The sequence below is a fragment of the Sphingomonas yunnanensis genome, from assembly GCF_019898765.1.
Lineage (GTDB): Bacteria > Pseudomonadota > Alphaproteobacteria > Sphingomonadales > Sphingomonadaceae > Sphingomonas > Sphingomonas yunnanensis.
The window spans coordinates 1-114,424 of the sequence record NZ_JAIOKB010000008.1 but is presented as its reverse complement, the minus strand read 5'-3'; the positions used below and the strand labels follow the sequence as shown (position 1 = coordinate 114,424).

At 70.8% G+C, this 114,424-nt stretch carries 99 protein-coding genes (1 of these 99 cut by a window edge); 38 read left to right on the top strand and 61 right to left on the bottom strand.

Going from position 1 to position 114,424, the window contains the following annotated elements; genetic code table 11:
- Positions 1 to 341: the final stretch of an ATP-binding protein gene (locus K7957_RS17965; RefSeq protein WP_223013886.1), read on the top strand. Its footprint begins 1,612 nt before the window's first position; 341 of the gene's 1,953 nt are visible here — the last part of the coding sequence; its start codon lies off the left edge, out of view; it ends in the stop codon at positions 339 to 341.
- A 212-nt stretch (positions 342 to 553) separates the two neighbouring features.
- Complete coding sequence (locus K7957_RS17960; protein ID WP_223013884.1) at positions 554 to 733, top strand: hypothetical protein; 180 nt, start codon at positions 554 to 556, stop codon at positions 731 to 733.
- A 9-nt stretch (positions 734 to 742) separates the two neighbouring features.
- Here the strand turns inward: K7957_RS17960 and K7957_RS17955 are convergent, their stop codons facing one another.
- From K7957_RS17955 to K7957_RS17940, 4 genes are read right to left on the bottom strand one after another with little or no spacing between them, the layout of a single operon-like run.
- Positions 743 to 1,078, bottom strand: a complete 336-nt coding sequence (locus K7957_RS17955) for a protealysin inhibitor emfourin (RefSeq protein ID WP_223013882.1) — start codon at positions 1,076 to 1,078, stop codon at positions 743 to 745.
- Positions 1,078 to 2,157 (bottom strand): M4 family metallopeptidase, encoded by a 1,080-nt coding sequence (locus tag K7957_RS17950; RefSeq protein WP_246617243.1) that lies wholly within the window; start codon positions 2,155 to 2,157, stop codon positions 1,078 to 1,080. The genes K7957_RS17955 and K7957_RS17950 overlap by 1 nt, the downstream gene beginning before the upstream one ends.
- A gap of 20 nt (positions 2,158 to 2,177) precedes the next feature.
- A complete protein-coding gene (locus K7957_RS17945) occupies positions 2,178 to 2,957 on the bottom strand; it encodes a hypothetical protein (RefSeq protein WP_223013880.1) in 780 nt (259 codons plus the stop codon).
- A gap of 10 nt (positions 2,958 to 2,967) precedes the next feature.
- Positions 2,968 to 3,960, bottom strand: a complete 993-nt coding sequence (locus K7957_RS17940) for a hypothetical protein (protein WP_223013878.1) — start codon at positions 3,958 to 3,960, stop codon at positions 2,968 to 2,970.
- Between the two features lie 333 nt (positions 3,961 to 4,293).
- Between K7957_RS17940 and K7957_RS17935 the strand changes: the two genes are divergently transcribed.
- Together K7957_RS17935 and K7957_RS17930 are read left to right on the top strand one after the other, a co-directional pair.
- A complete protein-coding gene (locus K7957_RS17935; protein WP_223013876.1) occupies positions 4,294 to 5,280 on the top strand; it encodes an aldo/keto reductase in 987 nt (328 codons plus the stop codon).
- A complete protein-coding gene (locus K7957_RS17930; protein WP_223013874.1) occupies positions 5,277 to 6,137 on the top strand; it encodes an NAD(P)-dependent oxidoreductase in 861 nt (286 codons plus the stop codon). The genes K7957_RS17935 and K7957_RS17930 overlap by 4 nt, the downstream gene beginning before the upstream one ends.
- 139 nt (positions 6,138 to 6,276) lie before the next feature.
- On the opposite strand, the gene K7957_RS17925 is transcribed toward K7957_RS17930, so the two are convergent.
- On the bottom strand, positions 6,277 to 7,338 hold the full coding sequence (locus K7957_RS17925; protein WP_223013872.1) for a phosphatidylinositol-specific phospholipase C1-like protein: 1,062 nt from the start codon (positions 7,336 to 7,338) through the stop codon (positions 6,277 to 6,279).
- A 193-nt stretch (positions 7,339 to 7,531) separates the two neighbouring features.
- Between K7957_RS17925 and K7957_RS17920 the strand changes: the two genes are divergently transcribed.
- The 3 genes from K7957_RS17920 to K7957_RS17910 all read left to right on the top strand — a co-directional run bounded on the left by K7957_RS17920 (position 7,532) and on the right by K7957_RS17910 (position 16,210).
- On the top strand, positions 7,532 to 10,765 hold the full coding sequence (locus K7957_RS17920; RefSeq protein WP_223013871.1) for a glycoside hydrolase family 2 TIM barrel-domain containing protein: 3,234 nt from the start codon (positions 7,532 to 7,534) through the stop codon (positions 10,763 to 10,765).
- 362 nt (positions 10,766 to 11,127) lie between these two features.
- The gene (locus K7957_RS17915) at positions 11,128 to 13,632 is read left to right on the top strand and encodes a TonB-dependent receptor (RefSeq protein ID WP_343228457.1); all 2,505 of its coding nucleotides are present in this window, start codon (positions 11,128 to 11,130) and stop codon (positions 13,630 to 13,632) included.
- Between the two features lie 55 nt (positions 13,633 to 13,687).
- Entirely contained in the window at positions 13,688 to 16,210 is a 2,523-nt protein-coding gene (locus tag K7957_RS17910; RefSeq protein ID WP_223013869.1) for a TonB-dependent receptor domain-containing protein, read from the top strand.
- Positions 16,211 to 16,219: 9 nt separating this feature from the next.
- Here K7957_RS17910 and glf read toward each other — a convergent pair whose 3' ends face one another.
- Positions 16,220 to 18,592 carry a UDP-galactopyranose mutase gene (glf, locus tag K7957_RS17905; RefSeq protein WP_343228456.1) on the bottom strand — a complete coding sequence of 791 codons (2,373 nt, stop codon included), beginning with the start codon at positions 18,590 to 18,592 and terminating at the stop codon, positions 16,220 to 16,222.
- 179 nt (positions 18,593 to 18,771) lie between these two features.
- On the opposite strand from glf, the gene K7957_RS17900 reads away from it, so the two are divergent.
- From K7957_RS17900 to K7957_RS17890, 3 genes are read left to right on the top strand one after another with little or no spacing between them, the layout of a single operon-like run.
- Complete coding sequence (locus tag K7957_RS17900) at positions 18,772 to 20,604, top strand: family 1 glycosylhydrolase (RefSeq protein ID WP_223013867.1); 1,833 nt, start codon at positions 18,772 to 18,774, stop codon at positions 20,602 to 20,604.
- The gene (locus K7957_RS17895) at positions 20,567 to 20,842 is read left to right on the top strand and encodes a hypothetical protein (RefSeq protein WP_223013865.1); all 276 of its coding nucleotides are present in this window, start codon (positions 20,567 to 20,569) and stop codon (positions 20,840 to 20,842) included. Before K7957_RS17900 ends, K7957_RS17895 begins: the two co-directional genes overlap by 38 nt.
- Before the next feature lie 23 nt (positions 20,843 to 20,865).
- On the top strand, positions 20,866 to 21,279 hold the full coding sequence (locus K7957_RS17890) for a VOC family protein (protein WP_223013863.1): 414 nt from the start codon (positions 20,866 to 20,868) through the stop codon (positions 21,277 to 21,279).
- Between the two features lie 32 nt (positions 21,280 to 21,311).
- Here the strand turns inward: K7957_RS17890 and K7957_RS17885 are convergent, their stop codons facing one another.
- Together K7957_RS17885 and K7957_RS17880 are read right to left on the bottom strand one after the other, a co-directional pair.
- A complete protein-coding gene (locus tag K7957_RS17885; RefSeq protein ID WP_223013861.1) occupies positions 21,312 to 21,905 on the bottom strand; it encodes a cysteine hydrolase family protein in 594 nt (197 codons plus the stop codon).
- The gene (locus K7957_RS17880) at positions 21,898 to 22,329 is read right to left on the bottom strand and encodes a response regulator (protein ID WP_223013859.1); all 432 of its coding nucleotides are present in this window, start codon (positions 22,327 to 22,329) and stop codon (positions 21,898 to 21,900) included. The genes K7957_RS17885 and K7957_RS17880 overlap by 8 nt, the downstream gene beginning before the upstream one ends.
- 133 nt (positions 22,330 to 22,462) lie before the next feature.
- Between K7957_RS17880 and K7957_RS17875 the strand changes: the two genes are divergently transcribed.
- Positions 22,463 to 24,454, top strand: coding sequence for an MGH1-like glycoside hydrolase domain-containing protein (locus K7957_RS17875; RefSeq protein WP_223013857.1), 1,992 nt, complete (start codon positions 22,463 to 22,465; stop codon positions 24,452 to 24,454).
- 122 nt (positions 24,455 to 24,576) lie between these two features.
- Positions 24,577 to 26,550, top strand: coding sequence for a glycoside hydrolase family 2 protein (locus K7957_RS17870; protein WP_223013855.1), 1,974 nt, complete (start codon positions 24,577 to 24,579; stop codon positions 26,548 to 26,550).
- A 39-nt stretch (positions 26,551 to 26,589) separates the two neighbouring features.
- On the opposite strand, the gene K7957_RS17865 is transcribed toward K7957_RS17870, so the two are convergent.
- Positions 26,590 to 26,859: a hypothetical protein gene (locus K7957_RS17865; protein ID WP_223013853.1), complete on the bottom strand. Its 270-nt coding sequence runs from the start codon at positions 26,857 to 26,859 to the stop codon at positions 26,590 to 26,592.
- 436 nt (positions 26,860 to 27,295) lie between these two features.
- On the opposite strand from K7957_RS17865, the gene K7957_RS17860 reads away from it, so the two are divergent.
- Positions 27,296 to 27,898: a PilZ domain-containing protein gene (locus K7957_RS17860; protein WP_223013851.1), complete on the top strand. Its 603-nt coding sequence runs from the start codon at positions 27,296 to 27,298 to the stop codon at positions 27,896 to 27,898.
- Here the strand turns inward: K7957_RS17860 and K7957_RS17855 are convergent.
- From K7957_RS17855 to K7957_RS17845, 3 genes are read right to left on the bottom strand one after another with little or no spacing between them, the layout of a single operon-like run.
- Positions 27,888 to 28,253 carry a response regulator gene (locus tag K7957_RS17855; protein ID WP_223013849.1) on the bottom strand — a complete coding sequence of 122 codons (366 nt, stop codon included), beginning with the start codon at positions 28,251 to 28,253 and terminating at the stop codon, positions 27,888 to 27,890. The genes K7957_RS17860 and K7957_RS17855 overlap by 11 nt on opposite strands.
- Positions 28,253 to 30,337 carry an ATP-binding protein gene (locus K7957_RS17850; RefSeq protein WP_223013847.1) on the bottom strand — a complete coding sequence of 695 codons (2,085 nt, stop codon included), beginning with the start codon at positions 30,335 to 30,337 and terminating at the stop codon, positions 28,253 to 28,255. The genes K7957_RS17855 and K7957_RS17850 overlap by 1 nt, the downstream gene beginning before the upstream one ends.
- A gap of 5 nt (positions 30,338 to 30,342) precedes the next feature.
- Positions 30,343 to 30,996 carry a response regulator gene (locus tag K7957_RS17845; protein ID WP_223013845.1) on the bottom strand — a complete coding sequence of 218 codons (654 nt, stop codon included), beginning with the start codon at positions 30,994 to 30,996 and terminating at the stop codon, positions 30,343 to 30,345.
- Between the two features lie 98 nt (positions 30,997 to 31,094).
- Here K7957_RS17845 and K7957_RS17840 point away from each other — a divergent pair, with 98 nt between their 5' ends.
- Positions 31,095 to 31,697: a hypothetical protein gene (locus K7957_RS17840; protein ID WP_223013843.1), complete on the top strand. Its 603-nt coding sequence runs from the start codon at positions 31,095 to 31,097 to the stop codon at positions 31,695 to 31,697.
- A gap of 9 nt (positions 31,698 to 31,706) precedes the next feature.
- On the opposite strand, the gene K7957_RS17835 is transcribed toward K7957_RS17840, so the two are convergent.
- The 5 genes from K7957_RS17835 to ku form a co-directional block, all read right to left on the bottom strand.
- Positions 31,707 to 32,588, bottom strand: a complete 882-nt coding sequence (locus tag K7957_RS17835; RefSeq protein ID WP_223013973.1) for a transglutaminase family protein — start codon at positions 32,586 to 32,588, stop codon at positions 31,707 to 31,709.
- A 44-nt stretch (positions 32,589 to 32,632) separates the two neighbouring features.
- Positions 32,633 to 35,104, bottom strand: coding sequence for a circularly permuted type 2 ATP-grasp protein (locus tag K7957_RS17830; RefSeq protein WP_343228455.1), 2,472 nt, complete (start codon positions 35,102 to 35,104; stop codon positions 32,633 to 32,635).
- A gap of 74 nt (positions 35,105 to 35,178) precedes the next feature.
- A complete protein-coding gene (locus K7957_RS17825) occupies positions 35,179 to 35,850 on the bottom strand; it encodes a hypothetical protein (RefSeq protein ID WP_223013841.1) in 672 nt (223 codons plus the stop codon).
- A 102-nt stretch (positions 35,851 to 35,952) separates the two neighbouring features.
- Complete coding sequence (gene ligD, locus K7957_RS17820; protein ID WP_223013839.1) at positions 35,953 to 38,457, bottom strand: DNA ligase D; 2,505 nt, start codon at positions 38,455 to 38,457, stop codon at positions 35,953 to 35,955.
- A 157-nt stretch (positions 38,458 to 38,614) separates the two neighbouring features.
- Complete coding sequence (gene ku, locus K7957_RS17815) at positions 38,615 to 39,520, bottom strand: non-homologous end joining protein Ku (protein ID WP_223013837.1); 906 nt, start codon at positions 39,518 to 39,520, stop codon at positions 38,615 to 38,617.
- Positions 39,521 to 39,636: 116 nt separating this feature from the next.
- Here ku and pdxH point away from each other — a divergent pair, with 116 nt between their 5' ends.
- The 5 genes from pdxH to K7957_RS17790 all read left to right on the top strand — a co-directional run bounded on the left by pdxH (position 39,637) and on the right by K7957_RS17790 (position 43,572).
- Positions 39,637 to 40,215, top strand: coding sequence for a pyridoxamine 5'-phosphate oxidase (gene pdxH / locus K7957_RS17810; protein ID WP_223013835.1), 579 nt, complete (start codon positions 39,637 to 39,639; stop codon positions 40,213 to 40,215).
- Positions 40,212 to 41,165 carry a cation diffusion facilitator family transporter gene (locus K7957_RS17805; protein ID WP_223013832.1) on the top strand — a complete coding sequence of 318 codons (954 nt, stop codon included), beginning with the start codon at positions 40,212 to 40,214 and terminating at the stop codon, positions 41,163 to 41,165. Before pdxH ends, K7957_RS17805 begins: the two co-directional genes overlap by 4 nt.
- Positions 41,165 to 41,971, top strand: coding sequence for a PhzF family phenazine biosynthesis protein (locus tag K7957_RS17800; protein WP_223013830.1), 807 nt, complete (start codon positions 41,165 to 41,167; stop codon positions 41,969 to 41,971). The genes K7957_RS17805 and K7957_RS17800 overlap by 1 nt, the downstream gene beginning before the upstream one ends.
- Before the next feature lie 186 nt (positions 41,972 to 42,157).
- Positions 42,158 to 42,397, top strand: coding sequence for a hypothetical protein (locus K7957_RS17795; RefSeq protein WP_223013828.1), 240 nt, complete (start codon positions 42,158 to 42,160; stop codon positions 42,395 to 42,397).
- Positions 42,398 to 42,612: 215 nt separating this feature from the next.
- On the top strand, positions 42,613 to 43,572 hold the full coding sequence (locus K7957_RS17790; protein ID WP_343228454.1) for an ATP-grasp fold amidoligase family protein: 960 nt from the start codon (positions 42,613 to 42,615) through the stop codon (positions 43,570 to 43,572).
- A gap of 73 nt (positions 43,573 to 43,645) precedes the next feature.
- Here K7957_RS17790 and K7957_RS17785 read toward each other — a convergent pair whose 3' ends face one another.
- The 6 genes from K7957_RS17785 to K7957_RS17760 all read right to left on the bottom strand — a co-directional run bounded on the left by K7957_RS17785 (position 43,646) and on the right by K7957_RS17760 (position 54,964).
- Positions 43,646 to 44,719 carry a hypothetical protein gene (locus tag K7957_RS17785; protein ID WP_223013826.1) on the bottom strand — a complete coding sequence of 358 codons (1,074 nt, stop codon included), beginning with the start codon at positions 44,717 to 44,719 and terminating at the stop codon, positions 43,646 to 43,648.
- Between the two features lie 49 nt (positions 44,720 to 44,768).
- Entirely contained in the window at positions 44,769 to 45,056 is a 288-nt protein-coding gene (locus K7957_RS17780; protein ID WP_223013824.1) for a hypothetical protein, read from the bottom strand.
- Between the two features lie 138 nt (positions 45,057 to 45,194).
- The gene (locus tag K7957_RS17775) at positions 45,195 to 45,467 is read right to left on the bottom strand and encodes a DUF7709 family protein (RefSeq protein WP_223013822.1); all 273 of its coding nucleotides are present in this window, start codon (positions 45,465 to 45,467) and stop codon (positions 45,195 to 45,197) included.
- Between the two features lie 150 nt (positions 45,468 to 45,617).
- Positions 45,618 to 49,907: a DNA-directed RNA polymerase subunit beta' gene (gene rpoC / locus K7957_RS17770; RefSeq protein WP_223013820.1), complete on the bottom strand. Its 4,290-nt coding sequence runs from the start codon at positions 49,905 to 49,907 to the stop codon at positions 45,618 to 45,620.
- Between the two features lie 160 nt (positions 49,908 to 50,067).
- Positions 50,068 to 54,249, bottom strand: a complete 4,182-nt coding sequence (gene rpoB, locus K7957_RS17765; RefSeq protein ID WP_223013818.1) for a DNA-directed RNA polymerase subunit beta — start codon at positions 54,247 to 54,249, stop codon at positions 50,068 to 50,070.
- Between the two features lie 16 nt (positions 54,250 to 54,265).
- Positions 54,266 to 54,964 (bottom strand): hypothetical protein, encoded by a 699-nt coding sequence (locus K7957_RS17760; protein ID WP_223013816.1) that lies wholly within the window; start codon positions 54,962 to 54,964, stop codon positions 54,266 to 54,268.
- Between the two features lie 7 nt (positions 54,965 to 54,971).
- Here K7957_RS17760 and K7957_RS17755 point away from each other — a divergent pair, with 7 nt between their 5' ends.
- Positions 54,972 to 55,736, top strand: a complete 765-nt coding sequence (locus tag K7957_RS17755; protein WP_343228453.1) for a hypothetical protein — start codon at positions 54,972 to 54,974, stop codon at positions 55,734 to 55,736.
- A 283-nt stretch (positions 55,737 to 56,019) separates the two neighbouring features.
- Here the strand turns inward: K7957_RS17755 and rplL are convergent, their stop codons facing one another.
- On the bottom strand, positions 56,020 to 56,397 hold the full coding sequence (rplL, locus tag K7957_RS17750) for a 50S ribosomal protein L7/L12 (RefSeq protein ID WP_183923453.1): 378 nt from the start codon (positions 56,395 to 56,397) through the stop codon (positions 56,020 to 56,022).
- Positions 56,398 to 56,465: 68 nt separating this feature from the next.
- Positions 56,466 to 56,981 carry a 50S ribosomal protein L10 gene (rplJ, locus tag K7957_RS17745; protein ID WP_223013967.1) on the bottom strand — a complete coding sequence of 172 codons (516 nt, stop codon included), beginning with the start codon at positions 56,979 to 56,981 and terminating at the stop codon, positions 56,466 to 56,468.
- A 400-nt stretch (positions 56,982 to 57,381) separates the two neighbouring features.
- Here rplJ and K7957_RS17740 point away from each other — a divergent pair, with 400 nt between their 5' ends.
- Positions 57,382 to 59,904, top strand: coding sequence for a PhoX family protein (locus tag K7957_RS17740; protein WP_223013814.1), 2,523 nt, complete (start codon positions 57,382 to 57,384; stop codon positions 59,902 to 59,904).
- Positions 59,905 to 60,103: 199 nt separating this feature from the next.
- On the opposite strand, the gene K7957_RS17735 is transcribed toward K7957_RS17740, so the two are convergent.
- On the bottom strand, positions 60,104 to 60,955 hold the full coding sequence (locus tag K7957_RS17735; RefSeq protein WP_246617242.1) for a LysR family transcriptional regulator: 852 nt from the start codon (positions 60,953 to 60,955) through the stop codon (positions 60,104 to 60,106).
- 251 nt (positions 60,956 to 61,206) lie between these two features.
- Between K7957_RS17735 and K7957_RS17730 the strand changes: the two genes are divergently transcribed.
- Complete coding sequence (locus K7957_RS17730; RefSeq protein ID WP_223013809.1) at positions 61,207 to 62,214, top strand: bile acid:sodium symporter family protein; 1,008 nt, start codon at positions 61,207 to 61,209, stop codon at positions 62,212 to 62,214.
- Here K7957_RS17730 and K7957_RS17725 read toward each other — a convergent pair.
- Entirely contained in the window at positions 62,201 to 63,106 is a 906-nt protein-coding gene (locus tag K7957_RS17725) for a pirin family protein (protein WP_223013807.1), read from the bottom strand. The two genes, K7957_RS17730 and K7957_RS17725, sit on opposite strands and share 14 nt — an antisense overlap.
- Before the next feature lie 111 nt (positions 63,107 to 63,217).
- On the opposite strand from K7957_RS17725, the gene K7957_RS17720 reads away from it, so the two are divergent.
- Entirely contained in the window at positions 63,218 to 63,583 is a 366-nt protein-coding gene (locus K7957_RS17720) for a hypothetical protein (protein WP_223013805.1), read from the top strand.
- A gap of 140 nt (positions 63,584 to 63,723) precedes the next feature.
- Here the strand turns inward: K7957_RS17720 and K7957_RS17715 are convergent, their stop codons facing one another.
- Positions 63,724 to 64,377 carry a TIGR02117 family protein gene (locus K7957_RS17715; RefSeq protein WP_343228452.1) on the bottom strand — a complete coding sequence of 218 codons (654 nt, stop codon included), beginning with the start codon at positions 64,375 to 64,377 and terminating at the stop codon, positions 63,724 to 63,726.
- A 23-nt stretch (positions 64,378 to 64,400) separates the two neighbouring features.
- On the opposite strand from K7957_RS17715, the gene phhA reads away from it, so the two are divergent.
- The 3 genes from phhA (at position 64,401) to K7957_RS17700 (ending at position 66,344) form a co-directional block, all read left to right on the top strand.
- A complete protein-coding gene (gene phhA / locus K7957_RS17710) occupies positions 64,401 to 65,273 on the top strand; it encodes a phenylalanine 4-monooxygenase (protein WP_223013803.1) in 873 nt (290 codons plus the stop codon).
- A 194-nt stretch (positions 65,274 to 65,467) separates the two neighbouring features.
- A complete protein-coding gene (locus K7957_RS17705; protein ID WP_223013801.1) occupies positions 65,468 to 66,028 on the top strand; it encodes an FxDxF family PEP-CTERM protein in 561 nt (186 codons plus the stop codon).
- Positions 66,029 to 66,137: 109 nt separating this feature from the next.
- Positions 66,138 to 66,344, top strand: a complete 207-nt coding sequence (locus tag K7957_RS17700; RefSeq protein ID WP_223013799.1) for a hypothetical protein — start codon at positions 66,138 to 66,140, stop codon at positions 66,342 to 66,344.
- Between the two features lie 12 nt (positions 66,345 to 66,356).
- On the opposite strand, the gene K7957_RS17695 is transcribed toward K7957_RS17700, so the two are convergent.
- Positions 66,357 to 66,506 (bottom strand): hypothetical protein, encoded by a 150-nt coding sequence (locus K7957_RS17695; RefSeq protein WP_223013797.1) that lies wholly within the window; start codon positions 66,504 to 66,506, stop codon positions 66,357 to 66,359.
- A 72-nt stretch (positions 66,507 to 66,578) separates the two neighbouring features.
- Here K7957_RS17695 and K7957_RS17690 point away from each other — a divergent pair, with 72 nt between their 5' ends.
- The 3 genes from K7957_RS17690 to K7957_RS17680 all read left to right on the top strand — a co-directional run bounded on the left by K7957_RS17690 (position 66,579) and on the right by K7957_RS17680 (position 68,132).
- Positions 66,579 to 67,280, top strand: coding sequence for an NAD-dependent deacylase (locus tag K7957_RS17690; protein ID WP_223013795.1), 702 nt, complete (start codon positions 66,579 to 66,581; stop codon positions 67,278 to 67,280).
- Positions 67,281 to 67,503: 223 nt separating this feature from the next.
- Complete coding sequence (locus K7957_RS17685; protein WP_223013793.1) at positions 67,504 to 67,872, top strand: SAM-dependent methyltransferase; 369 nt, start codon at positions 67,504 to 67,506, stop codon at positions 67,870 to 67,872.
- On the top strand, positions 67,869 to 68,132 hold the full coding sequence (locus K7957_RS17680; protein ID WP_223013791.1) for a hypothetical protein: 264 nt from the start codon (positions 67,869 to 67,871) through the stop codon (positions 68,130 to 68,132). The genes K7957_RS17685 and K7957_RS17680 overlap by 4 nt, the downstream gene beginning before the upstream one ends.
- A 35-nt stretch (positions 68,133 to 68,167) precedes the next feature.
- On the opposite strand, the gene K7957_RS17675 is transcribed toward K7957_RS17680, so the two are convergent.
- From K7957_RS17675 to K7957_RS17655, 5 genes are all read right to left on the bottom strand, one after another.
- Positions 68,168 to 70,201 (bottom strand): ATP-binding protein, encoded by a 2,034-nt coding sequence (locus tag K7957_RS17675; RefSeq protein WP_343228451.1) that lies wholly within the window; start codon positions 70,199 to 70,201, stop codon positions 68,168 to 68,170.
- On the bottom strand, positions 70,198 to 71,685 hold the full coding sequence (locus K7957_RS17670) for an ATPase domain-containing protein (protein WP_223013789.1): 1,488 nt from the start codon (positions 71,683 to 71,685) through the stop codon (positions 70,198 to 70,200). The genes K7957_RS17675 and K7957_RS17670 overlap by 4 nt, the downstream gene beginning before the upstream one ends.
- A gap of 256 nt (positions 71,686 to 71,941) precedes the next feature.
- A complete protein-coding gene (locus K7957_RS17665; protein ID WP_223013787.1) occupies positions 71,942 to 73,216 on the bottom strand; it encodes an L-fuconate dehydratase in 1,275 nt (424 codons plus the stop codon).
- Between the two features lie 319 nt (positions 73,217 to 73,535).
- Positions 73,536 to 74,324, bottom strand: a complete 789-nt coding sequence (locus K7957_RS17660; RefSeq protein ID WP_223013785.1) for an IclR family transcriptional regulator — start codon at positions 74,322 to 74,324, stop codon at positions 73,536 to 73,538.
- A 271-nt stretch (positions 74,325 to 74,595) separates the two neighbouring features.
- Positions 74,596 to 76,923 (bottom strand): glycoside hydrolase family 31 protein, encoded by a 2,328-nt coding sequence (locus K7957_RS17655; RefSeq protein ID WP_223013783.1) that lies wholly within the window; start codon positions 76,921 to 76,923, stop codon positions 74,596 to 74,598.
- A 230-nt stretch (positions 76,924 to 77,153) separates the two neighbouring features.
- Between K7957_RS17655 and K7957_RS17650 the strand changes: the two genes are divergently transcribed.
- Entirely contained in the window at positions 77,154 to 78,038 is an 885-nt protein-coding gene (locus K7957_RS17650; protein WP_223013781.1) for a beta-keto acid cleavage family enzyme, read from the top strand.
- A 136-nt stretch (positions 78,039 to 78,174) separates the two neighbouring features.
- On the opposite strand, the gene K7957_RS17645 is transcribed toward K7957_RS17650, so the two are convergent.
- From K7957_RS17645 to K7957_RS17615, 7 genes are read right to left on the bottom strand one after another with little or no spacing between them, the layout of a single operon-like run.
- A complete protein-coding gene (locus tag K7957_RS17645) occupies positions 78,175 to 78,525 on the bottom strand; it encodes an L-rhamnose mutarotase (protein WP_223013780.1) in 351 nt (116 codons plus the stop codon).
- The gene (locus tag K7957_RS17640; RefSeq protein ID WP_223013778.1) at positions 78,522 to 79,292 is read right to left on the bottom strand and encodes an SDR family oxidoreductase; all 771 of its coding nucleotides are present in this window, start codon (positions 79,290 to 79,292) and stop codon (positions 78,522 to 78,524) included. The genes K7957_RS17645 and K7957_RS17640 overlap by 4 nt, the downstream gene beginning before the upstream one ends.
- Positions 79,247 to 80,230 (bottom strand): aldo/keto reductase, encoded by a 984-nt coding sequence (locus tag K7957_RS17635; RefSeq protein ID WP_246617241.1) that lies wholly within the window; start codon positions 80,228 to 80,230, stop codon positions 79,247 to 79,249. Before K7957_RS17635 ends, K7957_RS17640 begins: the two co-directional genes overlap by 46 nt.
- Positions 80,227 to 81,036, bottom strand: a complete 810-nt coding sequence (locus tag K7957_RS17630) for an amidohydrolase family protein (protein WP_223013776.1) — start codon at positions 81,034 to 81,036, stop codon at positions 80,227 to 80,229. Before K7957_RS17630 ends, K7957_RS17635 begins: the two co-directional genes overlap by 4 nt.
- Entirely contained in the window at positions 81,033 to 82,262 is a 1,230-nt protein-coding gene (gene fucP, locus K7957_RS17625; RefSeq protein WP_223013773.1) for an L-fucose:H+ symporter permease, read from the bottom strand. The genes K7957_RS17630 and fucP overlap by 4 nt, the downstream gene beginning before the upstream one ends.
- Entirely contained in the window at positions 82,259 to 83,890 is a 1,632-nt protein-coding gene (locus tag K7957_RS17620; RefSeq protein ID WP_223013771.1) for an alpha-L-fucosidase, read from the bottom strand. Before K7957_RS17620 ends, fucP begins: the two co-directional genes overlap by 4 nt.
- Before the next feature lie 2 nt (positions 83,891 to 83,892).
- Positions 83,893 to 84,684, bottom strand: a complete 792-nt coding sequence (locus K7957_RS17615) for an SGNH/GDSL hydrolase family protein (protein WP_223013770.1) — start codon at positions 84,682 to 84,684, stop codon at positions 83,893 to 83,895.
- A 335-nt stretch (positions 84,685 to 85,019) separates the two neighbouring features.
- Between K7957_RS17615 and K7957_RS17610 the strand changes: the two genes are divergently transcribed.
- Entirely contained in the window at positions 85,020 to 85,928 is a 909-nt protein-coding gene (locus K7957_RS17610) for a VOC family protein (RefSeq protein WP_223013769.1), read from the top strand.
- A gap of 210 nt (positions 85,929 to 86,138) precedes the next feature.
- On the opposite strand, the gene K7957_RS17605 is transcribed toward K7957_RS17610, so the two are convergent.
- The 6 genes from K7957_RS17605 to K7957_RS17580 form a co-directional block, all read right to left on the bottom strand.
- Positions 86,139 to 86,600: a DUF3429 family protein gene (locus tag K7957_RS17605; protein ID WP_343228450.1), complete on the bottom strand. Its 462-nt coding sequence runs from the start codon at positions 86,598 to 86,600 to the stop codon at positions 86,139 to 86,141.
- A gap of 5 nt (positions 86,601 to 86,605) precedes the next feature.
- Positions 86,606 to 87,229, bottom strand: coding sequence for a YbhB/YbcL family Raf kinase inhibitor-like protein (locus K7957_RS17600; protein WP_223013768.1), 624 nt, complete (start codon positions 87,227 to 87,229; stop codon positions 86,606 to 86,608).
- 201 nt (positions 87,230 to 87,430) lie between these two features.
- On the bottom strand, positions 87,431 to 88,426 hold the full coding sequence (locus K7957_RS17595) for a DUF2891 domain-containing protein (protein WP_223013767.1): 996 nt from the start codon (positions 88,424 to 88,426) through the stop codon (positions 87,431 to 87,433).
- Positions 88,423 to 89,322 (bottom strand): 5-oxoproline transporter, DUF979 family subunit, encoded by a 900-nt coding sequence (locus K7957_RS17590; RefSeq protein WP_223013766.1) that lies wholly within the window; start codon positions 89,320 to 89,322, stop codon positions 88,423 to 88,425. The genes K7957_RS17595 and K7957_RS17590 overlap by 4 nt, the downstream gene beginning before the upstream one ends.
- Positions 89,319 to 89,972 (bottom strand): DUF969 domain-containing protein, encoded by a 654-nt coding sequence (locus K7957_RS17585; RefSeq protein WP_223013764.1) that lies wholly within the window; start codon positions 89,970 to 89,972, stop codon positions 89,319 to 89,321. The genes K7957_RS17590 and K7957_RS17585 overlap by 4 nt, the downstream gene beginning before the upstream one ends.
- Positions 89,973 to 90,405: 433 nt before the next feature.
- Positions 90,406 to 93,966 (bottom strand): hydantoinase B/oxoprolinase family protein, encoded by a 3,561-nt coding sequence (locus K7957_RS17580; protein WP_343228449.1) that lies wholly within the window; start codon positions 93,964 to 93,966, stop codon positions 90,406 to 90,408.
- Between the two features lie 175 nt (positions 93,967 to 94,141).
- Here K7957_RS17580 and K7957_RS17575 point away from each other — a divergent pair, with 175 nt between their 5' ends.
- A complete protein-coding gene (locus K7957_RS17575) occupies positions 94,142 to 94,894 on the top strand; it encodes a hydroxypyruvate isomerase family protein (RefSeq protein ID WP_246617240.1) in 753 nt (250 codons plus the stop codon).
- 68 nt (positions 94,895 to 94,962) lie between these two features.
- On the opposite strand, the gene K7957_RS17570 is transcribed toward K7957_RS17575, so the two are convergent.
- From K7957_RS17570 to K7957_RS17560, 3 genes are read right to left on the bottom strand one after another with little or no spacing between them, the layout of a single operon-like run.
- Positions 94,963 to 95,142 carry a hypothetical protein gene (locus K7957_RS17570; RefSeq protein ID WP_219754705.1) on the bottom strand — a complete coding sequence of 60 codons (180 nt, stop codon included), beginning with the start codon at positions 95,140 to 95,142 and terminating at the stop codon, positions 94,963 to 94,965.
- 40 nt (positions 95,143 to 95,182) lie between these two features.
- The gene (locus tag K7957_RS17565) at positions 95,183 to 96,505 is read right to left on the bottom strand and encodes a PQQ-dependent sugar dehydrogenase (protein WP_223013760.1); all 1,323 of its coding nucleotides are present in this window, start codon (positions 96,503 to 96,505) and stop codon (positions 95,183 to 95,185) included.
- Complete coding sequence (locus K7957_RS17560) at positions 96,502 to 96,954, bottom strand: DUF2231 domain-containing protein (RefSeq protein WP_223013758.1); 453 nt, start codon at positions 96,952 to 96,954, stop codon at positions 96,502 to 96,504. Before K7957_RS17560 ends, K7957_RS17565 begins: the two co-directional genes overlap by 4 nt.
- Before the next feature lie 397 nt (positions 96,955 to 97,351).
- Between K7957_RS17560 and K7957_RS17555 the strand changes: the two genes are divergently transcribed.
- Both K7957_RS17555 and K7957_RS17550 read left to right on the top strand, forming a co-directional pair.
- On the top strand, positions 97,352 to 97,939 hold the full coding sequence (locus K7957_RS17555) for a glutathione S-transferase family protein (protein ID WP_223013756.1): 588 nt from the start codon (positions 97,352 to 97,354) through the stop codon (positions 97,937 to 97,939).
- 126 nt (positions 97,940 to 98,065) lie between these two features.
- Positions 98,066 to 98,767, top strand: coding sequence for a helix-turn-helix transcriptional regulator (locus K7957_RS17550; RefSeq protein ID WP_223013754.1), 702 nt, complete (start codon positions 98,066 to 98,068; stop codon positions 98,765 to 98,767).
- Positions 98,768 to 98,771: 4 nt separating this feature from the next.
- Here K7957_RS17550 and K7957_RS17545 read toward each other — a convergent pair whose 3' ends face one another.
- Entirely contained in the window at positions 98,772 to 99,467 is a 696-nt protein-coding gene (locus tag K7957_RS17545; RefSeq protein WP_343228448.1) for a glutamine amidotransferase, read from the bottom strand.
- A gap of 208 nt (positions 99,468 to 99,675) precedes the next feature.
- On the opposite strand from K7957_RS17545, the gene K7957_RS17540 reads away from it, so the two are divergent.
- From K7957_RS17540 to K7957_RS17525, 4 genes are read left to right on the top strand one after another with little or no spacing between them, the layout of a single operon-like run.
- Positions 99,676 to 100,182, top strand: a complete 507-nt coding sequence (locus K7957_RS17540; RefSeq protein WP_223013750.1) for a 2Fe-2S iron-sulfur cluster-binding protein — start codon at positions 99,676 to 99,678, stop codon at positions 100,180 to 100,182.
- Positions 100,179 to 101,168, top strand: coding sequence for an FAD binding domain-containing protein (locus K7957_RS17535; protein ID WP_223013748.1), 990 nt, complete (start codon positions 100,179 to 100,181; stop codon positions 101,166 to 101,168). The genes K7957_RS17540 and K7957_RS17535 overlap by 4 nt, the downstream gene beginning before the upstream one ends.
- Complete coding sequence (locus K7957_RS17530; RefSeq protein WP_223013746.1) at positions 101,165 to 103,504, top strand: xanthine dehydrogenase family protein molybdopterin-binding subunit; 2,340 nt, start codon at positions 101,165 to 101,167, stop codon at positions 103,502 to 103,504. The genes K7957_RS17535 and K7957_RS17530 overlap by 4 nt, the downstream gene beginning before the upstream one ends.
- A 56-nt stretch (positions 103,505 to 103,560) precedes the next feature.
- A complete protein-coding gene (locus tag K7957_RS17525) occupies positions 103,561 to 104,244 on the top strand; it encodes an AcvB/VirJ family lysyl-phosphatidylglycerol hydrolase (protein ID WP_343228447.1) in 684 nt (227 codons plus the stop codon).
- A gap of 240 nt (positions 104,245 to 104,484) precedes the next feature.
- Here the strand turns inward: K7957_RS17525 and K7957_RS17520 are convergent, their stop codons facing one another.
- From K7957_RS17520 to K7957_RS17475, 10 genes are all read right to left on the bottom strand, one after another.
- Complete coding sequence (locus tag K7957_RS17520; RefSeq protein WP_223013744.1) at positions 104,485 to 105,906, bottom strand: efflux transporter outer membrane subunit; 1,422 nt, start codon at positions 105,904 to 105,906, stop codon at positions 104,485 to 104,487.
- The gene (locus K7957_RS17515) at positions 105,903 to 106,796 is read right to left on the bottom strand and encodes an efflux RND transporter periplasmic adaptor subunit (protein ID WP_223013742.1); all 894 of its coding nucleotides are present in this window, start codon (positions 106,794 to 106,796) and stop codon (positions 105,903 to 105,905) included. The genes K7957_RS17520 and K7957_RS17515 overlap by 4 nt, the downstream gene beginning before the upstream one ends.
- A gap of 5 nt (positions 106,797 to 106,801) precedes the next feature.
- Positions 106,802 to 107,026, bottom strand: coding sequence for a DUF1656 domain-containing protein (locus K7957_RS17510; RefSeq protein ID WP_223013740.1), 225 nt, complete (start codon positions 107,024 to 107,026; stop codon positions 106,802 to 106,804).
- On the bottom strand, positions 107,023 to 109,029 hold the full coding sequence (locus K7957_RS17505; RefSeq protein ID WP_223013738.1) for an FUSC family protein: 2,007 nt from the start codon (positions 109,027 to 109,029) through the stop codon (positions 107,023 to 107,025). Before K7957_RS17505 ends, K7957_RS17510 begins: the two co-directional genes overlap by 4 nt.
- A gap of 1 nt (position 109,030) precedes the next feature.
- Positions 109,031 to 109,474 carry a MarR family winged helix-turn-helix transcriptional regulator gene (locus K7957_RS17500; protein ID WP_223013736.1) on the bottom strand — a complete coding sequence of 148 codons (444 nt, stop codon included), beginning with the start codon at positions 109,472 to 109,474 and terminating at the stop codon, positions 109,031 to 109,033.
- 134 nt (positions 109,475 to 109,608) lie between these two features.
- The gene (locus K7957_RS17495; protein WP_223013734.1) at positions 109,609 to 110,475 is read right to left on the bottom strand and encodes an SDR family oxidoreductase; all 867 of its coding nucleotides are present in this window, start codon (positions 110,473 to 110,475) and stop codon (positions 109,609 to 109,611) included.
- Positions 110,476 to 110,702: 227 nt separating this feature from the next.
- The gene (locus tag K7957_RS17490) at positions 110,703 to 111,374 is read right to left on the bottom strand and encodes a hypothetical protein (RefSeq protein ID WP_223013732.1); all 672 of its coding nucleotides are present in this window, start codon (positions 111,372 to 111,374) and stop codon (positions 110,703 to 110,705) included.
- Entirely contained in the window at positions 111,368 to 112,165 is a 798-nt protein-coding gene (locus K7957_RS17485) for a metallophosphoesterase family protein (RefSeq protein WP_223013730.1), read from the bottom strand. Before K7957_RS17485 ends, K7957_RS17490 begins: the two co-directional genes overlap by 7 nt.
- 27 nt (positions 112,166 to 112,192) lie before the next feature.
- Positions 112,193 to 113,113 carry a hypothetical protein gene (locus K7957_RS17480; protein WP_223013728.1) on the bottom strand — a complete coding sequence of 307 codons (921 nt, stop codon included), beginning with the start codon at positions 113,111 to 113,113 and terminating at the stop codon, positions 112,193 to 112,195.
- 272 nt (positions 113,114 to 113,385) lie between these two features.
- Positions 113,386 to 114,189: a COG4705 family protein gene (locus K7957_RS17475; protein ID WP_223013726.1), complete on the bottom strand. Its 804-nt coding sequence runs from the start codon at positions 114,187 to 114,189 to the stop codon at positions 113,386 to 113,388.
- Positions 114,190 to 114,424: the final 235 nt, after the last annotated feature.

Here is a 114,424-nt window from a genome sequence, read left to right as displayed (position 1 = left end):
TCGACGACGACCTTCGCGTGCGGCGCGCCACGGCCGAGGTGCTCGCCGAGGCCGGTCACGCGGTGGTCGAGGCAGCCGACGTGGACGAGGCACTGGCGCTGCTGTCGACGCGGGAGGCCGTCGACGTGGTCGTGACCGACTTCATCATGCCCGGTCGCTCGGGCGCCGAGCTGATCGAGCAGCTACGCGCCGGGTGGCCGCGGACCGCAGTGCTGATGGTGACCGGCCATGTCGAGGACGATGGCGTGCTGCCCGACGGCGTCGAACTGCTGCGCAAGCCCTATCGCGGCGCCACGTTGCTGGCGGCGGTGGAGCAGGCGATGCGCCAGCGCGCCAGATGACGGGCGCCCGGAGGGGGTGGCGGTTCACTGGACGGGTGGGCCGGTTAATCTTCGACCCGATGCGCCCGGATCGCGCCGCGGCGCGTTGGAACTATAAGCGGAGAAGCGCGACAGTCACGACGAGAGGTCAGCGCGTCACGCTGCCCATCATCGCGACCGACGCATCCGCCCCGGTGCGGGCTTCTCCCGCACCGGAAAGGAGGAGCCTAATCATGCGCGACAGCGAGACCTTCACCGCCAACGCCGTTCGCTGCCGCGAGGAAGCGGACGCGGCGACGCTCGACAACGTGCGTGACCGCTGCCTGCGTGCCGAGGCCGCCTGGGTCGCGATGGCGTCGCGCAGCCGCCGCTCCGAGAAGGCGCGCGATGACCGGGTCGCCGCCGTCGCCTGAGCCTCGCGATCAGGCGCCGCCACGCTCGCGCGTGATGCGGCGCACCGTCGAGACCAGCGCCGCCAGCTTGGGATCGTGGATCGGTTCGGCGAGCTGCAACTCGCGGCTACGCCCATCGATCGTCAACCCGATCGTATAGGTCCGCGCGTCCGGGCGCGGTGCGGCGAACTGTGGCGTGCAGTCGAAGAAGCTGGCCTCGTCGGCGAGCCGCGCCAGCTCGGCGCGCTCGTCACTGGGCAGCCGCTCCAACGGCACGCATAAGTCCGTGGCGCGACCGGGCAGATGCGCGAAGCCGCCCTCAACCCGCATCCGCGCCTCGCCGCCGCACCCTGCCTCTTCCGCCATCAGCTCACTCCGACATCACTCCACGCCGTGCCGACCGCTGTCGCCTCGGCACTGCCAGCGCCGTACAATCGCCCGGCCACGTCCACGGTCACCCGGGCGAATGCGGCGAAGTCGGTGTTCGCTCTGACATTGGGGTCGAGCAGCGCATTATACCAGATCGTGCCGGCGCGGTCCCAGGCATTGCCGCCGATCGCCGTCGCGGCGAGATAGAAAGCGCGGTTGGGGATGCCCGAGTTGATGTGGACGCCGCCATTGTCCTGGTTGGTGCGGACGAAATCGTCCATGTGCGCGGGCTGCGGGTCCTTGCCGAGCACGGGGTCATCGTAGGCGGTGCCCGGCGCCTTCATCGAGCGCAGCGCGCTGCCCTTCACCTTGGGCGTGAACAGCCCCTCGCCGATCAGCCAGTCGGCCGTAGCGGCGTCCTGCCCGAGCGCCTTCTGCTTGACCAGCGACCCGAACACGTCCGAGATGCTCTCGTTGAGCGCGCCCGACTGGTTGAAATAGGCCAGCCCCGCCTCCTTCTCGGTGACGCCATGGGTCAGCTCGTGGCCGATCACGTCGAGCGCGAGCGTGAAGCGGTTGAACAGCGCGCCGTCGCCGTCGCCGAACACCATCTGCGTGCCGTCCCAGAAGGCGTTGTCATAGTCCTGGTCGTAGTGAACGGTGGCGTCGAGCGGCAGGCCGGCGTCGTCGATCGAGTTGCGATGATAGGCCTCCCAAAAGAGCGCGAAGGTCGCGCCGAGCCCCTCATAGGCCTCGTCGGCCGCGGGGTCGCCGGTCGGCGCGTCGCCCTCGCGGCGTATGACGGTGGCGCCGGGCGCCTCGGGCTTGTTCCCGGCGTCGCGGATCGTGCGCAGCGGGCTGGGAGTGACGATATTGCCCGCGGCGCTGCGCAGCCGCGCGACGCTGCCCGACACCGGCCCGGCGGTGGTGGCGCGGACAATCCGGATCGAGGAGTCGACCAGCAGCGCGCGGATCGCCGTGCCGCGCAGCTCGGGCGGGCCGTGCTCGGCGATGCGCGAGAGGATATAGGGCGGCAGGATGCAATGGAGCGAGTGGCGGTGGGTGAGCATGCACATCGGCGTCTCTCCTTGGCAGATCAGCGGCGGGCGCGGCGCAGCCACAGCGGTGCGAGCGCGACCCAGATGATGGTGACGAAAGCGAGCGATTGGCGCGTCTGCTCGGCGCCGCCTGGCAGGTAGCCGAAGCCGCCGAGCGAGGCGGCGTAGAGCAGGAAGGAGGCCAGCGCGACCGCGATCGCGGAGGCGTCCGGCTCGCCGCCGCTGTCCTGCGTGCCGAACCAGCGCAGCGCGACGACGAAGACGCCGATGACCGCGATCAGGATCAGCCGTACCGATCGGTCGTCGCCCGCGATACCGGTGGCGAGCGGGTATAGCGCCACGGCCTCGACCGGGAACAGCTTGGCCAGGCTGGTGTAATAGGGCTCCACGGGTGTCGCTTCGCTTGGCGCGAGTGCCTGTCGTGTCGGCTCGTCGCGCGAGCGATCGAGCCGAAGGGCACCGCGCAGGAAGGGCGTGGAAGCGGCAGCAGCGACGTCTTCGGGCGGCCCAGCGCGCAGCGCGGCGGTCGCGCGCGATACCGCGGCGGCGTAGCGCTCGACCGCGACGTCGCTCGGCATCAGTCGCTCGCCCTCGCGCCGTGCCTCGACCGAGCGGTCGAGCACGGCGGCGAACACCGGCGCGTCACCCGGCACGGTGATCAGCGTCGCGGCGAAATGGTCGAGCGCGTCGCCCAGTGCGGTGCGCAGGCCGAACAGCCGGTCGAAGTACCGCGGCAGGAAACGTCCGTCGGCGACATAGGATTGCACCTGCTCGGCGAGCGCGTTGGCGGCGGCGAGCGCCTCGGCGTAGCGGGTCATGCCGTCCTCCTCACAGCGGGCGCGCGATGGTGGCGACCAGCGCGAGCGCGCGCGCGATCCGGTCGAGGGCGAGCTGGGCGGTGGCGCGGCGCTGCGCGGGCGTCAGTCGTCCCGACAGCGCCGCGCGGAGATCGGCCTGGGCGGTGGACGCCAGCGCGAGCGCGTCCGCCACCGCCGCGGCGCGCGCGGGATCGGTGCGCGCCGCCTCGCGCGCGGCGAACACGCGGGCGGCGAGTTGCTCGCGCTGCTCGGCGGTGAGCTCGGTGCGGTGGCGCAGATACGTGCGGGACAGCGCGTTGCCGTAGAGGTCGTCGGCGCTCCGCGCGGCGGTGCGGCCCCAGCCCTCGACCTCGCCGCGCAGGTCGGCGAGCGCGCGGTCTACCGCGTCGCCGCGCGCTTCCACCAGCGCGCGGACCTTGCCCGCGGTGCGCGCCTCGCGCGCGAGCTCGGCGGCGAAGGCGGCGAGCGCGACGAGGCTCTGCCCGCGCGGTGTCGCCGGATCGGCGTCGGTCATGCCGGCCGCGGCGGCGACGCGGCCGACCCGCTCGGCGAAGGCGGTCAGCTCGGCGGACACGTCGGTGGTAGGCGCCGCGAGGATCGTCGCCAGCGCCTCGACATAGTCGCCGACCGCGGCGAGCAGCGCGACGCGCGGCTCGAGCAGCGCGCGCGGGCTGGTGCCGACATCGATGCTGAGCGCGGTGTAGCCGGGCGCGGGCGCGCCGCTCTCGGGGCAGAGCGGCGCCGGGGCTGCGGTGACGTTGGTCGGTACCTGGATACGCAGCGGCGTGGCGGGCAGGCAGCTCGGGTCGCTGGCGACCAACGCCGCGGCGGCCTCGCGGCGGCGCTGCTCGACCGACTCGAGATAGGCGGCGGTGGCGGTGATCGCCTCGCGCCCTCGCGCGGTGACGTCGCCCGCCGCCTGGATCCGCACCGCGTTCGTAGCGCAACCGGTGAGCAGCAACGCGGCGGCGAGCGCGGCGGGGGGCGGGACGGATCGGCGCATGGCGGGCGGCTTACCTCCATCTCAGCGGCGAGATCACCGAATCGGGTTACGTCGTCGATCCCATGTTCCACGCCTGTTCCATGTAGGACAGTGCAAAGCGGCGACCTGCGATGGAAAAGGCGCGGCCGGGCGGGGGTTTGCAGCGGTAGGCGGGGGGAACGCGTCGGCGCGCATCGCGCTTGAGGATGCACGTGGCGACTTCCGCCACCACTCTGTTTTCCCGGCGAAGGCCCGGGCCCAGCTGGAGCGGGCTCGGTGACTGTCACCGCCGTCGCCCAACTGGGCCCCCGGCCTTCGCCGGGAAACATGGTGCAAGGAGTTATAGGAGCCGTCATGTCCTTCCATCCGCCCGGTCCGCTCGGTTTCGGCGGTGCGCCGCTCGGCAACATGTTCGAGACCGTCGACGAGACCACCGCCGCCGAGGCACTGCGCGCCGCCTGGGACAGCGGCGTGCGCTATTTCGACACCGCGCCGCATTACGGCAGCGGCCTCTCCGAACATCGCTTCGGCGCGGTGCTGCGCGACTATCCGCGCGACGAGTTCGTCCTCTCCACCAAGGTCGGCCGCCTGCTCCGCCCCGATTCGAGCCGGCCCGAGAACCCGCCGTTCCGCCACGGCCTACCGTTCCGCGTCGTGCCCGATTACAGCTATGACGCGACGCTGCGTTCGATCGAGGATAGCCTGCAGCGGCTCGGGCTGGCGCGGATCGACTTTGCCTTCGTCCACGACCTCGCCGCCGACCATCTCGGCGAGGCCTGGGAGGAGCAGTTCGCGCTCGCCGAGCACGGCGCCTTCCGCGCGCTCGCCGAACTGCGCGACCAGGGCGTGATCCGCGGCTGGGGACTGGGTGTCAACCTCGTCGAGCCGTGCCAGCGCGCGCTGGAGCGCGCCGATCCCAACGTCTTCCTGCTGGCGGGGCGCTACAGCCTGCTCAACCAGCCGGCGCTCGAGCGCTTCTTCCCGCTATGCGAGGAGCGCGGTGCCTCGGTGGTGATCGGCGGCCCGTACAATTCGGGGCTGCTCGCCGGCGGTACGACCTTCGAATATGCCGAGGCGCCGCGCGAGATGATCGAGCGGCGCGATCGGATCGCGGCGGTCTGCGCGCGCCACCACGTCGACCTGCGCGCCGCCGCGCTCCAGTTCTGCGCCGCGCCCGCCGTCGTGGCCGCGGTGATCCCCGGCGCCAAGCGCGCCGAGAAGGTGCGCGAGAACGCGCGGTTGATGACGGCGCCGCTGCCGGCGCCGCTGTGGGACGACTTGCGCGCGACCGGGCTGATCCCGGACGCGGCGCCGGTACCGAGTGAGGGAGTGAGCGCATGAAGGTCGGATTCATCGGTCTGGGGCAGATGGGCAGCGCGATGGCGCAGAACCTGCTGGCGGCGGGGCATGAGGTGAGCGTGTGGAATCGCTCCGCGGACAAGGCCGCCGCGCTGGTCGAGGCGGGCGCGCGGATGGCGAGCTCACCCGCCGACGCCGCGCAGGGTGAGGTGGTGATGACGATGCTCGCCGACGACCGCGCGGTCGAGGCGGTGGTGTGGGGTGAAGGTGGGATCGCGGCCGCGCCCGCGCTCCATGTATCGCACAGCACGATCGGGGTCGCGTTGGCGGAGCGGCTCGCGGCCGAGGCCGGGTCGGGCGGCGTCGTCTCGGCACCGGTGTTCGGGCGACCCCCGGCGGCAGCGGCGGGCAAGCTGTTCGTCGTGGCGGCGGGTGAGGCGGCGGCGCTCGACCGCGCGCAGCCGCTGTTCGACGCGATCGGCCAGCGCACCTTCCGCATCGGCGATCACCCGCCCGCCGCCAATATCGTCAAGCTCAGCGGCAATTTCATGATCATGGCCGCGGTTGAGGCGATGGCCGAGGCGATGACGCTGGCAGAGCGCGGCGGCGTGCAACGCGCCGCGCTGCTCGAGATCCTGACCGAGACGTTGTTCGGCGCGCCGGTCTATCGCACCTACGGCGAGATATTGGTGGAGGACAAGTTCCGCCCCGCCGGCTTCCCCGCGCCGCTCGGGCTCAAGGACATGACGCTCGCCGACGCGGCGGCGACGGCCTATCGCGTGCCCATGCCGCTGCTGGGGATCGTGCGCGACCATCTGCGCGCGACGATCGCCGCGGAAGGCGAGGACATCGACTGGTCCGCGACGGCGCTGGCGGTGCGCCGGGGCGCGGGGCTCTAGGCGGCGCAGCGCCTGTCGCTAACCTGCGTTTGTTTCAGGATCCACCGTGGCGCGAGTACCGAGACCCGTCGAGCCTGCCGCATCGTGGATCCTGAGACGAGCTCAGGAGGACGCCACGAAAGGGGTCTGACGCCTACGCTCAACGCTCGTCGACCGCGCACCCCTTCGGCCGGCGGACCGGGTTGCAGCGCGCCACGCCGCCGCCCGGCAGCGCCACGTGATAGCCGCCGGGAAAGCGCGGGTCGGGCCAGACATAGTCGGTCGACACATAATGAGCGCCGCTCGCCAGCGCGGTCTCGCGGCGGCGCGTGTCGTTGGTGCGCGCCTCACGGGTCTCGGCGTCGGCGCGGGTTCGCACGAGATAGCCGGCGGCGACGTCGCGGCGGATCCGGGCGGCGTCCGCCACCGTCTCGTTGAGCGTCAGGTAGGCCGCCGCGGGTGAGTCCTCGTCGGTGTTGATGAAGAAGACGCGCCCCTCGAGCGAGCGCCGCGCGCCGCGGTACAGCGCCACCTTCTCCGGGGTCTCGTCCATCGCGAACAGGATCTTGCCGCGCGCCCGCTCGAGCGTCGGCCAGTTGTTCGCCCGCACCGCGTCGCGCAGCGTCGGGTAGCGGCCCTGGACGTCGTCGGGGGTGATCAGCTTGGCCGGCGGCAGCACCGAGCGGATCTCGGCGTCGAGCGCGTCGTAGCCGGCGCCGTCGGGCACGACCGAGTCGATCCCGCCGCGCGCCGCGTTCTGCTCGTCCTTGACGTTGAACATCAGCATGATCGGCACGTGGCGCGGGTATGCGTCGGACCAGCGGCGGATGATCGTCAGGCACTCGGTCAGCAGCACGCAGCTCGACGAATTGTCGATGCCGGGGATGTGGAGCACCTTGTAGCCCGGCCGGCGCAGCGCCGGATCGTCCGACCCCCGGGCGTAATGGCCGCCCTGCGGGTCGTAGTTGACGTCGATCTCGAGCTGGCGCGCGCCCTTGTCGAGCTGCTCGCCGAGGTCGCGGTGCGCATAGTCGAGTGCGTCGGCGAGCTTCGGGTCGGCGGCGCGCAGCCGCGCCATGGTCGCGGCGGGCATCGCGCGCTTGTAGCTGTTGTGCGTGCCGATCACCTGCAGGTCGTTGAGCCGCAGCGGCGCGGCGTCGCGCGCGATGGCGGGGGCGGCGAGGAGAGCGGCGAGCGCGAGTGCGCGGGCGGGTCGGATCATGCTCGCGCCCTTACGGAGCGCGCGTGAAAATGGCGTGACACTCTCTGCGATCGGCCGAGCCCTTCCTGCCAGCAGCAATGGTTTGCGCTGAACTTCAGCGACTTGCGCGAGACCGCTTGTGCCGGGGCGGCGTGATATTATCGTCAGACAATAGCAGGGTGGCGGAAGGCTGCCGCAGGGGAGGAAAAAGGAAATGCGCTCGCTGTTGCTCGCCGGAGTCGCCGCCGCGTCGCTGGTCATCTCGCTCGGATCGGAGGCGGTGGCGCAGGGCTTGCCGCAGGTGCAGCCGGTACAGGTCGACCCGTCCCGTCCGGACTGGGAGAACCCCGCGGTCAACGCGCGCAACAAGATGCCCGCGCACGCCACCGGCTTCCCGTACGAGACGCGGGCGCTCGCGCTGGCGGGCGCGGAGGCGCGCTCGTCCCGCTATGTCGCGCTCGACGGCACGTGGAAGTTCGCGCTCTCGCCCAGCTCGGACGACGTGCCCGCGGGGTTCGAGCAGCCGGGCTATGACGTCGCGGGGTGGAAGGACATAAAGGTCCCCGGCGACTGGCAGGCGCAGGGCTTCGACCAGCCGCGCTACAACAACGTCACCTATCCTTTCCCCGCCAACCGCCCGCTGATCCCGCACGCGACCAACCCGGTCGGCTCCTACCGCCGCGACGTGGACGTGCCCGCGGACTGGCGGGGCAGCGACGTGATCCTCCACATCGGCGCGGCGGGCTCGGCCTATGAGATCTGGGTCAACGGCGCGAAGGTCGGCTATTCCGAGGATTCGAAGCTGCCGAGCGAGTTCGACGTCACCCGCTTCGTGAAGCCGGGGCGCAACACGGTGGCGATCCAGATCCACCGCTGGTCGGACGGCAGCTACCTTGAGGACCAGGACTTCTGGCGCGTCTCGGGGATCGAGCGCTCGGTCTATCTGCTCGCCGCGCCGAGGACGCGCGTGCGCGACGTGTTCGTCCACGCCGGGCTAGACGGCGCCTATCGCCACGGTACGCTCGCGGTCGAGGTGGCGGTCACCGGCGCCGCCGCGACGAGCGCGCGCTACGTGCTGATGGACGGCGACCGAATGCTCCAGCAGGCGCGTGCCGCGGTGGCGGGAGGCGCGGGCGAGCGCAAGGTGACGCTGAGCGGCACCGTCGCGAACGTGCGCGCGTGGACCGCGGAGACGCCCAATCTCTACACGCTGCTGGTCGAGCTGTACGACGCAAAGGGCGCGCTGATCGAGTCGAGCGCGCGCCAGATCGGCTTCCGCACCGTCGCGATCGTCGACGGCCGCGTGACGGTCAACGGCAGGCCGGTCACGATCCGCGGCGTCAACCGCCACGAGCACGACCCGGAGACCTTCCACACGATCACGCGCGCGTCGATGGAGCGCGACGTGCAGCTGATGAAGCGCAACAACATCAACGCGCTGCGCATGTCACATTATCCGAACGACCCGTATATGTACGAGCTCGCCGACCGCTACGGCCTCTATGTGATGGACGAGGCCAACGTCGAGAGCCACGCGTACATGGAGGCGGGCAACAACCATCCCGACGACCGCGCCAAATTCCAGATCGGCTTCGACCCGGCGTGGAAGGACGCGCATGTCAGCCGAGTCACCAACATGATCGAGCGCGACAAGAACCACGCCTCGGTGATCTTCTGGTCGCTCGGCAACGAGGCGGGGATCGGGCCGAACTTCGAGGCGGGCGCGGCGGCGGCCAAGCAGCGCGACCCGTCGCGGCTGCTCAGCTATCTCGGCTGGGGCACGTGGGAGGGCGTCCACGACCATCGCCCCAACTACTTCGCCGACATCTACGCGCCGATGTACGACACGGTCGAGAAGATGCGCGACTATGCCGTCAACTGGCGCTTCAAGCAGCCGATGATCCAGTGCGAGTACGCGCACATGATGGGCCAGACCGGCGGCAACCTGAAGGAATATTGGGACACGATCTACGCGCACCCGGACAAGCTGCAGGGCGGCTTCGTGTGGGACTGGGTCGACCAGTCGATGTACCGCTACACCAAGGACGGGCGGCGCTACTGGGGCGACGGCGGCGAGTACGGCCCCAACCCGGGCGGCGACATCGAGTTCGGCGACGGCCTGCTCCAGTCCGATCGCACGCCCAACCCGCAATTGTACGAGCTGCGCAAGGTCTATGCGCCGGCGCAGTTCGACGACTTCGACCCGGCGACCGGGCGCGTGACGGTGCGCAACCGCCACGACTTCCGCGACCTGTCGGGGTTCAGCTTCGACTGGGAGCTGGAGGAGGATGGCGTCCCCGTCGCCAAGGGTGCGCTGGCGCCGCTCGCCACGCCCGCGCGCGGCGCGGAGACGATCGCGCTGCCGCTGTCGTCTTATCAGCGCCGTGCCGAAGCGGAATATCTCGTCACCGTCAACGTCCGCGCCAAGGAGGGGGCCATCCCCGGCGTGGCGAGCGGTACCGTGCTCGGCTTCGAGCAGTTCCAGGTGCAGCCGGGCGCGGTCACCGCGCCGGTGGGCGCGACGGGGGCGGTGGTGCTCAAGCAGGCGAGCGGCGCGGTGACTCTGTCCGCGAACGGCGCGACGCTCACGATCGATCGCGCCACCGGGCTGGTGCGCGACTATGCGCAGGGCGGGCGGACGCTCGCGAGCGGCGGCGCGCCGCATTTCTGGCGCGCGGTGACCGACAACGACCTCGGCATCGGCACCGACCGCAGGCTGGCGATGTGGAAGGCGATGAGCGACGCGCGGCGGGTCACGGCGGTGCGCAGCGCGCGGACCGACGCCGGCGCGGAAATCACGGTCGACTATGCGCTGGGCGACGGCGCGGCGACCTTCACCACGCGCTATGCCATGGCGGCGGACGGCAGCGTCGCCGTCGACGGCCAGTTCACGCCGGTGAAGACCGACCTGCCTCCGCCGTTCCGGGTCGGGCTCGCCTTCGCGATGCCGACCGACGTGACCGAGGTCGAATGGTACGGCCGCGGGCCGCACGAGAGCTATGTCGACCGCAAGACCTCGGCGCCGATCGGGCTGTGGCGCGGCAGGGTCGCCGAGCAGAACCACGACTTCATCCGCCCGCAGGAGACTGGCAACAAGGTGGACGTGCGCTGGATGGAGCTGTCGGGCGGCGGCCGCGGCGTGCGCGTCCAGGGCGACCGGCCGCTGATGATGAACGCGCTGGCCTTCCCCTACGCCGATCTCGACCGCCACACGCCCGGCACGTGGAAGTCGACCGACGTGGTGCCGCACGGCCAGGTCACGCTGCTGATCGACTCGGCGCAATGGGGGGTCGGCGGCAACACGGAATGGAGCCAGGCGGGGTTGCCGATGCCGCAGTACCTGACCCGGCTGGAGCCGACGCGCGTGACCTTCCGCCTGACGCCGTTCGCTGGCGAGGGCACCACGCCCGACCGTGCGCGCGCGGCGAGCGCGACCGGGGAGGACTGATCGCGCCTCGTCGCATCGCTTGGTGGGTGATCCATCGGGTTTAAACCAGCGCGGTGCTCCTGCGAACGCAGGAGCCCAGGGCCACGAACGTCGCGCTTGCCGCCCTGGGCTCCGGCGTTCGCCGGAGCACGGATCGGTGAAGACGGATCGCCGCCGCCGCGAGTGGGAGGTTAATGCCGCAGTATCCCCCTCGCTTACACCAGTGGTGACGCAGAACGGTGATTTTCAATGCCGTAGGTAAAAATAAACTGCCCGCCAATCAGAAGCTTCACCTTTAGATCTGATGCGGCGCAATCTTCGCGACCGCAGCACCATCACCGTTTTGACTTATCATAGGGGCGCCAGATAAATAGGGGCGCGCCGTGCATATTAAGACTCTGCTTCTGCTCACCTGTGTGCCGATCGGGCTCGGCGCGCCACAGCTCGCCGCCGCGCAGCAGGCGGTCGCCGCACCCGAGCGAGACGAGCCTTCCACCATCGTCGAGGAGACGAGGCCGCGCCGCGACGTGGTCGTCACCGCGGTGGCGCGCGGGCGCGACCGGCTCGACACCGCGGTGTCGACAAGTCAGCTGCTCGCCAGCGACATCGACAAGATCGCGCCGCGCTCGGTCGCGGAGATTTTCCGCAACATCCCCGGGATCCGCTCGGAGAGTTCGGGCGGGGAGGGCAATGCCAATATCTCGATCCGCGGCCTGCCGATGGCGACCGGCGGGGGCAAATACCTGCAGCTACAGGAGGATGGCCTCCCGCTCGTCGAATATGGCGACCTCGTCTTCGGCAATGCCGACATCTTCCTGCGCGCTGACCTGGGCGTCGCCAGCGTCGCCTCGGTGCGCGGCGGCTCGGCCTCGACCTTCGCGTCCAACTCGCCCGGCGGGGTGATCAACCTGATCTCCAAGACCGGTGAGACCGAGGGCGGCGCGGTGCAGTTGCTCAACGGGCTCGACTATGGCGAGCACCGGCTCGACCTGGACTATGGCGGGCGGCTCGGCGGCGGCTGGCGCTTCCACGTCGGCGGGTTCGTCCGCCAGGGCAAGGGCCCGCGTCGTATCGGCTATGACGGCAACCGCGGCGGCCAGATCAAGCTCAACCTCACCAAGGAGTTCGACGGCGGCTACGTGCGCTTCTACGGCAAGGCGCTCGACGACCGCACCGTGAGCTACATGCCCAACCCGGTGCGCGTGGCCGGCAGCGACGCAGACCCGCATTACGTGAGCCTGCCGGGCTTCGACATCGGCCATGACGCGCTCTATTCGCGCTACGCGCTGCGCAACGTCACGCTGGACGGCGCCAACCGCCGCAGCGTCCACGACCTGCGCGACGGCATGCACCCGGTGGTCAACGCGATCGGGCTCGAGGCGCAGGCGACGCTGGCCGGCTGGACAGTGATCGACCGATTCCGCCTCACCAGCATCACCGGCCGCTTCATCGCCAACTTCCCCGCGGCGATCGATGGCGCGAGCGACATCGCCGCGGCGCTCGGCGGTGCCGGCGCGACCCTGCGCTACGCCAGCGGGGCGCAGCCCGGCCAGATCATCGCGCGTCCGGACCGGCTCGGCGGCAATGGCCTGCTCGTCGAGAACATCGTCTTCGACGCCAAGCTCAATAGCTTCGGCAGCCTGTTCAACGATCTGCGCGCCAGCCGCGTCGATCCGATCGGGCGCGGCGAGCTGACCAGCACGCTGGGCTTCTATCGCTCGCGCCAGGACGTCCACACCGATTGGCTATGGACGTCGGACCTGCTTGAGCTGCGCGGTCGCGGCAGCGCGGCGATGATCGACCTGTATGACGCGCGGGGAGTGCCGGTGACGCAGGACGGCGTCTACGGCTATGGCGCGAGCTTCTTCGGAGACTGCTGCCGCCGCCACCACCGCGTCGACTATCACACCAACGCGCCCTTCGGCTCGCTCAACTACAAGCTCGGCCGCGTCTCGATCGGTGGCAGCCTGCGCTACGACTATGGCGACGCCGCCGGGCTGATCTACGGCGCCGACCTGGGCGGCGATCGCTCCAAGCTCATCGCGCGGGACATGAACGGGGACGGCATGATCACGGCGGCGGAGCGACGCGTCGCGGTGCTGCCGCTCGGCAGCCCGGCGCCGGTCTTCTACGGCTGGCACTATCTGTCCTACTCGACCGGGATCAACTGGCGCGTCGCCGAGCCCTTCGCCGTCTTCGCGCGCTACAGCCGCGGCGCGCGCACCAATTCGGACCGGCTGCTGTTCGGCCCGGGGCTGGACGTCGCCACCGGCGCGCTGACCGATCGCCGCGCCGCGGTCGACCGGGTCGAGCAGGTCGAGGGCGGGCTGAAGTACCGCCGCGAGGGCGCGCGGCTCGATCTCACCGGCTTCTGGGCGCGCACCGGCGAGCAGAACGCGCAGATCACCACGCCCGGCTCGTTCATCGACCGCGTCTATCTGGCGCACGGCGTCGAGGCGGAGGGTGCGCTCACGAGCAAGGTCTTCAGCCTGACCGCCGGGGCGACCTTCACCGATAGCAGGATCGCGATCGACCAGATCGATCCCAGCACCGTCGGCCATGTGCCGCGGCGCCAGGCACGCTTCATCTTCCAGACCACGTCCGAGCTGACGCTGGGGCCGATCGAGCTCGGCGCCAATGTCGTCGGTACCACGAGCAGCTTCGCGCAGGACGTGAACAAGCTGACGCTGCCGGGCTTCGCCACCGTCAACGCCTTCGCGACCTTTCACCTGACCGAGCGGGTGCAGCTCTCGCTCAACAGCAACAACGCCTTCGACGTGCTCGGCTTCACCGAGTCCGAGAACGCGACGATCCCGGCGAACGGCATCGTGCGCGCCCGATCGGTCAACGGCCGCACCACTTCGCTGGCGCTGCGCCTGCGGCTCTGAAGACGGCGCTGCGCCCCAAGAACCTTCCTCATCCTTTGACCACGGACACGATATCATGCGTTCCAAGATCCTCCTCCTCGCGGCGGCGGCGCCGCTGTCGATCGCCGCGCCGGCGAGCGCCTTCGCTCAGGCAGCGACTGACGCGACGGCGTCGCCCGCGGAGGCGGCCGCGCCGGCGCAGGGCAGCGCGGCCGACACACCGCACCGCGACGTGGTCGTCACCGCCGTGGCGCGCGGGCGCGACCGGCTCGACACCGCGGTGTCGACCAGCCAGCTGCTCGCCGACGACATCGACAAGATCGCGCCGCGCTCGCTCGCCGAGGTGTTCCGCAACATTCCCGGCATCCGCTCGGAGAGCTCGAGCGGCGAGGGCGGCGCCAATCTCTCGATCCGCGGCCTGCCGATGGCGACCGGTGGCGGCAAATACCTCCAGCTCCAGGAGGACGGCCTGCCGGTTCTGGAATATGGCGACATCGCCTTCGCCAACGCCGACATGTTCATGCGCGCCGACCTCAACCTCGGCGCGATCGCCTCGATCCGCGGCGGCTCGGCCTCGACCTTCGCGTCCAACTCGCCCGGGGGCGTGATCAACCTGATCTCCAAGACCGGCGAGGCCGAGGGCGGCGCGGTCCAGCTGCTGGAGGGCCTGGACTATGGCGAGCACCGGCTCGACGTGGATTACGGCGGGCGGCTGGGCGACAGCTGGCGCTATCATTTCGGCGGCTTCGTCCGTGGCGGCGAGGGCCCGCGCCGGATCGGCTATCACGGCAACCGCGGCGGCCAGTTCAAGCTGAATCTCACGCGCGAGTTCGCGGGCGGTTATGTCCGGCTGTACGGGAAGGTGCTCGACGACGGCGCGGTCGGCTATGCGCCCAACCCGGTCCGCGTGACCGGCAGCGACACATCGCCGCACTACGAGAGCCTGCCCGGCTTCGACATCAAGCATGATGCGCTATTCTCGCGCTACGCGCTGCGCGTGCCCACGCTCGATGGTGACAATCGGTACAGTGTCTATGACGAGCGCCACGGTCGTCGCTCCACGGTCCAGTCGTTCGGCGTCGAGGCGCAGGCGACGCTCGCCGGCTTCACCGTGATGGACCGCTTTCGCTATAGCCATATCAGCGGGCGTATCGGCGGCGACTTCCCCGAAAGCGTGGGCGCGGCGAGTGAGATCGGCGCTACCCTGGTCACGTCCGCCAGCACGCTGCGCTATGCCACCGGCCCGAACGCGGGCGTGGCGATCACGGATCCGACCACGCTGGGCGGGGGCAACGGTCTGCTCGCCAGGATGATCGTCTTCAACACCAAGCTCAACGATCTCGGCAACGTCTTCAACGATCTGCGCGGCAGCCGCGTCGACCCGGTCGGACCGGGCGAGCTGACCAGCACGCTCGGCTTGTACAACTCGCGTCAGGATATCCACACCGACTGGCTGTGGGCGTCGCGCGTGATGGAGGTGCGCGGCGGCGGTAATGCGGCGCTGGTCGACGTGCTTGAGGCCGACGGCGTAGCGCAGACGCAGGACGGCGTGTACGGCTATGGCGCCAGCTTCTTCGGCGATTGCTGCCGGCGGCGGCATCGCGTCGACTATCACACCGACGCGCCGTTCGGCTCGCTCAATTACAAGCTCGGCCGAGTCTCCGTCGGCGCGAGCGTCCGCTACGATCTGGGCAACGCCCGTGGTGTGATCGCCGGGTCCGACCTGTACGGCAGGCCGATCCCGCTGACCGCGCGCGATATGAACGGCGACGGGGTGATCGTGCCGGCGGAGGAGCGGGTCGCCTACGTCCCGGCTGGGTTCTCCGCTCCCGTCGACTATGACTGGCACTATCTCTCCTACTCGTCGGGCATCAACTTCCGCCTCGCTGAACCTGTCGCTGTCTTCGCGCGCTACAGCCGCGGCGGGCGTACCAACGCCGACCGGCTGCTGTTCAATCCGGCGAACATGAGCCTGGTGACGGGGCGGCTTACCAAGCCGAACGCCGCCGTCGATCGGGTCGAGCAGGTCGAAGCTGGGGTCAAATTCCGGAAGGCCGGTACCCGGCTCGATCTCACCGGATTCTGGGCGCAGACGGGCGAGCAGAATGCGGAGAGCACGCATCCCGGCGTGTTCGTCGATCGTGTGTATCGAGCGCACGGCGTCGAAGCGGAGGGGGGCCTTGATATCGGCGTCTTCCGGCTCTCCGCCGGCGGCACCTACACCGACTCCAGGATCGTCGCCGACCAGATCAAGCCGATCACCGTCGGCAATGTCCCCCGTCGCCAGGCGCGCTTCATCTACCAGGCGACGCCAGAGCTGGCGCTCGGGCCAATCGAGCTGGGCGCCAATGTCGTCGGCACCACCAGCAGCTTCACCGACGACACGAACCAGCTGAAGCTGCCGGGCTTCACGACCGTCGGCGCGTTCGCGACCTGGCACCTGGGCGAGCGGGTGCAGCTCTCGGTCAACAGCAACAACCTGCTCGACCGGCTCGGCTTCACCGAAGCCGAGGACGCGACGATCCCCGCCAACGGGATCGTCCGCGCGCGCGCCATAAACGGGCGCACCACCTCGCTGGCGCTGCGCCTGTCGCTCTGAGCGTGCCGCTCAGGCCGTCGCGGGGCGGAGCAGCGGCTCCACCCGCGGCGCGTCGGGCTCGCGCCAGCGCTCCGCCAGCCGGCGGTAGGTCGCGAGCGCCTGCCCGATGACCTGGTCCATGTTGTAATAGCGATAGGTTGCCAGACGACCCACGAAGCTCACCCCCATCTCGGCGATGGCCAGCGCCTCGTAGCGCTTGAACAGCTCCTGGTTCTCCGCGCGCGGGATCGGGTAATAGGGATCACCGGTGGCGCTCGGATATTCGTAGGTGATGCTGGTGTTGGGCGCCTCCTGGCCGGTGAGATGCTTGTACTCGGTCACGCGCGTGTAGGGCACGTCGGGCGAAGGGTAGTTCACCACCGCGACCGGCTGGTGCGATTCTTGTGCTAGCGTCTCGTGCTGAAAGCGCAGCGAGCGGTAGGGCAGCTTGCCGTAGCGATAGCCGAAATATTCGTCGATTGGGCCGGTGAAGACGAGATGGTCGTGCGGGTACGCGTCGCGCGCCTCGTGATAATCGACGCCCAGCAGCACGTCGATATCGGGATGGTCGAGCATCCGCTCGAACATGCGCGTGTAGCCGTCGAGCGGCATCGCCTGGAAGCTGTCGGTGAAATAGCGGTCGTCGGTGTCGGTGCGGGTCGGGACGCGCGCCGTGACCGACTTGTCGAGCTCGGACGGATCGAGCCCCCATTGTTTGCGTGTGTAGCCCTGGAAGAAGGTCTCGTAGAGATCGCGCCCGACCGCGGCGATCACCACGTCCGCCGAGGTGCGTACGACGTCGACCGGCTCGGCGCGGCTGGCTAGGAAGGCGGCGGCCTCCGCCTCTGTCTCCAGGTTCAAGCCGTAGAGGGCGTTGAGCGTGGTGCGGTTGATCGGCATCGGCACCAGCATGCCGCGCACGTCGGCGAGCACGCGATGCTCGTACGGCCGCCAGTCGGTGAAGCGGCACAGATAATCGACGATCTCGCCCGAATTGGTGTGGAAGATATGGGGGCCATATTGGTGGATCAGCACACCGCCGGCATCGAGGTGGTCATAGGCGTTGCCCGCGACATGCGGGCGGCGATCGACCACCAGCACGCGCTTGCCCGATCCGTTGGCGAGCCGCTCCGCCATCACCGCGCCGGCGAAGCCCGCGCCCACCACCATCACGTCATAGCGCTCGCGCCTCGTCACGGGCCAGGCCAGCGGCGAGACGATCGGCTGGACGTGGTTGCCACGCGCGATCGCCGCGTCGATCAGCTCCGCCATCTCGCGCTGCACCTGGTCCCAGGATCCGCGCGCGAGCAGCGCGTCGACCGGCGGCAGCCATCGCTCGGGTGCGCGTGCCAACTCGAGCGCGGCGTCGCACGCCGCCGCGAAGTCCGCCGCCTCGGCCGCGACGAACACGCCGGGCACGTCGCCGTAGCTGCGCACCACGTCGCTCACCGGGGTCGATACCACCGGGCGGCCGGCGGCGAGATATTCGGGGGTCTTGGTCGGGCTGATGAAGCGAGTCGCCTCGTTGATGGCGAAGGGCATGAGCGCCACGTCCCAGCCGCGCAGATAGTCGGGCAGCTCGGCATAGCCGCGCCCGCCGGGATAATGGAGATTGCCACGCCGCGGCAGGTCGTCGGGCGAGATCTTCACCACCGGGCCGAGGATCACGATCTGATAGTCGGGGCGCGCGTCGGCGAGGGCGGCGAGCAGGCCCAGGTCCATCCGCTCGTCGATGACGCCGTAGAAGCCGAGCCGCGGCGCGGGCAGGTCGCTCTGGTCCGCGGGCGTCGCACCGGGCGCGCGCGCGGCGGCGAAGTGAGCGACGTCCACGCTCGACGGGAAGGCGTGGACCGCGTCGTGACGCGCGCGCTTCGCTTCATAGAGGCTGTGCCCGCCGGTGAAGACGAGATCGGCCTGGTCGAGCAGCCGCTGCTCGATCGGCAGCAGGTCGTGCGGCGCGTTCTTGAACTGCGACAGCTCGTCCATGCAGTCGTAGACGATGCAGTCGGCGGCGAGATGCTCCGAGAAGGGCAACATCATCGGCGTATAATACCAGCGCACCACCGGCCCGCGCGGCGACGCCATCACCGTATCGAGGAGATCGCGCAAGGTCGGGCAGACCGCGTCACCGGCCAGGCCAGCGGGGAGGTGCGGCGTGCACACCGTGACCCCGGTGTCGGCGCAGCGGCGCTGCTCGACCCGCGGCGCGGATCCGCCCGCGCCGACGATCGGCTCTTCCCAGAACAGCACCTGCCGCGCGCGCGCGAAGCGGCTCATCAGATGCTGCGGTCGCTGGAAGACGAAATCCCACCGCAGGTGGCTGAAGCAGATCAGCGTGCCCCCGTCGTCGCTGGCAGTCGCACGGCGCTCATGGTGCGGCAGGGGGGACGAGGGCAGGGTCACGGAGGAGTCTCCCGGTAGTTCGGACATATTGGAAACTCAGCAACATAGCCGCATGTTCCAGCGTAAGTGCTTGATAAACATGGATTTAGACTTGCGGTGATCGACATCATTTTGCATCGTCGAGGCAACGGCGCGCGGGGCCGAACGTTGGCGGCAGGATCGGGCAGAGGAGCCGGAGCGTGCGCGAACTCGAGCTATGGGGCGGCCTGGAGTGTACCGTTAATCGCGTCGGCGACCATTACGTCGATCAGTTCGCGCTGCTCGGCCATCGCGATCGCCTCGAGGACATCGATCTGATCGCCGACCTGGGCGTCCGCGCGCTGCGCTACCCGATCCACTGGGAGAGCGTCGCGCCCGCGCGGCCCGATACGCGCGACTTTAGTTGGTATGACCGGCGGCTGGAGCGGCTGCGCGCGCGCGGCGTCGGCGTGATCGCGGGGCTGGTTCATCACGGCTCGGGTCCGCCCTACACCGACCTGCTCGATGAGCATTTCCCGGCGCTGCTCGCCGATTACGCGCGAGCCACTGCGGAGCGCTACCCGTGGATCGACGATTGGACGCCGGTCAATGAGCCGCTCACCACCGCTCGCTTCGCCGCGCTCTACGGCCATTGGTACCCGCATCGCCGCGAAGAGCGCGAGTTCTGGCGCGCGTTGGTCAACCAGGTCGACGGCACCGCGCGCGCGATGGCGGCGATCCGCTCCGTCAACCCGCGCGCGCGACTGATCCAGACCGAGGATCTGGGCCGCAGCTTCGGCACCGTCGCGACGCGCGATCAGGTGGCGTTCGACAATGTCCGCCGCTGGGCGACGTGGGACCTGCTGTGCGGCCGTGTCGTGCCGGGGCATCCGCTGCACGCGCGGTTGCGCGACTACGGTGTCGCGTCGCAGCTGGAGACGCTAGCGGCGGCGCCGTGCCCGCCGGATGTGATCGGGGTGAACCATTATCTCACCAGCGACCGCTTCCTCGACCACCGGGCCGCGCGCTATCCGTCGCACACGCACGGCGGCAACGGGCGCCAGCGCTACGCCGACGTGGAGGCGGTGCGCGTGCTCCAGCCCGGTGCGCCGGGGCTCGCCGGCGTGCTGCGCGAGGCCTGGGCGCGCTACCGATTGCCGCTGGCGGTGACCGAGGTGCACAACGGCTGCACGCGCGAGGAGCAGATGCGCTGGACGGCGGAGGCGTGGGACGCCGCCGCGGCGCTGCGCGCGGAGGGCGTCGACCTGCGTGCGGTGACGTGCTGGTCGTTGCTCGGCAGCCAAGGATGGAACACGCTGCTGACCGGCGGCGGCGTGTACGAGCCCGGCGTCTACGACGTCTCCTCCGGCACACCGCGCCCGACCGCGATGGTGAAGCTGCTGGGCGCGCTGGTCTCGGGTGGCGCGCGTGACCCGCTGGTGCATGTGCCGGGCTGGTGGCGTCGGCCCGAGCGGCTCGCCTATGCCGCGGTGCCGCGCCCCGCACCGATGCCCGCGCAGCGGCCGTATCGCGATCCCGCCGGGGTCGCGGTGCCGCCGCTGCTGGTGCTCGGTCGCGACGACGCGCTCGCGCCGCATCTCGCCGCCGCCTGCGCGCAGCGCGCCATCCCATTGGTCTTTGGCGAGCAGGACGGCGACTCGCCCGAGGCCTGGGCCGTGATCGACCTGGACGACGGCCCGCGCCGCTGCGGCCCGGCCACGGCGCGCCCGCGCCTGTTGATCCGGGCGAACTGGAGCGACGAGCCACCGCGGCCCCCCCGTCGCGGATCTGCGACGCTGGTGATCGTCGCCGCCGACCTGTTCGCGCCCGAGCGGTCGCCCTCGCCCCGGGCGGTGACGCCGACCTATGCGCCCGACCTGATCCGCGCCGCGCTCGACCTGCTGATCGATCGCGCGACCGGCGAGTGGCGTCTGCGCCACGGCCGGGCGGGGCAGGAGCCGCCCGTGCGCAACGTGCTGCTCCTGCGCCCGCTCGAGGAAGCGCTGGCCGAGCAGGGTGCCGCCGCTGCCGCGCTCCTCGCCTGCGCCGCCTGAGCTGGCGCAGGGGCTCGCGCTGCTCGCGCCGGGCGGGCGGCTGATCCTGCACACCGGCGTATCGATCGTCGACGGTGGCGACGTGCTGCGCGAGCGCTCGCCCGCGGTCGGCGTGCGACTCGACTATCGCGAGCTCGACCCCGGCATCTTCAGCGAGGACACCGACCAGCCCGGCTATGATCGGGTAGAGCGGATCGCGGTGGTCGGGCTGGTCGTTGAGCGCAGCGGCGGTGCCTGAGCGCCGCGCCACGGGAGACGATGATGCCGCAGCTCAACGGGGTGCTCGAGACCGCGCTCTATGTCGATGACAAGGCGCGCTCGATCGCCTTCTTCCGCGACGTCATCGGGCTGACGATCCTGCGCGACGAGGAGCGGCTCACCGCCTTCGATGCCGGCGGTGGCAGCGTGCTGCTGATCTTCGCCCGCGGCGGGTCGACCGTGGGCGAGGACACGCCGCAGGGCCATATACCGGGTCACGACGGCGCCGGCCCGCTGCATATGGCGTTCAAGACCGCGGCGGTGGACTATGACGCCTGGCGCGACCGGTTGCGCGCGTGCGGCGTGGCCGAGCTCAGCGAGATCCTCTGGCCCGCGGGCGGCCGCAGCGTCTATTTCAACGATCCCGACGGCCATGTGCTCGAGATCGCGACCCCGGGGCTGTGGCCGAACTATTGAGCGATGATCCCTCCCCGGCCGGGGGGATCAGCTCACGCCTTCTCCCGCCGTAGCCACGCCTCCAGCGCCAGCGCCTCGCTCGCGGCGGTCTCGGCGCACATGCTCTTGCGCATCAGCTCCAGCGCCCAGTCGAGATGCTCGGCGCGCTCGCTCGCCACCGTGTCCTCGGGCACCCAGAGATCATAGTCGCGCATATGCGCGTCGGCGGCGGTGAACAGCACGCAGATGTCCGCCGCGACCCCGGTCAGGATCAGTCGGCTCACCCCGAGCTGCGGCAGCACGACCGGCAGGTTGGTGGCATAGAAGCCGGAGAACTGCGGCTTGACGACGAAGTAATCGCGCTCGCGCGGCTCGAGCGCCGCGATCATCGCGGCGCCGCGACTGCCCTCGCGGCGGCAATGGTCGACGATGCTCGATCGCTCGGCGTGCCAGCGCCCGAAATTGTCGTTGACGTAGATCACCGGCACGTCCGCCGAATCGGCGCGGTCGCGCAGCGCGCGGATGCGACCGGCCGCCGTCTCTGCGGCCGGGGCGAGCTGCTCGCCGCCCTCGAAGTCGAGGTCGTTGATCATGTCGATGATCAACAGCGCGGTGGCGCCCGGCGTCGGCTCGGCGGCGTCAGCCATGCCGCGCCCCCTCCGCGACCGCCGCGGTCGCGAGCGGCGGCTGAGTCAGCGTGACGGGCAGCGCGAGCACGGCCGCGACGATCTGGTAGGAGGCGAACGGCGCGAGCAGGCACGGGTGCGCGGCGAGACGCGGCGGCGGCGTCATCCCCGCCTCGCCGATCAGCAGCAGCGGCACGCCCAGGGCATCGAGCGAGTCGAGCAGCGGCAGCGCAGTGCCGTCGCCGAGCCGCAGGTTGACGATCGCGGCGGCGGGGCGCTCGCGGAGGTTGGCGAGCAGCGCGAGCCCTTCCGCCACCGCGCGCACCGGCCCGAGCAGTTGCGCGCCCGCGTCGTGGAGCGCGTGGCGGAGGTAATCGGCGCGGAACGGCTCGGCCTCGGCGAGCAGGAGCAGCGGCCGTGCGGGCGGGGAAACGTCCGGGAACATGGCGCGCAACCTGTCATGCGCGCCGCAACCTCGCGTTGATCTGGAGTGGTCTCGGTCGATTTAGCCCTGCCCTCCCTTGCGCGGCCCGGCGCGGCTGTCAGTAAAGGTGGTGAACAAATGGGGAGGGACAAGGATGATCCGCACCGCACGCCGGCTCGCCGCCGCGGCGCTGCTGCTCGCCGCGCCGGCGCAGGCGATCGACGTCGAGCGGGTGGCGCGCGAGCGCTTCGGCAACGACGCACCCTGGTACCGCGACCGCATCCCCTTCCTCGAGTCCGCCGACGCGCGCCTCGACGCTGTCTATTATTATCGCTGGCAGCTGTACCGCGCGCACCAGCGCGACCTCGGTGAGCGCGGCTATATCTCCACCGAATTCCTCGATGACGTGTCGTGGCAGCTCCAGCCCTGGGCCAGCCTCAACGACGCCACCGGCTTCCATATCGGCGAGGGGCGCTGGCTGCGCGACCGGCGCTACGCCGACGATTATATCACGCACATGTACAATGGCGGGAACGACCGCCACTTCACCGACTACATGGCGGACTCGGTATGGGGCCGCTACCTCGTCGACGGCGACCGGGCCGCGGCGACGCGCCACCTCGCCGCCATGCGTCGATTGTACGACGCCTGGGCCGACCATCGAGATGCCGCCAAGCGGCTCTACTGGGTCGAGCCGCTGCTCGACGCCACCGAGTACACGATCTCGTCGATCGACGCCTCGGGCGGCAAGGACGGGTTCCGCGGCGGCGACTCGTTTCGCCCCTCGATCAACAGCTATATGTTCGCCAACGCGCGCGCTTTGTCGCAGCTGTACGCGCTGTCGGGAGACCGCGGCGCGAGCGCCGATTTCGCCGCGCGCGCCACGACGATCAAGGCCCTGGTGCAGCGCGACCTGTGGAGCCCGGGGCTCGCGCACTTCATCGACCGCTACAAGGTCGACAATCAGTATGTCCGCTACTGGGCGCCGATCCGCGGGCGTGAACTGGTCGGCTACGTGCCCTGGACCTTCGACCTGCCCGACGACACCGGACGCTTCGCCGCGGCGTGGCGCCACGTGCTGGCCCGCGATGAACTGGGCGGCGCCGCCGGGCCGCGCACGGTCGAGGCAAGCTACCAATATTATCTGCGTCAGTATCGCTACGAGGGCGAGGCACCCGAATGCCAGTGGAACGGGCCGAGCTGGCCGTTCCAGACGACCCAGCTGCTGCTCGGCATGGCCAATCTGCTCGACCATTACGACCAGAAGGTGGTGACTCGCTCGGATTATCTCCGGCTGCTGCGGCAATATGCCGCGCTCCACTATCAGGGCGACCGGCTCGACCTGGAGGAGGACTATCATCCCGAGACGGGGCGCCCGATCGTGGGGCTGGGACGGAGCCACCATTACTTCCACTCGGGTTTCGTCGATCTCCTGCTCGGTGGATTGGTCGGCATTCGCCCGCAGGCGGGTGACACGGTCGCGGTCAACCCGCTGCTGCCCGCGGCGGGTGACCCGCAGGCGCTCGCCTGGTTTCGCGTGCAGGACGTGCCCTATCACGGCCACCGCCTCGGCGTGACCTGGGACACCGACGGCAGTCACTATGGCGAACGCGGGCTCACGGTCGAGCTAGATGGCCGCCGTGTGGCGCACCGCGCGACGCTCGGGCGGCTGTCGGTCGCGGTGCCGCGTGCCACGGTAGCCCCGATCGAGCGGCCGATCGATCGCGCGGTCCAGCTCGTCCGCGGCGACTATCCCATGCCATCCGCGTCGAGCGGCACCGCGGTCGAGAACCTCCACGACGCGATCGACGGGCGCTTGTGGTTCTTCCCCGAGCTGCCCAACGGCTGGTCCTCCGGAAGCGGTGGGGCGCAGTGGTTCGCGCTCGATCTCGGACGCCCGACGCGGCTTGAACGTGCCGAGCTCGCCTTCTTCGCCGACGAGGCGCGCTTCGCCGCGCCGCGCAGCTACAAGGTGCAGGCGTGGGACGGCACGCGCTGGCGCGACGTAGCGGTGCGCGGCACCGGGCCGGTGGCCAACGGCATCACGCGGGCGAGATGGCGACCGCTCACGACCAGCAGAGTGCGCGTGCTGTTCGACGTGCCCGCGGATCGCTCCATGCGGCTGGCTGAGCTCAAGCTGTTTTAAAGCTACGTCCTCTCTCCGCGAGCCCACCGCATCCTTATAATCTGACAATTCACTTTCCTTTATCGGCTCGCCTGTGCCATCCCGCTGACAAGACGGGCGGAACGCCTCGCAGGGAGAGAGACATGAGCAAGCTGGCCATCATCGTCGCGGCGCTCGCGGGCGCGGCGACGAGCCCGATCGCGGCCGCGCAGACGGCCCCCGCCACGCCTGCGGGAACGATCTACACCAGCGATCTCGTCACGCGCTGGGGCCGCGCCGTCACACCCGACAATGCCTGGCGCGGCTACCCGCGCCCGCAGATGAAGCGGACCAAGTGGCTCAACCTCAACGGGCAGTGGGACTATGCGGTGCGCCCCAAGGCGGCGCCGCAGCCGGCGCAGATGGACGGCAAGATCCTAGTTCCCTTCGCGGTGGAGTCGCGCCTGTCGGGCGTGGCGCGTTCGGTCACGCCCGACGATCGGCTGTGGTACAAGCGCCGCTTCGCGGTGCCCGCCGACTGGCAAGGGCAGCGCGTGCTGCTCCACTTCGGCGCGGTCGACTATGAGGCGAGCATCATGGTCAACGGGAGCCTGGTCGGCACGCACCGCGGCGGCTCGGACGCGTTCAGCCTCGACGTCACCGATTACCTGAAGAGCGGAGACAACGAGCTGGTGGTGCAGGTCACCGACCCGACCTCGACCGGCGCGCAGCCGCGCGGCAAGCAGGTGCTCAAGCCCAACAGCATCTGGTACACGCCCGTCACCGGCATCTGGCAGACCGTGTGGCTCGAGCCCGTCCCCGCGCTCCACGTCGAGGACATGAAGATCACGCCGGACATCGACCGCGGCACGCTCTCGGTCGACGTCGCGCTCAACCGCAGCGCCGCCGACGACGACGCGGTGCGGATCACCGCCTCGCAGAAGGGGCGCACCGTCGCGACCGCGCTGGTGCGCGGCAACCGCCCCGCCACGCTGGCGATCACGGACGCGCATCTGTGGTCCCCCGACGACCCCTTCCTCTACGATCTCAAGGTCGAGCTGGTGAAGGTGCGCAGCCCTTATACCGGGCCGGACAACAGCCCGCACCGCGAGCGCGGCGACACGATCCTCACCGCGCATGAGGCGGCGCTCTACCGCAGCGCGGCGGTGCAGGGTGGCGCGCGCGACACGGTCGACGGCTATTTCGCGATGCGCAAGAGTTCGATCGGCGCGGGCAAGGTGCCCGGCCAGCCGGTCATGATGCTCAACAACAAGCCGCTCTTCCAAAACGGCACGCTCGACCAGGGCTGGTGGCCCGATGGGCTGCTCACCCCACCGTCGGAGGAGGCGATCCGCTTCGAGATCGGTTACCTCAAGTCGTCGGGCTTCAACATGCTGCGCAAGCACATCAAGGTCGAGCCGGCACAATATTACTACGAGGCCGACCGGATGGGCATCTTGATCTGGCAGGACATGCCCTCGGGCGAGGAGGACGAGAGCCTCGACCAGTTCGTCCGCCCGTCGTCGCAGGGCGAAGCGCTGATGCCGCAGGAGACCACCAACGAGTTCGAGTATGAGCTCACGCGGATGATCAGCGACCTGCGCAACCATCCCTCGATCGTCACCTGGGTGGTTAACAACGAGGGCTGGGGGCAATATGCCTCGACGCGGCTGGCCAAGATGGTCCACGAGCTCGATCCCAGCCGGTTGGTCAACAAGGTGTCGGGCTGGCTCGATACCGGCGACGCCGGCTCCGACCTCTACGACATCCACACCTATGAGAACGTGCCCAAGGCGCCGACTCATCAGACCCACCGCGCGATCGTGATCGGCGAGTTCGGCGGCATCGGCCTGCCGGTGCCGGGGCATCTGTGGTTCCCGGCGCGCAAGAACTGGGGCTATCAGACCGCCAAGGACAAGGCCGACTATCAGGCGCGCTATCAGCGCAAATACGACGAGGTGATCCGTCAGGCACGCGACCTGGGGTTGAGCGCGGCAGTCTATACCCAGACCACCGACGTCGAGGGCGAGATCAACGGACTGCTCACCTATGATCGCGCCGAGAGCAAGCTGCCGCCGGCCACCTTCGCGCGCATCCACGCGCCGCTCCACGCCGCCGAGCCGGGATCGGGCCAGTGAGGTCTTCGTCCTCCCGGCGAACGGGAGGAGGGTGCCCCGCTACTTTCCGCGTTGCGCTTTGCGCAGCAGCGCGGTCCAGCGGCGCCAGCCGGTCGGGCGGTGGAAGGTGTCGAGGCCGCGGTCGTCGAGCGCGCGGACGAGGTCGCGCGTGAGCGAGCGCAACTGGCGATCGTTCACCACGAGGCTGACACGATCATAATCCTGCCGTCGCACAGCCTCGGCCGATCGCGCCAGCTGAAGCGTCACCACGAAGCCGTGGCGCGTGCGGTCACGCTTCCAGCCGACCAGGATCGCTGGCGCGTCGGTCATTCTCTCACCCCCCGGTGACGGCGTCGCGCGCGGCGGTCGCCGTCGCTCACCGATGCTGCGCGCGGCATCCTCGTAAAGCAAGACGATCGCTCGGCGGCGATCGCCGCAACCGCTCGGCTCGGCGAAACCTTAGACTTCGGTCTCGAGCGAAGGCGATTAACCAACCATGCTAGTTCCTGCTTAACCAACCCGGTCCTTGACCTGCTCCAGCCCGGTTCGATCAGGCAGCCGGGCACGTCGCCGGCACGTGACCTGTGGGTCAGCGCGGGCTATAAGGTCAGCCGCGCTCGCGGTCGCGATGTTGGTCGGGATCGCGACGTGCGGAAGGGGCGCCGTTCATGCCGCGACCGGCGTGCGGTAGCCAGGGGGGCGGATCATTGTTGGGGCGGGCAGGATGACGGACCATGCGGCGCGCTGGCGCATGACGGAGGACAGGATGACCCGTGAGGGCGATCAGGTGCCGCCGCGTGGGGGCGAGGAGCAGCGCGCCGCCCCGCGCGAGCGCACGCTCTTCGCGCTCGGCCGGCTGATGATCGCCGGGCGGCAACACGTCTGCACCGTGCGTAACCTCGGGCCGGGGGGCGCGGGCATCGAACTCGAACCGCAGCCGGCCGTCGGTACCGCGGTGACGATCGAGACGCGCGGGCTGATCGCGCGGGACGCCACCGTGCGCTGGGTGCGCGGGGCGATGGTAGGACTCACCTTCGACGAGCCGCTCGGCGAGGAGACGCTGCGCGCGGTCGCCGAGACGCCGCGCAGCCCCCGCTTCCGCTACGACGGTCCCGTCGAGCTCGTCACGGACTCGCGGCTCACCGAGCATCGCGCGATCGACCTCGGGCTCGGCGGCGTACGCGTCGCAGGGGCGCCGCCGGCCGATGACGGCAGTGCGATCGAGGTGGTGATCGACGCCGAGTTGGTCGTGCGCGGCAAGCTCGCCTGGACCGGGGACGACGCCTTCGCGATCGAGTTCGCCGCGCCGCTCAGTGTGCGCCAACTCGCCGGCGCGATCGCGCGGCTGGAGGCGACACTCAGTCGCTGAGCAGCGCGCGAATTTGCGCCGACAGTGACAGCGGATCGAACGGCTTGACGATCACGCCGCGCGCGCCGATCGCGCGCAGCGCCGCGACGCCCCGTTCGCGACCGTGCGCGGTCATGAAGATCACCGGCAGGCCGGGGACGCGGTCGTGCAACGCTACGAGGAGCGTCGGACCGTCCATGTCGGGCATCGACACGTCGAGCAGCGCGGCGTCAGGCCGGGCCGCCGCCAGTGCGCTCAATGCCTCGCTCGCGCTGGCGGCGACGCCCAACTCGATCGTCGGGTCGAGCCCCAGCGCCAGCTCCACGATGGTGCGGATGTCGGGATCGTCGTCGACGAACAGCAGGCGCAACGGCATCAGGCGTCCACCAGCGTCCGCCTGGCGAGCAGCCGCCGCACAGTGGCGACCAGCTCGGGCAGGCCGTGGCGCCCCTTGGTGAGCACCGCCGCGGCGCGCGCGGCGAGCGCCGGCGGCACCGCCTGGCCCGAGTAGATCACCACCGGCACCCGCGCACCGCTCGCGTCGACCAGCTCGGGCGCGAGCTCCGGCCCATGGCCGTCGACGACTTGCATGTCGAGCAGCGCGAGATCCGGTGCGCCGTCGCGTAGCAGCGCACGCGCCATGGCGAGGCTGACCGCCGGCAGCACGCGCGCGACCCCGGCGAGCGCCACCGCGACGGTGGCGCGGACGTCGGGGTCGTCGTCGAGGTGGAGCAACAGCGGCAGCGGTGCTTCCGACGCGGGTGCAGCGGGTATGTCCGCCTCGAGCAGTGGCAGCGCGAAAGCGAAGCGCGTGCCGCCGCCCGCGCGATCTTCGAACCATATCGCGCCGTCATGGCGGCGCACGATCTCGCGCGAGATCGCCAGCCCCAGCCCCGAGGCGGGGGCATGGGTCGCGGCACGGCCGCTCTCGTAGCGCTCGAACAGGCGCGGCCGCACCGCCGCGGGCACGCCGCCGCCGCGGTCCTCGACCGCGATCAGCGCGCGGCCCTCCTGAACGCGCGCCGCGACTGTCACCGCCGCGCCCGCGGGAGAGGCATGGATCGCGTTGGAGACGAGGTTCGTGACCACCTGCAGCAGTCGTCCGGCGTCACCCTCGACCGCGACGGGCAGGGCCACCGACGCGTCGACCAGCTCCACCCCGCGGCTGCGCGCCAGGCCGTCGCTGTCGAGCGCGGCCTGCGCGGCGACGTCACGCAGGTCGATCGGCACGCGCGCCATCGCCAGCTGACCCGACTCGATCCGGTCAATGTCGAGCAGGTCGTTGATCAGCCGGATCAGCCGTCGCGCATTATTGTCGGCGATGTCGACCAGCCGCGCCGCCCGCGTCGGGAGCGCCGCGCCGCCTCCGCCGCGCAGCAGCGCGAGCGACCCGACCACCGAGGTGAGCGGAGTGCGCAGCTCGTGCCCGATGGTGGAGATCAGCTCGTCCTTGGCGCGCTCGACCCGCGCGCGCTCGGAAGCGTCGCGCAGCGATAGTATGAGATGATCGCCGCTCGGCACGCGCATCACGCCGATCGCGACATCGACGTGCCGCTCGCTGCCGTCGCGGTGGCGTGCGGCTCGGTCGGTGAGAAGGTGGTGGTCGAGCCGCCCGTCGTGGAAGCCGATCCGCTGGTGAAAGGCGCCGCTGCCCTCGGCGATGCGCAGTACCGTGGCGACGTCTCGCCGCTCCAGCTCTTCTGGCGCGTAGCCGAGTAATACGCTGGCGGCAGCGTTGATCATCTCGATCGTGCCGCTGGGATTGAGGATCAGCAGCGCGTCGTTGGTACCGCGCAGGATCGCGGCGTTGCGCTCACCCTTCTCATAGGCGTCGAGCGCGGCATCATAGGCTTGGTACCGCGACCGCCACAGCGAGCGCAGCGTCGCCGCGAGCGCCAGCGTGAGCACCGTGGCGGTGGCGAGCAGCAGCAGCCGGAGTTCGCTCCGCTGCCGCGCGAAGGCGGCGCGGCGCTCAGCGGTCAGCGCCCGCTCGCTGGTGCCCGCGCGCGCTAGCGCAACGCGCAGCCGGTCCATGACGCGCCGCCCCTCGCCGTCGGTCACCGCGTCGCGCGCCGCGGCGTGCTGCCCGGCGCGGAACAGCGCGAGCGTGTGGTCCAGCTCGGCGAACTTGTTGTCGATCAGCGCGGCGACCTCTGGCGCGGCGACCCCCTCCACCGCGCGGAGTCTCGACGCGAGCCGGCGGGCGGGCGCGTAGGGTTGGAGGAAGGCAGGGTCGCCGGTGAGGAGGTAGCCGCGCTGCGCGGTCTCGGCGTCCTTCATCGCGGAGAGCAGCATCACCTGCGCGCGCTCGCGGTCGAACGAGCGCGTCGCCGCCGCCTGCAACCGCAGCGAGCGCGCATATTCCCCGTCGGTCCACGCGATCAGCGCCGCCATCAGCAGCGGGACGAGCGCGGCCGCGAGCAGGAAGCGGCGACGCGAGGGTGGCCGGGGGCGCGCCACGGAGCTCATCGCGGCGCGGCGCCGAGCAGCGGCTGTACCGCCAACATCGCCTGCGCGCGGTTGGTCACGCCCAATTTCCGGAAGATTGCGGTCATGTGCGCCTTGATCGTCGCCTCGGTAACGTCGAGGTCGCGCGCGAGCTGCTTGTTCGAGCGCCCGTCGGCGAGCGCGATCAGCACGCCGCGCTGCGCCGGCGAGAGCGTCTCGATCCGGGCGCGCAGGTCGCCGAGCTGGGTTGCGACGCCGCTGATCGGCGGGAAGGCGGTCTGGCCGGAGTCGATTCGGCGCAGCCGCTCGGCCAAGGCGTCGAGCGGCAGGCTCTTGAACAGGTAGCCGGCGGCGCCGAGCGCGCGCGCCGCCTCGACCAGTGAGGGCTCCTCGCTGGCGGTGACGAGCACGACGGGAGTGCGCGGCGCGTGCATCTGCAGGGTGAGCAGGCCGGAGAAGCCGTTCGTGTCGGGAAGGTGGAAGTCGAGCAGGATCATGCGGAACGGCCCGCGCGCGGCGGCCTCGCTCGCCTCGTTCACGGTGCCCACCGCGACGACCGAGACGCCCGGCAGCGCCGCGCGCGCCGCGAGTGACAGACCCTCGCGCGTCAGCGGGTGATCGTCGGCGACGAGGGCGCGGCCGCCTAATCTCTGTTCCTGCTCCGCTATCATACCGACTTACTTATCTTTTCTCCGATAAGAAGGTTTCGTGGCAGAGCCGCCCTGTCGAGCGGTTTCTTGACCAAATCGGTGGAACTTTGATGCGCACCATGAAGAAACATCAGTTGATGCTCGTCGGGCCACATGTGCTGACAACGAGTATCGCCGGGTGGCAGGTGTGGGACTGTGCTTCCGATCCGGTGCCCTCCGGCAGGCAAGTCGACGCCGCCTTGGTCGCGATCACGCGCGACACATCGCCGCCCGCGTGCCTTCGCGCGCTCGCCGACGCGCCTTCTCTCCCGGTGCTCGCGCTCGCGCCCGACGACTGGATCAAGCGAAAGGACTGGCGCGTGCTCGGCTACGACGGCGCGGTCGCGACCGGAGCATCGGTCGACGCGCTCGCGGACGCGCTCGCTGATTGGCATCGCGACGCCACCTTGGAGACGCTCGCTCGCCTGGAGGCGAGCTTCGGCATCGCCGAAGTGACCTCGCTGGTCGAGCGCTTCGGTGCGATGCTGGCGACGGTGCGCGACGAGCGTGATCCGGCGGCCCTGGCGGACATGGCCCATCGCGTCGCCGGCATCGCGGGAACGCTCGGCTTCGCCGCGCTGGGGCGTCTGTGGCTGCGGGTCTCCCAGGGCGAGATCAAGCTGGCGGACAGCGCGCGCCGCGCGGCGGCGCATGCGATCGGCACGATCGCGCGGCGCGGCTGAGCCCGAGGCTCAGTTCGCCAGCGGCGCGACGTCGACGCTGACTTCCATCGCCTGCGCGCCCGAGCCGAGCACCACGCCGTCGACCGGTGCGATCTCGGCATAATCGCGACCGATCGCGACGACGACATGGTCGCTCGCCATCCAGATGCCGTTCGTAGGATCGAGCCCGATCCAGCCGCGCGCGGGGCCGCACCACAGCAGCACCCAGGCGTGGGTGGCGTCGGCGCCGACCAGCCGCTCCTGTCCGGGCGGCGGCAGCGTGCGGATGTAGCCGGAGGCATAGGCCGCGGGCAGGCCGGCGGCGCGCAGTCCCGCGATCATCACCTGCGCGAAATCCTGGCATACACCGCGGCGCTGGCGAAAGGCCTCGTGCGGCGGCGTGTCGACCAAGGTGGCGGTCGCGTCGAAGACGAAGTCGCGCTGGATCCGCCGCGCCAACTCGATCCCCGCCTCCAGCGCGTTGCGCTCGGGAGCGAGATCGGCACGGCAGTAATCGGCGATCGCGGGATCGAGCGGGATCAGCGGCGACGGGAAGAGATAGGCCGCCGGTCCCGCCGCCGAGAGGTCGCTCGAAGCGCGTGCCAGCCCCGCGACCTCCGCGAGCGACGGGTCGTCGCTCTGGGGCACGGGCACGTCCCGCTCGATCGTCACGCGCGCGCGGCTCTCGATCGTCAGCGAGCGCACGGGCTCCTCGATCACCAGCCGCGCGACATGCGCCAGCCCGGCCTCGGCGCGCGCGGGCTGGACGCGCCCGGCGGGAGCGACCGTCAGCGCGTAGGACTCGACCCGCTGCCCCGGCCAGTCGATCGGACGCAGCCGCAGGTTGCAGCGCGCGAACTTGACCGCATTGCCATAGTCGAAGCGGGTCACGTGGACGATGTCGTAGCGCATGATATGTCCGGCGGCGGCGAGCGGTGGGGGAGCGAGCAGGTCGCTCATGCCAGCGTCAGCCCGCCCGCGCGCAGCGGCTCGGCGCCCTGCAGGAAGTAGCGCCGCGCGACCGCCTCGGACAGCCGCCCGAGTCGTTGCTCGACCGCGAGCAGCAGCTCGCCGGTCAGCGTCGCTGCCTGCTCGGGCGCGACCATGGCGTAGAGCTCGGTCGCCTCGATCTGCTGTGCCTCGGCCATGCCGTCGTCCTCCAGCACCGGCAGCCGCGCGAGATGGTCGCGGATCGCCTCCACCTGGAACATCAGTGCGCGCGGGTTGCCGGGGTCGAGCACCACCAGGTCGAGCACGGGCACGCGCGCGATCCCGGTGAGATAGCGCTGGCGGTAGCTGATCTGGCTGTCGCCGAGGTCGAGCAGCGTCGAGAGATCGTCGAGCGAGGCGCCCACCGCGCCGAACACCCGCGCGGCGCGCGCGATCGCCTGCGCGCGCTCGATGCGCCGGCCGAGGTCGTGGAAGCGCCACGCCGCGGTCCGCCCCATATGCTCGGCCGAGAGCCCCGCGATCGCGGCGTAGCGGCGCTGGAGCGAGCCGGCCCGGTCGAGCAGCCCGCGGTGGCTGGGGAAGGGCGCGTCGAGCAGCCGGATCATGTCGGCGGAGAGCCGGTCGCGCGAGCCGCCGGCGATCCGCTGCGCGTGCGCGTTGATCGCGGCGACCGACTGCCAGCCGTCGGCGCGCGCCTCCATCGCGGTGCGCGCGAACTGGGTGAGGTCGGCGCGGCGCAGGGATGCCGGCGCGGGCGCGGCGCCCGCACCGACCAGCTCGTTGACCAGTTTGGCGACCGTGGCAGTGCCGAGCGCGGCGCCGGCGTCGGCGTCGATCGAATTGCCGAGCATCACGCGGATCACCGCGAGCATCGCCTCGCCGCGCTCGAGATAGCGGCCGAGCCAGAAGAAATTGTCCGCCACCCGGCTCGGCAATGTGCCGGGGTTGCGGCGGACGTGGAGCGTGTCCACCGCTGGCAGCAGCGACACCGGTGCGACCGGGTCGCGGCCGTGGACGCAGACGTCGGCCGACCAGCTGCCCTCGCCCATCACCGCGGCGCGGGGGTCGGTGTGCGCGCCGATCCGCGCGAAGCCCCCGGGCATGACCTGCCAGCGCCCGTCGCGGTCGCGCGCGGCGAAGACGCGCAGCGTGAACGGGCGCGGTTCCATCCGATCGGCGATCACCACGGGCATGGTCGAGAGGCGGACGATCTCCTGCCCGACATAGTCCTGCGGCCGCGCCGCCATCGCCTCCAGCAGCGCGACGCGCTGCGCCTCCGAGAGGTCGGCGCCCGCCACGGGACCCTCGCCGGGCAAGCCGAGCGTGCGCGCGCCGAAGGCGGAGGAGAGCAGCAGGGAGGACAGCTCGGCGGCGACGTGCCGCGCCTCGCGGTCCTGACCGCACCACCAGGTAGCGATGTTGGGCAGGATCAGGTCGGCGCCGGTCAGCCGCGTGGCGAGCTGGGGCAGGAAGGCACCGAAAGCGCCGCTCTCCAGCACCCCCGCCCCGGGCGCGTTGGCGAGCACGACATTGCCCGCACCCCAGGCGTCGATCAGCCCCGGCACGCCGATGCGCGAGTGCGAGTCGAAGGCGAGAGGGTCGAGCAGCCGCGGATCGAGCCGCCGCCACAATGCGTCGACCCGCTTGAGCCCGCCGATGGTGCGGACGTAGAGCCGGTCCTCGAGCGCCGCGAGATCGTCGCCCTCGACCAGCAGCAGCCCGAGGTAGCGCGCGAGATGCGCCTGCTCGGGATAGCTGGGATTGTAGCGGCCAGGCGTGAGCAGGCCGATGCGCGGGTCGCTGCGGCGGCACGCGGCGGCGAGCCCGTCGCGGAAGGCGGCGAAGAAGGGGGCGTGTCGACGGACGTTGAGTCGCCCCTGCAGTCCGCCCAGCGTGCGGCTGACCGCGAGCCGGTTCTCCAGCGCATAGCCCGCGCCCACCGGCGCGCGCAGCTGGTCGCCGAGCACGCGCCACTCGCCCGATGGCCCGCGCCCCAGATCCACCGCGACGAAGCGCAGGTGGTGCCCGCCCGGGGGCGTCAGCCCAATCAGAGGGCGAAGGAAGAAGGGACTGCCGGTGACCAGCGTGGCCGGCACGAGGCCGCGCTCCACCAGGGTCGCCGCGCCGTACAGGTCCTGGAGGATCAGCTCGAGCAGGTCGGCGCGCTGGGCCACGCCCTGCTCGATCCGCGTCCATTCCTCCGCCTCGATCAGCAGCGGGATCGGGCTGACCGGCCAGGGGCGCTCGCTGTCCTCGCCGATGATGCGGAAGCCGGTGCCGATGTCGGCGGCGTGGCGCTGCACCCGCTCGCGCGCGTGGCCGAGATCGTCGCCAGCGACCGCGGCGAGTTCCTCCAGCATGGCCAGCGAGGCGGCGGCGTCGCCCGCGCGCATCGCGTCGTCCGCGCCGCCGGCGTAATCGTCGAGCCAGCGGCGGGCGTTGGTCCCGGCATCGAACAGGGCAGGCTGGGTCGCCACTCGGTCCTCCGTGCGCGGGCAGGAGCGAACCCTAGGCGATGCCGCGGTGCAGTGCAAAGCCGCGGCGCGATGTTTCAGCGCGCGACGGGCGGTGCGGGGTAAGCTAGCACCGCGCCGGTATAGCGCTCGACCACCGCGCTGATCGGCGCGCCGTCGGGGAGGAGCAGCAGCGCGCGATTCTCGATCACGGAGTCGGCCACGTCGATCTCGGCGCGATGCGGCCAGCGCCACGACGCCAGTGTTTCCCAGCGGCGCGGCAGCGGCGACCAGAGATGCCGGCTCGACAGCGTGTCGCGGCGAAAGTGAAGCGGCTGCGCGGCGCGACCGAACGGCGTGTCGCCGGTGTCGAGCTGGCGGTTGATATCGGGCGTCAGCCGCGCCGGGACGTACCAATTGTCCGCGTCCGACAGGACGTGCGCGCCGCAGCGCAGCCGGACGTGGCGGTAGCCGAGCCGCTCCGTCTCGGAGACCTTGAGCAGGGCGCGGATCTCGGCCGGGGCCGAGCGCTCGTCGCCGCGGACGCGTTCCGCCTTGATCGTGGGATCGGCCGCCATCTGATGCTCGGCGCACCAGCCGTCGAGCACCAGCGTGGCGCTGTCGCTGGCGGCGAGCCGGTCGCTCAGGTCGTGGAGCGCGGCGTCCGCGGCGAGCCGGCCCTGCACGGTGCCGACCCAGGAGGGCGGGAGCGTCGCGGCGGCGGCGGGAGCGGTGGCGGCGGCGAGGGGGAGTAGGAGCGACCGGTACATGTTACCTTTATGATGGGATTCGACCGTGCGGGCTCGCTGTGATCTCAGATCCTCCCCGTGCCGGGGAGGATCTGGGAGCGCGGAACAGGCTCGCCCGCCCCGTCACACCTCGGGCAGCACCTGATCCGCCACGCCCCATCCCTTGAGCGAGCGGCCGTTGGCGCGCGCGATCAGCTCGGCCGCGTCGCCGACGTGCCAGCGCGCAGCGGTGTCGAGGTCGCGCAGCTCGGTCCAGGACACCGGCGCGGCGACCGGGGCGCCGGCACGCGCCCGCGCGGCATAGGGCATGATCGCCGTCGCGCCGCGCTGATTGCGCAGATAGTCGATGAAGATCCGGCCCTTGCGCTTGGCCTTGCTCATGTTAGCGACGAATCGTTCGGGCTCGGCCTGCGCCAGCGCGCGCGCGAACCGCTCGGCGAAGTCGCGCACCGCCGGCCATTCGGCCGCGGGCGTCAGCGGCACCACGACATGGACGCCCTTGCCGCCCGACAGCAGCGCGAAGCTCGTCAGGCCGAGCTCGGCGAGCTGCTCCTTGAGGTGCTCGGCGGCGCGCTTGGTGTCGGCGAAATCGAGGTCCTCGTCGGGGTCTAGGTCGAACACCATGCGGTCGGGGCGCTCCAACGCCGCAACGGTCGAGCCCCAGCCGTGGAACTCGATCGTTCCCATCTGGACGCAGGCAACGAGCCCGTCGGCCGAGTCGACGTAGAGGTAGTCTTCGGTCGAGCCGTCCTTCTCGCGGATCGGCACCTGATGCACGGTGTCGCCGAACGAGCCCGCGTCGTGCTTCTGGAAGAAGCAGTGCTTGGCGCGACCCTGCGGGCAGCGCACCAGGCTGACCGGGCGATGGCCGACCCAGGGCAGCATGATCCCGGCGACGGCGAGATAGTGATCGGCGAGATCGCCCTTGGTCACCTCGCTCTCGGGGAAGATCACGCGGTCGCGGCTCGAAACCTTGATCGACGTCGTCGGTGTCGCGGCGGACTTGGGCGTCGGCGCGGGCCGCTCCACCACCACTTCCGCGGCCTTCTTGTCGCCGCGCAGGCCGAGGAAGCTGGAATGGCGCAGCACGCCCTCAGGCGTGGTCTCGGTGAAGGCGATCTCGGCGACGAGCTTGGGGCTGACCCAGCGCGCGCCGCGCACCGCCGTGCGCGGCGCCGCGACGGTCGGCGTCTGACGCTCGAGTTTCTCCAGTTTGGCGGTCAGCTCCTCGATCAGCGCGCCCGAGAAGCCCGTGCCGACCTTGCCGGCGTAGCGCAGCGCGCCGCCCTCGTTGACGCCGAGCAGCAGCGAGCGGAAACCGCGGCGCTTGTCCGACGGCGTCCAGCCGACGACGACGAACTCCTGCCGACGCGTGCATTTCACCTTGAGCCACGCCTGGGTGCGCCGGCCGCGATAGGGGGCATCGGCCTTCTTTGACACGACGCCCTCGAACCCCTCGCGGCACATCGTCTCGAGCAATTGTTCGCCCGCGCCGACGACGTGCTCGGCGAACTGAAGCCGCGTCTCACCCGCGCCGACTAAGGCGCGCAGCCGCTCCTTGCGCTGGACGTTGGCGAGCCCGCGCAGGTCCTCACCGTCCTGCTCGAGCAGGTCGAAGGCGAAGAGCGTCATCGCGCCCTTTCCGCTGATCGCGTCCTTGAGCGTCGAGAAATCGGGGCGGCCGTCCTTGAAGGCGACGATCTCGCCGTCGATCAGCGCGCTGCCGACCGGGAGCGCGCCCGCCGCCGCGGCGATGCCCGCGAACTTGTCGGTCCAGTCGAGCCCATTGCGCGTGTAGACCCTGGCCTGCCCGTCGGCGACCGCGACCAAAGCGCGATAGCCGTCATATTTCACCTCGTGGATCCAGTCGTTGCCGCTCGGCACCGAGTCGACCAACGTGCAGAGCTGCGGCGGCTCATAGGCGGGCAGGGCGGCCTTTCGCCCGCGTCGGGCGGGCTTGGCCTTGCCGGGCCCCGCTTTCGTCGCGGCGGCCTCCTCGTGCGGCGGCGCGGCCTCGGCGATCTCCTGCATCGTGCGGCCGGTGGCGACACTGGTCAGCGCGGTCTCGACCAGCGCGTCGGTGCCGCCGGCGTGAGCGTCGTCGATCTTGCGCAGCAGCCAATTCTCGTTCTTCTCCTTGCCGCGCGGACGCAGCCGGATGAGCAGCCACTCGCCTGTCATCCGCTCGCCGTCGAGCACGAAGTGAAGATGGCCCTTGTCGAGGTCGCGCGCGCTCTTGCCCGCGATCGGCGACCAGGTGCCGCGATCCCACAGCATCACCGTTCCGCCGCCATATTCGCCCTTGGGGATCGTTCCCTCAAAGGTGGCGTAGGAGAGCGGATGGTCCTCGGTGCGCACCGCGAGCCTCTTCTCGTCGGGATCGAGGCTGGGGCCGCGCGTCACCGCCCAGCTCTTGAGCACGCCGTCGATCTCGAGCCGGAAGTCCCAGTGCAGTCGGGTAGCGTCATGCTTCTGTACCATGAAGCTGTTGCCGTTGCCCGGCGCTAGCGTGCCCGCGGGCTCGGCGGTGCGGCTGAAGTCGCGCTTGGCATTGTACCGCGCGAGCGGGTCGGTGGGAGCGGGGAGGGCGGACTGAGCTGGGCTGCCTTCCTTCTTCTTGCTCGTCACGCGACCCTCTCCGCGTTGCCGCGCGTCGTGCTCCCCCCAACCACCGTCATCCCGGGCTCGGTCCGGGATCCACCGTGCCGCATGCTAAGAAGGCGTTGCTTTCGCGGACAAGTGGATCCCGGACCAAGTCCGGGATGACGGAGGAGTGGAGCGACACTCACGCGCTCTTCTTCGCCGCCGGCTTGCGCGCCGCCGGCTTCTTGGCGGGCGCGCGCTTCGCCGCCGGTTTGGCCGCGGCCTTGCTCGCGCCCGCATTCTCGTTGGCCGCGCCGCGCGAGCCTTCCATCGACTTCTTGAGCGCCGCCATCAGGTCGACCACGTTCGACGCCGAGCGAGCGTCGCCCGAGTCCGTGTCCTCGATGATCTTGCGGCCGTGCGCCTTGCGCTTGCGCTCGATCAGCCCGCGCAGCGCGTCGACGTAGCGGTCGTGGAACTCCTGCGGGTCGAACGCGCCGCTCTTCTTCTCGATCAGCGCCTCGGCGAGGTCGAGCAACTCGGCGTCCGGCTTCTGGTCGGGGATGTCGCGGAAATAGCCCTGCGCCTTGTTGACTTCGTCGGCGTAGCGCAGCGTCTCCAGCACCAGACCGCGCCCGCACGGCTTCAGGCTGACGACATATTCGCGCCCGCGCATCGCCAGTTGGCCAAGCCCGACCTTCTTCGTCCGCCGTAGCGCCTCGCGCAGCACGATGAAGGCCTCCTCGGCGAGGTCGTCGGCGGGGACGACGAAATAGGGCTTCTCGTAATAGAGCACGTCGATCTCGCTGGCGTCGACGAACTGCGTGAGCTCCAGCGTCTTCTTCGACTCAAGCTTGACCGCGTCGATCTCGTCCTGCTCTAGGAGGACATACTCGCCCTTCTCGACCTCGTAGCCCTTCACGATCTCGTCGGTGTCGACCGGGCCCATGCCCGGCACCACCTTCTCATATTTGATTCGCTTGCCCGAGGGTTCGTGGATCTGGTGGAAACTGACCTGAGCACCCGACTTGGTCGCCGAGTAGATCTCCACCGGGATCGACACCAGCGCGAGCCGGATCTGTCCCTGCCAATATGCCCGCGCCGCCATGTCGCTTCCCTTGTTCCGGAGGCGATTCAATCATTTGCGGACAGACGGGTTCCCTGGTGCCGCGCTGCACCCGATCGGGCGTGGAAATCGCGGCCTTTTTCGCCTAGATGCGCGGCATGGCCGACGATCCGATCGCGCTCTTCGACCGCTGGCTCACCGAGGCGGAACAGAGCGAACTCAATGATCCCAACGCGATGGCGCTGGCCACCGCGGATGCCGATGGGCGTCCGTCGGTGCGCATGGTGCTGCTGAAGGGGCACGGCCTCGACGGCTTCGTGTTCTACACCAACCGCGGCAGCCGCAAGGCCGAGGAGCTCGGCGCCAACGCCCAGGCCTCCTTGCTCTTCCACTGGAAGTCGCTGCGTCGCCAGGTGCGCGTCACCGGCACGGTGACCCGCGTCAGCGACGCCGAGAGCGACGCCTATTTCGCCTCGCGCGGGCGCGATTCGCGGATCGGCGCCTGGGCCTCGGACCAGTCGCGCCCGCTCGACTCGCGCGCGACGTTCGAGACCCGCGTCGAGGAGATGCGCGCGCGCTTCCACGGCCAGGACGTGCCACGCCCGCCGTTCTGGGGCGGCTATCGCGTCGCCGCCGAAGAGATGGAGTTCTGGCAGGATCGCGCGCACCGGCTGCACGAGCGCCGGCTGTTCACGCGTGCGGGCGAGACGTGGAACGAAGGATTGCTCTTCCCATGACCAACGAGGAACGCCGCCGCGCCATTCCCCTGGCGATGCGCGCCGCGCTCGCCAGCGTGGCGATGGCCGCGTCGCTGCTGCTGGTGAAGGGCTATGCCGCCTGGCACACTGGCTCGGTCGCGATGCTGGGCAGCTTGGCCGATACCGGGCTCGACCTGCTCGCCAGCCTCGTCACGCTGTACGGCGTCAAGCTCGCGGCCGAGCCGGCCGACCACGACCATCGGTTCGGCCACGGCAAGGCCGAGGCGCTCGCCGCCTTGTTCCAGGTCGTGCTGATCACCGCCTCGGCGATCGGCATCGCGGTGCGCGCGATCCAGCGCTTCTCCGCGCCCGCTTCCAACGAGGACGCCGGGCTGGGCATCGGCGTCTCGGTGCTCGCCATCCTCGCCACCTTCGCGCTGCTCGCCTATCAGCGCAGCGTGATCCGGCAGACCGGATCGGTCGCCATCCTGGCCGACAACGTCCATTACCAGTCGGACGTGCTGCTCAACGTGGCGGTGATCGCGGCCTTGGTGCTGGACCAATATGTCGGCCTCTCGGGTGCAGACCCGGTGTTCGGCATCGCCATCGCGCTGTGGCTCGCCTGGGGCGCGTTCCAGGCGTCGAGCCAGGCGATCGACATGCTGATGGACAAGGAATGGTCCGAGGAGCAGCGCGCCGCCTTCATGGAGGTGGCCGCGCGTCAGCCCGGCATCCGCGGCATCCACGATTTCCGCACGCGCCGCGCCGGCAGCCACGACTTCGCGCAATTTCACATGGAGGTCGATCCCAGCCTCACGGTGCGCGACGCGCATGACATCGTCGAGCGCGTGGAAGTGGCGCTTCGTCAGACCTTCCCGCGGGTGGAGACGCTGATCCACCTCGATCCCGAAGGCCACGTCGACACCGACAACCCGCTGGTCGAGGCCGATGTCACGCCGCACTGGTTCGGCAAGCGAGTAGGCTATTGATGCGCATCCCCTTCGCCCAGATCGACGCGTTCGCCGACGCCGCCTTCGCGGGTAATCCGGCGGCGGTGATGCCGCTGACGAGCTGGCCAGATGACGGGCTGCTCCAGCAGATCGCCGAGGAGAACAACCTCAGCGAGACCGCCTTTCTCGTGCCCGACGCGAGCGGCGACAGCGACTTCGAGCTGCGCTGGTTCACCCCGGCGGCGGAGGTGGCGCTGTGCGGCCATGCCACGCTGGCGAGCGGCCATTTCGTGCTCTCCTCCGACAGTGATCGCCACTCGGTGCGCTTCCGCACGCGGCAGGCAGGCGTGCTCGAGGTCGCGCGCGCGGAGGGCGGGGTGAGTGCCAGCTACGCGATGGCGTTGCCGGCGTGGAAGCCGGAACCGCGCGCGCTGCCCGAGATCGTCGCGGCGCTCGGCGTCGAGGCTCTCGAGACTCTGTGGCACGAGAAGGGCTATGCACTGGTGATCGTCGCGGACGAGGCGGCGGTGCGTGCCGCCGCGCCGGACGGGCGCGCGATCAAGGCGCTCGGCCCGTTCGTTCACATCGTCGCGGCGCACGGCGAGACCGCCGAGGTGGTCAGTCGTGTCTTCACCGACTATTTCGACATTCCCGAGGATCCGGTGACGGGCTCAGCGCACGCTGTGATGGTGCCCTATTGGGCGGAGCGCTTCGGCCGGGATACGTTCACCGCGTTCCAGGCGAGCGCGCGCGGCGGGCGCGTCGGCTGCCGGCTCGACGGTGAGCGCGTGATCCTGCGCGGTGATTGCGTCACCGTGATCGAGGGTACGTTCCTCCTTCCCTGAGTTCAATCGTCCTACAAGGAGGGGGCAAGCCGCTCGCGGTCGGCGAGGACGGGTGCGCACGTGCGCGATCGTGCCATTCACCAAGGTGGGTCACCTTGCGCTTCCACACACTTGTTTTCCGATCGGAGAAGTGTAGATTGGTGGAGACGGCGCGAGGCGCCGCCTATCTGAAGGGGATCGGAGTTGATGAAGAAGATCGTCGCCGGTGTGACCGGGATTAGCCTGGCGCTGGCGCTCGCCGCCTGCGGTTCGAAGACCAGCAATGACATTGCCGCCAACGACACGCTGGCGAATGAGACGGTGCTCAACGAGGAGCTGCCCGCGGACGGCAACTTCGCGTCGGTCGGCAACGGCGCCGATCTGGGCGCGCTGCCTGCCAACGCGACCGGCGACAATGTGAGCGCCACCGCCGGCAACACGCTCTGATCCTTGTTTCGGCGCCTCTCGCAGTGGCGCCACACCAGACCGTCTAGTGCTCCCTAGACCAACCTCCGCCCGGCGCGCTTCCGCGCCGGGCGCTTGTTGTCGATGTCCGGCCCGGGGTCGCGCGGCGTGATGTTCCGTCGCGGCGACCGTGGTGCTTGCTCCTGGTGCTGGGTCTGGCTAACCGGCCAACGAGCCTCCGCAGTCCGGGACCGATCGTGCTATATGTCGAGCAGTGTCGCCCGCGCCGCGCGCCCAACGTGTTGCCGCGGCTGATCTATCTCTGGCGTTTCGGGCGGCTGCCCGATCTGACCGCGCCGCGACGTTTCAGCGAGTTGGTGTACGCGCGCAAATTGTTCGAGCGGGACCCGCGCTGGCCGGCCCTCGCTGACAAGGTGGCGGTGAAGGCGCATGTCGCCGCGACGCTGGGTGCCGAGTGGGTGATCCCGACCTTATGGCACGGCACCGCGCTGCCATCGGCGCCGCCCTGGCCACGCCCGTTCGTGCTCAAATCCTCGCACGCGAGCCAGCAGAACGTGTTCGTGCGCGTTGGCGAGTCGGTCGACTGGGCAGCGGTGCGACGACGCGCCGCGCGCTGGCTGCGCCGCCCCTATGCGCCGCTGTTGCACGAATGGCTCTACTCCGAGATCGCGCCGCAGCTGCTGGTCGAGCCGCTGATCGGCTGCGGGCGGGTGTTGCCCGTCGACTATAAGTTCTTCGTCTTCGGAGGTCGCGTCGAGTTCATCCAGGTCGACCTCGACCGCGAGCATCACCATCGCCGAGTCATGTTCGACCGGGCGTGGCGTCGGCTCGATCTCGCGTTCGAATTTCCGGCGGATTTGCGTCCGGTGGCACCCCCAGCGTCGCTCGACCGGATGATCGCGGCGGCCGAGGCGCTCGGCGCGCCGCACGATTTCGCGCGCGTCGACCTCTACGACGTCGGTGGACGACCGTATTTCGGCGAGTTCACGCTCTATCCCGGCTCAGGGCTGGACCGCTTCCGGCCTGGCAGCTGGGACCTGCACTTCGGCTCCTACTGGATCGAACGGCGCCCCGCGCCACCTTACGCTGCGAGTCGGTATGGCTCGTCCGCCACCGGTGCGGTGACGATCGGCGCGGCGACCGCTCTCGCGGCGGCGAGGGTGCGCTCGGCACGGCGGTGGCTGAGGATGAGGTAAACGAGCGAGAACATGCGAGATCCTTGGTCTGATGCCGCGGTGCAGCATTAGGGCTCATGTGGTCAACGACTCGTCAGCGCGCAATTGCAAGCTGGCGTCGCGCCCTTGCAGCCGGCGCAACCGCGCGGACGATCGCGGGCAGGGCGAGCGGCAGGCCCGCGAGCCACACGGGTGCGAGCATCAACCCCCAATAGCTGTTCTCGGGCCGACCGATGAGGAGCGCCGGCGCGAGCAGGGCCAGCGAGGTAAGAATGACTCGGCGCGCATAGCCGCCCGGCGTACTCGCCCAGCCGTAGAGCGCGAGGGGGACCACGATCGCCGCGGTCGCGTCGGAGAATAGCGCGAGCGGCGTCGTGGCACGCGCCATCGCCAGGTCGAAGCTCCAGCCGCCCGCGCGGACCCACCCCTGTGAGGCGGCATCATCGGGTTGCAGCACCGCGGCGACCGCGACCGCATGGGCCACCAACGCGGTCATGGCGGCGATCGTCGCGGTAACCCAGCCGAGCGTCTCACCGCGCCGCCGCTCGAGCGCCGCGGCGACCGCCATCGCGACGAGATAAGGGAGCGCGAGCTCCCGAAGGAGCGCGGCGATCAGCCCGAGCAGCACGGCGGCGCGCCAGTGACGCTCGTCGCGCAGCGCCAGCGACAGCGCGACCAGCAGCCCGGCCCAGCACTCGGGCCAGAGCGCGACCACGGGGTTGGCCAGTGGCAGCGTGGAGACGGCGGCGAGGCAGCCCGCGACGCCCCATAGCGCGCGCGAGGTGACCGCCGTGTGCAGCCGATAGATGGTGGCGACCGCTGCCAGCAGCGCGAGCGCGCGCAGGCCCCACAGCGCGCCCGCAGCGCCGGCAAGCCGATAGAGCCAAGCGCGAGCCGGTAGCCTCACCGCGACGAAGGGCCGGAGCGGGAACTCCCGTGCGCGATGCTCCGCCGCGGCGGCGACATAATAGGTCTCACCCACCGCCACGCGGCGGTCGATCGCGCGATAGAGCGCGGCGTCACCGCGCTCGGCGGAGGTCGCGGCGCGGGCGGCCGGCGGCGGAGGGGAGAGCAGGCCGATCGCGATCAGCACGATCGTGGCCGCCACGAGCAGCCGCGCGACGATATGGTTCGGCGGCTTGGCAGGGAACGATCGAGCGGCGGGCACGGGGGTAGAGTGACACATAGCGGTTAACGCGCGGTCACCTGTCGGGCACTCAACAGCCGAGGTGACGCAGTTGGAAGCGATAGACCCACAGCAGCAGCGTCGCGACGCCGAGGAACAGGCAGAGCCGCGAGCGCGGACGACACCAGGCGCTGAGCAGCAGCGCTACCACCGGCAAGAGCGTCAGCGCGGCGGCCAGCGGACGGGCAGGATCGCGCGCGCCGATCAGCACGCAATGCGACTGCGAAGGCAATTCGTCACCCGCGACGATCCATTCGAGCGGGCCGGTCGAGAGCGTGACGATCGCGAGTGCCGCGGCGAGTGTCGACAGGGCGAGCACGATCCTCTTGGCGCGAGCGATCTGCCTCGGTCGTCGCCACCGCGGCGATGCCGCGCGGTAGGGTGCGGACGTTTCGTCGTCTGGCTCCGGCACAGGCGGCGCCCGTCGCGCCGCTCCGCCGCGCCGCCCCGGCATGGCTCAGCAGGCGTCGATCAGCGCGCGCAGCGCCGGGTCGCGAACGTCGAGCACGTCGAACAGGCCGAGCGCGCGCAGCACGGGTACGGCGTGGGCGATCGCCTCGGTCAGCAGCGCGCGCTCGTCGGCGGGAAGCTCGGCCTCATTCCAGCGCCGCGCGTTGCGGAGAAACGCGGCGACGGTCCCCTTGCGCGCGCTTGTCCCGTCGATCTCGGCGTGACCGTCGCCGTCGGCGAGCACGTCCTCCGGTTGGCAGGGGCGGGGCAGGTCGATCACGCGCGGGCTCCGTCAGGGATAACCCTCTCATCTTAGGACGCTGGCGCGCTTCACCGCCGCCGCGGGGCACAAAAAGAAGCCGCCGCCCGGGGCCCCGGACGGCGGCTCGATCAGATCGTCGGGGCGGCTTATCGCGCCGCCCGCCTCGCCTCACTGCTCGTTGAGATACTCGCCCGCGTCGGCGTCGGTGCCGGTGCCCGAGGGCACCACCGCCGCCAGCGGATCGCTGCCGGTACCGGCGTCGTCGCGCCGGCTGCGCGCTTCCTCGGCGGCGCGGGTCTGCGACGCGGTGCCGGCCGAGCCCGCCGCGACCATCGCGTCCTGCAGCTTGCGCTGCTGGACGCGGAGCGCGGCGTCACGCGACGAGGCCGCCACGCGCAGGCGGTTCATGCCCGCGCCGGTGCCCGCCGGGATCAGCCGGCCGACGATCACGTTCTCCTTGAGGCCCATCAGCGTGTCCTGCTTCCCCTGGACCGCCGCCTCGGTGAGGACGCGGGTGGTCTCCTGGAACGACGCCGCCGAGATGAAGCTGCGGGTCTGCAGCGACGCCTTGGTGATGCCCAGCAGGATCGGCTTGCCCGCCGCGCGTGCCTGGCCGTCCTCGAGCTTCTCGTTGATCGCGTCCATCTCCTCGCGGTCGACCTGCTCACCGACCAGCAGCGTGGTGTCGCCGCTCTCGATGATCTCGACCTTCTGGAGCATCTGGCGGACGATCGTCTCGATGTGCTTGTCGTTGATCTTCACGCCCTGGAGACGATAGACCTCCTGGATCTCCGACACGAGATATTCCGCCAGTGGCTCAATGCCGAGCACCTCGAGGATGTCGTGCGGGTCGGGGCTGCCGCCGATCAGGTTGTCGCCACGCTTGACGTAGTCGCCTTCCTGAACGTCGATCACCTTCGACTTGGGCACGAGATACTCGACGACCTCGCCGCCGTCCTCGGGCTGGATGCCGATCTTGCGCTTCGCCTTATAGTCCTTGCCGAAGATCACCCGGCCCGAGACCTTGGCGATGATCGCGTTCTCCTTGGGCTTGCGCGCCTCGAACAGCTCGGCGACGCGCGGCAGACCGCCGGTGATGTCGCGCGTCTTGGCGGACTCGCGCGCGACACGGGCGAGCACGTCGCCCGCCTGCACCGTCGCATTGTCCTCCACCGAGAGCACCGCGCCCGATGCCAGCAAATAGCGCGCCGCCTCGCCCGAGCCCTCGTCGAGCAGGGTCATGCGCGGGCGCAGATCCTCCTTCGACTTGGTGGTCGCGCGATATTCGGTCACCACGCGCTGTGCGATACCGGTCGCCTCGTCGACCTGCTCGGTGAGCGTCTTGCCCTCGATCAGGTCCTGGAACTTCACGGTACCGCCGGTCTCCGTGATCACCGGCATGGTGAACGGATCCCACTCGGCCATGCGGTCGCCCTTGGAGACGATGTGGCCGTCGTCGAACATCACGTACGCGCCGTACGGGATCTTATGGACCGCCAGCTCGCGGCCGTCCATGTCGACGATCGCGATCTCGGCCGAGCGGCTCAGCACGACGCGACGGCCGCGCTGGTCCTCGATCACGCGCACGTCGCGGAACTCGACGGTACCGTCGACCGGCGCCTCGAGGTTCGACTGCTCGTTGAGCTGCGCCGCGCCGCCGATGTGGAAGGTCCGCATCGTCAGCTGCGTGCCGGGCTCGCCGATCGACTGCGCCGCGATCACGCCGACCGCCTCGCCGATGTTGACCGGGGTGCCGCGCGCGAGGTCACGCCCGTAGCACTTGCCGCAGACGCCGACCTTGCTCTCGCAGACCAGCGGCGAGCGGATCTTCATCGACGGGATGCCCATCGCCTCGATCTGCGCGATCATCGGCTCGTCGAGCAGCGTCCCGATCGGGATCACCACCTTGCCCGTCTTGGCGTCGACCACGTCCTCCGCCGTGGTGCGGCCGAGGATGCGCTCGCCGAGCGACGCGATGGTCGAGCCGCCCTGGACGATCGCCTTCATCTCGAGCGCGCGCTCGGTGCCGCAATCCTCCTCGATAATGACGCAATCCTGCGACACGTCGACGAGACGGCGGGTGAGATAGCCCGAGTTGGCGGTCTTCAACGCGGTGTCCGCGAGACCCTTACGGGCGCCGTGGGTCGAGTTGAAATACTCCAGGACGGTAAGGCCTTCCTTGAAGTTCGAGATGATCGGCGTCTCGATGATCTCGCCCGACGGCTTGGCCATCAGGCCGCGCATACCCGCAAGCTGCTTGATCTGCGCCTGCGAGCCACGCGCACCGGAGTGCGCCATCATGTAGATCGAGTTGATCGGCTTCTCGCGGCCGGTCTCCTCGTCGATCTTCACTGCCTTGATCTCGTTCATCATCGAGGCAGCCACCTGATCGCCGCAGCGGCTCCAGGCGTCGATCACCTTGTTGTACTTCTCCTGCTGCGTGATCAGGCCGTCCTGATACTGCTGCTCATAGTCCTTCACCTGGTCGCGCGTCTCGTCGACCAGCTGCTCCTTGTCGCCCGGGATGATCATGTCATCCTTGCCGAAGGAGATGCCGGCGCGGAACGCGTGGCGGAAGCCGAGCGACATGATCGCATCGGCGAACAGCACGGTCTCCTTCTGGCCGGTGTGGCGGTACACCTCGTCGATGACGTCGCCGACGTCCTTCTTGGTCAGCAGCCGGTTGACGACGTCGAAGGGCACCTTGTGGCTCTTCGGCAGCGTCTCGCCCAGCAGCATGCGGCCCGGCGTGGTCTCGAAGCGCTTGAGGTACTGGTTACCCTGCTCATCGGTCTGCGGCACGCGACTGACGATCTTGGTGTGGAGCGTCACGGCGCCGGCGAACAGCGCCTGGTGCACCTCCGCCATGTCGCCGAGCAGCATGCCCTCGCCGGGCTCGCCCTGCTTCTCCATCGACAGATAATAGAGGCCCAGCACCATGTCCTGCGAGGGCACGATGATCGGCTTGCCGTTCGCCGGGCTGAGGATGTTGTTGGTCGACATCATCAGCACGCGCGCTTCCAGCTGCGCTTCCAGCGACAGCGGGACGTGCACGGCCATCTGGTCGCCGTCGAAGTCGGCGTTGAACGCGGAGCAGACCAGCGGGTGGAGCTGGATCGCCTTGCCCTCGATCAGCACCGGCTCGAACGCCTGGATGCCGAGCCGGTGGAGCGTCGGCGCGCGGTTGAGCAGCACCGGATGCTCGCGGATCACCTCGTCCAGGATGTCCCAGACTTCCTTGCGCTCCTTCTCGACCCACTTCTTCGCCTGCTTGAGCGTCATGCTCAGGCCCTTGGCGTCGAGGCGCGCGTAGATGAACGGCTTGAACAGCTCGAGCGCCATCTTCTTGGGCAGGCCGCACTGGTGCAGCTTGAGCTCGGGACCGGTCACGATCACCGAACGGCCCGAATAGTCGACGCGCTTGCCGAGCAGGTTCTGGCGGAAGCGGCCCTGCTTGCCCTTGAGCATGTCGGACAGCGACTTCAGCGGACGCTTGTTGGCGCCCGTGATCGTCCGGCCGCGACGGCCATTGTCGAACAGAGCGTCGACCGCCTCCTGCAGCATGCGCTTCTCGTTGCGGACGATGATGTCCGGCGCGCGCAGCTCCATGAGGCGCTTGAGGCGGTTGTTGCGGTTGATGACGCGGCGGTACAGGTCGTTGAGATCCGACGTCGCGAAGCGGCCGCCGTCGAGCGGCACCAGCGGGCGCAGCTCGGGCGGGATCACCGGCACGACCTCGAGGATCATCCACTCGGGCCGATTGCCGGACTCAAGGAAGGACTCGACGACCTTGAGCCGCTTGATGATCTTCTTCGGCTTCAGCTCGGACTTGGTCGTCGCCAGCTCCTCGAGCAGCGCGACCTTCTCACCCTCGAGGTCGAGGCTCTCGAGCATGATCCGCACCGCCTCGGCGCCGATGCCGGCGGAGAAGGCGTCCTCGCCATACTCATCCTGCGCCTCGAGCAGCTCGTCCTCGGTGAGCAGCTGGAACTTCTCGAGCGGGGTCAGACCCGGCTCGATCACGATATAGGCCTCGAAGTACAGCACGCGCTCGAGCTGCTTCAGCTGCATGTCGAGCAACAGGCCGATGCGGCTGGGCAGCGACTTGAGGAACCAGATGTGCGCGACCGGGGCGGCCAGCTCGATATGGCCCATGCGCTCGCGGCGGACCTTCGAGACGGTCACCTCCACGCCGCACTTCTCGCAGACGATGCCCTTGTACTTCATGCGCTTGTACTTGCCGCACAGGCACTCGTAATCCTTGATCGGACCGAAGATGCGCGCGCAGAACAGGCCGTCACGCTCGGGCTTGAACGTGCGATAGTTGATCGTCTCAGGCTTCTTGATCTCGCCGAACGACCAGCTGCGGATCTTGTCCGGCGACGCGATCCCGATCTGGATCTGGTCGAACGTCTCCGGCTTGGCGAGCGGATTGGCGAAATTGGTCAGTTCGTTCATCTTGCTTTCCTCACAGGGAGGGAAAAACCACATCCGTTCGCCCTGAGGAGGGACTGAGCGGAGGCGAAGGCCCGTCTCGAAGGGCACGCCCGGCCTCAGTCCTTCGAGACGCCGCTTCGACTTCGCTCAGCGGCTCCTCAGGACGAACGGTGTTATCTGCTCACTCGGCCGCGATGGCGACGCCGTCCTCGTCCACGCCCAGGTCCATCGTCTTGAGATCGACGTTGAGACCCAGCGAGCGCATCTCCTTGACGAGCACGTTGAAGCTCTCGGGGATGCCGGCCTCGAACGTGTCGTCGCCCTTGACGATCGCCTCGTAGACCTTGGTGCGGCCGACGACGTCGTCCGACTTCACCGTCAGCATCTCCTGCAGCGTGTAGGCGGCGCCGTAGGCCTGGAGCGCCCACACCTCCATCTCGCCGAAGCGCTGGCCGCCGAACTGCGCCTTGCCGCCCAGCGGCTGCTGGGTGACGAGCGAGTAGGGCCCGATCGAGCGCGCGTGGATCTTGTCGTCCACGAGGTGGTGCAGCTTGAGCATGTAGATGATGCCCACGGTCACCTTGCGGTCGAACTGGTCGCCGGTGCGTCCGTCGAACAGATCCGACTGGCCCGAGCGATCGAGCCCGGCGAGCTCCAGCATCTCGGCGACATCGGCTTCCACCGCGCCGTCGAACACCGGGGTCGCCATCGGCACGCCCGCCTTCAGGTTCTGCGCCAGCTCGACGATCTCGTTGCCGTCGCGGGCGCGGATGTCGTCGAGATAATGCTCGCCATAGACGGTCTCGAGCCGCTCCTTCACCGCCGCGGGCATCTCGCCCGCCTTGGCGTCGGGGTTGGCCTCGCGCCAGTCCTCGAGCGCGTGCGAGATCTGCTGTCCCAGGCCGCGCGCGGCCCAGCCCAGATGGGTCTCGAAGATCTGCCCGACGTTCATGCGCGACGGCACGCCCAGCGGGTTGAGCACGAGGTCCACCGGCGTCCCGTCGGCGAGGAACGGCATGTCCTCGACCGGCAGGATGCGGCTGATCACGCCCTTGTTGCCGTGGCGGCCGGCCATCTTGTCGCCCGGCTGCAGCTTGCGCTTCACCGCGACGAACACCTTGACCATCTTGAGCACGCCCGGCGGCAGCTCGTCGCCGCGCTCCAGCTTCTCGCGGCGATCCTCGAACTTGTCGCGGATCTTCTTGGCGGCCTCGTCATACTGCGCCTTGACCGCTTCCAGGTTGGCCTGGACCGCATCGTCCTGCACCGCGAACTTCCACCACTCGTGGCGGTCGACGCTGTCGAGCAGGTCCATGTCGATCGTGGCGCCCTTCTTCAGGCCCTTCGGTACCGCGGTGGCGACCTGGTCGAGCAGCATCTCGCGCAAACGCGACCAGGTGGCGCGGTTGAGGATCGTGCGCTCGTCGTCCGAGTCCTTCTTCAGGCGCTCGATCTCCTCTCGCTCGATCGCCATCGCGCGCTCGTCCTTGTCGATGCCGTGGCGATTGAAGACGCGCACGTCGACGATCGTCCCGGCGACGCCCGGCGGCAGGCGCAGCGAGGTGTCGCGCACGTCACTGGCCTTCTCGCCGAAGATGGCGCGGAGCAATTTCTCCTCCGGCGTCATCGGGCTCTCACCCTTGGGCGTGATCTTGCCGACCAGGATGTCGCCCGGCTCCACCTCGGCGCCGATGTAGACGATGCCCGCCTCGTCGAGGTTGCGCAGCGCCTCCTCGCCGACGTTCGGGATGTCGCGGGTGATGTCCTCGGGCCCGAGCTTGGTGTCGCGCGCCATCACCTCGAACTCGTCGATGTGGATCGACGTGAACACGTCGTCCTTCACGATCCGCTCGGAGATGAGGATCGAGTCCTCGTAGTTATACCCGTTCCACGGCATGAACGCGACGAGCGCGTTGCGGCCCAGCGCCAGCTCGCCGAACTCGGTCGACGGGCCGTCCGCGATGACGTCGCCGACGTTGACCACGTCGCCCACCTTCACCAGCGGACGCTGGTTGATGCACGTCGACTGGTTCGAGCGCTGGAACTTCATCAGCGTGTAGATATCGACGCCCGACTCGGTCGCGCTGACGTCACCCGTGGCGCGGATGACGATGCGGCTGGCGTCGACCTGGTCGATCACGCCGGCGCGCTTGGCCGCGATCGCCGCGCCCGAGTCGCGCGCGACGGTCTCCTCCATGCCGGTGCCGACGAACGGCGCCTCGGCCTTGACCAGCGGCACCGCCTGGCGCTGCATGTTCGAGCCCATCAGCGCGCGGTTGGCGTCGTCGTTCTCGAGGAACGGGATCAGCGACGCCGCGACCGACACCAGCTGCTTGGGCGACACATCCATCAGCGTGATCGTCTCGGGCAGCGCCATCAGGAACTCGCCCGCCTGCCGCGCGGAGACCAGCTCCTCGGTCAGCCGGCCGTCATCGTCGAGGTCCGCAGAGGCCTGCGCGATCGTGTGCTTGGCCTCTTCCATCGCCGAGAGATAGACCACCTCGCCAGTGACCTTGTTGTCGACGACCTTGCGGTACGGCGTCTCGATGAAGCCATACTTGTTCACGCGGCTGAAGCTCGCGAGCGAGTTGATCAGACCGATGTTCGGGCCTTCCGGCGTCTCGATCGGGCAGATCCGGCCATAGTGCGTCGGGTGGACGTCGCGGACCTCGAAGCCCGCGCGCTCGCGGGTGAGGCCGCCCGGCCCGAGCGCCGAGACGCGACGCTTGTGCGTCACCTCGGAGAGCGGGTTGGTCTGGTCCATGAACTGCGACAGCTGCGACGAGCCGAAGAACTCGCGCACCGCCGCGACCGCGGGCTTGGCGTTGATCAGGTCGTTCGGCATCACCGTCGACACGTCGACCGACGACATGCGCTCCTTCACCGCGCGCTCCATGCGCAGCAGGCCGACGCGATACTGGTTCTCGAGCAGCTCGCCCACCGAGCGGACGCGGCGGTTGCCGAGATTGTCGATGTCGTCGATCTCGCCCTTGCCGTCCTTGAGGTCGACCAGCGTCTTGACGACCGCGAGGATGTCCTCGGTGCGCAGCGTCGTCACCGTGTCCTCGGCGTCGAGGTCGAGGCGCATGTTGAGCTTGACGCGGCCCACCGCCGACAGATCGTAGCGATCCGGATCGAAGAACAGGCCGGCGAACAGCGACTCCGCGGTCTCGAGCGTCGGCGGCTCGCCGGGGCGCATGACGCGATAGATGTCAGACAGCGCCTGCTCGCGCTCCTCGGCCTTGTCGGCCTTGAGCGTGTTGCGGATCCACGGGCCCGTCGTGACATGGTCGATGTCGAGCAGTTCGATCCGGTCTATGCCGGCCTTGTCGAGCTTCTCGAGGCTCTCCGGCCCCATCTCGTCGCCCGCCTCGACGTAGATCTCGCCCGTCTTCTCGTTGATCAGGTCATAGGCGGAATAGCGGCCGTAGATCTCCTCGGTGGGGATCAGCAGCGTCTGCAGCCCGTCCTTACCCGCCTTGTTGGCGGCGCGCGGGGTCACCTTCGTGCCCGCGGCGAACACCACCTCGCCCGAGGCGGCGTCGATCAGGTCGAACGTCGGCTTCACGCCGCGCCAGTTCTCGGGCGCGAACGGGATCTGCCAGCCACCCTCGCCGCGCACATAGGTGACGCGGTTGTAGAAGTGATTGAGGATCTCTTCCGAGTTGAGCCCGAGCGCATACAACAGCGCCGTCACCGGCAACTTGCGCTTCCGATCGATACGAACGTTGACGATGTCCTTGGCATCGAACTCGAAATCGAGCCACGATCCGCGATAGGGGATGACGCGCGCGGCGAAGAGATACTTGCCGCTCGCGTGTGTCTTGCCGCGATCGTGGTCGAACAGCACGCCCGGCGAACGGTGCATCTGCGAGACGATCACGCGCTCGGTGCCGTTGATGAAGAAGGTGCCGTTCTCGGTCATGAGCGGCATGTCGCCCATGTAGACGTCCTGCTCCTTGATATCGAGCACCGAGCGGGTCTCCGTATCGGGATCCACCTCGAACACGATCAGGCGCAGCGTGACGCGCATCGGCGCGGCATAGGTGATGCCGCGCTGCCGGCACTCCTCGACGTCGAACTTCGGCGGCTCGAGCTCGTAGGTCACGAAGTCGAGCTCGGCAGTGCCGGCGAAGTCGCGGATCGGGAACACGCTGCGCAGCGTCTTCTCGAGACCCGAGACATAGCCGATCGAGGGATCCGAGCGCAGGAACTGCTCGTAGCTCTCGCGCTGGACCTCGATCAGGTTCGGCATCTGCACGACTTCGTGGATGTTGCCGAAGACCTTGCGGATGCGCCGCTTGCGCGTGCCGCTGAGCCGGTCGGAACGCGCGGAGCCCGCGTCGATCGCCTTGGTTGCCATAGGAGCGTGTGCCTCGTCAGCCAGAAATACGGGCGCATGGGACCGAACGGCGAAAGGCCGCGCGTCTTATCCCGGCGAGCGGGAGACGGCGACCTTCAGCGTCCTGAACCCCTCGACCCATACGTATGACTCGCTGCGCGACGGCGTGCCATGTCCCGAGATCGAAGGAAGTGACCGGGATATAGGCTCGTCGTGTTGGAGCGTCAACCGGGCGGGGGCGACGCCGCGGCAAGGGGGCAGGGCGGTTGACCTCGTCCGTGAGCGCGGTAGCGCATGCGCCGATGTTCATGCGTAACCTCCTTGCCTTGCTGGCGGCCGTGCCGTTCGCTCCACCCGCGTCGGCGCAACAAGCGACGCCGGCGCCGGTCACCACTGTCCCGCCGGGCGACTCGGCGGTGCCGCCGCCGATCGGTTGGTCGCTGCCGCCGGGCCCCGGCGCGCCGAACGCGCCCGCCGTGGTCGCGCCGATCCGAGCCGCGCCCACGCCGCGTCCCATCCCCACGGCCCGGGTGACGCCCGCGCCGGCGCCGCGAGCGAGTGCGACGCCGCACATCGCCGTTAGGGCGGCGCCACGTGCCACGTCGACGCCGACGCCGACGCCGGCCGCCGTCGCGACGCCGGTCGCCGCGCCGAGTCCGTCGGCGACACCGGCCATCGCGGCTTCGGTCGGGACACCGTCGCCGGCGGGGTCGCCGACCGCCGCGGCGACCGGCATCGTACCAGTGCCTCCGCCCGCCTCCGCTCCGCCGGCGGCGCCGTGGCGGGCGGACTGGCTGATCGCGGGCGGGCTCGTCGTGCTTGCCGGGGTCGTGCTGCTGCTCTGGCAGCGACGGCGCAAGGGACGGCGCGGCGTGGACGCCGTTGAGGTCGCGGTCTCCCCGCCCACAGCGGAGCCGCGCACGCACCGGCCGCCCGCCTCGGAGTCGGCATCACCCGTCGCCCCCGTGCCGAGCAACTCCGCCCCGGCAGCGCCCGCCGCCGCGACACCGCGCGCCCGATTGACCGTGGCGCTGCGCCCGCGGCGCGGCGGGATCAACCTGCTCACCGCGACGCTCGATGCCGAGCTGGAGATCGTCAACACCGGCGACGTGCCGGCGGGGGCGATACACGTCGCCGCGCGGCTACTGAGTGCGCACCGCGACCAACAGGCCGAGCTCGACGCGCTCTTCGCCGAGCCGCGTATCCGGGCCGCGATACCGCCGTTCGCGCTCGCACCGGGCGACGGTCGCATGATCCCGCTGCTCCTGACGCTGCCGCGCGCGGCGATCCGGCCGATCGACATGGGCGGGCGCGCGATGTTCGTGCCCGTCGCCGCGGTGGACGTGCGTTATGTCAGCGGCGCGGGGGAGGCGCAGAGCGCGGCGGCGTTCGCGGTGGGCGTGGAGCGCGCCGGCGCGGCGAAGCTGGCACCCTTCTGGCTCGACGGCCCGCTGCGGATGCACGAGACGCTCGGCGCGCGGCCGCACGGCGAGCCGGTCCTGCGCTGAGAGGGCAGTCAGGAACAGTCGCCGCGATCGTCGCTGTCCCGCCGGCGCCTGTTTGAGGGCGCGGCATTGCCAAACCACCGCCGTCATCCCGGAGCAAGTCCGGGATGACGGAGGTGCGGTGAGCGTGGCGCGGACTTGCCATCGCTGAAACGGCGCCACGAAGCGCCTAGCGGACATCCCGCACGTCCGCCAACGCGAACGGGGCGACCTTCCGCCAGGAAGGCCGCCCCGCTGCTGCTGAGCCCGTGGCCCGCGGGCGAACCCGCGGGATCCGGTGATCGGCTTACTTGAGCTCGACGGTCGCGCCGGCTTCCTCGAGCTGCTTCTTGACCTTCTCGGCCTCGTCCTTGCTCACGCCTTCCTTGACCGGCTTCGGCGCGCCCTCGACGAGAGCCTTCGCCTCGGTCAGGCCAAGCCCGGTGAGCGCGCGGACCTCCTTGATGACGTTGATCTTCTTGCCACCGTCGCCGGTCAGGATCACGTCGAACTCGGTCTTCTCCTCGACGGCCGGAGCCGCCGCGCCGGCGCCGCCGGCGGCCGGAGCCGCGACCGCGGCGGCGGCCGAGACGCCCCACTTCTCTTCGAGCAGCTTCGAGAGCTCGGCGGCCTCGAGGACGGTCAGCTCGCTCAGCTGGTCAACCAGCGCGTTCAGGTCTGCCATGATCTTACTTCCTATCAAGCGGGGACAGGTGCCCCATGTTCACAAACAATTGCCGGTCAGCTGCCCGATCAGGCGGCTTCCTTCTCCGCGTAAGCAGAGAGGACGCGCGCGATCTGCGCGGCCGGTGCCTGGGTGATCGTCGCGATCTTCGTGGCCGGGGCCACGATGAGGCCGACGAGCTTGGCGCGCAGCTCGTCCAGCGACGGGAGCGTCGCCAGTGCCTGCACGCCGGCCAGGTCGAGCGCGGTTGCGCCCATCGCGCCGCCGACGATCTCGAACTTGTCGGTCGTCTTGGCGAAATCGACCGCCACCTTGGCCGCCGCGACCGGGTCGGTCGAGGACGCCAGGCCGACCGGACCGGTCAGCATATCGCCGAGCGAGCCATAATCGGTGCCGTCGAGCGCGATCCTGGCAAGCTTGTTCTTCGAGACCTTGTAGCTCGCGCCGGCGTCCCGCATCCGGTTGCGCAAGTCGGTCGACTGCGCCACCGTCATCCCGAGGTTGCGGGTGACGACCACCACGCCCACCTTCGAGAAGGTATCGTTCAGCTCGGCGACGGCCGCGGTCTTCTGACTACGATCCATGCCATTCTCCACGTTGGGACAGAGGGCCGAGGCCGCCTGTCCGAGTATGAACCGCCGCGCGCAGGCGCCCGGCGATACAGTCCAGCGATGGGGAATGGGAGCCCGTGCGGGCAGCGACTGCACGCGCCTCTCAGGGCACGCCGCGGCCGCGTTGGTCCTGTCCCCGTCTCGGCGGGGAATTAAGGCCCAAGGGCCACCCGCTGTCTCGGACGGTGCGTCATCGCCCGAAGACGGGACGCGCGGGGCGGCTCATAGCGGATCGCGCCGGCTAGTCAAGCGGGCAGCCTCTGTCACGCGGACGTAACACCGGCGTCATCCGGCTCTCATCAAATTGTCGCGCCCGTGCCTCGGAGCAGGGCCAATAGACCTGGGTACAAGCACATAGCGCCCAGGGAGCGTCATGACCGACCAGCAGTTCAGCCCCGCCACCGCGTCCTACGACGACGGTGACGTCGACACCAACCCGACCCGCAACCCGCACCTCGCCGACCTCGTCGCGCGCCGCTACTCGCGCCGCCAGATGATGGGCGGCATGAGCGCGATGACCACCGCGGTGTTCGGCGGCGCGCTGCTGTCCGGCTGCGACGATGACGGGAACGACGTCATCACCGTCTCCGACGGCGTCGACGTTCAGACCCAGGGCGGTCGGGTCGTGACGCTCACCGCCACCGCGACCGACAATGCCAGCACGACCAAGTCCACCCAGGTCAGCGGCCCGACCGTGCCGGTGATCGCGAGCGGCAACTCGATCACCTTCACCGCGCCCAACGTCGCCCAGTCGACTGCTTTGGTGTTCGAGTTCACCGCCAGCGGCGGCAGCGGCTCGAGCAGTGCGCGCTCCACCGTCACCGTCCTGCCCGCGACGCTCGCCTTCACCGCGGTGGCGAAGAACCTCAACGATGTCGTGACCGTGCCGTCCGACTATCAGGTGACGGTGCTCTACCGTCTCGGCGATCCGATCGCTTCCAGCATCGCCGCCTATGCCAATGACGGCAGCGACACCGATTTCGCGCAGCGCGCCGGCGATCATCACGACGGCATGTCGTTCTTCGGCCTCGCCGCGAGCGGCACCGCGCCCGACACCAGCAACAACACCCGCGGCGTGCTCGTGCTCAACCACGAGAACATCACCCAGGCCTATCTCCACGCCAATGGCCCATCGCCGTCGCCGCGCCCCGAGGCCGAGGCGATCAAGGAGATCGAGGCCCACGGCGTCTCGGTGATCGAGGTCACCCGCACCAGCAACACCGGCGCGTGGAGCTACGTCCAGGGCAGCGCGCTCAACCGCCGCATCACGCCCAACACGCCGGTGCAGTTCAACGGCCCGGTGCGCGGCAATGCGGCGCTGCGCACGCTCTACTCGGCCGACGGCACCACCGGGCGCGGTACGATCAACAACTGTGCCAACGGCTATATGCCCTGGGGCACCTACCTCACCAACGAGGAGAATTGGGCGGGCTATTTCCGCCGCAACGCGGGTGACGCCGCGGTCCGCACCGCCGCCGGCAGCGCCAAGCAGAACGTGTCGCTGACCCGCTACGGCATCGGCGAGGGCCGCGCCGGCAATTACGGCTGGACCACGGCGACGCCGGCCGACGCGGCAAGCACCGTGTTCGCGCGCTGGAATGCCACCGCCACCGCCAGTGCCGCGGCGGACGGCACCGCCGACTTCCGCAACGAGCCGTTTCAGTTCGGTTGGGTAGTCGAGCTCGACCCTTACTTGCAGACCTCGACGCCGCGGAAGCGCACGGCGCTCGGCCGCATGAACCACGAGGGCTGCATGGCCGGCCGCGTGGTCGCGGGCGTGCGCCCCGCCTTCTACATGGGCGACGACGCGCAGAACGAATATATCTACAAGTTCGTCTCCGCGACGCCCTGGGTCGCCGCCGACGCGACGCCGAGCGATCGTCTCGCCACCGGCGACAAGTACCTCGACACCGGTACGCTCTACGTCGCGCGCTTCAACGCCGACGGCAGCGGTACCTGGCTGCCGCTGACCTTCGGGCAGAATGGCCTGACCGCGTCCAACGCCAGCTACGCCTTCGCCGACCAGGCCGACGTGCTGATCAACACGCGCCTCGCCGCCGACGTGCTCGGCGCGACGCGGATGGACCGGCCCGAGTGGACCGCGGTCAACCCGGTCAACGGCGAGATGTACTGCACGCTGACCAACAACTCGTCGCGCACCCCGGCGACCACCGACGCGGCCAACCCGCGTGCCTATACCGATCCCAAGCTGCCGCAGGGCGACGTCGTCAACGCCGACCCGCCGACCAGCGCGCAGGCGACGCGCGGCAACGCCAACGGCCATGTCATCCGCCTGCGCGAGAGCGGCGACACCACCGAGGCGACCGGCTTCACCTGGGACATCTACGCCTTCGGCTCGGGCAGCGACCTCGACCCGACCAACATCAACCTCTCGGGCCTCGACGCCTCCAACGACTTCTCCTCGCCCGACGGCCTGTGGTTCGGCCTGCCGAGCAACGCCAGCGGGCAGGTCGCGCCGGTGCTGTGGATCGAGACCGACGACGGCGCCTATACCGACGTCACCAACTGCATGCTGCTCGCGGCGATGCCCGGCAGCGTGGGCGACGGCGGCACGCGCGTGGTCAACAACACGCTGACCACCGCGGCCAACACCACGACGACGAGCACCACCACCACGCGCATCGGCGCGGCGCCCGGTAGCAAGCTCAAGCGCTTCCTGGTCGGGCCGAAGGAGTGCGAGATCACCGGCATCACCTCGACTCCGGACGGACGGTCGCTGTTCGTCAACATCCAGCACCCCGGCGAGAACGGCGGCCCGGCGAACATCACGTCGAGCTGGCCGGCGAACCAGGCGGGGGCGGTGGCAACCCCGACGCGCCCACGCTCGGCGACGATCGTGATCACCAAGACCGACGGCGGGGTGGTCGGCCTCTGAGGCGGGCGCGAGGAGCGCGCCGCCGCCCGGCCGATGGGGTCGCTTCTTTAGAGACAGACGTGCGCGTACCCGTTCCCCGGCGACGGCCGGGGCCCAGCTGGGGAACGGTTCGGTGAACTCATGATGGCGATCCCGCCTGGGCCCCGGCCTTTGCCGGGGAACAGCTTAGCCTCGCGGCGCCAGCGTCACCCTTCCCTCCTCACCGCACCCCGCGCGACCAGCCGAGCATCGCCGCCGCCAGCGCCGCGGTGGCGGGGTCGTGCCCCGGCGCGATCACCACGAACTCCATCGCCGGCAGCACGGGCAGTGACTCGCCCGGCGGCAGCACCGACAATCCCGCGGGCAGCAGCCGCGCCGAGTGCGGCATCACGCCCAGTCCGGCGCGCGCCGCCGCGCTCAGCCCGGTGAGACTCGCGCTGGTGAAGGCGACCCGCCACGTGCGCCCGGCCTCCTCAAGCGTCGCGATCGCGCGCGAGCGAGTGACGCTCGGCGGCGGGTAGAGCAGCAGCGGCAGCGGCGAGTCCGGCTCGGTGCGCCAGCCCTCGCGCCCGACCCAGGCGATCGGTTCTTCCCACGCCAGCGTGCCGCGGCGATCCCCGCCGCGACGCTTGACGAAGATGAGGTCCAGCTGCCCGGCGTCGAAGGCCTCGTAGAGGTGCTCGCTGAGCCCGGCGCGCAGTTCGAGGTCGACCTCGGGGTGGCGGCGCGCGAAGCCGGCGAGCACGTCGGGCAGTGCTGACAATACGAAATCCTCCGACGCGCCGAGCCGCAGCCGCCCGCGCAGTGGCACCGCGGCGAGATGGCGCATGAGCCGCTCGCTCGCCGCCAGCACCGCGCGCGCCTGGTCGAGCAGCGTCTCGCCGTCGGGCGTGAGCGCGACCCGGTGGGTGTCGCGGTCGATCAGCCGGCGCCCAACCTGGTCCTCGAGCCGACGCATGTGCTGGCTCACCGTCGACTGACGGAGATCGAGCGACCTTGCCGCGGCGGTGAAGCTGCCGACCTCGGCGATGGCGACGAAGGTGCGGAGCAGGTCGAGCGCGATGTCGGTCATGCTTATCATGCTACATGATAAACGATATCGCGGCGATCGGGTTTGTGCATGAGCGACGATCGGCTAGATGAAGACTGAGGCGGCGCCCTTACCTCCATCATTCCCGCGAAGGCGGGAATCCAGACGCGCTAACCTCACGGCTATAGCCGCGGCGTCAGCGTCCTTCGCGAGGATGACGGAGGGGGGCGTGGGTTGCGAGGTGCCGAATCGTAGCCGTTGAGACAGACGCCACCCCGAACGAAAGGTCCCGCATGTCCTCCCGCTCCTTCCGCTGGCCGCGCGTCGACCGCTACCTGCTGCTGCTGATCGCGACCGTCGCGCTCGCCGCGCTGCTGCCCGCGCGCGGCGCCTTCACCAGCGTCGCCGACGGCGCGGTGACGGTCGCGGTGGCGCTGCTGTTCCTGCTGTACGGCGCACGGCTCGCACCCGAGGCGATCTGGGCGGGGCTCACGCACTGGCGGCTGCAGGCGCTGGTGTTCGCCAGCACCTTCGTGCTGTTCCCGCTGATCGGCCTCGCCACCGCGGCGGCGACCGGGCCCTTTCTCCCGGCGCCGGCGGTGACCGGGCTGCTGTTCCTCAGCCTGCTGCCCTCGACGGTGCAGTCGTCCATCGCCTTCACCTCGATCGCGCGCGGCAACGTCCCGGCGGCGCTGTGCAGCGCGTCGCTGTCGAACCTCGCCGGCACGCTGCTGACCCCGCTGCTCGTCGCGCAGCTGATGCCCGCCGCGAGCGGGGGCGTGTCGCTCGCCGCGCTGGAGGAGATCGCGGTGCAGATCCTGCTTCCGTTCGTCGTCGGCCAGTTGTTGCGCCCGCTGATCGGGCAATGGCTGCTGCGCCACCCGCGGCTCACCGCGACGGTCGACCGCGGCTCGGTGCTGGTCGTCGTCTACGCCGCGTTCAGCGCGGGCATGGTCGCGGGTATCTGGACGCAGGTCTCGGTGGTGGACCTCGCCGCGATCGTGGTGATCGCCAGCGTGATACTGGCGCTGGTGCTATTCGCGACCCGCGCCGTTAGCCGCGCGCTCGGCTTCAGCAAGGAGGATGAGATCGCGATCGTCTTCTGCGGCTCGAAGAAGAGCATGGCGAGCGGCATCCCGATGGCGGCGATCCTGTTCCCGGCCGCCTCGGTCGGGCTGATCGTGCTGCCGCTGATGCTGTTCCACCAGATCCAGCTGTTCGTCTGCGCGGTGCTGGCGCGGCGCTACGCCGAGCGCGCGGCCACACCGCCGCCCGCGCTCGCCGCGGTCACGGGTAGCTGACGGTCTTGGGCACCTCGGGGATCGGGATCCACTCCTTCTCGTCGCCGGGCACGCGCGCGAACTCGCCCGCCATCCAGGCGCGCTTGGCCTCGCGGATCGCCTCGCGCGACGAGTGGACGAAATTCCACCAGACGTGGCGCTTGGTCGCGAAGGCCGCGCCGCCGGCGAGCATCGCGCGGCCGCCCAGCGCCGAGCTGAGCGTCGCGGCGGTGCCGGGTCGCAGCACGTAGAGCTTGCGCGGCTCGAGCATGAGCCCGTCGAGCGCGGCCTCGCCCTCGGCGAGATAGAGCGCGCGCTCGTCGGTGCTGACGTCGATCGGGACGCTGGCACCGGGATCGAGCACGACGTCGGCGTAGATCGTGTCGGCGTAGGTGGTGGTCGGTGCCCGCGCCCCCCACAGCGACCCCATGATGACGCGCGCGCGCGCGCCGCCGGCCTCGACGATCGGCAGCGCGCCCGCGCCGACATGCTCGAACGCGGGTGCGATGTCCTCGCGCCCGTCGGGCAAGGCGAGCCAGGTCTGGATACCGGCGAGCGCGGGGCCGTCGGCGCGGACGTCGGCGGGCGAGCGTTCGGAGTGGACGATGCCGGTCCCCGCGGTCATCAGGTTGACCGCGCCGGGCGTGATCCGCGCGTCGGTGCCGAGCGAGTCCTTGTGCTGGAACGCGCCGTCGAACAGGTAGGTGACGGTCGATAGGCCGATATGCGGGTGCGGGCGCACGTCGACGCCGTCGCCGGGGGCGAGATGCGCCGGTCCCATCTGGTCGAAGAACAGGAACGGGCCCACCATCGTGCGATCGCGATGGGGCAGGGTGCGGTACACCTTGAAGCCGCCGAGATCGTGCGTGGCGGGCTCGAGCGTCTGCAGGATCAGGTCGTCGCGGGTCGACATGGCGCGTCTCTCAGGTCGGGAGCCGCTGCGCTAGCAGGTTGGCGGCCCGGCGGAAACCGTCGCACCCGGCGGTCGCGGGAACGCGCGCCCGCGCCGCCCGTTGACGCGCGCATGACCCAGAAAAGCAAGCCAAAAGGCAAGAGCAAGCGCGGCTACAAGCCGGATCACCACCGCCGCGACCGCGCGATCGCGGCCGCCGGCCTGATCGGCGCGGTCGCGGCCGGCATCGGCGCGGCGCTGCGGTTCGGTTGGTTCGATCGATACTTCCCGGGCGACGACGGCGAGCATGCCGCACCCGACCTCGCGGCCGACGCGCCGACGCCGGGCACGACCCGCGCGCCCGAGGCATTCCGGCCAGATCCGACCGCGCCTGTCCCCGCATCCGAGCGTGAGTCACTCCGCCCCGCGACCGGCCCTGCGCCGACGATGGCAGCGACGCGCGGCGAGATGGCGAATCAGACCGGCGCGGCGAACTGACACTGCTCGCGGACGGTCTGTTCTAGTGTCCCGGCGAAGGCCGAGGCCGAGTTGGCACGCCTACGGCGGTATCATGGGCGTGTCCCGCCGGGGGCTCAGCCTCCGCCGAGACGCGATCGGGATTTTAGATCCCGCTCACGTTAGAACCACCGCGTCACGGTCGTAGGGAAAGGGGTCCATCGCCCCACACGCACCCCCGCCGCGGACAGCGTGTTCCCGGTCCAGGCGTTGCACGTCGTGACGGCGTCGTATCGCCCCGCGCCGGGATAGAAGGCGTCGTAGTCATAGTAGCCGCGCACCGCCGGCCCGGCGGCGCGGCTCGCCCGGATCGCCGCCGCCAGTCGGCGATATTCCCTCGGCCGAAGGACGATCGCGCGCACGTCGTCGCCCGACAGCGGGCGGCGTACGTGCTCGACGTGGACGAGCGTCGAGTCGCTGCCGAAAGCTGCCCCGAGCAGCACGCCGGGTCGCACGTCCCACCAGGTCGGCGTGCCGAGATAGAAGCCGCGCTCGCCCCAGCCGATCGCGACATGGCCGTAGCCGGCGTAGCGCGGATCGGCGAGGTCGGCGGCGGGGAAGTCGGACGTCCAGTCGATCCCGGCGGCGCGTTTGGGCAGCACCAGACCGGTGTGGACGCCATTGTCCTCCACCCAGATCGTCACACCCTGCGCGGGCGGGCGCCAGGCGGCGTTGCGCGCGATCAGCCCGCCGACTGTCCCCGCCACCGCATAGCCGAACACGAGCAGCGCGAGCGCGGCGAGCAGGCGACCGAGCGAGGCGGATAGTCGGGCCACGCGGCCATGCTATACCGTCCGTCATGACCGAGGAAACACATGTGCTCGATTCTCCTCCGCCCGGCGCCGCGACCGACTGGACCGTCGCGCAGGATTGGTCGCATTACACCGCTGAGGAGCATGCCACCTGGGACACGCTGTTCCAGCGCCAGCGCGCGCTGCTGCCAGGGCGCGCATCCGAGGCGTATCTGCGCGGGCTCGACGTGCTCCGGCTGTCCAAGCCGGGCATCCCCGACTTCGCCGAGCTGTCCGAACGGCTGATGAAGCTCACCGGCTGGCAGGTGGTGGCGGTGCCAGGGCTGGTCCCCGACGACGTGTTCTTCGACCATATGGCGAATCGCCGCTTCGTGGCGGGCAATTTCATCCGCCGGCCCGATCAGCTCGATTACATCCAGGAACCCGACGTCTTCCACGACGTGTTCGGCCATGTGCCGATGCTCGCGGACCCGGTGTTCGCCGATTACCTCGAGGCCTATGGCCGCGGCGGGCAGCGCGCGCTCGAGCTAGGTGCCCTGAAGCAGCTCGGCCGGCTCTACTGGTACACGGTCGAGTTCGGGCTGATCGACGAGGGCGACGGGCTGCGCATCTACGGTTCGGGGATCGTCTCCTCGGCGGCGGAGACGCGTTTCGCGCTGGAAAGCGCTAGCCCCCATCGCATCGCCTTCGACCTGAGGCGCGTCATGCGAACCGATTATCGTATCGACGACTTCCAGCAGAATTACTTCGTGATCCCGAGCTTCGACGCGCTGCTGCGCGCGACGGTGGAGACCGACTTCGCGCCGCTCTACGGCGAGCTCCTGGCGCGGCCTGACGTGCCCGTCGCGACGATCCTGCCGGAAGACGAGGTGATCACGCGCGGCACTCAGGAGCACGTGCGACCCGCCGCAGCGGGGTAAGCCACGGACCCTTTTCGGCGGTGACGTTACCAGTGTCGCGGAAAGGTTCCCGATAAAATCGAACAAACGCTTGTTTTGCCTGCCTCGCGCTGGGGCAGGTGGGGTTAACAAGAGGGTCACACCGATCGGCGCTCTCGGGCATTCTGAGCGACGGCTTCGTGCGCCGAAGTCGTGTTCCAGTCAGGGAGTTCGTAATGAAATCTGTCGTCGCTGTCGCCGTCGCCGCCGCCGCGGTGGTCGGTGCTGCCGCCCCCGCCGCCGCCGCCACCTTCCCGGTCGGCTCGTCCAACTTTACCGCCACCGCCGGCGCCGGCGGCACCTTCGCGGGCGCCTTCAAGAACCAGGGCATCGGTGCGGGCACCTTCTCCGACGTCTTCACCTTCACGCTGCCGACCAACGGCCTGGGCAGCGGCACGGTGACCACCAGCGTGACGGATCTCGGCTCGGTCAACGACCTCGACTTCACCTCGGTGACGATCAACGACATCGCCGCGTCGATCACCAAGACCGCGGGCGGCGCTTTCGAGGTGGCCTTCATCAACAACGTGCCGATCATCGCCGGTCAGCTCAACCGTCTCGTCGTCAACGGCGTGTCGCGCGGCAACGGCGCGTACGGCGGCCAGGCGACCTTCACCCCGATCAACTCGGCGGTGCCCGAGCCGGCGACCTGGGCGATGATGATCATGGGCTTCGGCGTGGTCGGCTACGCGATGCGTCGCCGTCGCTCCACGGTGCGCTTCAGCCAGGCGGTCTAAGCACTTTCTCGCTGCGCGTCGACGCGAGTCGATGCAACGAGGGCGACGCTGAACCGCGTCGCCCTCACCCCGCGCCGGCTCGATCGCCGGCGGTCAGGACCATCGCACCATGTTGAGCCGGTCGACCATCCCCTCGCTCGCGGGCACCACCCGCGTCACTTATTGTCAGGATCAGCCCAAGCGCTTCCTCTGCGAGCGCGACGAGGCGTCGCTGCCCACCGCCGGCGGGTTCGTCGCGCTGGGAGAGGTGCGCTACGCCGTACGCCGCGTCGAGCGCATCGCGCGCGAGGCGCTCGCTTATGTCATGCCCGACTGACGCCGACGCGGTTCAGTCGTCTACCTGATGGTTGTGCTCGGTCAGCGTCGGATCGTGCGCGCTATCCTTGAACACCAGCAAGACCGCGATGACCGGGACCAGGCCGAGCGCGATCGCGACCAGCAGACGTTTCGCGGCATAGCGGCCCGGCCCTCGCGGCATCGTCGGCTCCGATCGTCGTACACTCCGATGCAGCGCTAGCCGTTCCAATTTCCTGGCTATATCACCTGGAGCATGAGCGTCGCCGGCAACATCGTCATCCTCACCGGCGCCGGCATCTCGGCGGAGAGCGGTATCGCCACCTTCCGCGGGCCGGGCGGCCTGTGGGAAGGGCATCGCGTCGAGGACGTCTGTACGCCCGAAGCGCTCGCGCGCGATCCAGCGCTGGTGCACCGCTTCTACGACCTGCGCCGCGCCGCGCTCGATACGGTCGCGCCCAACGCCGCGCATGACGCGCTCGCGCGGCTTGACGCCGCCTGGCCCGGCGAGCTGTTGATCGTCACCCAGAACGTCGACGACCTGCACGAGCGCGCCGGCGCGCGCCGGATGCTCCACATGCACGGCGAGCTGCGCTCGGCGCTGTGCGCTGCCTGTGGCACGCGCCGTCCCTGGCGCGGCGCGCTGCCACCCGCGACGGTCTGCCCGGCGTGCGACGCACCGGCGCTACGGCCCGACATCGTCTTCTTCGGCGAGATGCCGTACGAGATGGAGCGGATCGAGTCGGCGCTCTCGCGCGCCGACCTCTTCGTCTCTATCGGCACGTCCGGCGCGGTCTATCCCGCCGCCGGCTTCGTCCGCGCGGCTGCCGCGGCGGGTGCTGCGACCCTCGAGCTCAATCTCGAGCGCTCGGCGGGCAGCACCTGGTCTGGCGAGACACGGCTGGGGCCGGCGGGTGTGCTCGTGCCGACCTGGGTCGACTCGCTGCTGCCGGAATGAGGCCGCTATACGCGGGCGCTACGCGATCGATCGCGATCACTCTCGCAAGCCTATGCGCCGTTCCGTAGCTGCAAGAACGGGCGGTCGGACGCCCGGTCATGCGAGGCTATGACGCGATATGGTGCGGCTTCACCCTGTTTCTCTGTCGATCCCCTGTGCGAGGGCGCCGCTGCGGTCGGCGGTGTCATCCCAGCATCCGACGGACGACGTGCGCTGGCCCGCGTTGGCGCTGGCGCTCGCCGAACTGCGCTCGGCGCGACGCCGTGCGGTGCGGATCGTCGATGCCGACTGCGGTGACGGCGCACTGCTGCTCGCTGCGGCGCGGCAGGCGCGCGCGCTCGGCTTCGTCGCGATCGAGGCGCGCGGCATCGACGGTGCACCCACGCTGATCGCGCGCGCCCGCGCTGCAGCGGCGGCGCTCGACGACGCAGCCATCGGCATCCGGTTCGACTGTGCCGACATGGTTGCGGCGCTGGCACAGGAGCACGACCTTCCGGCGGATATCGTGCTGGCGCCGGCCACGGCGCCCAGGTCGGTGGCGGTCGCGCTTACGCGCGCCGGCGACCGCGTGCTCACGGGAGCGTGCGCGTGACGCGGCGCGATCTCGCCTGGCGTGTCGGCGGCCTGGTGCTGACGACGGGCGCCTGCACCGCCTGTCTGCTGCTCGACCGTTCGCCGCTGATGATGCCGCTCTTCGTCGTCGCGCTGCTCGGCCTGCCGCTGATGATCCACGGCAAGCGCGTGGCGCAGGTGCTTCGCGCCGAGCGACGCGGCCATGCGCTCACCGCGGGTGCGCTACATGCGGCGAGGTTGCGGGCGCGCGGTCAGAACGGCGACGGCTTCGGCGCGTGAGGCGTGATGGCGACGCGTCGCCCGTCGTACTGGCGCTAACGCCGCCGCTCGGCCAGCCGCACCACCTTGCCGTCGCTCGTCAGCGCGGTGAGCGCGCCGGCGAGGTCCGCGCGGCGGAACGGCTTGGCGAGCTGCGGTAGCTCCAGCGCGAGGTCGCCGCCGGCATAGCCCGTCACCACCAGCACCGGCAGGTCGGGGCGGCGGCGGTGGACCGCGGCGGCGAGCTCGGCGCCGTTCATCCGCGGCATCATGTAATCGGTCAGCACCGCGTCGACCGGAAGACCGTCATCGAGCGCTGCGAGCGCGGCCGCGCCGTCGCTTGCCTCGGTGACCTGATGGCCGAGGTCGCGCAGCATCTCGGCGGTGCCGGCGCGCACCAGCTCCTCGTCGTCGACCAGCAGCACCGCGAGCGGGCGGGTCTCGGCGATCCGCTCGCCCGCGGCGTGGCGCGCGCCGGCGTCGGCCTCGCGCTCGGCAACGGGCAGATAGAGGTCGGCGCGCGTGCCCTGGCCGGGCTTGCTCGTCATGACGAAGGCGCCGCCGAGCTGCGCGGCGAGCCCGTGGACCATCGAAAGGCCCAGCCCGGTGCCCTTGCCGCGCTCCTTGGTGGAATAGAAGGGCTCGATCGCGCGCGCCAGCGTCGCCGCGTCCATGCCGGTGCCGGTGTCGATCACCGCGAGCCGCACATAAGCGCCGGGCGCTAGCCGGAGCGGCGAGCCCGGCCCGACCGCCTCGGTCGCGGCGACCACGGTGAGCCGACCGCCCTCGGGCATGGCGTCTCGCGCGTTGACGCACAGGTTGAGCAGCGCCAGCTCGAGCTGATTGGGGTCCGCCACCGCGGGCGGCAGGTCGTCGGGCAGCACCAGCTTGAGCTCGACCCGGCCGCCGACCGAGCTGGCGATCAGGTCGCGCATCCCCTCGATCAGCGCGGCGGTGTCGACAGCGTGCGTCTCCAGCGCCTGGCGCCGCGCGAACTGGAGCAGGCGCTGCACCAGCGTCTTGGCGCGCTCCGCCGACTGGAGCGCGCCGTCGATCAGCCGGGCAGTGCGCGCGTCGTCGGTGTAGCGCTTGCCGAGCAGATCGAGCGCGCCGGTGATCGGCGTGAGCAGGTTGTTGAAATCGTGCGCCACCCCGCCCGTCAGCTGGCCGATCGTCTCGAGCTTCTGCGCCTCGTGGAGCTGCGCCAGCGCCAGCTCGCGCTCGTCGATCGCGGCGGCGACGCGGCGCTCCAGCGTCTCGTTGAGCTCGCGCAGTGCGATCTCGGCGCGCTTGCGCTCGGTGACATCCTGGAAGATCACCGCCACCTCGCGCCGGCTCGCCGGCTCCACGCGAAAGGCGGCGAGTTCGAGGTGGCGCCGCGTCGCGACCAGCTCGCGCTCGAAGCGGATCGCCTCGCCGCTGGTCAGCACCTCGCGGTACAGCGCGATCCAACCCTGGGCCTCGTCGGGCACCATGTCGCGCACCTTGCGCCCGACCGCGTCGGCGATCCCGGTGTGGCGCTGGTAGGCCGGGTTGGCCTGGACGTGGACATAGTCGCTCAGCGGGCCGTGCGGACCGTCGAGGAACTCGATCACGCAGAAGCCCTCGTCCATCGTGTCGAACAGGGTGCGCAGCCGCGCCTCGCTCTCGCGGATCGTGATGAGCCGCGCGCGCGCCTCATATTGCCGACGCCGTCCGCGGATCGCGGCGCGGGCGAGGCTGATCAGCGTGGTCGGATGGAACGGCCGCTCGAGGAAGGTGACGTTGCCGAGCAGCTCGAGATGGCGCACCGCCGCGGGGTTGCGCTCCAGCCCGCCGCCGCGGTTGGTCAGCAGGATGAAGGGCAGGTCGGACCATTCTTCCTGCTCGCCGATCCAGCGCGATAGCGCGCGCACGTCGGCGGTGGCGACCGCCTCCTCGGTGACGACGGCATAGCCCGCGCCGCGGTCGAGCTCGGCGATCAGGCCGGCCAGCGTCTCGCACGCGCTCGCCTCGAGCCCCGCCTCGGCCAGCATCCCGGTCGCGACCGCGGCATCGCGGCCGCGCGGGGCCAGCACCAGCGCGCGTTCCGAGAGCGTGCTGCGCTTCACGCCTCCTCGCGCGCGAGCAGCGTGGGTTGGCCGAGCAGCTCGGGAACGCCGCGCAAGATGCCCTGGAAGCCGACCAGCGGTTCGCCGAGTGAGACGCCGCGCGCGCCGATCTGATACTCGCGGATCGAGTTCTCGTGTGACCCGGTGCGTTTCTTGACGACCGATATAGCTCGCCGAACTTGCCCGAGCGCCTCGAAATAACGCAGCAAAACGACGGTATCGGCGAGATAGGTGACGTCCACCGGCGTGCTCATGTCGCCGACCAGCCCGTGCTGGGCCACGGTGAGGAAGGTCGTCGCGCCGCGGCGATTGAGATATTGCAGCAGCTCGTGAAGGTGGAGCACCAGCGCCTGCTCGCCCGGCATCGACGTCTGGTAGCCGTTGAGGCTGTCGACCACCACGGTCTGCGCGCCATGCTGCTCGACACAATGCCGTACCCGTGCCGAGAACTCGCCCGGGGTCAGCTCGGCGGCGTCGACCTGCTCGAGCGTGAGCTGGCCCGCCGCGACCATCGCCGCCAGATCGATGTCGAGCGCGAGCGCGCGCTGCACCAGGAGGCCGACCTCCTCGTCGAACACGAACATCGCCGCGCGCTCGCCCCGCGCCACGGCCGTCTTGATGAAGGTGAGCGTCAGCAGGGTCTTGCCGGTGCCCGCCGGGCCGAGCACCAGGACACTGGACCCGCGCGCGATGCCGCCGCCCAGCAGGCTGTTGAGCTCCTCGGTGTCGGTGGTGACGACGTCGCGGGTGAAATCCACCTTGTGCTCGGCCGAGATCAGCCGGGGGAAGACCTGTACGCCACCCGTGGCGATCGTGCTGTCATGGTAACCGCCGCGGAAGCGTCGACCACGATATTTGATCACGCGCAGGCGGCGGCGCTCGGCACCATAATCGGGCGCGAGTTCCTCCAGCCGGATCACGCCATGCGCGACCGAGTGGACGGTCTTGTCGTTCGAGTCGGTGGTAAGATCGTCGAGCATCAGGACGGTCGCGCCGCTTCGCGCGAAATAATGCTTCAGGGCCAGGATCTGGCGCCTGTAACGCAGCGAACTCTGCGCCAGCAGCCGGATCTCGGAGAGGCTGTCGATCACCACCCGTTCGGGGCGAGTGCGCTCGAACGCCTCGAAGATCCGCCGGGTCGTCTCGCCGAGCTCGAGGTCGGACGAGTAGAGCAGGCTCTGCTGCTGTTCCTCGTCGAGCAGGTTCTCGGGCGGCACCAGTTCGTAGACGTCGATGCCGGCGAGGTCCCAGCCATGCGCCCGGCCGGTGGTACGCAGCTCGTCCTCGGTCTCTGACAACGTGACGTACAGGCAGCGCTCGTCCAGCGCCGCCCCCGTGATCAGGAACTGCATCGCGATCGTGGTCTTGCCGGTGCCGGGGCTGCCCTCCACGAGGAAGGTGCGCGCGCGTTCCAACCCGCCGCCGAGCACGTCGTCGAGCCCCGCGATCCCGATCCGCGCGTCGCCTGCGGTAACTGCTGGCACTTCGTCCTCCGCCTCGTGTCGGGCGCACCCTAGCACAGCCGCGCGGGGAGGGTAGCGCGAGCGCGTTGAGGGGCATCAAGCGGTCCGGAAAGGATTTCCTTCCCACTCGCGCCGGGGGCACGCCAAGGCACGCGGACCGCGCGCAGCGCGGTGGTGAAGCGCTCTCCACCAACGGTATCGGCGCAGATGCGAGAGCTGCCCTCCACCACGCCCGACCGGCGCGGTACCCCCTCTAGCCGGGGAGGATCACGTCAGCTCAGCCGTGCCGGAACGCCACCAGAGTCTCCGGCCGCATCTCGATCGAGTAGCCCGGCGCGGTCGGGGCCTGATAGGCGCCGTCGCGCACGATGCAGGGCTCGAGGAAATGCTCGTGGAGATGGTCGACATATTCCGCCACGCGCCCCTCGGCGGTGCCGGCGAAGCAGAGATAGTCGATCATCGCGAGATGCTGGACATATTCGCACAGCCCCACGCCGCCGGCGTGGGGGCAGACCGGCAGCTCGGCCTTGGCCGCCATCAGCAGCACCGCCAGCACCTCGTTGACGCCACCCAGGCGGCAGGCGTCGATCTGCACCACGTCGATCGCGCCCTCGGCGATGAACTGCTTGAAGACGATGCGGTTCTGGCACATCTCGCCGGTCGCGACCTGGACCGGGGCAACGCCGCGGCGGATCGCGGCATGGCCCGCGACGTCGTCGGGGCTGGTCGGCTCCTCGATGAACCAGGGCCGCGCGAAGGCGAGCGCGTTGACGTGATCGATCGCCTGCCCGACCTCCCACACCTGATTGGCGTCGATCATCAGCACCGCTTCTTCGCCGATCGCGCGGCGCGCGATGCCGACGCGGCGGACGTCGTCGTCGAGGCTGACGCCGACCTTGAGCTTGACGTGGCGGAAGCCTTCCGCGATCGCCTCGCGACACAGCCGCTCCAGCTTCTCGTCGGAATAGCCGAGCCAGCCCGCCGAGGTGGTGTAGCAGGGATAGCCGGAGCGCTCGAGCGCGGCCATACGCTCTTCCTTGCCCGCCGCGCGGGCGGTGAGCAGCGTCAGCGCCTCCTCCTCGGTGATGTAATCGGTGAGGTAGGTGAAGGGGATCTGCCGCACCAGCTCGGCCGGCGTCATCTCTGCGATCAGGCGCCACAGCGGCTTGCCCGCCGCCTTGGCGCTCAAGTCCCACACCGCGTTGACGACCGCGCCGGTGGCGAGATGGATCACGCCCTTGTCCGGTCCGACCCAGCGCAGCTGGCTGTCACCGGTGACGCGGCGCCAGAAGGCGGCACCGTCGGCACGGACGGTGGCGAGGTCGAGCCCGACGACCAGTGGCCGCAGCGCCTCGATCGCCGCGCAGCACAGGTCGTTGCCGCGCCCGATCGTGAAGGTGAGGCCGTGACCCTCCAGGCCGGGCGTGTCGGTCTCGAGGATGCAATAGGCCGCCGAATAGTCCGGATCGGGGTTCATCGCGTCCGAGCCGTCGAGCGAGGCCGAGGTCGGGAAGCGCAGGTCGAGCACCCGCAGGCCGGTGATCACGGTCACGAAGCCGCCCTCCTATCGATCGTGCCGACCGTTGCGATCCGATAGCTCAGAATGATGCCGCCTCCCCCTGGGTCGTCTGTTTCGTTGGTGCTAACAATTTTCACGGGTGCGCACAACGGGGATCATCGGCAAGCCCACCCCGTTTCTCTTGCATCATCCTGAACTCGTTTCAGGATCCACGTCGCCGCAAGCGCCTCGCGGCAGAAGGCGCGGCACGGTGGATCCTGAGACAAGCTCAGGATGACGCCGGCGGCGGAGGCGGCGGGGCCGGCGGCGACAGCGGAGGCGGGGGCAGCGGAGGCCGCGGGGCCGGTGCCGCTCAGTACAGCCGACTGTCCGCCTCGACGAGCTGCGCCGAGATCGAGTCCGCCGCCTCGCGCACCGACCTGGCCGCGGCGCGCGGGGTCAGCTCGGCGCCGATCTTCTTGAGGAACGGTACGGTTAGGGCCGCGGCGGCAGTGCCTCCGCGCATGACGGGAGCGGAGATGTCGGTGACGCCGGTGACGAACGGGCTGGGCGTGAGCTCGACGCGCCGCTCGCGCACCGCGTCGGCATGCACGCGGAACGCGGCGAGCTCCTCGGGCGTGAGCTGCGGATCGAGCAGCGCCTCCCAGCGCCGCCGCACGTCCTCGGGCTGGAAGGCGTAGAGCACCGCGCCCGAGGCAACCTGCGCCAGCGGCTTGCGATACCCGACGCGCACCGAGAAGCCGAGCTGCTCGCTCGACTCCATTCGCGCCACCACCACCATCTCGCCCAGCGTGTGGAGCGCGAGGTGGCACGATTGCTGGATGTCGAGCGCCAGCTGCCGCATCAACGGCAGCGCGACCTCGATCAGGCTCTGCGTGCGCGGCTGCTTCATGCCGAGCGAGAACAGGCGGTCCGTCAGGGAATAGCCATCGTCGGCCGGGTCCTGATCGAGGTAACCGCGAAATTGGAGCACCTGCACCATGCGGAACAGCTCGCCATGGCTGCGACCGAGCCGGTTCACGATCGCGGTGAACGTGAGGGGGGTGGGCGAGGCGGCGAGCAGCTCGAGGATGTCGAGCCCCTTCTCGAGCGCGGGCGCGCGGTAGCGGCGCTCGTCCTCGCCCGCGCTGTCCTCGATCATCGGCGTCCCCTCCCGTGCCGCGCCGATGCGCGTCCGTCCTACGCTGTGTAGGCGGGGGAGGGGGCGCGCGGTCAAGCCCTTCGTCCTCACGAGGGGGGCGATCGGCGGGCTATGCCTCTGCCCACCCGCCGTCATCCCGGGCTCGTTTCGGGATCCAGCCTTCCGCGCGGGCAACGGCCCGAGACTAAGCGACCCGGAGGATCCCGGACCAAGTCAGGGACGACGGCGGTGATCGAGGTGGCGATCGTCATGCTCTCAGCGATACGCCGCGCTACCGCCCCACCACCTTCACCAGCGCCGCCGCCGATTGTCCCGTCGGGAGCGCGCCCGACGCGGTGAGCCGCCCTGCCGCCTCGTCCCAGTGCAGCGTCGCGCTGCGACCGCCGCTCTTCTGATAGGCCTGGGTGGTGCCGTCGTCGTCATACAGCCGCGCGGTGGCGTCGCGGCCCGGGAAGACGCGGATCTCGGCCAGCGCCTGCTTCGTCGCGGTGTTCGGCACCGGCGCGCCGATCGGCACGATCGAGCCCGCGCGGACGAACAGCGGCATGCGCTCGATCGGCGCGGCGGCGTCGATCCACTGACCGCCGGCGTGCTTCTCATTGGTCCACCAGTCATACCAGTCGCTGCCTGCCGGGAGGTACACGCGGCGGCTGGTCGTCCCCTGCTCGGTCACCGGCGCGACCAGGAAGGCGGGGCCGAACATATATTCGTCGCCGACCGTCGCCACCTGCGGGTCGCTCGCGAAGTCCATCCACAAAGCGCGCATGAAGGGCGCGCCGGTCTCGTAGGTGGTGCGTGCCAGCGGGTAGATGTACGGCAGCAGCGCGTAGCGCAGCCTCGACCAGCTCGCCAGGATCGGCTCGGCCGCCGCGCCATAGTCCCAGATCGCGGTCGCCGGGCGCTGGCCGTGGATTCGGAGCGTCGGCGTGAAGCTGTTGTACTGGAACCAGCGCACGAACAGCTCGGGATAGTCCGGGTAGCCCGCACCCATTGCGGTGGCGCCCGCCGGGCTGAGCAGCGGCGCGTGTGCGGGCTTGCTGCTGCCGGGATATTGCCAGCCGCCGGTGTCGCTCGACCAGAGCGCGATACCGGAGGCCGTCATGTTGAGCCCGGTCGGCACCTGGCGACGCAGCGCCTCCCAGGTCGACTGGATGTCCGACGACCAGAACAGGCAGCCGTTCGCCTGGGTGCCGAGATAGGCGGCGCGGCACAGGATCAGGTTGCGGATGTCCGGCCGGTCACGCCGCGAACCCTCGGCCGCGCCCGCGGTGTGGAGCAGCGGGAAGACGTTGTGATAGCGGTCGCCCGAGCCGATCGAGTAGAAGAAGCCGTCCGGCACGAGATCGGGTTCGGTCTCGTCGAGCCAGAGATAGTCGAAGCCCTGGCTCAGGATATTGTCGCGCACCTTGCCCCAGAACCAGCCGCGCGCGGCGGGATTGGTCGAATCGATCAGCGCGCCGGCGCGATCGGAGCGTACCGGCAGGCCGTCGACGGTCTTGCCGTCGGCGTCCTTGAGGAACCAGCCCTTCGCGTCCAGCTCGTTGAAGTAGCGGCTCTCCTTCTCGAAGCGCGGCCAGACCGAGATGATCGAGTGCAGCCCGCGCTGGTGCAGCTCGCGGTTCATGCCGACGGGATCGGGGAAGAAGTTACGGTCGACGTCGAGCTGGCCCATGCGGGTCCAGTGGAACCAGTCGAGCACCATCATGTCGAGCGGGTAGCCGCGGCTGCGATAGCCGTCCGCCACGGCCATCAGCTCCTGCTGGCTCTCGTATCGCGCCTTCGACTGGATCAGCCCGAAGGCAGCTTTGGGTGGCAGCGGGGTTTTGCCAGTGAGTTTGGCATAGCCGGCATAGAGCTCATCGCTGGTCGTGCCGGTGATGACGAAGAAGCTGACTCGGTCGCCCACCTCGCTCTCGAAGCGGGTCTGGCCGTGGATCCCCGGCGAGACCCGGGTGGCGGAGGGATTGTCCCACACGATCGCGTAGTTGCGGCTGGAGACGAGGACGGGCACGCAGACCTGCTCGCCCGCCGGCGCGTCATACCAGTGGCGGCAGTCGATCGTGCGCCCGCGCAGGTCGAGGATCCCCTCCTGGTTCTGCCCGAGCCCGTAGAAATGCTCGTCCGGAGCGGCATCGAAGTTGGCGCCGGCCAGGAAGGTCTTCTCGCCCGAGACGGTGTGCGGCGCCATCGACCAGCCGCCCATGGTGATGGTGCGCCCGTCGGCGGTGGTGATCGCCACCGACACCGGGGGCAGCGACGGGGCGAAGTAGCGCTGCATCTGGCTCGGCGCGCCGGGCCAGGGCTGCGCCTTGACGGTGACGTTGAGCGCGCTGGAGGCGAAGACGTCGCCCGCCGGAGTGGTGCTGTGCGACCAGCCCGCGGCATCGGCGGCGGCGCTGATGCCGAAGCCGGGCTTGCCGTCGGCCTGGTCGCGCTCGGTCGCGATCGTGACGCGGACGATGTTGGGCGCGTACGGCTCGATCGCGACGAGGCTGCCGTTGCGATCCACCGTGGCGACCGGCTGGGCGACCGCCTGCGTGCCGAGCGCGAGCAGCCCGAGCGGTAGCGTCCGCGTCCAGCGCGCCGTCCTGCGGTCCATCGTCCATCCCCTCCGATTAGTATGACGGCTTCTGCCCAAGTGAACGTTATCGCTCAAGCGCTTTTCGGTAGCGGTACCATGTCGATGCCGGGCGGGCGGCCCGTCCTGAGCTAGCCACTCGGAGCCGCCCGACGGACGCTCGCGCGCCGAGCCTATCATGGGACTGGCGCCTCATCGCGCTCGCGGTCTCCGCGCGTGCCGCGCCCACAACGGAGGAAGGGTGCATCCGCATGGACGACCTGATCATCAACTTCGCTCCCACCGGGATGGTGCCGACCAAAGAGCACACGCCGCACGTGCCGATCACGGCCAGCGAGATCGTCGACGACGTGCTCGCGGCGTACGATCTCGGCGCCGGCATCGCGCACCTGCACACCCGCGACGCGCTCACCGGCGCGCCCGAGGTCAACCCCGACACCTTCGCCGCGATCATCGAGGGCATTCGCCGCCACGCGCCCGATCTGGTCATCTGCGTGTCGCTGAGCGGGCGCAACGTCACCGACCCCGAGCTGCGCGCCGCGCCGTTGGAGCTCGCCGGCGCGCTCAAGCCGGACATGGGCTCGCTGACCTTGTCGTCGCTCAACTTCGTCCAGCAGGCGAGCGTGAACAGCCCCTCGAGGATCCAGTTCCTGGCGCGGCGGATGCACGACCGCGGCATCATGCCCGAGCTGGAGGTCTTCGACCTCGGCATGATCAACTACCTGACGTACATGCGCTCACGCGCGATGCTCACGGCGCCTTTCTACTGCAACGTGCTGTTAGGCAACATCGCCGGCCTGCAGGCGAGCGCGACCGAGTGGGGCGAGGTGGACGCGGTGATGCCGCCCGACGTGATCTGGGCGGCGGCAGGGATCGGCGCGGCGCAGACCCCCGCGGTATCGCTCGCGGTGGCGCTGGGGCGCCACGTCCGAGTCGGGCTGGAGGACAATATCTGGCTCGACCGCGCGCGCGCCACGCTGGCCACGAACCGCCAGCTGGTCGAGCGCGTGGTGCAGCTCGCTGAGCTCGCCGAGCGCGCACCCATGCCGCCCGTCAAGATACGCGAGCTGCTCGGGCTGGCGCCTGGGAATGAGCGCTACGGCCGGGCGGGAGACGGTCAGGAGGCGCGGAAATGAGCCGTGCTCCGGCGGACGCGCGATCCCAGGGCCACGTAGAGTTGACGCTGGTGGCTCTGGGCTCCTGCGTGCGCAGGAGCATGTCGGCGGATCAGACGACGCCCGACGAGGCGAGCACCGCGCTGTTCCTCGCGCGTCAGCCCTGCGCCGCCAAGTCGAAGATCAGCCCCGCCGCGACCCATTTCTCCCCCGGTGCGGCCCAGGGCAGGCGCTGCTGGAAGCCGTCCATCAGCGTCTCCCAGGCGACCACGTCCGGGTCGGTGGCGTCGGCGCGCGCCTTCGTCGCCGGGTCGAACGCCGCGGTGACGTCCATGACCATCACCAGCCGGTTACCGCTGCGGAAGATCTGCATCGCCGCGATCCCCGCGGCGCGGATGCTCGCTACCACCGGCTTGGGCACCGCGCCCGCGGCGTGCCACGCCTCGTAGCGCGCGATCGAGGCGGGGTCGTTGACCAGGTCGAGCAGCAGGACGTGGCGCTGGGTCAATTGATCCAGCCCCCGTCGATGATGTGCGCCTGACCGGTGGTGAAGCCCGACTCGTCGCTGGCGAGGTACAGCGCGAGCGCGGCGACTTCGTCGGGCCGCCCGAGCCGCCCCATCGGCTGGCGCGCGGTGAAGTCGGCGCGCGCCTTGGCATAGTCGCCGGTGTCGTGGAGCCGCTGCTGGAGCGACGGTGAATCGACCGTGCCCGGGCAGATCGCGTTGCAGCGGATCCCGCGCGCGACGAAGTCCGCCGCGACCGACTTGGTCAGCCCGATCACCGCCGCCTTGGTCGCGCCATAGGCGAAGCGGTTGGGGATGCCCTTGATCGAGCTGGCGATCGAGGAGACGTTGACGATGCTGCCGCCGCCGAGCTCCAGCATCGCTGGCAGGAAGGCACGCACCGTGCGGTACATGGCGGTGACGTTGAGCTCGTTGGAGAAGGCCCAGGCGTCCTCGTCGCAGTCGAGGATGGTCCCGCTGTGAACGAAGCCGGCGCAGTTGACGAGGACGTCGACCGGTCCGGTACGCTCCGGTAGCGCGGCCACCGCGGCAGTATCGCGCACGTCGAGCGCGAGCGTCTCGGCGTCGAGCCCGTCGAGCTTGGCGAGGTCAATGTCGCTGGCGATCACGCGCGCGCCCTCGCGCGCGAACAGCTCGGCGGTGGCGCGGCCGATGCCCTGGCCCGCCGCGGTGATGAAGGCGGTCTTGCCCGCCAGACGGTCGCTCACGCAGATGTCTCCGTTGCTATGTCGTCGAGCGCGGCGCGACATTCGTCCCACAGCGGCTCGGGGATCGAGTGGTGCGCGTAGCGCCGTGTGTCCGCCACCTGCGCCGCGCCGACCAGGCCGGGGATGACACTCGCCACCGCCGGCGCGCGCGTCGGGAACTGGAGCGCGGCGGCGGGTAGGGGCACGCCGTGGCGCGCGCAGACCCGCTCCAGCGCGGCGACTCGCGCGACCACCGCGGCGGGGGCGGGGGCGTAGTTGAAGTGGCCCCGCCCGGCGCTGCCCTCGACCAGGATCCCGCTGTTGTAGGGGCCGCCGATCACCACCCGCGTGCCGACGCGCGCGCAGCGATCGAGCAGCGCGGCGGCGGCGTCGGGCTCGAGCAGCGTGTAGCGGCCGGCGAGCAGGATCACGTCGAGCTCGACCGCGTCGAGCAGCCGCTCGCACACCGCGATCTCGTTGACGCCCAGCCCGATCGCGTCGATCGCGCCGGCGTCGCGCAGGTCGCGCAGCGCGAGATAGCCGCCGTCGACGAAGGCGCGGAAGTGGCGCTCGGCCTCGTCGCCGTGAGTGACCGCGCCGAGGTCGTGCGCGAACAGCAGCTCGACGCTGTCGCGCCGCAGCCGCGCGAGGCTGGCCTCGTGGCTGCGCAGCACGGCGTCACGCGTATAGTCGAACACCGGCTCGAGCGGCGGCGCGGCCACGAAGCCGTGGCGCTCGGGCGCGCCGCTGTCGGTCGGCACCAGCAGCCGCCCCACCTTGGTCGAGACGATCGCGCGCGCGTCCGGATCGTGGCGCGCCAGCGCGCGGCCGAGCCGCTCCTCCGCCAGCCCGAAGCCATAGTGCGGCGCGACGTCGAAATAGCCGATACCCGCGGCGAGCGCCGCGGCGACGGTGGCCTCGGCGGTGGCCTCGTCCACGACGCGGTATAGGTTGCCGATCCCGGCACAGCCCATGCCGAGCGGCGGCAGTGTCAGCGTCATGCGGCGATCCCGTAGGTGGCGCGGGCGGTGGCGTCGAACACCGCGGCGTGATGCTCGGCCGGGACCAGCGCGCGCGCCTGCGCCTGCCAGCCGGCATAGTCGCCCGCGAGCGCGAGCACGGGCCAGTCGCTGCCCCACATCAGCCGGTCGGGCGCGAACAGCGCGACCAGCGCGGCGGCGGCGGGCGCGATCGCCTCAGGCGGATCGGCGGGGCGGCGCTCGGTGAGCAGGCCGGAGAGCTTGCAGCGCACCCGCGGCAGCGCGGCGAGCGCGGCCATGTCGGCCTGCCACTCAGTAAGGTCGCCGAGCACCGGCTTGGCACCGTGGTCGATCACGATCGTGAGCGCGGGATGACGCGCCGCGAGCCGCGCGAGGCTCGGCAGGTGGCGCGGGCGGACCAGCGCCTCCAGGATCAGCCCGGCCCGCGCCATCGCCTCCCACACCGGGTCGCGCGCGGGTTCGTCGTACCAGTCGGCGGCGAGGTCCTGCACCATCGGGCGCAGCGCGCGCAGCTTGGGCGCACCCGCCAGCCGCTTGACCTCCGCGACCGCGTCGGGCGCGTCCACGTTGACCCAGCCGGTGACGGCGAGCACCTGCGGCTCCTGCGCCGCGAGCGCGAGCAGCCACGCGGTGTCGCGCGCGTCGGGCTGCGACTGCACCAGCACCACGCCGTCGACCGCGGCCGCGCCGGGCAGAGCGCGCCAGTCGTCCAATAGGAAGTCGCGGTGGATCGCGGCGAGGTCGGGCGTCGGCCAGCTGTGGCCGTTGGCGCCGATGCGCCAGAGGTGGACGTGCGTGTCGATCACGCGCGCCCCCGTCGCAGCGTCAGCGCGTAGAGCAGCACCACCACGAAACAGGCCGCCGGCACGACCATCGCCAGGACGATCGAGCCGCTGCGGTCCGACACCAGCCCCATCAGCGCCGGGAACACCGCGCCGCCGACGATCGCCATCACCAGCAGCGCCGCGGCGGACTTGGTCAGCACGCCGAGGTCGCGCACCGCCTCGGCGAAGATCGTCGGGTACATGATCGACATGAAGAAGCTGGTCGCCACCAGGGCGACGATGCCGATCCCGCCGCCGAGCAGCGCCGCCGCCAGCGTCAGCGCGCCCGCGATCGCGGCGAAGCCGGCGAGCAGTCGCGCTGGCGCGACGCGTGACATCAGCGCGGTGCCCGCGAACCGCCCCACCATGAACAGCACCAGCGACAGCGTCAGGTAATGCGCCGCGGTGCGCTCGCCCGTGCCGGGCACCGCCACCTCGCTGTAGCGGATCAGGAAGCTCCAGATGCCGACCTGCGCGCCGACGTAGAAGAACTGCGCCGCGACGCCGCCCCGCACCCGCGCCGAGCGCACCACCGCGGCGAAGTCACCCGCGGCACCCACGCCTTCCTCGACGTCGCGCTCGGTCGCGACCGGCGGGAAGTGGGTCAGCCGGATCAGCACCGCCCAGACCAGCACGCCCAGCCCGATGACGAGATAGGGCAGCTGCACCGCCGCCGCCTCGGCGGCGCGCGCGGCGTCGCCGGTGACCGGGCCGGACTGGCCCGACAGGATGAACTGGCTGCCGATCAGCACGCCCGTGATCGAGCCGAGCGGGTTGAACGCCTGCGCCAGGTTGAGCCGCCGCGCCGCGGTGTCCTCGCTGCCCAGCTTGGCCATCAGCGGGTTGGCCGAGGTCTCCAGGAAGCCGAGCCCGCTCGCGATCACGAAGAGGGCGAGCAGGAAAGCGGGATAGCTCTGCCACGCCGCGGCGGGCCAGAACATCAGCGCGCCGGCGCCGTACAGCAGCAGCCCGAGCAGCACCGCGGCGCGATAGCCGAAGCGTCGCATCGTCAGCGCCGCCGGGATCGCGAGGCAGAAATAGCCGAGATAGAAGGCCGATTGCACCAGCCCCGCGCCGAGGTCGCTCAGCACGAACAGCTTCTTGAAGTGCGCGATCAGCACGTCGTTGAGGTTGTTGGCGACGCCCCACAGGAAGAAGAGCGCGACGACGAGCACCAGCGGCAGCCGCCGCATCGACGCGCCGCTCATGCTAGCCCGCGCCCGTCGACGCGCACCGCGGGGACGAACCCGCCCGGCGCGCGTCCGCCCAGGTCGAGCTCGAGCCCGCGCGGCGTCTGGCGGTGCGCGACCGTGTCGCCGCCCAGCAGCGTGACGCGCTCGACCACCGGCGCTTCCGGCCCCGCCGCCAGCGCGGCGACGGTCGCGGTGCCGGCGGGCGGCTTGAGGAACAGCGCGTAGAGCGCGCCGGCGCGGGTGGTGAAGCGCACGTCCTCGGCGGTGAAGGGCTTGGCCGCCTCCTCGTTCTGCGCGCCGGCGGCGACCTTCGTCGGCCCCTCGCCATAGATCCGCCACGGGCGCGAGGCGAAGATCGCCTCGCCGTTGATCGCCATCCAGCGCTCCATCGCGTCCAGGATCTTCTCCTCCTCGGCGTCGATCGCGCCGTGACCTGGCTGGGGGATCGAGAGCAGCAGATTGCCGTTCTTCGAGACGACGTCGGCGAGCCGCTGCACCACGTCCTCGGCGGTCTTGTAGCTGCGGTCGTTGAGCCTGGCGACGTTGTAGAACCAGTCGCCGATGCAGGTGTCGGTCTGCCACGGCTCGGCGCGCAGCCGGTCGCTGAAGCCGCGCTCGACGTCCTCGACGATCCCGCCCAATTGGTGCGGCTCCAGCTTCTTGCCGGTGAGCACCACCTCCGGCGCGCCGTGCCACTGGATCGCGCGGTTGTAATAGTCCGCCGCCGCTTCCACCCCGATCGCGCCGAACGGCAGCGCGGTATCGTCCATGTAGCAGAGGTCAGGCTTGTACTTAGCCATCAGGTCGGCCTGGCGCAGCAGCCACTGGGCGGCGTAGCGCGGGTCGGCAGGGGGCGGCGTCTCGATCCACTGGCCGTCGTGCGCCTCGTGCCACTTGCCCATGGCGGCGGCGCTGCGGATGCCGTCGGGCGCGACGATGTGGCGGCCGGTGTAGAGCTGCTGCGGATCGAGCCCGTCCCACCAGGTGCCTCGCCCGTCGGCGCGGGTGAGGTGATAGGCGTCGTAGCGCTCGCCCGCACGCGACCCCTCGGGGTCGTAGGCGTAGGCGGTCTGGTACCAGTGCCAGGCGTGCGCGGCGTGGTTCGACACGCCGAACTTGAGCCCCGCCTGCCGCGCCGCGCGTTCCCATGTGCCGACGACGTCGCGCTTCGGGCCGACGCGTAGCGAATTCCAGGCGTGATAGCGGCTGTCGTAGCAGTCGAGATTGTCGTGGTGGCAGGCGAGCGCCATGAAATATTTGGCACCGACGCGCTTGTAGCGGTCGACCAGCGCCTGCGGGTCCCAGCGCTCGGCCTTCCACAGGTTCTGGATGTCCTTCATCCCGACCCGCGTCGGGTGGCCGTAGGTGCGCAGGTGGTGTTCGTAGACCGGGTGCCCCTGCATGTAGAGGAAGCGGCCGTACCAGTCGCCCTGCTCGGGCACCGCCTGCGGCCCCCAATGCGACCACAGCCCCAGCTTGGCGTCACGGAACCAGTCGGGGACGCGATAGTGCGAGCGCAGCGACTCCCACGTCGGTTGGACCGGCCCGCGCACCGTGCCGGTCGGGCTCGCGGCGAGGCCGGCGCGCGCGGCGAGCACCGCGGCCGAGCCGGCGAGGAAGCCGCGGCGCTGGATCGCGGCCACGCTCAGCGCCCGAGCGCGCGGCGGATCGAGTCGAGCGCGACGGGCGCCATCGCCGCATAGCCCGCGGCGGTGGGGTGGACGCCGTCGCTCGCCAGACCCTCGCGCATCGCGCCCGCCGGCGTGGCGAGCACCGGGTGATAGTCCACCCAGGTCGCGCCGGTGCGGCGCGCATAGGCCTTGAGCCAGGCGTTGAGCGCGGCGATCTGCGGCGCGGGGCGCTTGTCCGGGCTCCACGGGAAGGCCGCGGCGGGCGGCACCGAGGCGAGGATGACCTTGATCCCGTTGGCACGCGCCAGCTCGGCCATGCTCTGGATATGGCCCTCGACCGTCTCGATCGTGGCCGCGCCGGTGTTGCCGGCCACGTCGTTGGTCCCCGCCATGATGTGGACCGCCTGGGGGTGGAGATCGATCACGTCCTGGCGGAAGCGCAGCAGCATCTGCGACGTGGTCTGGCCGCTGATGCCGCGGTCGACGCGGCCGTCGCGCCAGAAATCGGGCGCGAGGTTGATCCAATTGTCGGTGATAGAATCGCCCATGAAGACGACGCGCGGCTTATCGGTGAGCGCGCGGTTGGCCGCGGCATAGCGGCAGAGCTGGCCGTGGTCGCGCGTGAGCATGTGGAGGTTCGCGATCGTCCCCGCCGCCTTGTCCGTCGGCTTGGGGTGCGTGGGGCAGGGATCGGCGACGATGCCCGATGGATCGTCGGCGTAGGGATCACTGGGCACCTTGGTCTGCGCCGTCGCGACGGTGGCGAGCAGTGCCGCGGCGGCCGCCCAGCTGATCGATGCGCGCAACGCTTCCTCTCCCTCGCCCGGTGCGGCCGCTCGCTTTGGCAGCGCTCCTGCCGCGACGCTACAACGGCGGAAGGGGGGGACGCAACCGGCATGAAGAGAGTTTTCACTGGTGAAGGCGCTGCGGTTGGTTCAGCCTTCATGGACGCTCGGCGCCTCTCGTGCGGCGCTGGGTCTGAGCGCTGTATCATGTAGCCTCACGCGCGGTCCTTCGAGAGGGCACCCAGCCGGGCAAAAGGCCCTCTCGCCTTCCCGCGTGCCCCCGTGACAGGCGCGCTAGCACCCGCTAACCTATCGACCTGACGCCATTTCTTTGGCGCGGCAGGAGAGGGTCTCACATGCAGCTCACGCGGGCGGCGATGATCATCGCGGCGGTCTTCTCGATCGGCGCGCGCACGCCCGAACGACCCCCCATCTCGGGCGTGTCGCATCTGGCGGTGTACAGCCGCGACCTCGCCGCCTCGGAGCGCTTCTACGCCGGCGTGCTCGGCGCGCGGAAGGTGGCGGACCCGGAGAATAGCGCCGGCGCGCGCTATCAGTTCAGCGGCACGCAATTCGTCGAGGTGCTGCCCGCGCCCGCAGGGCTTGGCGCCAGCCTGTTCGCGCATGCCGCCTATCGCACCCCCGACGCCGCCGCGCTGCGCTCCTGGCTGCTCGCGCGCGGGGCCGCCGGAGTAGGTGCGCTGGAGCCGGGCGCGGACGAGCGCCGCTTCGCCGCGCGCGACGCGGAGGGCAACGAGGTGCAGTTCGTCGAGTCGAAGGCCAGCGCCGCCGCGGTCCCCGGCGCGGTGAGCGGCCGCATCATCCACATCGGCCATGCCGTGCGCGATCGCGCCAAGGAGGACGGCTTCTATCGCACCCTGCTCGGCTTTCGTCCTTATTGGTTCGGGTCGTTCGAGCCGCCCAAGGTCGACTGGGTGTCGCAGCAGACGCCCGACGGGCGCGACTGGCTCGAATATATGATGGTCGGCGAGGGCTCGCGCGTGACCGAGGCCTCGCTCGACGCGCGCCAGCTCGGCGTCCTCAACCATCTCTCGCTCGGCGTGAACAACATGCAGACCGCAGTGACCGGCCTGTATCGCGGCAAGAAGATGACCGGCCGCCACGACGGCCCGCAGCTGGGGCTGGACGGCAAGTGGCAGGCCAACCTCTACGATCCCGACGGCACGCGGGTCGAGCTGATGGAATATCATGCGGTGACCGAGCCGTGCTGCTCGCCCTTCACCGCGCCCGATCCGGACGGCTGAGCAGGCGCCGTCAGTCCTCCGGTCTCGGCAGGTCGTCAGGAGAGCCACTGGTCACGCGTGTCGTGCCTGGGTTCCGGCGAACGCCGGAACCCAGGGTCAAGCAGAGCGACGCGGCACGGCGCGCGCGCCTAGGCTCCTGCCGCCGCAGGAGCACGGGGCAGCAAGGTCGCAGCGATCTCCCCAGAAGGGAGGACTCACAGGGCCGGTCCTTCACCGCGCCAGCAGCGCCAGCAGCAGCGTCAGCGTACCGAGCCCGCCCGAGAGCGTCAGCCGCAGGCCCCACCAGCCGGGCAGCTCGCGCACGATGGGCGAGGCGGCGCGGTCGGCGAGCGGGGAGACCAGCACCGCCGCACCCAGCGCGACCAGCGACGAGGCCGGCGGTGCGCCGCCGAGCAGCCACGCCAGCAGCGCCGCCCAGGCGACGAGGCTGGGCGCCACGGCCAGCACGTAAGGCGCCGCGAAGGTGACGCGGCGCTCGAGCGCGTCCATCCACCACAGCCCGCCGAGGAACGACAGGATCATCGCGGCGTAGAGCCCGCCCACCAGTGTCGCCGCGGGCTGCAGCGCCGGCAGCGCGAGCGCGACGGCGACGCAGCCCGCGGGCGGGAGCAGCCCGGAGAGGCCGAGCCAGCGCGGCGCCGCGGGCAGCGGGCGGGGGGTCGGATCGCGCACGAGGCTCAGGCGGGCTGTGCGGCGCCGACCGGCCCGATCCCGGCGGGCTCGCCGCGCGAGTAGGTGCCGCTCAGCGTGCCAGCGGCGAGCACGCGCCCGCGCAGCGCCTCCAGCACGGCGCTGCGCCCCGGGCTGACGTCGAGTGCCGCCGCCTCGCTCAGCGCGAACAGCTGGAAGACATAGTCGTGGCTGCCGTGCCCGGTCGGCGGGTCGGGCGGCAACCAGCCTTCCTGCTGATAGCTGTTGCGGCCCACGTCCGAGCCGTCGAACGCGCCGCGCCCGTCGGCCGCGATCGCGCCTTCCTCCAGCCCCGCCGAGTCGGGCGGCAGGTTCCATACCACCGCATGGACCAGCGGGTTGGGCGCGGGCGCGTCGGGGTCCTCGACCAGCAGTGCCAGCGCGACCGCGTCGGCGGGCACCCCGGTCCAGGTCAGTGGCGGCGACATGCCCTCGCCGTCGGCGGTGAAACGCTCGGGCAGCCGCGCCCCGTCGGCGAAGGCGGGGCTGGAGAGCGTCAGCTGCGCGCCGCCCGCGGGCACGATCCCGTCCTGCACGATCACCAGCTTCGCATGGCCCGCGCGGACGTTGTGCAACAGGTTGCCGAGCCAGTGGGGAACATGTTCGAGCATAGTGCCTCCTACGGGTGTTGCGCAGTGAACCGCCGGCGCGCCGGCTGGTTGCGGGGGATCGGCGCGGTTGACGCGCCGTCGTCCGGACCGGCTCGTGCGCCGGCGAACGCCGGAGCCGAGGGCCACGAAGATGGCCCCCGCGGCCCTAGGCTCCTGCGTGCGCAGGAGCACGCCGGTAAAACACCGCGGATGGATGAAGTCTCAGCCCGACAGCACCGCCAGCAGCGCGAAGGTGGCGAGCCAGTGGCCGCCCATGTAATCGTCGTCGAGGTGCGGCAGGCTGGCGGCGAGATGCGCCGCGGCGACGTGGCGCATCGCCGCGGCGCCTGGGTGGCGCGGGCCGAGCGCGGCGGCGAGCTGGCGCCAGCACCAGGCGCGGCTGAGGTTGAGCCCATCGAGATGCGCGATCTTGCCGTCGCTCCGGTCGGAGACGTGCGCCGGCCGGAACAGCGTGACCGGCTCGCCGCGCGCGACGTCGGGCAGGAAGGCGTCGAACCACGCGCCGAACGTGACCGCGGGCAGCACGCGGCTCATCAGCAGCGCCTCGCAAAGGGCGGAGGAGAGGAAGTCGTCCCCCGACGGCTCCCACGCCTGGCAGGCGCGGTCCTCGCCGAACCAGCCGCGCGCGCGCGCGTCGATCAGCTCGACCAGCGTGGGGTCGTGTCGGAGCGCCCAGTCGCGCGCCAGCACCAGCGCGAAGCTGGTGTTGAAATGCGTGCCGACCCGCACCGCATAGGTCAGCTTCGGCAGGTAAGCGGCGAGGCGCGCGGCGAAGGCGCGCGCCAGCGGCTCCAGCGCCTTGCCCCAGGGCGCGGCGTGCCGGTCCGCCTCGGCGTGGAGCGCGAGCAGCCACGCCCAGCCATAGGGTCGCTCGAACCCGCCGCTCGTCGGCCGCTCGAGATAGGCGAGCTCGCCCGCCACCTTGGCGGGTACCAGCATGGCGTCGGCACGCGCGCGAATCGCCTCGGCCTCCGCCAGCGCCGGGAAGAGCCGGCGGATCGTCAGCAGCTGCCACCAGCCGTGGACGCAGCTGTGCCAGTCGAAGCTGCCGTGGAAGATCGGGTGGAGCGTCGCGGGCGGCGCCGCGTCGTGCGCGCCGGTGAGCACATGGTCGAGCTTGTACGGATACTCGCGCCCGACATGGTCGAGCGTGATCCGTGCGAAGCGCGCGGCGAGCGCGGGGTCGAGCCTGGTCATCGGATCACCCACCATAACAGCAGCACGTTGAAGAGGAGCAGCGGCAGCGCGGTCGCCGCCTGCGCGCGGATCACGCCGTAGCGGTCGCGCAGCTCGAGCAGAGCGGCGGGAACGATGTTGAAGTTCGCGGCCATGGGCGTGAGCAACGTGCCGCAGAAGCCCGCCAGCATGCCGATCGCGGCGACCGCCGCCGGGTCACCGCCGTACTGATGCACCAGCAGCGGCATGCCCACCGCCGCCGCCATCACCGGGAAGGCGGCGAAGGCATTGCCCATCACGATCGTGAACAACGCCATGCCGAGGCCGTAGGCGATCGCGGCGCCGAGCACGCTGCCCGCCGGGATCGCGCCGCCGACCAGCCCGCCGACCACGTCGCCGACGCCCGCGAGCGCGAATACCGCGCCCAGGCTGGCGAGTAGCTGCGGCATGATCGCGGCCCAGCCGATCTCGTCGATTAGCCGCCGCCCCGAGCGCAATCCCGCGAGCGGCGGCGCGCGCAGCCGCCAGTGGCCGAGCGCGAGCGCGACGAGCACGCCGAGCGTCAGCGCCACCAGCGTCGCCTGCTGGGAGTCGACCAGCGTCGGCAGGCGCTTGAACAGCAGCGTGCCGCCGAGCGCGGCGGCGGGGATCACCAGCGCCAGCGCGAGCAGCGGGCCGTGCGGCTCGTTCGCCGTCTCGGGCTCGCCGCGGCGCATCCGGCCCGAGGTTGCGGTGGCGACCAGCGCGAGCACGAGCACGCCGTTGCCGAGGTCGCCGATCGCGTCGCCCGCGAAGAAGGACAAGGCGAGCAGCGCGTGGAACAGCGCGTTGGCCCAGCGCCGATCGACCGCGCCGAGCAGGGCGCAGGCGGCGAAGAACAGCCCGGCGACCGCGTAGACGAGGTTGAGCCCGATCATCGCGCGCGCCGCTTCAGCCGGCGATCGAGCCACCATAGCCGCGCGCCGTGGACGAGGAAGGCGACGAGCGCGGTCGGGATCGCCCAGACCGAGAGCTGGAACGGCTCGACGCGGACACCATAGCCCTCGAGCACGCCGCGCATCAGCAGGATCGAGCCGATCGCGATGAAGATGTCCTCGCCGAAGAACAGCCCGATATTGTCGGTCGCCGCGGCGAGCGCGCGGATCGGCTCGCCGTCCTGCTCGCCCTGGCGCGCCGCGGCGGCCTCGGCCATGGGCGCGACGAGCGGCCGCACCGTCTGCGCCGGCCCCGCCACCGCGTTGAGCCCGAGCGCGGCGGAGAGCTGGCGGAACAGCAGATAGCCGGCGAGCAGCCGCCCCACGGTGAGCCCGCGCAATCCGCCGACCAGTCCGCGCGCACGCTCCTGTAGCCCGGCACGTTCGAGCAGGCCGATCACGGGGAGCACCATGTAGATCGCGGTGACGTAGCGGCTCTGGTTGAAGGCGTGGCCGAACCTGGCGAGCACGGAAAAAGGATCGAGCCCGGCGGCGAGCCCCGTCACCGCCGCCGCGACGACGATCACCAGCAGCGGGTTGAAGCGCAGCAGGAAGCCCAGCGCGATCACGGCGACGCCGGCGAGGACCAGCATCAGCGGCGGGCCCGAGCGGGGAGGGGAGGGCGAGGCTGGACGTCTGCCCCTCTGCTTTGCCGACGCCCGCAACCGCTACAGTGGACGCCGGGGCCAAGGCGGGCAAACCGGTGTGAGGCTCTTCGGCGTCTTCCCGCTGGACCCCGGCCTACGCCGGGGTGACGGTTCGGGGGAAGGGGTGACGGATTCACCATCTCGTCGCCCCGGCGCAGGCCGGGGCCCAGGTGGGAAGGCTTGTGTGAGGGCCACCGACGTCCCCCAACTGGACCCCGGCGTCCGCTGGAGTAGCTCGGTGATGGGGAGTGTCCCTTCGCCCCCTTGTCGCTCCGGCGGATGCCGCGGCCATGTCGGGAAAGCCGACGCGGCGCGCAGCAGCCATCCGCCACTACACCGCGTCTCGCAGCCTTGATCCCAGGCCGGGACCCCCGCCCGCTCACGGCTCACCCCCAAAGCCGCCGCCGCCGGGCGTCTCGATGACGAAGACGTCGCCCGCCGCCAGCTCGACCGACGCGGTCGCCCCGAGCGTCTCGACGCGTCCGTCCGCGCGCTCCACGCGGTTCGCGCCGACCGCGCCGTCGCCGCCGCCCGCCAGCCCGAACGGCGCCACGACGCGATGGTTGGACAGGATGTTCGCCCGCATCGACGCGCGGAAGCGCACGCGCCGAACCGCGCCGTCGCCGCCGGGCCAGCGCCCCGCGCCGCCCGAGCCGCGGCGGATCGCGAACGCCTCCAGCAGCACCGGGAAGCGAGTCTCGAGCACCTCGGGATCGGTCAGCCGGCTGTTGGTCATGTGCGTCTGCACCGCGCTCGCGCCCGCGAAGCCGTCGCCCGCCCCCGCGCCGCCCGCGATCGTCTCATAATATTGGTGGGTCGAGTCGCCGAAGGTGAAGTTGTTCATCGTCCCCTGCGACGCCGCCATCGCGCCTAGCGCACCCATCAGCGCGTCGGTGACGACCTGACTGGTCTCGACGTTGCCCGCGACCACCGCCGCGGGATAGCGCGGGTTGAGCATCGATCCTTCCGGCACGATCAGCGTCACGGGGCGCAGGAAGCCGTCATTGAGCGGCGTGTCCTCGGCCACCAGCGTCCGCAGCACGTAGAGCACCGCGGCGCGAGTCACCGCCAGCGGCGCGTTGGTGTTGCCCGGTCGCTGCTCGCTGGTGCCGGTGAAGTCGACCGTCAGCGCTCCCGCATCGCGGTCGACGCGCACGGCGACACGCACCGCGGCGCCGTCGTCGGTGGCATAGGCGAAGGTGCCGTCCGAGAGCGACCGCACCGCGCCGCGGGCCAACGCCTCGGCGTGCGCCTGGACGTGCTTCATATAGGCCGCCACGACGTCGCGCCCCTGCTCGGCGACGAGCCGCTCCAGCCCCGCCGCGCCGCGCGCGCAGGCGGCGAGCTGCGCGGCGAGATCGGCCATGTTCTGGTCGATCGCGCGCGCCGGGTGGGGGCCGCCGGCGAACACCGCCCGCACCTCCAGGTCGCGCAGGCGTCCCTCGGCGAGCACCAGCACGTCGTCAAAGACCACGCCCTCGTCGGCGAGCGTGCGGCTGTCCGCGGGCATCGAGCCGGGGCTGGTGCCGCCGACGTCGGCGTGGTGCCCGCGCGCGGCGACGAAGAAGGCGGGCGCGTCGCCGCCAGCGAACACCGGCTGGACGACGGTGATGTCGGGCAGATGCGTGCCGCCACGATAGGGGTCGTTGACCGCATAGGCGTCGCCCGGGCGCATCCCGCGCCCGTCGCGAGCACGGCTGGCGATCAGGTGGCGGACGCAGTCGCCCATTGAGCCGAGGTGCACCGGTATGTGCGGCGCGTTGGCGACGAGGTGCCCGCCGGCGTCGAACAGCGCGCAGGAGAAATCGAGCCGCTCGCGGATGTTGACCGAGGCGGCGCTGCGCTGGAGCGCGGATCCCATCTCCTCCGCCAGCCCCATGAACAGGCCGGCGAAGATCGCCAGCCGCACCGGGTCGACCGCGGCGTCGCGCGCCGCCGCGGCGCGCGCCGCGACGCGGGTGAGCCGCAGCGTGCCGCCGTGCAGCACCGCCGCCTCCCAGCCCGGCTCGACCCCGACGGTCGAGGTCGAATCGACCAGCAGCGCCGGCCCCGCGACGCGCGCGCCCGCGCCGAGTGACTCGCGGCGGTGCAGCGGCGCCCGATGCGCCGCGCCCGCCATCGTCACCATGACGGTCTCGGGCGCGGACGCCGACGCCTCGGGTGGCGCCATCGCGGGCGCAGCGCTGCCGCGCACCGCCTCGACCTGGAGTCGCTCGACGATGAGCGCGTCGTCCGCGGTGAAGCCGAAGCGCTCGCGATGGGCTCCCTCGAACGCGGCGCGCATCGCCGTGGCCTCGGCGACCGCGACCTCGATCCCTTGATCGGTGCGCGCGTAGCGCAGCGTCGCCAGCGCCTCGACCGTCGCCTCACCGTCCAGCTCGTCGCGCGCCTCGGCGGCGAGCTGATCCAGCGTCCTGCGCCATGCCCCAGCGTCGAGCGGCGCGGCGACTGTCCGCTGGCGCACCGCGCGCCGGTCAGCGAGCGCGATCCCCCAGGCCGAGAGCACGCCGGCGAGCGGGTGGATCAGCACGTCGCGCATGCCCAACGCGTCGGCGACGAGACAGGCGTGCTGCCCGCCCGCGCCGCCGAAGCTCATCAGCGCGTAGCTCGCGGGATCATGCCCGCGCGCGACCGACACCGACTTGATCGCCTTGGCCATGTTGGCAACCGCGATCGCCACCAGCCCCTCCGCCGCGGACAGCGGATCGGGGCGCGTGCCGGTCGCGCGCTCCACCGAGTCGAGCAGCCCCTCGAGCCGGTCGAGCGCGGCGGCGCGGTCAAGCGACTGGTCGCGCTCGGGCCCGAACACCGCGGGGAAGTGCGCCGGCACGATCTTGCCCAGGAGGAGGTTGCAGTCGGTCACCGTCAGCGGCCCGCCGCGGCGATAGCAGGCGGGGCCGGGATCGGCGCCCGCGCTCTCCGGCCCGACGGTGAAGCGGCCGCCGTCGAAGCCGCAGATCGAGCCGCCGCCGGCGGCCACCGTGTCGATCCGCAGCATCGGCGCGGCGACTCGGACGCCGCCGATCACCGCCTCCTGGCGCCGCTCGAACGTCCCCGCCCAGAGAGAGACGTCGGTCGAGGTGCCGCCCATGTCGAAGCCGATCACGCGCTCGACCCCGGCGGCGCGCGCTGCCGCGGCCATGCCGACGATCCCGCCCGCCGGTCCCGAGAGCAAAGCGTCCTTGCCGCTCACCGCGCGCGCCGCGGCGAGTCCGCCCGACGATTGCATGAAGAGGGGCGCGCCGCCGAAGGCCGCCTCCAGCCCGTCGACGTAGCGGCGCAGCACGGGCGAGAGATAGGCGTCGGCGGCGGTGGTGTCGCCGCGGGCGACGAGCCGGATCAGCGGCGCGACGCGGTGGCTCACCGATATTTGGGTGAAGCCGATCGCGCGCGCCAGCGCCTCCAGCGCCGCCTCGTGCGCGGGGTAGCGCCAGCCGTGCATCAGCACGATCGCGACCGCGCGCAGCCCGGCGTCGTGACCGGCACGGAGGCCGCGCTCGGCGGCGGCGAGATCGAGCGCGCGCACCACAGCGCCGTCGACGTCGACCCGCTCGTCGATCTCGACCACGCGCTCGGGCAGCGGCGGCGGGCGGACGATCGCGCGCGCGAAGATGTCGGGCCGGTCCTGGTAGCCGATCGCCAGCGCGTCGCCGAAGCCGCGCGTGATCGCCAGCAGTGCCGGCTCGCCGCGCCGCTCGAGCAGCGCGTTGGTCGCGACCGTGGTGCCGATGCGCACGTCGAGCGAGGGCAGCGCGCCCACGCGCACGCCGGTCAGCCGCCGCACTGCCTCCACCGCGGCGTCGTCGTAGCGGCCGGGATCGACCGAGAGCAGCTTGACCACCTCGATGGTGCCGTCCTCGCGCTCGGCGACCACGTCGGTGAAGGTGCCGCCGCGGTCGATCGCGATGCGGCGGAGCGGGGCGGGGGACGCGGTCGACACGGCGCAACCTATCGCAGCGCCACCGCTTCTTGTCGATCGCCGCGCGGCGGCTTGCCCTCGCGGGCGGGTGCGCTACACTCGGCCGATGGTCACAAGGCGACAGGTCATCGGCACGTCACTCACCCTCGCCGCGAGCGCGGCCATCGCCGGGCCGGCGACGCCGCCGCGCAGGCGCTTGAAACAGTCGGTCAGCCGCTGGTGCTATGAGAAGATCCCGCTCGACCAGCTCTGCGCCTTCGCCGCCAAGATCGGTTTGGACGGCATCGACCTGCTCGAGCCCAAGGACTATGACGTGCCGCGCCGTCACGGGCTGCGCTGCACGATGGGCTATGCCGCGGACGTGATGCAGATCCCCGACGGGCTCAACCGCACCGAGAACCACGCCGCGATCGAGGCGCAATATCGCGTCGGCATCCCCCAGGCGGCCAAGGCGGGGGTGCCCAACGTCATCGCCTTCTCAGGCAACCGCAAGGGCATGTCGGACGAGCAGGGTGCCGAGAACACGATCGCCGGGCTCAACCGCGTCAAGAAGATCGCCGAGGACAACGACGTGACGATCTGCCTCGAACTGCTCAACAGCAAGGTCAATCACAAGGACTATATGGCGGACCACACCGCCTGGGGCGCGCGCGTGATGGAGGCGGTGGGCTCGCCGCACGTGAAGCTGCTGTACGACGCCTATCATATGCAGATCATGGAGGGCGACCTGATCGACACGGTGCGCCAGAACATTCGCTGGATCGGCCATGTCCACACCGGCGGCGTGCCGGGGCGTCACGACCTCGACGACACGCAGGAAGTCAACTGGGGCGCCTTCGCGCGCGCGCTCGCCGACACCGGCTTCGACGGCTATCTCGCGCATGAGTTCGTGCCCAGGGGCGATCCGCTGCCCGCGCTCGCACGCGCGGTAAAGACCTGCGCCGCGTGAGCGGCCGCGCGATCAGGCTTCCAGCCGGAGCGTGAGGGAGGGGCGCGGCGTCACGCCACCCGATCGGCTCAGTGCAGCTTCGCGATCGACAGGCCGTCCTGCTTGGCCCGCTCTTTCACCGATTCCTCACTGCGGGTCAGCGCCTTGGCGATCGCCTTCAGCGCCATGCCCTTCTTCGCCAGAGTGTGGAGCTTCTGGATCTCGTCGGGGCGCCACGGTTGGCGATGTCTCTCGAAGCGGTCGGCCATCGCGCTTCGCTACGCGCTTCGCGCCGCGCTGGCCAGCGTCTCAGCCGCCGGCATAGCTGACGCGCCACACCGTGCCGCCGACGTCGTCCGCGATCAGCAGCCGTCCGCGCGGATCGACCGCGACGCCGACCGGGCGCCCGCGCGCCTTGCCGTCCTTGAGGAAGCCGGTGACGAAGTCGCGCGGCATCCCGACCGGGCGCGCGTCGCGAAAGGCGATAAAGGCCACCTTGTAGCCGTGCGGCTCGGTGCGGTTCCAGCTGCCGTGCTCGCCGACGAAGGCCCCGCCGCGGTACCCCGCCGGGAAGCTCTCCCCGGTGTAGAAAGCGAGGCCGAGCGGCGCGACGTGCGAGCCGAGCGCGTAATCAGGCGCGATCGCGCGCGCGACCAAGTCGGGGCGCTGCGGTTTGACCCGCGGGTCGAGGTGCTGGCCGTAATAGCTATAGGGCCAGCCGTAGAAGGCGCCGGGTCGCACCGTGGTGAGATAGTCGGGCACCAGATTGGGGCCGAGCTCGTCGCGCTCGTTGATCACTGCCCACAGCGTGTCGGTGCCGGGATAGAAGGTGAGCCCGTTGGGGTTGCGCAAGCCGGTCGCGAACGGTCGTGACGCGCCGGTCCGCGGATCGACCTCGAAGATCGCGGCACGGTCCCGCTCGGCGTCGCTGCCGCGCTCCATCGCGTTGCTGTTCGAGCCCACGCCGACGTACAGCCGCGTGCCATCGGGGCTGGCGGTCAGGCTCTTGGTCCAGTGATGGTTGATCGTGCCCGCCGGCAGCGGGGTCAGCCGCATCGCCGGACCGGTGATCCGCGACTGCCCCGGCGTGAACGGATAGCGCACGATCGCGTCGGTATTCGCGACATAGAGCTGGCCGCTGAGCGCGACCACGCCGAATGGGGCGTTGAGCGAGTCGACCAGCACCGAGCGCGCGGTCGGGCTGCCGTCGCCGCCCGCACCGCTCAGCAGGGTCAGGCGGTTGCTCGCCGCCGGCGCGTCGCCGCTCTGCGTCTGCGAGTGCGCGCGTGCCATCACCCAGTCGCGGATCGGGTCCTTCGGGCGCTGCACCGGCTCCTTGCCCTCGTTGCGGGACTCCACCACCAGCACGTCGCCGTTGGGGAGGGCGACGACGTTGCGCGGGTTGCTGAGCCCGCTCGCGAGCGGCTCGATGCGGAAGCCGGCGGGGACGGTGGGAGTCTCGCCCTTTCTCCAGCCCACGGTCTCATAGACGCCGACGTCCGCGACGAGCTGCTCGTGCGGCGCCGGCAGCACGGGGTTGGCGCCGTACTGGCGGTGCTGGTCGATCTGCTGCCCGCTGCCGCAGGCGGCAAGCGGGAGCGCGACGAGCGCGAGCGTCAGCCGTCGGGTCATCGCACGTCTCCCGAGCGGCGTCGCGGCACCGCCTGCCAGAACCACCCCGCGGCGAGTGCCAGCAGCACGGCGGCCGCCGATAGCGCGAGCCCGGTCGGCACCACCGCGGTCCAACCGTCGCGCGCGTGGATGAAGGAGTTGAGCACCTCGACGATCCAGGCCGAGAGCAGCAACGCGAAGTGCAGCCCGAGCGCACCCCTTCGTGCGGCGCCAGCGCGGACCAGCTCGACCAGCAGCACAATGCCCGCTAGGCCGCCCGCGACAAGACCGGCGAGCAGCAGCCACGACGAGAAGTCGAGCCACATCATCTCGGCGCTCGCGACATAGGCGAGGTCGGTCGCCAGCGCGGCAACGAACAAGGTGATCGGCACGGGCAGCAGCACCGGGTAGATCGGCCGCCCCGCGAGTGCGAGCGGAGCGAGCACTGGGCGCCCGGGGCTGGATGCCATGGGAGAGGTCCTTCGGTCCGAGTGGCGCGAGTACGAGCGGGCGATGCGTGCAGTTCCGCGCGGAGCGGGAGAAGGGTGTCGATCGAGATCATGGCGGTAGGGTATTGCTGGTCCTCCCTCCGCTCGAATCTCTCTTTCATGGGCGTTTCCTTTCCCCCGTCATCCCCGCAGGCGGGGATCCAGACACGCTTGCGTCCGCGCTTCTTGCCTCAGCGTCGACGTGTCTGGATCCCGCCTTCGCGGGAATGACGAGAAAGGGGCTGCGTCGGTAGCTCCGACCCGCCCGCCTTTCTTCCTACCCGTGCTCTCGGCACATCTCACCCTGCTGCCACCACGCTGGCCACAGGCCCGGCCTACACCGTCTCCACCGGCCGCCACGGCCCCGAGGAGATACCGCATGCTGACGCTGTTCCACGCCCCGCGCTCGCGCTCGACCAGGATCATCTGGCTGCTCGAGGAGCTCGGTGTGCCCTATCAGCTCCGCTACGTCACGATCCGCTACCGCGACGGCAGCGGCGAGGGACCCGACGCCGCCAATCCGCACCCTGACAAGAAGGTGCCCGCGCTGCTCGACGACGACGTGCTCGTCACCGAATCCGCCGCGGTGGCGACCTATCTCGCCGACCAGGCGGACGGTGCCGGTCTCTCGCCTTGGATCGGCGACCGCGACCGCGGCGCATATCTGACCTGGCTGAGCTGGACCGAGGGCGAGTTCGGCCCCGCGATCGGCGCGCGCTTCGGCGCCCCCGCGGGAGAGACCCCGCCGGCCTTCGCCGCCGCGCTCGCTCGGGTCGAGCGCGCGCTGTCGGACGGGCCGTGGCTGCTGGGCGAGCGCTTCAGCGCGGCCGACGTGATGCTGGGCGGCACGCTCGGCTGGGCGCAGCAGCTGATCCCGAGCGACGGCGTCATCCCGGCCTATCTCGCGCGGCTCACTCAGCGCCCCGGCTTCCAGCGCGCCATGGCGCGCGACGCGGTGCCGGCGTGACCGCGCGCGACCTGCGCTGGGCAGCGGCGGGATTTGTCGCGACGTCGTTGCTCATCCTGGCGAACGCTACCCCGGCGCTCTTCTGCGCGCTCGCAACGCCGCTCGCGCGGCTCTAGGCTCGGCCGCATGCGCCGCGCCGACCGCCTGTTCGAGATCGTCCAGCTGCTTCGCCGCGCGACGGGCCCGATGACCGCGGACGCGATCGCGACCGAGCTCGAGACCAGCCGGCGCTCGGTCTATCGCGACGTGGCCGCGCTGGTGGCGCAGCGCGTGCCGGTCCGAGGCGAGGCCGGGATCGGCTATGTGCTGGAGCGCGGCTTCGACATGCCACCGCTGATGCTCACTTCGGACGAGGTCGAGGCGGTGGTGCTCGGCGCGCAATGGGTGCTGGTCCACGCCGACGAGGGACTGGCGAGCGCCGCGGCCGACGTGCTCGCCAAGGTCGCGGCGGTGATCCCGGAGCGGCTGCGCGCCGCGATCGACGAGCCCGCGGTGATCACCCCGCCCTCGTGGGGCGAGCGCGCCGACGCCGGGGTCGACGTCGCGCGGTTGCGCGCCTGGAGCCTGCAGGGGCGCAAGCTGCGGATCGGCTATGCCGATGCGGCCGGCGCGCCGAGCGAGCGGACGGTGTGGCCGTTCCTGGTCGGCTATATGGACGGCATGCGCATGCTGATCGCCTGGTGCGAGCTGCGCGGCGACTTCCGCATGTTCCGCACCGACCGGCTCGCGGGCGTGACCTTCCTCGACGAGCGCTATCCCGAGCGCCGCGCGGTGCTCCGCCGGCGCTGGCTGGCGATGATGGCGGCGCGGCGCGAGGCGGCGGGGTAAGCGCTCAGCTCGACGCGAACAGCCAGCGGGTGAGCACCGCCGCGGCCGCGTGGCGCAGGGCGGCGTCGTGACGCGCGGCGTCGCGCGCGATCGCGGCGGGAGCGATCTGCGCGGCGCGCAGCTCGGCGGCGTGGCCCGCGAGCCACCGCTCGATCCTGTCCGCCTCGAGGTGGAATTGCAGCGCGAGCGCGTGGCGGCCGAACGCGAACGCCTGCTGGCGATACAGGTCGGTCGAGGCGAGCAGAGTAGCGCCCGCCGGAAGGTCGAAGGTGTCGCCGTGCCAGTGCAGGACCGGCTGGTTCGCGGGCAGAGCGGCGAGCGGCGAGACCGCTCCCGCCGCGGTGAGCGTCACCGGCGCGTAGCCGATCTCCTTGGCCGGCCCCGGGTAGACGCGCGCGCCGAGCGCCGCCGCGATCAGCTGCGCGCCGAGGCACAGCCCGAGCGTGGACCGCTCCGCCGCCAGCCGCGCGCGCAGCAGCGCCAGTTCGTCGCCGAGAAACGGGTGCTTCGACGCCTCGTAGACGCCCATCGGGCCGCCGAGCACGATCAGCAGGTCGGGCGCGAGCGGGTCGAGCGCGGCGACGCTACCCTCGGCCGCCTCGACGTAGCGGATCGCGTAGCCGGCGGCGCGCAGCGGCGCGTCGAGATGGCCGAGGTCCTCGAAGGCGACATGGCGGATCGCGACGGCGGTGAGCGGCACGGGGGACCTCCACGAATGTGACCGACGCGGCAAACGATTCGCGTCCTCTCGCCCCCACTTACCCCAGCCGGGCGGGCGCGCCACGATGAGGCGCCGTCGCGCCCGGTCGAGTGTCGCAGCGCAGCGAAAAACGGCGCGGACTTTCCGAAACTTGGTATAGGTTAACCGAGGCGCACGCGCCGCATCGGAGAGGTAGGGAGAAGCCCTTATGTCGCTCATCGTCAACGGGGAGGCGGTGGCGCTGCCATCCGACCCGCGAGTCTCGCTGCTCGACCATCTGCGCGAGACGCTGCAACTCACCGGCACCAAGAAGGGCTGTAACCAGGGCGCGTGCGGTGCGTGCACGGTGCTGGTGGAGGGCGAGCGGATCCTCTCCTGCCTCGCGCTGGCGGTGCAATATGAGGGTCGCTCGGTCACCACGATCGAGGGGCTGGCGGGCGAGGATGGGCTCCACCCGCTGCAACAGGCCTTCATCGAGCATGACGGCTTCCAATGCGGCTATTGCACGCCCGGCCAGATCTGCTCGGCGATCGGCATGGCGGCGGAGGCGGGCCGCGGCGTGCCGAGCCACGTCAGCGCCGACCTCACCGCCGCGGTCGCGCTGACGCGCGAGGAGGTGCAGGAGCGGATGAGCGGCAACCTGTGCCGCTGCGGCGCGCACAACGGGATCGTCGACGCGATCCGCGCCACCGTCGCGGCGGAGTGGGCGGCATGACGCCCTTCACCTATGCCCGCGCGGGCGACGCCGGCGAGGCGCTGCGGCTCGGCGCGGCGAGCGCCACCGCCTATCTCGGCGGCGGCACCAACCTCGTCGACCTGATGCGCGAGACGGTGGCCCGGCCCGAGGCGCTGGTCGACGTCACCGGCCTCTCCGCCGCGATCGCGGAGACCGGCGGCGGGGGGCTGCGGATCGGCGCGGCCGCGCGCAACACCGCGCTGGCGGAGCATCGCGCGGTGCGCGAGCGCTACCCGATGCTGTCGCGCGCGATCCTGGCCGGCGCCTCGGCGCAGATCCGCAACATGGCGACGGTCGGCGGCAATTTGCTCCAGCGCACGCGCTGCACGTATTTCTACGACACCGACGGATCGCGCTGCAACAAGCGCTCGCCCGGCGAAGGCTGCGACGCGCGTGACGGCTTCAACCGCATCCATGCGGTGCTCGGCGCGTCCGAGGCGTGCGTCGCGACCCATCCCAGCGACATGTGCGTCGCGCTGGTCGCGCTCGACGCGCAGGTCCATGTCGCCGGCGCCGGCGGCGAGCGCACGGTGCCGATCGCCGATCTCCATCGCCTGCCGGGCGACTCGCCCGACCGCGACACGGTGCTGGCGCCGGGCGAGCTGATCACGGCGATCGAGCTGCCCGCGCTGCCGCTGGCGGCGCGCTCGACCTATCGCAAGGTGCGCGACCGGGCGAGCTACGCCTTCGCGCTGATCTCCGTCGCGGCGGCGATCGAGCTCGACGGCGAGCGCGTCGGCGACGTGCGCGTCGCGTTCGGCGGGGTGGCGCACAAGCCGTGGCGCGCGCTCAAGGCCGAGGCTGCGTTGCGCGGTGGCCCGGCCACGGCGGAGGCGTTCCACGCCGCCGCGGCGCTGGAGTTCGCCGACGCCGCGCCGCTGCGGCACAATGCGTTCAAGCCGGCGCTGGCGGGGCGGACCCTCGCCGCGGTGCTGGGCGAGCTGGTCAAGGGAGAGGCGGCATGAGCATCGTCGACACGGTCAAGCAGGCCGCCCAGGGTCTGGTGCAGGGCGCGATGACCAAGCTGGTCCCGCTCGCGCCCGACAGCTGGATCCCCGGCGGCGTCCCCGACCCGCTGATCCAGCACAAGCACGGGCTGATCGGCACGTCGGTGTCGCGGCTCGACGGACCGCTCAAGGTGAAGGGTGCGGCGCCGTTCGCGGCGGAGTTCCGCTTCGACGACATGGCCTATTGCGCGTTGGTCTACGCCACCATCCCGCGCGGGCGAATCACGGCGATCGACGCCGCCGCGGCCGAGGCGGCCCCCGGCGTGGTGCTGGTGATGTCGCATTTGAACGCGCCGCAGATGAACAAGCCGCCCGCGTTCGGCTCCTCGCCGCACGGTGTCGGCCCCGCCGACCTGACGATCTTCCAGGACGATCGCGTTCACTGGAACGGCCAGCCGATCGTCGCGGTGCTGGCCGAGACGCAGGAGCAGGCCGACCATGCCGCCGCGCTGGTCGAGGTCACGTACGCAGCCGAGCCATCGACCACCTCGCTCGAGGGCGCCAAGGCGAACGGCATCACGCAGGGCCTGTTCATGGGCCAGCCGTTGCTCAACGAGATCGGCGACGCCGAGGGCGCGCTGGCGCGGGCCGCGGTCACGGTCGACGCGGTGTATCGCACGCCGCGGCACAACCATAACCCGATCGAGCCGCACGCCGCGACGATCGCCTGGGTCGGCGACGAGCTGGTGATCCACGACGCCAGCCAGATGGTGACCCAGCAGGCGCAGACGATCGGCGAGGTGTTCGACCTGAAGCCCGAGCAGGTGCGGCTGACCTCGCCCTACGTCGGCGGCGGGTTCGGCAGCAAGGGGCTGTGGGACCATCAGGTGATCGGCGCCGCCGCGGCGAAGATGGCGGGGCGCCCGGTGCGGATCGCGCTGTCGCGCGAGGGCGTGTACCGCGTCGTCGGCGGGCGGACGCTGACCGAGCAGCGAGTCGCGATCGGCGCCAGCGCGGACGGCCGATTCGAGGCGCTGATCCACACCGGCCTCTCCGTGATGACGCCGCACAACAACATGCCCGAGCCGTTCATCCTCGGCACGCGCGCGGGTTACGCCTGCCCCAATATCCGGCTGCAGGTGGAGGTGACGCAGATGAACATGCTCGCCAACACCTTCATGCGCGCGCCGGGCGAGGCGGTCGGCACTTTCGCGCTCGAGTCGGCGATCGACGAGCTCGCGGTGGCGCTGGCGATCGACCCGGTCGAGCTGCGGCTGCGCAACGAGCCCGACAAGGATCCCACCACCGGTCTGCCCTTCTCGTCGCGCCACATCGACCAGGCGTGGCGCGACGGCGCGGCGCGCTTCGGCTGGTCGGACCGCGGGGCGCCGGGCGCGCGCCGCGACGGCGAGTGGCTGGTCGGCACCGGCTGCGCCACCGGCACCTATCCCTATTATCGCATGCCCGGCGCCGAGGCGCGGATCACGCTTCGCCGCGACGGCGACGGCGTCCGCGCGCTGGTCGAGGTCGCGGCGGCGGAGATGGGGATGGGCACCTCCACCACCACCGCGATCGTCGCCGCCGAGCGGCTCGGCCTGTCGCTCGACCGCGTCGAGGTCGCCTACGGCGACTCCGCCATCCCCGGCGCGATCATGGCGGGCGGGTCGCAGCAGACCGCCGCGATCGGCGCGGCGGTGATCGCGGCGCACAACGCGCTGGTGGCCGAGCTGCTGACGCTGGCAGGCAACGACTCGCCGCTCGCGGGCCTCGCGGCGGGCGACGTCGGCAGCGAGGACGGCGGGCTGGCCAAGCTCGACGACGCCGCGCGGCGCGAGAGCTACGCCTCGATCCTGGCGCGCGCGCAGCGGGACGAGGTGAGCGTCACCAAGGCCGGCACGCCGCCGCTCGAGCTGATGCACTGGTCGATGCACTCGCACAGCGCCCTGTTCTGCGAGGTGAAGGTCAACGCGGTGACGGGCGAGACGCGGGTCAGCCGCTTCCTCGGCGCGTTCGACTGCGGGCGCATCCTGAACGCCAAGACCGCGGCGAGCCAGTTCCGCGGCGGCATCATCATGGGGCTGGGCCTCGCGCTGATGGAGGAGACACAGTTCGACGAGCGCAACGGCCGGATCATGAATCCCAGCCTCGCCGAATATCACCTGCCCGTGCACCTCGACGTGCCCGAGATCGACGTGATCTGGACTGACATCCCTGACCCGCACACGCCGATGGGCGCGCACGGCGTCGGCGAGATCGGCATCACCGGGGTCGGCGCGGCGGTGGCCAACGCGATCTACAACGCCACCGGCCGGCGCGTGCGCGACCTGCCGATCACGCTGGACAAACTGCTATAGCGCGGCGGGGGGGAAGGCGCGCGGGGCCGCGCTCGGCCTTCTGGCGCGGGCTGCGGGTGAGCCTGGTCAGCTCGGCCTTCGTCTGCGCGGCGGTGGCCGCGGCGGGCTATTTCGACCGCGACGCGGTGCACGTCTACCCGGCGCGCCCGCCGGTGCGCGACGTCGCGGTGATCAACGTCTCGGGCGACATGGGGCTGCGCTTCCTGCTCGGCGCCTCGACCTCGCGCGGGCTGACCGAGCATCATATCGGCGTGGTGGGCATCTCCTCGCCGGTCTATTTCCGCCGACGCCGCACCCGTGAAGAGGTCGACGCCTTCGTCGCCGGCGCGGTGCGCACCGCGCTGGCGCGCACCGGTGCGCGCCGGCTGGTAGTGATGGGCCAGTCCTACGGCGCCGACATCGTCCAGACCGGGATGGCGCATCTGCCGGCCGAGCTGCGTGCGCGGGTGGCGGGGATCATCCTCGTGCTGCCGGGCGACGCGGTCTTCTACCGCGCCGACCCGACCGGCTGGGCCTATCATGGGACGCCCGACAGCGTCGCGGTGACGACCGCGCGCACGCTGACCTGGACGCCGCTGACCTGCATCTATGGCGCGGAAGAGGACGACAGCCTGTGTCCGCTGCTCGATCTGCCCAACCTGCGCAAGGTCGCGATGCCGGGCGGGCACAATATCAAGCACGATGCCGACGGGCTGCTGCGTCATGTGCTCGCGGCGGTCGGACGGGCGAACCGGCCCTGAACGTAGGAGTGGGGCTAAGCTGCATGCGCCGAGATCCTCCCCGGCACGGAGCATCGCGTCGGATCGTCCCCCGGACGATCCTTGATCATGCGGGGCATGATCACTCGGTGCTGGGGACCGCCCGGCGCAGCCGGGTGGTGCAGGGGGGTGCCCGCGAGCGAACCGGCTCGCTCGCGCAGAACCCCCTCCGTCAACCCCGCGGGCCGCCACCTCCCCGCGAGCGGGGAGGATCTAGCCTACTCACGTCTCCCAGCCGCCGCCCAGCGCGAGGAACAGCTGGACCTGGTCCGCCGCCAGCCGGCTGTCCGCCGCGGCGAGCGTCTGCTCGGTGCCGATCAGCGTGCGCTGCGCGTCGAGCACCGGCAGGAAGCCCGTCCGCCCCGCGGTGAACAGCCGCTCCGAGTCGCTCGCCGCCCGCGCCGCCTGCGCACGCGCCTGCGCCAGCGCGGCGCGGCGGTCGAGGTCGCGCGCATAGACGGTCAGCGCAGTCTCGGTCTCGCGCAGCGCGCCGAGGACGACGCCGTCGAAGCTGGCCATCGCGGCATCGGTCTCGGCCTGCGCGCCCGCGATCCGCGCGCGCACGCGGCCGCGGTTGGGGAATTCCCAGCTGATCAGCGGACCGAGCGAGAATTTGTAGGTGTCGCTCGCGAGGGCGTCGCGCAGCAGCCCGACCGAACCGGCGGAGGCGCCGAGCGTCACGCGCGGGTAGAGCGCCGCCTCGGCCACGCCGATCCGCGCGGTCGCGGCGTGGAGCAGCAGTTCGGCGCGGCGCACGTCGGGGCGGCGGCGCAGCAGCGCGGCACCGTCACCGATCGGGATCGGCCGGTCGAGCCGGGGCTCGAGCGCGCAGGCGGCGACGTCGCGGTCGAACTCGGCGGGGGGGCGGCCGGTGAGCGTCGCCAGCCGGAACAGCGCCACCTGCCGCGCCGCGAGCAGAGTCGGCAGCGTGGCGCGGACCTGCTCCTCCTGCGCGCGCGACCGCGTCGCATCGAGCGAGATGCCGCGCCCGGCACGCACCAAGCGCTGTGTCAGCGCCGTGGTGCGCTGCTGCAGCGCGAGCGCTCGCTGCGCCACGCCGACCTCGCGCCCAGCGGCGCAGGTGTCGACATAGGCGCGGGTCGTGTCCGCCACCACGGTGACCTTCACCGCGTCATAGGCAGCGCGCGTCGCGGCCACGTCGGCGGTCGACGCCTCGACCGCGCGGCGCACCTGCCCGGCGAGGTCGAGCTGGTAGGAGACGCCGACCCGGCCCGAATAGACCGGGGCGGAGGGGAGCGCCGCGCCGGGCAACAGCTCCTCCTCGGCCGAGCGCTGCGCATAGCCGGGGGCGACCTCGACCTGCGTCTGCGGGGTGCGGTCGGTCTCGGCGAGGTTGAGCGCGGCGCGGGCGCGCGCGATATTGGCGTCGGCGACGCGCAGGTCGGTGTTATGCGCGATCGCGGCGGTGACGAGCCGGTCGAGCAGAGGATCCTGGTACAGCCGCCACCAATGATCGGGAAGCGGCGCCGGCGCATAGGCGGGCGCGTCACCGGAGATGAAGGCGCCGGTCGCGCTCGGTCGCTCGATCACCGCGACGGCGGGCCGGTGATAGTCGGGGCCCGCGGCGGCGCAGCCGGCGAGCAGCGCGGCGAGCAGCGCGGGGGCAAGGGGACGCGCGCTCACGCGCGATGCTCCCGCGCGGCGGGGGCGGGGGCGGGAGGCACCACCTCGACCGTGGCGGTGCGCCCGACCACGAGCGACGTGCCCGCGGGCAGCCGGTCGATCGTGACCCGCACCGGGATGCGCTGCGCCAGCCGCACCCAGCTGAAGGTCGGGTTGACGTTGGCGAGCATGTTGGCGCCCGCGCTGCGGTCACGATCCTCGATGCCGCCGGCGATGCTCTGGACATGGCCGGCGAGCGCGCCGTCGTCGCCCATCAGCCGCACCCGCACCGCATCGCCGACGTGGATCCGCGGCAGCTTGGTCTCCTCGAAATAGCCGATCACGTGGAGCGAGGCGCGATCGATGATCGCGAAGGCCGGATGCCCCGCGGTGGCATAGTCGCCGGGGCGCAGGTCGAGGTTGGTCACCGTGCCCGCCACGCCTGCGCGCACCAACGTCCGCGCGAGGTTGAGCTCGGCGGTGTCGAGCGCGACGCGTGCCTGCGCCAGCGTCGCCTCGAGCTGCGCGACCTTGGCGAGGCTCTGCTCGCGTACCTCCCCCGCGACCAGGTCGCCGAGTTCGCGGTCGCGCCGCGCCTCACGCCGCGCCTGGGCGAGCTGGACCTGCTGCGCGGTGATCGCCGCGTGCGCCTGCGCCACCGCGAGCCGATAGCGCGGTCGGTCGACCTCGAACAGCGGCGTTCCCGCCGCGACGGGCTGGTTGTCGCGCACGAATACCCGGGTGACGAGGCCCGACACGTCGGGGGCGACCTGGACCACGTCGGCGCGCACGCGGCCGTCTCGGGTCCAGGGCTCCTCCTCGTAGTGGATCCACAGCCGCTGCGCCGCGAGACAGGCGGCGGCGACCACGACCAGCGTCACGGCGACGCGGAGGATGACGATCTTTCTCATGATTCCTAGCCGAAGAGAGCGGCGGGCGCGGTGCCGCCGAGGAGCGCGGCGCAGCCGGCCCAGAGGATGACGGTGAGCGCGACGTCGAACAGTCCGCGGTGCCAGACCAAGCGGTAGAGGCCGATCCGCGCCAGCGCCCAGCCGATCGTCTCCGCGGCGACGAAGGCCAGCACCGCGGCGAGCAGCAGCGGGTGGACGTACACCCCCGCCAGGTCGATCTCGCCGGTCATGCCGCCGCCCTCTCGTCCGGGAGGCCTCGGGCGGCGGGGAAGAAGTTGCGGCGCAGGCCGGTGAGCGCGGCGAGCCGGTCGCGCGGGGCGGGCACCTCCGCCAGCGCCGTCCCGATCGCCGCGTCGAGCCGCGCGAGCAGCGCGGCGTCGGGCACCGCGGCGCCACCGCGGGCGCGCGCGCGATAATGCGCGGCGACGTCGGCACGGAGCGCGGCGAGCGCCTCGTCGCCGGTGTCGTTGGCGGGCGCGAGTTGCGCCAGGTTCACGCCGACGCGCAGCTCACGCAGCGCGGCCATGCCGGCGTCACGGTCGCCCTGTTCAAGGTCGCCGACTCGCGCGCCGAGCAGCCCGACACGGTCGAGCATGCGGCTTCGCCACGCCGGCAGCGGGTCGCGGCCGGGCCGCGCCGCCAGCTCGGCGAGCTCGCGCCACCCAGCGCGGCGCAGCCGGCGCAGCGCGGCGCCCGCGCCGAGGCTGCGGCACAGCCGGGTCGCCACCATCGCCGCGGCGACCCCGGCGAGCTGCGCGACGCTGCCGTTGAAGAAGCCCGCCGCGTCCGCCGTAAAGCTGTTTGTCAGCGCCAGCCCGCCCGCGAGCCCGATCAGCAGCGGCATCATCCGCCCGTACCAGCGCGGCAGCGCCATCAGCGCGCCCGCCGCCAGCAGCACCGGCGCGAGCAGCAGCGCGAGCGTCTCGAAGCTGTGCACCAGCGGCAGCAGCGCGAACAGGTAGAGCGCGACCAGCGGCAGCGACGCGACCGTCCAGATCAGGAAGCCCCGCTGCGCCGGCACCGGATCGTCCATCGTCGCGAAGAAGCAGCATACCACCGCCGCGATCATCGCCGCGATCGCGCCCTCGGGCCAGGCGGCCATGATCCAGAAGCCGCAGCAGGCAAGGATCGCGGCGAAGGTGGCGACGGCGGAGAGCAGCGCGAGCGGCAGGTCGCGGTGCAGCGGCCGCCGCCGCCGCTCGTTCATCAGCCCACGCACCCGTGCCGGCGGCGCGGCGCCGGGATCGATCGCCTGTGCTGCGACCCGTCGCGCGGTGTCGAGCGCCTCGACCAGCTCGCGCAGCCGGTCGAGCAGGTTGGCGATCAACAGCTCGCGCCAGTCCGAGGGCGTCAGCGTGTCAGCGATCCCGTCGACGCGCGCGACCAGGGCGGCGGGCTCGTGCGCGCCGGCGTCGCTCGCCCAGGCGCGGACGTCCTCCACCAGCGCGGCCACGTCGGGCGGCACCTCGCCCACGTCCGCGATCGCGCGAAGCCGGTCCTCGACCGCGGAGACGAGCGGCAGCAGCAGCACGAACCGGTCCTGCAGCGCGCTCAGCAACGCGCGGGTCGGTCGCGCGGCGGCGGTGTCGAATGGGACATGCGTCGCCATCACGTGCAGCTCGGTGACGTCGACGGCGAGGCGGCGGCGCTCCTGGTCCGCGCGATCGATCAGGGTGGGCGCGAGCGCGTCGGCGATCCAGCGCTCGGCCTCCGCCAGCAGCGTCCGAACGCGCGCGCCGAGCAAGGCGGTGACGCTGCGCGGCCACACCGCCGCATGGACGAGCGCGGCGCAGGTCACGCCGATGCCGATCTCCTGCGCACGCAGCACCGCGACGTCGAAGATCGCCTCGGGATGACCCACGGTGGGGAAGCCGATCAGCGCCGCGGTATAGCCGGCGAGCATGAAGAGGTAGGAGCGCGGCGTGCGATCGAGCAGCGAGACGAACTGGCATAGCGCCACCCAGCCGGCGAGCGCGAGCGAGAGCAGCAGCGGCGCATCGACGAGCAGCGGCACCATCACCACCGCGGCGCTCGCGCCGACGACGGTGCCGAGCAGGCGGAACACCGCCTTGGATCGCACCGCACCGCTCAGCGGCTGACTGGTGATGTAGACCGTCGCCATCGCCCAGAACGGGCGGTCGAGTCCGAGCGCGAAGGAGACGTACAGCGCCAGCATCGCCGCGGCGAAGCAATTGGCCGAGAACACGACCTCGCGCGGCCCGAGCCGCGGCACGTCAGGCCTCGCCCGCGCGGGTCAGCGCCTGTGCCAGCCGGCGCAGCACGTCGGTCGCCACCGCGATCTCGGCGGGGTCGATCCCGTCGAACAGCGCGGTGCGGATCTCGGACGAGCGCGTCTCGGCCGCGGCGGCCAGCGCGCGGCCCGCGTCGGTGAGGTGAAGCGTCTTGGCGCGCTTGTCGGCAGGATCGGGGCGGCGCGCGGCGAGACCGGCGCGTTCGATCTGATCGAGCATCGGCACGACCGTGGGCGGCTCGACGCCGAGCTGCTCGGCCAGCGCGCCCTGGCGCACGCCGTCCTCCATCCGCCCGAGCAGCATGACCGCCAGCGCGGAGGAGTGCGATAGCGAGAGGTCCGCCAGCTCACGGTCCAGGTGGCGGCGATAGGACCGCGCCAGCGGGATGAGCAGCGCGGTGAGCTGACGCGCGAGAGGGAGCGACATGTCGGACACGAAAGTTAGATAGCTAACTATCTATCTTCGTGCAAGTCGCGCGGCGAGGGAGGACGTCGTCTACGTCGCGACCGCTCCGCGCCCTTGAGCGAGCGGGGCAGTCCTCTCGCCCGAGCGATTGCGCCTCAGGCTGCCGCCAGACGCGTCGCGGTCTCGCGATAACCGTGCAGCGGCCGGCCGAGCAGCGCGGTCAGGCGCGCGTGATCGCCCGCGGGCGGGATCATGCCGTCGCTGACGTAGCGCTCCGCCATCAACCGCATCTCATAGGCGGCCCAGCGCGGCATGAAGGTCGCCATATTCTGCTCGAAGCCGCTCGGGTCGTCGCCACCGTAGACGATCGGGCGGCCGAGCACGTCCGACCAGATCGCGGCGATATCCGCCCCGGTCAGCGTCTCGGGGCCGACCAGGTTGATCGTCTCGAGCGGCAGCTTGGCGGACGCGCGTTCGCGGCGGATCAACTCGATCGCGGCGACCTCCGCGATATCGCGCGCGTCGACCATCGCGACGCCCTTGCCGCCGATCGGCATCGGGTAGACGCCGTGTTGGAGGATGACGTCCTTCACCATCACCTCGTTGTCGATGAAATAGGTCGGCCGCAGGATCGTCGCCCCCGCATCCATCGCCGCGAGCATCCGCTCGGCGCCCGACTTGACCGCGAAATGCGGCACGTTGACCGCCTCGTCGGCGCCGAACACCGAGACATAGACGATGCGGTCGATCCGGGCCTCGCGCGCGAGATTGAGCGTGATGATCGCCTGGGTGAATTCGTCGCCCGTGACGGCGTTGAGCAGGAACAGCGTGCTCACCCCGGTGAGCGCGGCGCGCACCGAGTCGATGTCGAGCAGGTCGCCCTTCGCGACCTCGACCGCGGCGGGGAAGCTGGCCTTGGCGGGGTCGCGCGTCAGGACGCGGACGTCGGCGTCGCGGACGAGCAGCTGGTCGACGACATGCTGGCCGACGCGGCCGGTGGCACCGATAACGAGAATGGTCATGAGAGGTCTCCTTCGTCTGTCATGCTGACGAAGGAGAGATTGAGTGTTCCAGCCTCACGCGAATAGATCGGTATCCTAGACGCAGCGTCTCTCACGCGGAACGATCTCATGCGATTCTGCGAGGCGTCGACGGGGAACCTTCTCGCGCTGACGTGCCGGCGGGATGCCGATAGTAGCGTCGGCGAGACGGAAGCGCGTGTCGCCGGGCCCATGAGCCCGACCCGTGCTCACCACTGCCGGCGCAAGCTGCGGATCGCCACGACAGAATCGCGCCGGGCGCGCCGATCCGGGGCGGTCACCTCGGTCGTCACCGGCAGAGGGCCTGGATCGTCCTCGAGGCCGGCCATCGGCTCGGGCGCGGCGTGAGCCGGCGCGGGAACCGCGATCGCGGCGGCTTCGACCGCGGCAACCCTGTGATCGGCCAGTGCGATCGCGGGGGTGGGTGTCGTGTCCGGCGCGGCGGGCCATCGAGCGACCGGCGGCACGTACGCGGCAGCGGCAGGTAGCGCCGCGGGTCGCGCGCTCACGCGCGGGCGCGGGGTGCTGCGCGCGACGACAGAGGGCGGCGCGACGGGCGCCAGCGCGACGCTGGCGAGCGAGCGGTCGATGCTGGGTGCGACCGCCGCCCGGCTCGGTGCAGCAGCTGGAACATGGGGCGCGTCTCGAACCTCGTCGCGCGAGAGGGGCAGGAAGGCCAGTCCGGCGATCGCCCCCACCGCGGCGAGACCCAGCGTCACCGACGCTCGCCGCGATCCCGCGAGCGAGCCGGCCAGCCGGTGCGACGCGGACCGGGCTTTGCCATGAGTGTGGGCCGCCATATCGGCGGGCTCGCCGAGCACGGACAGCAGCGCGGCGTCGAGCTGCTCGTCGTCGAAGGCGTTAGAGGGGCCGGTCACCATGCTGCCACCGCTGCCCGGCGGGGGATCGCGCGCTCGTCTAGCGCCGCGCCAGGCGCGGTCGCGTCCGTTGCTTGCAGGAACCAGCGCTCGCCGCGCTCCAGACCCAGAGCGGTGAGGCGGCCCGTGCGATAGGCGCCGGTGTCGATCCCGACGCGATTGGCATGCACCTCGGGGCCGTCCTCGACGATGGTATGACCGTGCACGACGGTGACGCCGTGATCCTCTTCCGAGCCGAGGAACTCCTCCCCGATCCACAGCAGGTCGCGCGGCACCTGGCGCTCGAGCGGGACGCCGGGCCGGATACCCGCGTGGACGAACAGATGGTTCTCGTGGCGCAGCGTGAGCGGCAGCCGCGCCAGCCAGTCGACGACGTCACGGCCGACCAGCTGCGCCGCCGCGCGCAGCTCGCGGATGCCCGGCGCGTCGCCGGTCACCTCGGGCGGCACGCCCCAGCTGAGCAGCGTCTCCCGACCGCCGAAGTCCAGCCACGCGCGATACGCCCAGAGGTCACCGCGGAGCGCGTGTACCATCATCTCCTCGTGATTGCCCTTCAGCACCGTGAACCGCGGGTTGAGCTGGCTGAGCCGCATGCAGCCGCGCACCAGCCGCGCGCTGTCCGGACCGCGATCGACGATGTCGCCGAGCAGGACGATGCGCGTCGCCGCGGGTCCCCGCGCGGCATGATCGCGCTCGATCGAGCGCATCAGCGCGCGGAACAGATCGAAACGGCCGTGCAGGTCGCCGATCGCGTAGATCCGCCCCGACTCGCCCGCCTGATCGCCGCCCGTCACCTCGCCGCTACCCCCTTGCTGGCGCCGTCACTCGCGCGCGCGTGAAAGACCCATCGACACGGCTAAACCCGCCGAGAAGCTCGCCGCACCGCGCGACAGACCCGCGGTGGTGAACCCGGTCAGCCGGAACGGTGTTCCCGTGAGCCGCGTCGAGGCGCCGGCGAACAGCTCGTGCGAGTCCTCGACCAGCCGCGTCGCGGCGCGCGCATAATGGTAGGAAGTCAGAAGATAGGCGTCGCGCCCGATCGCGAAGGAGGCGCCGGCGGAGGCGGCGGGGCCGTCGCGCAGGTCGTAGAGCGCGGTGTCGCCGAGGAAGCGATAGGTTACCGACACGAACGGCGTCACCGCCCCGAGCGGCAGCGACGCGTCGGCGCCGACGGCATAGTCGTTCTCCCCGCTGGAGAGGCCGCTGCGCTGGCTCGCGGTGTTGATCTTGGCGCGCCCGGACAGCTCGATCTCGACCGGGCCGTTGGCGGGGGCGATCGTATAAGCGGCACCGAGCGTGAGATCACCGATGCCCTCCGCGGTCCGCTTCACCGCGGAGGTGTTGGGCGCGACCAGCACCGGGGTGGCATCGATGCCGGTGAACACGGTCGAGCGGCTGCGGATACGCATCCACGGCAGCGAGGCCGAGAGCGTGAGATCGTTGAGCCGCACCCGTGCGCCGAGCGCGGAACTCCAGATCGTCGTCGTCGAGCCCGTGCCGAAATCGCCCTCGCCGTAGGTGCCGCCCAGCGAGACGTCGACCGTTCCGTCACCGCGGTCCAGCCGTTCCATCGCCTGCGGCACCGTGGCAGCGGAGACCGTCGCATTGGCGCTCGACGGCGAGATCGCGTTGGGCACGTCGTAGCGGATGGCCCGCTCGGGCGGATCGAGCACCTGCGCCGCTGCGGGCGCCCCCAAGGCGGAGAAAGCGAGCGCGGCGAGAGCCGCTCTGTCGTGGATCATCGGGCTTCCCCTGAGGCCGGCGTCGCGGTGCCCGCCACCGCGGGGGAGCGGCGGCACCGAATGGTTAATCAACGCCTTACGCGATCAGGCCGGTAGAGAAACAGCGTTGATCATGTGTCAAAAAGTAAATGGATGGTCGGTGGGACGATCATCGCCCTGACGACCTTGGAGCATGTGGTCGCCTCTCCCTGTGACAGAGGGGTGCCCAGCAGCCACGCGGTCGACCGTTCTGGTCAAGATACCTGTGTCGGGGTGGGTCACTCGCCCGTCGGTTATGGTTCATTATGGGACGGCGCGCCCGCCGGTCGCTGCGGCAGCACCACGATCAGGAGCGCGATCGTGGCGGCGAGCGCAAGCGTCGCGACCGGGCGGCTGAGGTCGAGCCCGCCTTTGGCGACCGGCTTGTCGAGATAGTCGCCCACGGTCGCCCCGAGCGGTCGCGTGAGGATGAAAGCGGTCCAGAACAGCAGCACCGGCGACACTCGCGTGCGCCAGTACAGCAGCGCGGTCAGACCGAGCGCCGCGCCGAACACCAGGGCTGCGCCGTCATAGCCCAGGTCGGAGTCGGCGACCCAGTCGCCCAACGCGGTACCGAGCGTCTGCGAGCAGGTGATCGTCAACCAATAGAAGCCCTCGCTGCGGCGGTCCGCGACGCGGCCGATGTCAACGCTGCCGGTGTTCCGCCGCCACAGCAGCAACGCCGCGACGACCAGCGCGAACAGCAGCAGCGCGCCGCCGGGATAGCCCAGGCCGAGCGAGCGCGTCGCGAAATCGGCGAGGGTCGTCCCGGCGGTGGTCGAGGCGAGGATCGTCGCCCAATAGAGCCAAGGGTGGAACCGTCGCGCGCGCACCTGCAGCCAGACGAAGGCGACGAGCAGCACGCCGAAGATCGCGGTGCCGACGAGATAACCGTTGAGCCCGGACGCACCTGCCTCGGGCGTCGTCTCCCCGAGCCAGCTCATCGACACGGCGTCGCCGCCGGTCTCCCCGAGCGTGGTCGCCAGGATCTTGATGAGCCAATAGCCCAGCGTGACCGCGGGGACCTTGGCCACAGCGTGCCCCTCTTTGTCGATCATCCCAGACCCTCTCCGAGCCGACAGAAACCCAAAGCATCGGCCGCTGTCTACTCGCATTTCAAGCACGCAGGCCGCTGCGTGACGAGGCGCTGTCGCCGCGACGGCTCGGTCACCGCTGGATACCAACGCCGGTTAAGGTGGGTCTTTAGGGAAGGTAGATAGTTGCTGCGCATGAGGAAGTTATGGCGCGTTTGATCCACCGGCTGCGGCAGCTGCGACATTCGGACGAGCGGAT

Excerpts from the sequence above, each read along its gene's own strand:
- K7957_RS17490 (WP_223013732.1), bottom strand. The coding sequence starts at position 111,374 with ATGGTGACCGGCCCCTCTAACGCCTTCGACGACGAGCAGCTCGACGCC.
- K7957_RS17910 (WP_223013869.1), top strand. The coding sequence starts at position 13,688 with ATGCGTTCCAAGATCCTCCTCCTCGCGGCGGCGGCGCCGCTGTCGATC.
- K7957_RS17690 (WP_223013795.1), top strand. The coding sequence starts at position 66,579 with ATGAGCGTCGCCGGCAACATCGTCATCCTCACCGGCGCCGGCATCTCG.
- K7957_RS17660 (WP_223013785.1), bottom strand. The coding sequence starts at position 74,324 with ATGATCGAGGACAGCGCGGGCGAGGACGAGCGCCGCTACCGCGCGCCC.
- K7957_RS17705 (WP_223013801.1), top strand. The coding sequence starts at position 65,468 with ATGAAATCTGTCGTCGCTGTCGCCGTCGCCGCCGCCGCGGTGGTCGGT.
- K7957_RS17480 (WP_223013728.1), bottom strand. The coding sequence starts at position 113,113 with ATGATCCACGACAGAGCGGCTCTCGCCGCGCTCGCTTTCTCCGCCTTG.
- K7957_RS17495 (WP_223013734.1), bottom strand. The coding sequence starts at position 110,475 with ATGACCATTCTCGTTATCGGTGCCACCGGCCGCGTCGGCCAGCATGTC.
- fucP (WP_223013773.1), bottom strand. The coding sequence starts at position 82,262 with ATGAGCGGCGCGTCGATGCGGCGGCTGCCGCTGGTGCTCGTCGTCGCG.
- K7957_RS17955 (WP_223013882.1), bottom strand. The coding sequence starts at position 1,078 with ATGGCGGAAGAGGCAGGGTGCGGCGGCGAGGCGCGGATGCGGGTTGAG.
- K7957_RS17860 (WP_223013851.1), top strand. The coding sequence starts at position 27,296 with ATGACCCGTGAGGGCGATCAGGTGCCGCCGCGTGGGGGCGAGGAGCAG.
- K7957_RS17875 (WP_223013857.1), top strand. The coding sequence starts at position 22,463 with ATGATCCGCACCGCACGCCGGCTCGCCGCCGCGGCGCTGCTGCTCGCC.
- K7957_RS17960 (WP_223013884.1), top strand. The coding sequence starts at position 554 with ATGCGCGACAGCGAGACCTTCACCGCCAACGCCGTTCGCTGCCGCGAG.
- rplL (WP_183923453.1), bottom strand. The coding sequence starts at position 56,397 with ATGGCAGACCTGAACGCGCTGGTTGACCAGCTGAGCGAGCTGACCGTC.
- rplJ (WP_223013967.1), bottom strand. The coding sequence starts at position 56,981 with ATGGATCGTAGTCAGAAGACCGCGGCCGTCGCCGAGCTGAACGATACC.
- K7957_RS17855 (WP_223013849.1), bottom strand. The coding sequence starts at position 28,253 with ATGCCGTTGCGCCTGCTGTTCGTCGACGACGATCCCGACATCCGCACC.
- K7957_RS17825 (WP_223013841.1), bottom strand. The coding sequence starts at position 35,850 with ATGTACCGGTCGCTCCTACTCCCCCTCGCCGCCGCCACCGCTCCCGCC.
- K7957_RS17730 (WP_223013809.1), top strand. The coding sequence starts at position 61,207 with ATGTCCTCCCGCTCCTTCCGCTGGCCGCGCGTCGACCGCTACCTGCTG.
- K7957_RS17940 (WP_223013878.1), bottom strand. The coding sequence starts at position 3,960 with ATGCGCCGATCCGTCCCGCCCCCCGCCGCGCTCGCCGCCGCGTTGCTG.
- K7957_RS17760 (WP_223013816.1), bottom strand. The coding sequence starts at position 54,964 with ATGCCGGTCGCCGCGGCGGTCGGCGACCCCGCCGGCGACGGTGTCCCG.
- K7957_RS17805 (WP_223013832.1), top strand. The coding sequence starts at position 40,212 with ATGACCAACGAGGAACGCCGCCGCGCCATTCCCCTGGCGATGCGCGCC.
- K7957_RS17655 (WP_223013783.1), bottom strand. The coding sequence starts at position 76,923 with ATGGACCGCAGGACGGCGCGCTGGACGCGGACGCTACCGCTCGGGCTG.
- K7957_RS17565 (WP_223013760.1), bottom strand. The coding sequence starts at position 96,505 with ATGACCCGACGGCTGACGCTCGCGCTCGTCGCGCTCCCGCTTGCCGCC.
- K7957_RS17475 (WP_223013726.1), bottom strand. The coding sequence starts at position 114,189 with ATGATCGACAAAGAGGGGCACGCTGTGGCCAAGGTCCCCGCGGTCACG.
- ku (WP_223013837.1), bottom strand. The coding sequence starts at position 39,520 with ATGGCGGCGCGGGCATATTGGCAGGGACAGATCCGGCTCGCGCTGGTG.
- K7957_RS17590 (WP_223013766.1), bottom strand. The coding sequence starts at position 89,322 with ATGATCGGGCTCAACCTCGTCTACGCGGTCGCCGGGCTGTTCTTCGCC.
- K7957_RS17740 (WP_223013814.1), top strand. The coding sequence starts at position 57,382 with ATGACCGACCAGCAGTTCAGCCCCGCCACCGCGTCCTACGACGACGGT.
- K7957_RS17795 (WP_223013828.1), top strand. The coding sequence starts at position 42,158 with ATGAAGAAGATCGTCGCCGGTGTGACCGGGATTAGCCTGGCGCTGGCG.
- K7957_RS17945 (WP_223013880.1), bottom strand. The coding sequence starts at position 2,957 with ATGACCCGCTACGCCGAGGCGCTCGCCGCCGCCAACGCGCTCGCCGAG.
- K7957_RS17600 (WP_223013768.1), bottom strand. The coding sequence starts at position 87,229 with ATGCTCGAACATGTTCCCCACTGGCTCGGCAACCTGTTGCACAACGTC.
- K7957_RS17935 (WP_223013876.1), top strand. The coding sequence starts at position 4,294 with ATGTCCTTCCATCCGCCCGGTCCGCTCGGTTTCGGCGGTGCGCCGCTC.
- K7957_RS17800 (WP_223013830.1), top strand. The coding sequence starts at position 41,165 with ATGCGCATCCCCTTCGCCCAGATCGACGCGTTCGCCGACGCCGCCTTC.
- K7957_RS17950 (WP_246617243.1), bottom strand. The coding sequence starts at position 2,157 with ATGTGCATGCTCACCCACCGCCACTCGCTCCATTGCATCCTGCCGCCC.
- rpoB (WP_223013818.1), bottom strand. The coding sequence starts at position 54,249 with ATGGCAACCAAGGCGATCGACGCGGGCTCCGCGCGTTCCGACCGGCTC.
- rpoC (WP_223013820.1), bottom strand. The coding sequence starts at position 49,907 with ATGAACGAACTGACCAATTTCGCCAATCCGCTCGCCAAGCCGGAGACG.
- K7957_RS17540 (WP_223013750.1), top strand. The coding sequence starts at position 99,676 with ATGTCGCTCATCGTCAACGGGGAGGCGGTGGCGCTGCCATCCGACCCG.
- K7957_RS17650 (WP_223013781.1), top strand. The coding sequence starts at position 77,154 with ATGGACGACCTGATCATCAACTTCGCTCCCACCGGGATGGTGCCGACC.
- K7957_RS17840 (WP_223013843.1), top strand. The coding sequence starts at position 31,095 with ATGAAGAAACATCAGTTGATGCTCGTCGGGCCACATGTGCTGACAACG.
- K7957_RS17570 (WP_219754705.1), bottom strand. The coding sequence starts at position 95,142 with ATGGCCGACCGCTTCGAGAGACATCGCCAACCGTGGCGCCCCGACGAG.
- K7957_RS17555 (WP_223013756.1), top strand. The coding sequence starts at position 97,352 with ATGCTGACGCTGTTCCACGCCCCGCGCTCGCGCTCGACCAGGATCATC.
- K7957_RS17845 (WP_223013845.1), bottom strand. The coding sequence starts at position 30,996 with ATGATAGCGGAGCAGGAACAGAGATTAGGCGGCCGCGCCCTCGTCGCC.
- K7957_RS17500 (WP_223013736.1), bottom strand. The coding sequence starts at position 109,474 with ATGTCGCTCCCTCTCGCGCGTCAGCTCACCGCGCTGCTCATCCCGCTG.
- K7957_RS17530 (WP_223013746.1), top strand. The coding sequence starts at position 101,165 with ATGAGCATCGTCGACACGGTCAAGCAGGCCGCCCAGGGTCTGGTGCAG.
- K7957_RS17695 (WP_223013797.1), bottom strand. The coding sequence starts at position 66,506 with ATGCCGCGAGGGCCGGGCCGCTATGCCGCGAAACGTCTGCTGGTCGCG.
- K7957_RS17610 (WP_223013769.1), top strand. The coding sequence starts at position 85,020 with ATGCAGCTCACGCGGGCGGCGATGATCATCGCGGCGGTCTTCTCGATC.
- K7957_RS17925 (WP_223013872.1), bottom strand. The coding sequence starts at position 7,338 with ATGATCCGACCCGCCCGCGCACTCGCGCTCGCCGCTCTCCTCGCCGCC.
- K7957_RS17920 (WP_223013871.1), top strand. The coding sequence starts at position 7,532 with ATGCGCTCGCTGTTGCTCGCCGGAGTCGCCGCCGCGTCGCTGGTCATC.
- K7957_RS17510 (WP_223013740.1), bottom strand. The coding sequence starts at position 107,026 with ATGACCGGCGAGATCGACCTGGCGGGGGTGTACGTCCACCCGCTGCTG.
- K7957_RS17700 (WP_223013799.1), top strand. The coding sequence starts at position 66,138 with ATGTTGAGCCGGTCGACCATCCCCTCGCTCGCGGGCACCACCCGCGTC.
- pdxH (WP_223013835.1), top strand. The coding sequence starts at position 39,637 with ATGGCCGACGATCCGATCGCGCTCTTCGACCGCTGGCTCACCGAGGCG.
- K7957_RS17890 (WP_223013863.1), top strand. The coding sequence starts at position 20,866 with ATGCCGCAGCTCAACGGGGTGCTCGAGACCGCGCTCTATGTCGATGAC.
- K7957_RS17885 (WP_223013861.1), bottom strand. The coding sequence starts at position 21,905 with ATGGCTGACGCCGCCGAGCCGACGCCGGGCGCCACCGCGCTGTTGATC.
- K7957_RS17835 (WP_223013973.1), bottom strand. The coding sequence starts at position 32,588 with ATGCGCTACGACATCGTCCACGTGACCCGCTTCGACTATGGCAATGCG.
- K7957_RS17535 (WP_223013748.1), top strand. The coding sequence starts at position 100,179 with ATGACGCCCTTCACCTATGCCCGCGCGGGCGACGCCGGCGAGGCGCTG.
- K7957_RS17640 (WP_223013778.1), bottom strand. The coding sequence starts at position 79,292 with ATGTCGCGCCGCGCTCGACGACATAGCAACGGAGACATCTGCGTGAGC.
- phhA (WP_223013803.1), top strand. The coding sequence starts at position 64,401 with ATGACCGAGGAAACACATGTGCTCGATTCTCCTCCGCCCGGCGCCGCG.
- K7957_RS17930 (WP_223013874.1), top strand. The coding sequence starts at position 5,277 with ATGAAGGTCGGATTCATCGGTCTGGGGCAGATGGGCAGCGCGATGGCG.
- K7957_RS17725 (WP_223013807.1), bottom strand. The coding sequence starts at position 63,106 with ATGTCGACCCGCGACGACCTGATCCTGCAGACGCTCGAGCCCGCCACG.
- K7957_RS17585 (WP_223013764.1), bottom strand. The coding sequence starts at position 89,972 with ATGCTGGTCCTCGCCGGCGTCGCCGTGATCGCGCTGGGCTTCCTGCTG.
- K7957_RS17880 (WP_223013859.1), bottom strand. The coding sequence starts at position 22,329 with ATGTTCCCGGACGTTTCCCCGCCCGCACGGCCGCTGCTCCTGCTCGCC.
- K7957_RS17720 (WP_223013805.1), top strand. The coding sequence starts at position 63,218 with ATGACCCAGAAAAGCAAGCCAAAAGGCAAGAGCAAGCGCGGCTACAAG.
- K7957_RS17635 (WP_246617241.1), bottom strand. The coding sequence starts at position 80,230 with ATGACGCTGACACTGCCGCCGCTCGGCATGGGCTGTGCCGGGATCGGC.
- K7957_RS17870 (WP_223013855.1), top strand. The coding sequence starts at position 24,577 with ATGAGCAAGCTGGCCATCATCGTCGCGGCGCTCGCGGGCGCGGCGACG.
- K7957_RS17560 (WP_223013758.1), bottom strand. The coding sequence starts at position 96,954 with ATGGCATCCAGCCCCGGGCGCCCAGTGCTCGCTCCGCTCGCACTCGCG.
- K7957_RS17595 (WP_223013767.1), bottom strand. The coding sequence starts at position 88,426 with ATGACCAGGCTCGACCCCGCGCTCGCCGCGCGCTTCGCACGGATCACG.
- K7957_RS17865 (WP_223013853.1), bottom strand. The coding sequence starts at position 26,859 with ATGACCGACGCGCCAGCGATCCTGGTCGGCTGGAAGCGTGACCGCACG.
- K7957_RS17550 (WP_223013754.1), top strand. The coding sequence starts at position 98,066 with ATGCGCCGCGCCGACCGCCTGTTCGAGATCGTCCAGCTGCTTCGCCGC.
- K7957_RS17515 (WP_223013742.1), bottom strand. The coding sequence starts at position 106,796 with ATGAGAAAGATCGTCATCCTCCGCGTCGCCGTGACGCTGGTCGTGGTC.
- K7957_RS17735 (WP_246617242.1), bottom strand. The coding sequence starts at position 60,955 with ATGACCGACATCGCGCTCGACCTGCTCCGCACCTTCGTCGCCATCGCC.